This window comes from Candidatus Spongiihabitans sp. (assembly GCF_965237845.1).
In the GTDB taxonomy this organism is placed as follows: domain Bacteria; phylum Pseudomonadota; class Gammaproteobacteria; order Arenicellales; family Poriferihabitantaceae; genus Spongiihabitans.
In genome coordinates this window covers 1,496,195-1,611,537 of sequence record NZ_OZ250154.1, presented here as the reverse complement: position 1 = coordinate 1,611,537, position 115,343 = coordinate 1,496,195, and the positions used below count along the sequence as shown (strand labels likewise).

General features: G+C 47.8%; 99 protein-coding genes, 1 other RNA gene, 3 pseudogenes, 1 CRISPR repeat array and 1 riboswitch (1 of these 105 cut by a window edge). Of the genes and pseudogenes, 56 read left to right on the top strand and 47 right to left on the bottom strand.

Going from position 1 to position 115,343, the window contains the following annotated elements; genetic code table 11:
• Nucleotides 1-76 precede the first annotated feature (76 nt).
• The 4 genes from ACPXXB_RS07730 (at nt 77) to ACPXXB_RS07715 (ending at nt 4,285) form a co-directional block, all read left to right on the top strand.
• Nucleotides 77-988 carry a TauD/TfdA dioxygenase family protein gene (locus ACPXXB_RS07730; RefSeq protein ID WP_423906214.1) on the top strand — a complete coding sequence of 304 codons (912 nt, stop codon included), beginning with the start codon at nt 77-79 and terminating at the stop codon, nt 986-988.
• 129 nt (nt 989-1,117) lie between these two features.
• Nucleotides 1,118-2,068, top strand: coding sequence for a cation diffusion facilitator family transporter (locus tag ACPXXB_RS07725; protein ID WP_423906212.1), 951 nt, complete (start codon nt 1,118-1,120; stop codon nt 2,066-2,068).
• Nucleotides 2,069-2,285: 217 nt separating this feature from the next.
• A complete protein-coding gene (locus tag ACPXXB_RS07720) occupies nt 2,286-2,972 on the top strand; it encodes a TIGR00153 family protein (protein ID WP_423906209.1) in 687 nt (228 codons plus the stop codon).
• 47 nt (nt 2,973-3,019) lie between these two features.
• Entirely contained in the window at nt 3,020-4,285 is a 1,266-nt protein-coding gene (locus ACPXXB_RS07715) for an inorganic phosphate transporter (protein ID WP_423906206.1), read from the top strand.
• Between the two features lie 91 nt (nt 4,286-4,376).
• Here ACPXXB_RS07715 and acs read toward each other — a convergent pair whose 3' ends face one another.
• The 4 genes from acs to ACPXXB_RS07695 form a co-directional block, all read right to left on the bottom strand.
• The gene (acs, locus tag ACPXXB_RS07710) at nt 4,377-6,311 is read right to left on the bottom strand and encodes an acetate--CoA ligase (protein ID WP_423906204.1); all 1,935 of its coding nucleotides are present in this window, start codon (nt 6,309-6,311) and stop codon (nt 4,377-4,379) included.
• A gap of 102 nt (nt 6,312-6,413) precedes the next feature.
• Complete coding sequence (locus ACPXXB_RS07705) at nt 6,414-7,352, bottom strand: ornithine cyclodeaminase family protein (protein WP_423906201.1); 939 nt, start codon at nt 7,350-7,352, stop codon at nt 6,414-6,416.
• Nucleotides 7,349-9,796 carry a heavy metal translocating P-type ATPase gene (locus ACPXXB_RS07700; RefSeq protein ID WP_423906199.1) on the bottom strand — a complete coding sequence of 816 codons (2,448 nt, stop codon included), beginning with the start codon at nt 9,794-9,796 and terminating at the stop codon, nt 7,349-7,351. The genes ACPXXB_RS07705 and ACPXXB_RS07700 overlap by 4 nt, the downstream gene beginning before the upstream one ends.
• A gap of 264 nt (nt 9,797-10,060) precedes the next feature.
• Entirely contained in the window at nt 10,061-10,819 is a 759-nt protein-coding gene (locus tag ACPXXB_RS07695; protein ID WP_423906196.1) for a DsbC family protein, read from the bottom strand.
• A gap of 381 nt (nt 10,820-11,200) precedes the next feature.
• Here ACPXXB_RS07695 and ACPXXB_RS07690 point away from each other — a divergent pair, with 381 nt between their 5' ends.
• From ACPXXB_RS07690 to ACPXXB_RS07680, 3 genes are all read left to right on the top strand, one after another.
• Nucleotides 11,201-12,763 carry a trimethylamine methyltransferase family protein gene (locus ACPXXB_RS07690; protein ID WP_423906193.1) on the top strand — a complete coding sequence of 521 codons (1,563 nt, stop codon included), beginning with the start codon at nt 11,201-11,203 and terminating at the stop codon, nt 12,761-12,763.
• Between the two features lie 88 nt (nt 12,764-12,851).
• Complete coding sequence (locus tag ACPXXB_RS07685; protein ID WP_423906190.1) at nt 12,852-13,316, top strand: DUF6036 family nucleotidyltransferase; 465 nt, start codon at nt 12,852-12,854, stop codon at nt 13,314-13,316.
• Nucleotides 13,313-13,549, top strand: coding sequence for a hypothetical protein (locus tag ACPXXB_RS07680; RefSeq protein WP_423906187.1), 237 nt, complete (start codon nt 13,313-13,315; stop codon nt 13,547-13,549). Before ACPXXB_RS07685 ends, ACPXXB_RS07680 begins: the two co-directional genes overlap by 4 nt.
• Before the next feature lie 128 nt (nt 13,550-13,677).
• Here ACPXXB_RS07680 and ACPXXB_RS07675 read toward each other — a convergent pair whose 3' ends face one another.
• The 5 genes from ACPXXB_RS07675 to cysS all read right to left on the bottom strand — a co-directional run bounded on the left by ACPXXB_RS07675 (nt 13,678) and on the right by cysS (nt 18,746).
• Nucleotides 13,678-14,454, bottom strand: a complete 777-nt coding sequence (locus ACPXXB_RS07675) for an ABC transporter permease (RefSeq protein ID WP_423906185.1) — start codon at nt 14,452-14,454, stop codon at nt 13,678-13,680.
• 555 nt (nt 14,455-15,009) lie between these two features.
• Nucleotides 15,010-15,759, bottom strand: a complete 750-nt coding sequence (locus tag ACPXXB_RS07670; protein ID WP_423906182.1) for an ABC transporter ATP-binding protein — start codon at nt 15,757-15,759, stop codon at nt 15,010-15,012.
• A 38-nt stretch (nt 15,760-15,797) separates the two neighbouring features.
• Nucleotides 15,798-16,733, bottom strand: coding sequence for an ABC transporter substrate-binding protein (locus ACPXXB_RS07665; protein ID WP_423906181.1), 936 nt, complete (start codon nt 16,731-16,733; stop codon nt 15,798-15,800).
• Between the two features lie 27 nt (nt 16,734-16,760).
• On the bottom strand, nt 16,761-16,964 hold the full coding sequence (locus ACPXXB_RS07660; protein WP_423906179.1) for a hypothetical protein: 204 nt from the start codon (nt 16,962-16,964) through the stop codon (nt 16,761-16,763).
• Between the two features lie 60 nt (nt 16,965-17,024).
• Nucleotides 17,025-17,121, bottom strand: a riboswitch (TPP riboswitch).
• 251 nt (nt 17,122-17,372) lie between these two features.
• Entirely contained in the window at nt 17,373-18,746 is a 1,374-nt protein-coding gene (gene cysS / locus ACPXXB_RS07655) for a cysteine--tRNA ligase (RefSeq protein ID WP_423906176.1), read from the bottom strand.
• Nucleotides 18,747-18,923: 177 nt separating this feature from the next.
• Between cysS and ACPXXB_RS07650 the strand changes: the two genes are divergently transcribed.
• A complete protein-coding gene (locus ACPXXB_RS07650) occupies nt 18,924-19,640 on the top strand; it encodes a UDP-2,3-diacylglucosamine diphosphatase (RefSeq protein ID WP_423906173.1) in 717 nt (238 codons plus the stop codon).
• Between the two features lie 55 nt (nt 19,641-19,695).
• Here the strand turns inward: ACPXXB_RS07650 and ACPXXB_RS07645 are convergent, their stop codons facing one another.
• The 12 genes from ACPXXB_RS07645 to ffs form a co-directional block, all read right to left on the bottom strand.
• The gene (locus ACPXXB_RS07645) at nt 19,696-21,447 is read right to left on the bottom strand and encodes a homocysteine S-methyltransferase family protein (protein WP_423906170.1); all 1,752 of its coding nucleotides are present in this window, start codon (nt 21,445-21,447) and stop codon (nt 19,696-19,698) included.
• Nucleotides 21,448-21,518: 71 nt separating this feature from the next.
• Nucleotides 21,519-23,048, bottom strand: coding sequence for an amidophosphoribosyltransferase (gene purF / locus ACPXXB_RS07640; protein WP_423906167.1), 1,530 nt, complete (start codon nt 23,046-23,048; stop codon nt 21,519-21,521).
• A gap of 28 nt (nt 23,049-23,076) precedes the next feature.
• The gene (locus tag ACPXXB_RS07635; protein WP_423906165.1) at nt 23,077-23,574 is read right to left on the bottom strand and encodes a CvpA family protein; all 498 of its coding nucleotides are present in this window, start codon (nt 23,572-23,574) and stop codon (nt 23,077-23,079) included.
• Between the two features lie 194 nt (nt 23,575-23,768).
• Nucleotides 23,769-24,404: an SPOR domain-containing protein gene (locus tag ACPXXB_RS07630; RefSeq protein ID WP_423906163.1), complete on the bottom strand. Its 636-nt coding sequence runs from the start codon at nt 24,402-24,404 to the stop codon at nt 23,769-23,771.
• Between the two features lie 89 nt (nt 24,405-24,493).
• On the bottom strand, nt 24,494-25,870 hold the full coding sequence (locus ACPXXB_RS07625) for a bifunctional folylpolyglutamate synthase/dihydrofolate synthase (RefSeq protein ID WP_423906162.1): 1,377 nt from the start codon (nt 25,868-25,870) through the stop codon (nt 24,494-24,496).
• A 108-nt stretch (nt 25,871-25,978) separates the two neighbouring features.
• A complete protein-coding gene (gene accD / locus ACPXXB_RS07620) occupies nt 25,979-26,935 on the bottom strand; it encodes an acetyl-CoA carboxylase, carboxyltransferase subunit beta (RefSeq protein WP_423906159.1) in 957 nt (318 codons plus the stop codon).
• Nucleotides 26,936-26,962: 27 nt separating this feature from the next.
• Nucleotides 26,963-27,583: a phosphoribosylanthranilate isomerase gene (locus ACPXXB_RS07615; protein WP_423906156.1), complete on the bottom strand. Its 621-nt coding sequence runs from the start codon at nt 27,581-27,583 to the stop codon at nt 26,963-26,965.
• Between the two features lie 32 nt (nt 27,584-27,615).
• A complete protein-coding gene (gene truA / locus ACPXXB_RS07610) occupies nt 27,616-28,398 on the bottom strand; it encodes a tRNA pseudouridine(38-40) synthase TruA (protein ID WP_423906153.1) in 783 nt (260 codons plus the stop codon).
• A gap of 33 nt (nt 28,399-28,431) precedes the next feature.
• Nucleotides 28,432-29,031 carry a recombination mediator RecR gene (recR, locus tag ACPXXB_RS07605; RefSeq protein ID WP_423906150.1) on the bottom strand — a complete coding sequence of 200 codons (600 nt, stop codon included), beginning with the start codon at nt 29,029-29,031 and terminating at the stop codon, nt 28,432-28,434.
• Nucleotides 29,031-29,366 (bottom strand): YbaB/EbfC family nucleoid-associated protein, encoded by a 336-nt coding sequence (locus ACPXXB_RS07600; RefSeq protein ID WP_423911060.1) that lies wholly within the window; start codon nt 29,364-29,366, stop codon nt 29,031-29,033. Before ACPXXB_RS07600 ends, recR begins: the two co-directional genes overlap by 1 nt.
• A 157-nt stretch (nt 29,367-29,523) precedes the next feature.
• Nucleotides 29,524-31,287 carry a DNA polymerase III subunit gamma/tau gene (gene dnaX, locus ACPXXB_RS07595; RefSeq protein WP_423906149.1) on the bottom strand — a complete coding sequence of 588 codons (1,764 nt, stop codon included), beginning with the start codon at nt 31,285-31,287 and terminating at the stop codon, nt 29,524-29,526.
• Between the two features lie 108 nt (nt 31,288-31,395).
• Nucleotides 31,396-31,491, bottom strand: an RNA gene (gene ffs / locus ACPXXB_RS07590) — signal recognition particle sRNA small type.
• Nucleotides 31,492-31,717: 226 nt separating this feature from the next.
• On the opposite strand from ffs, the gene putA reads away from it, so the two are divergent.
• Nucleotides 31,718-34,882, top strand: coding sequence for a bifunctional proline dehydrogenase/L-glutamate gamma-semialdehyde dehydrogenase PutA (gene putA / locus ACPXXB_RS07585; protein WP_423906147.1), 3,165 nt, complete (start codon nt 31,718-31,720; stop codon nt 34,880-34,882).
• 467 nt (nt 34,883-35,349) lie between these two features.
• Here the strand turns inward: putA and glnT are convergent, their stop codons facing one another.
• From glnT to ACPXXB_RS07550, 7 genes are all read right to left on the bottom strand, one after another.
• Entirely contained in the window at nt 35,350-36,657 is a 1,308-nt protein-coding gene (gene glnT, locus ACPXXB_RS07580) for a type III glutamate--ammonia ligase (RefSeq protein ID WP_423906145.1), read from the bottom strand.
• A 54-nt stretch (nt 36,658-36,711) separates the two neighbouring features.
• On the bottom strand, nt 36,712-38,163 hold the full coding sequence (locus ACPXXB_RS07575; protein WP_423906142.1) for a DNA methyltransferase: 1,452 nt from the start codon (nt 38,161-38,163) through the stop codon (nt 36,712-36,714).
• Between the two features lie 77 nt (nt 38,164-38,240).
• Complete coding sequence (locus ACPXXB_RS07570) at nt 38,241-39,569, bottom strand: FMN-binding glutamate synthase family protein (RefSeq protein WP_423906139.1); 1,329 nt, start codon at nt 39,567-39,569, stop codon at nt 38,241-38,243.
• 20 nt (nt 39,570-39,589) lie between these two features.
• Nucleotides 39,590-40,270, bottom strand: coding sequence for a hypothetical protein (locus ACPXXB_RS07565; RefSeq protein WP_423906136.1), 681 nt, complete (start codon nt 40,268-40,270; stop codon nt 39,590-39,592).
• Between the two features lie 284 nt (nt 40,271-40,554).
• On the bottom strand, nt 40,555-41,490 hold the full coding sequence (locus ACPXXB_RS07560) for a class II glutamine amidotransferase (protein WP_423906133.1): 936 nt from the start codon (nt 41,488-41,490) through the stop codon (nt 40,555-40,557).
• Nucleotides 41,478-41,780 carry a M20/M25/M40 family metallo-hydrolase gene (locus tag ACPXXB_RS07555; protein ID WP_423906130.1) on the bottom strand — a complete coding sequence of 101 codons (303 nt, stop codon included), beginning with the start codon at nt 41,778-41,780 and terminating at the stop codon, nt 41,478-41,480. The genes ACPXXB_RS07560 and ACPXXB_RS07555 overlap by 13 nt, the downstream gene beginning before the upstream one ends.
• Entirely contained in the window at nt 41,777-42,160 is a 384-nt protein-coding gene (locus tag ACPXXB_RS07550; RefSeq protein ID WP_423906128.1) for a hypothetical protein, read from the bottom strand. Before ACPXXB_RS07550 ends, ACPXXB_RS07555 begins: the two co-directional genes overlap by 4 nt.
• Before the next feature lie 340 nt (nt 42,161-42,500).
• Between ACPXXB_RS07550 and cas1f the strand changes: the two genes are divergently transcribed.
• The 6 genes and pseudogenes from cas1f (at nt 42,501) to cas6f (ending at nt 50,883) form a co-directional block, all read left to right on the top strand.
• Nucleotides 42,501-43,463 carry a type I-F CRISPR-associated endonuclease Cas1f gene (gene cas1f / locus ACPXXB_RS07545; RefSeq protein ID WP_423906125.1) on the top strand — a complete coding sequence of 321 codons (963 nt, stop codon included), beginning with the start codon at nt 42,501-42,503 and terminating at the stop codon, nt 43,461-43,463.
• Nucleotides 43,460-46,759, top strand: a pseudogene (gene cas3f / locus ACPXXB_RS07540) (type I-F CRISPR-associated helicase Cas3f). The gene cas1f and the pseudogene cas3f overlap by 4 nt, the downstream one beginning before the upstream one ends.
• A 14-nt stretch (nt 46,760-46,773) precedes the next feature.
• Entirely contained in the window at nt 46,774-48,315 is a 1,542-nt protein-coding gene (locus ACPXXB_RS07535; RefSeq protein WP_423906123.1) for a type I-F CRISPR-associated protein Csy1, read from the top strand.
• Nucleotides 48,312-49,241 (top strand): type I-F CRISPR-associated protein Csy2, encoded by a 930-nt coding sequence (gene csy2, locus ACPXXB_RS07530; RefSeq protein WP_423906120.1) that lies wholly within the window; start codon nt 48,312-48,314, stop codon nt 49,239-49,241. Before ACPXXB_RS07535 ends, csy2 begins: the two co-directional genes overlap by 4 nt.
• 16 nt (nt 49,242-49,257) lie before the next feature.
• A complete protein-coding gene (gene csy3 / locus ACPXXB_RS07525; RefSeq protein WP_423906117.1) occupies nt 49,258-50,292 on the top strand; it encodes a type I-F CRISPR-associated protein Csy3 in 1,035 nt (344 codons plus the stop codon).
• Nucleotides 50,293-50,301: 9 nt separating this feature from the next.
• The gene (gene cas6f / locus ACPXXB_RS07520; protein WP_423906114.1) at nt 50,302-50,883 is read left to right on the top strand and encodes a type I-F CRISPR-associated endoribonuclease Cas6/Csy4; all 582 of its coding nucleotides are present in this window, start codon (nt 50,302-50,304) and stop codon (nt 50,881-50,883) included.
• 206 nt (nt 50,884-51,089) lie between these two features.
• Nucleotides 51,090-57,301: a CRISPR direct-repeat array (repeat unit 28 nt; unit sequence GTTCACTGCCGCACAGGCAGCTTAGAAA).
• A gap of 20 nt (nt 57,302-57,321) precedes the next feature.
• Here the strand turns inward: cas6f and ACPXXB_RS07515 are convergent.
• Nucleotides 57,322-58,200 (bottom strand): annotated as a pseudogene (locus tag ACPXXB_RS07515) (TIGR01777 family oxidoreductase); the annotation flags it as partial.
• Between the two features lie 21 nt (nt 58,201-58,221).
• Nucleotides 58,222-59,385 (bottom strand): M24 family metallopeptidase, encoded by a 1,164-nt coding sequence (locus ACPXXB_RS07510; protein ID WP_423906111.1) that lies wholly within the window; start codon nt 59,383-59,385, stop codon nt 58,222-58,224.
• A gap of 114 nt (nt 59,386-59,499) precedes the next feature.
• On the opposite strand from ACPXXB_RS07510, the gene ACPXXB_RS07505 reads away from it, so the two are divergent.
• The 13 genes from ACPXXB_RS07505 (at nt 59,500) to ACPXXB_RS07445 (ending at nt 73,031) form a co-directional block, all read left to right on the top strand.
• Nucleotides 59,500-60,801 carry an O-acetylhomoserine aminocarboxypropyltransferase gene (locus ACPXXB_RS07505; protein ID WP_423906109.1) on the top strand — a complete coding sequence of 434 codons (1,302 nt, stop codon included), beginning with the start codon at nt 59,500-59,502 and terminating at the stop codon, nt 60,799-60,801.
• Between the two features lie 6 nt (nt 60,802-60,807).
• Nucleotides 60,808-61,638: an alpha/beta fold hydrolase gene (locus tag ACPXXB_RS07500; RefSeq protein ID WP_423906107.1), complete on the top strand. Its 831-nt coding sequence runs from the start codon at nt 60,808-60,810 to the stop codon at nt 61,636-61,638.
• Nucleotides 61,639-61,765: 127 nt separating this feature from the next.
• Nucleotides 61,766-62,701 (top strand): leucine-rich repeat domain-containing protein, encoded by a 936-nt coding sequence (locus ACPXXB_RS07495; protein WP_423906104.1) that lies wholly within the window; start codon nt 61,766-61,768, stop codon nt 62,699-62,701.
• Nucleotides 62,702-62,706: 5 nt separating this feature from the next.
• A complete protein-coding gene (locus tag ACPXXB_RS07490) occupies nt 62,707-63,615 on the top strand; it encodes a hypothetical protein (RefSeq protein ID WP_423906102.1) in 909 nt (302 codons plus the stop codon).
• Nucleotides 63,616-63,836: 221 nt separating this feature from the next.
• Nucleotides 63,837-65,150 carry a TRZ/ATZ family hydrolase gene (locus tag ACPXXB_RS07485; RefSeq protein WP_423906099.1) on the top strand — a complete coding sequence of 438 codons (1,314 nt, stop codon included), beginning with the start codon at nt 63,837-63,839 and terminating at the stop codon, nt 65,148-65,150.
• A gap of 55 nt (nt 65,151-65,205) precedes the next feature.
• Nucleotides 65,206-65,970, top strand: coding sequence for a bifunctional 2-polyprenyl-6-hydroxyphenol methylase/3-demethylubiquinol 3-O-methyltransferase UbiG (ubiG, locus tag ACPXXB_RS07480; RefSeq protein ID WP_423906096.1), 765 nt, complete (start codon nt 65,206-65,208; stop codon nt 65,968-65,970).
• Nucleotides 65,967-66,626 (top strand): HAD family hydrolase, encoded by a 660-nt coding sequence (locus tag ACPXXB_RS07475; RefSeq protein WP_423906093.1) that lies wholly within the window; start codon nt 65,967-65,969, stop codon nt 66,624-66,626. Before ubiG ends, ACPXXB_RS07475 begins: the two co-directional genes overlap by 4 nt.
• A 40-nt stretch (nt 66,627-66,666) precedes the next feature.
• Nucleotides 66,667-67,554: a pantoate--beta-alanine ligase gene (gene panC, locus ACPXXB_RS07470; protein ID WP_423906091.1), complete on the top strand. Its 888-nt coding sequence runs from the start codon at nt 66,667-66,669 to the stop codon at nt 67,552-67,554.
• A 57-nt stretch (nt 67,555-67,611) separates the two neighbouring features.
• A complete protein-coding gene (locus ACPXXB_RS07465; protein ID WP_423906089.1) occupies nt 67,612-70,206 on the top strand; it encodes a DEAD/DEAH box helicase family protein in 2,595 nt (864 codons plus the stop codon).
• 60 nt (nt 70,207-70,266) lie between these two features.
• Complete coding sequence (locus ACPXXB_RS07460) at nt 70,267-70,455, top strand: hypothetical protein (protein ID WP_423906086.1); 189 nt, start codon at nt 70,267-70,269, stop codon at nt 70,453-70,455.
• Nucleotides 70,455-70,886, top strand: a complete 432-nt coding sequence (locus ACPXXB_RS07455; RefSeq protein ID WP_423906084.1) for an SDH family Clp fold serine proteinase — start codon at nt 70,455-70,457, stop codon at nt 70,884-70,886. Before ACPXXB_RS07460 ends, ACPXXB_RS07455 begins: the two co-directional genes overlap by 1 nt.
• A 22-nt stretch (nt 70,887-70,908) precedes the next feature.
• Nucleotides 70,909-71,208 (top strand): hypothetical protein, encoded by a 300-nt coding sequence (locus tag ACPXXB_RS07450; RefSeq protein ID WP_423906081.1) that lies wholly within the window; start codon nt 70,909-70,911, stop codon nt 71,206-71,208.
• A gap of 23 nt (nt 71,209-71,231) precedes the next feature.
• Entirely contained in the window at nt 71,232-73,031 is a 1,800-nt protein-coding gene (locus tag ACPXXB_RS07445; protein WP_423906078.1) for a site-specific DNA-methyltransferase, read from the top strand.
• Nucleotides 73,032-73,150: 119 nt separating this feature from the next.
• Here ACPXXB_RS07445 and ACPXXB_RS07440 read toward each other — a convergent pair whose 3' ends face one another.
• From ACPXXB_RS07440 to dinB, 3 genes are all read right to left on the bottom strand, one after another.
• Complete coding sequence (locus ACPXXB_RS07440; protein ID WP_423906075.1) at nt 73,151-73,369, bottom strand: type II toxin-antitoxin system HicB family antitoxin; 219 nt, start codon at nt 73,367-73,369, stop codon at nt 73,151-73,153.
• A 2-nt stretch (nt 73,370-73,371) separates the two neighbouring features.
• Nucleotides 73,372-73,620 (bottom strand): type II toxin-antitoxin system HicA family toxin, encoded by a 249-nt coding sequence (locus tag ACPXXB_RS07435; protein WP_423906072.1) that lies wholly within the window; start codon nt 73,618-73,620, stop codon nt 73,372-73,374.
• Between the two features lie 120 nt (nt 73,621-73,740).
• Nucleotides 73,741-74,931 carry a DNA polymerase IV gene (gene dinB, locus ACPXXB_RS07430; RefSeq protein ID WP_423906069.1) on the bottom strand — a complete coding sequence of 397 codons (1,191 nt, stop codon included), beginning with the start codon at nt 74,929-74,931 and terminating at the stop codon, nt 73,741-73,743.
• A 67-nt stretch (nt 74,932-74,998) separates the two neighbouring features.
• Here dinB and ccmA point away from each other — a divergent pair, with 67 nt between their 5' ends.
• From ccmA to ccmI, 9 genes are all read left to right on the top strand, one after another.
• On the top strand, nt 74,999-75,700 hold the full coding sequence (gene ccmA / locus ACPXXB_RS07425) for a cytochrome c biogenesis heme-transporting ATPase CcmA (RefSeq protein ID WP_423906067.1): 702 nt from the start codon (nt 74,999-75,001) through the stop codon (nt 75,698-75,700).
• Between the two features lie 22 nt (nt 75,701-75,722).
• Nucleotides 75,723-76,376: a heme exporter protein CcmB gene (ccmB, locus tag ACPXXB_RS07420; RefSeq protein WP_423911057.1), complete on the top strand. Its 654-nt coding sequence runs from the start codon at nt 75,723-75,725 to the stop codon at nt 76,374-76,376.
• 117 nt (nt 76,377-76,493) lie between these two features.
• On the top strand, nt 76,494-77,294 hold the full coding sequence (locus tag ACPXXB_RS07415) for a heme ABC transporter permease (RefSeq protein WP_423906064.1): 801 nt from the start codon (nt 76,494-76,496) through the stop codon (nt 77,292-77,294).
• Nucleotides 77,275-77,436 (top strand): heme exporter protein CcmD, encoded by a 162-nt coding sequence (ccmD, locus tag ACPXXB_RS07410; RefSeq protein ID WP_423906061.1) that lies wholly within the window; start codon nt 77,275-77,277, stop codon nt 77,434-77,436. Before ACPXXB_RS07415 ends, ccmD begins: the two co-directional genes overlap by 20 nt.
• 47 nt (nt 77,437-77,483) lie before the next feature.
• Nucleotides 77,484-77,996 (top strand): cytochrome c maturation protein CcmE, encoded by a 513-nt coding sequence (gene ccmE / locus ACPXXB_RS07405; protein ID WP_423906058.1) that lies wholly within the window; start codon nt 77,484-77,486, stop codon nt 77,994-77,996.
• Nucleotides 77,997-78,006: 10 nt separating this feature from the next.
• Nucleotides 78,007-79,974, top strand: a complete 1,968-nt coding sequence (locus ACPXXB_RS07400) for a heme lyase CcmF/NrfE family subunit (protein ID WP_423906055.1) — start codon at nt 78,007-78,009, stop codon at nt 79,972-79,974.
• A 30-nt stretch (nt 79,975-80,004) separates the two neighbouring features.
• Nucleotides 80,005-80,574, top strand: a complete 570-nt coding sequence (locus tag ACPXXB_RS07395) for a DsbE family thiol:disulfide interchange protein (RefSeq protein WP_423906052.1) — start codon at nt 80,005-80,007, stop codon at nt 80,572-80,574.
• Nucleotides 80,574-81,047: a cytochrome c-type biogenesis protein gene (locus ACPXXB_RS07390; RefSeq protein ID WP_423911054.1), complete on the top strand. Its 474-nt coding sequence runs from the start codon at nt 80,574-80,576 to the stop codon at nt 81,045-81,047. Before ACPXXB_RS07395 ends, ACPXXB_RS07390 begins: the two co-directional genes overlap by 1 nt.
• Nucleotides 81,044-82,276, top strand: a complete 1,233-nt coding sequence (ccmI, locus tag ACPXXB_RS07385; RefSeq protein WP_423906051.1) for a c-type cytochrome biogenesis protein CcmI — start codon at nt 81,044-81,046, stop codon at nt 82,274-82,276. Before ACPXXB_RS07390 ends, ccmI begins: the two co-directional genes overlap by 4 nt.
• Nucleotides 82,277-82,303: 27 nt before the next feature.
• Here the strand turns inward: ccmI and ACPXXB_RS07380 are convergent, their stop codons facing one another.
• On the bottom strand, nt 82,304-82,765 hold the full coding sequence (locus ACPXXB_RS07380; RefSeq protein WP_423906048.1) for a bactofilin family protein: 462 nt from the start codon (nt 82,763-82,765) through the stop codon (nt 82,304-82,306).
• Nucleotides 82,675-83,757: a M23 family metallopeptidase gene (locus ACPXXB_RS07375; RefSeq protein ID WP_423906046.1), complete on the bottom strand. Its 1,083-nt coding sequence runs from the start codon at nt 83,755-83,757 to the stop codon at nt 82,675-82,677. The genes ACPXXB_RS07380 and ACPXXB_RS07375 overlap by 91 nt, the downstream gene beginning before the upstream one ends.
• Nucleotides 83,758-84,016: 259 nt before the next feature.
• Here ACPXXB_RS07375 and dapD point away from each other — a divergent pair, with 259 nt between their 5' ends.
• Together dapD and ACPXXB_RS07365 are read left to right on the top strand one after the other, a co-directional pair.
• Nucleotides 84,017-84,838, top strand: coding sequence for a 2,3,4,5-tetrahydropyridine-2,6-dicarboxylate N-succinyltransferase (gene dapD, locus ACPXXB_RS07370; RefSeq protein WP_423906043.1), 822 nt, complete (start codon nt 84,017-84,019; stop codon nt 84,836-84,838).
• Between the two features lie 41 nt (nt 84,839-84,879).
• Entirely contained in the window at nt 84,880-85,620 is a 741-nt protein-coding gene (locus ACPXXB_RS07365; RefSeq protein ID WP_423906040.1) for a PP2C family protein-serine/threonine phosphatase, read from the top strand.
• A 36-nt stretch (nt 85,621-85,656) separates the two neighbouring features.
• On the opposite strand, the gene ACPXXB_RS07360 is transcribed toward ACPXXB_RS07365, so the two are convergent.
• The 10 genes and pseudogenes from ACPXXB_RS07360 to ACPXXB_RS07315 all read right to left on the bottom strand — a co-directional run.
• Nucleotides 85,657-85,878, bottom strand: a complete 222-nt coding sequence (locus tag ACPXXB_RS07360) for an ATP-binding protein (RefSeq protein ID WP_423906037.1) — start codon at nt 85,876-85,878, stop codon at nt 85,657-85,659.
• Nucleotides 85,879-85,900: 22 nt separating this feature from the next.
• A complete protein-coding gene (locus ACPXXB_RS07355; RefSeq protein ID WP_423906034.1) occupies nt 85,901-86,185 on the bottom strand; it encodes a hypothetical protein in 285 nt (94 codons plus the stop codon).
• 52 nt (nt 86,186-86,237) lie between these two features.
• Nucleotides 86,238-86,549 (bottom strand): hypothetical protein, encoded by a 312-nt coding sequence (locus ACPXXB_RS07350; protein ID WP_423906031.1) that lies wholly within the window; start codon nt 86,547-86,549, stop codon nt 86,238-86,240.
• A gap of 158 nt (nt 86,550-86,707) precedes the next feature.
• Nucleotides 86,708-88,093: a DNA repair protein RadA gene (gene radA / locus ACPXXB_RS07345; protein WP_423906028.1), complete on the bottom strand. Its 1,386-nt coding sequence runs from the start codon at nt 88,091-88,093 to the stop codon at nt 86,708-86,710.
• 168 nt (nt 88,094-88,261) lie between these two features.
• Entirely contained in the window at nt 88,262-89,380 is a 1,119-nt protein-coding gene (gene alr, locus ACPXXB_RS07340) for an alanine racemase (protein WP_423906026.1), read from the bottom strand.
• Between the two features lie 50 nt (nt 89,381-89,430).
• Complete coding sequence (gene dnaB, locus ACPXXB_RS07335; RefSeq protein ID WP_423911051.1) at nt 89,431-90,786, bottom strand: replicative DNA helicase; 1,356 nt, start codon at nt 90,784-90,786, stop codon at nt 89,431-89,433.
• Between the two features lie 175 nt (nt 90,787-90,961).
• Nucleotides 90,962-91,537, bottom strand: a complete 576-nt coding sequence (rplI, locus tag ACPXXB_RS07330) for a 50S ribosomal protein L9 (RefSeq protein WP_423906023.1) — start codon at nt 91,535-91,537, stop codon at nt 90,962-90,964.
• Between the two features lie 11 nt (nt 91,538-91,548).
• The gene (gene rpsR, locus ACPXXB_RS07325; RefSeq protein ID WP_423911049.1) at nt 91,549-91,779 is read right to left on the bottom strand and encodes a 30S ribosomal protein S18; all 231 of its coding nucleotides are present in this window, start codon (nt 91,777-91,779) and stop codon (nt 91,549-91,551) included.
• Entirely contained in the window at nt 91,779-92,312 is a 534-nt protein-coding gene (gene rpsF / locus ACPXXB_RS07320) for a 30S ribosomal protein S6 (protein ID WP_423906022.1), read from the bottom strand. Before rpsF ends, rpsR begins: the two co-directional genes overlap by 1 nt.
• Nucleotides 92,313-92,433: 121 nt before the next feature.
• Nucleotides 92,434-92,625: pseudogene (locus ACPXXB_RS07315) on the bottom strand (integrase core domain-containing protein); the annotation flags it as partial.
• 427 nt (nt 92,626-93,052) lie between these two features.
• On the opposite strand from ACPXXB_RS07315, the gene ACPXXB_RS07310 reads away from it, so the two are divergent.
• A complete protein-coding gene (locus ACPXXB_RS07310) occupies nt 93,053-94,180 on the top strand; it encodes a pyridoxal-phosphate-dependent aminotransferase family protein (protein WP_423911046.1) in 1,128 nt (375 codons plus the stop codon).
• Between the two features lie 122 nt (nt 94,181-94,302).
• On the opposite strand, the gene asd is transcribed toward ACPXXB_RS07310, so the two are convergent.
• Nucleotides 94,303-95,445 carry an aspartate-semialdehyde dehydrogenase gene (gene asd, locus ACPXXB_RS07305; protein ID WP_423906019.1) on the bottom strand — a complete coding sequence of 381 codons (1,143 nt, stop codon included), beginning with the start codon at nt 95,443-95,445 and terminating at the stop codon, nt 94,303-94,305.
• 231 nt (nt 95,446-95,676) lie between these two features.
• Between asd and rpsO the strand changes: the two genes are divergently transcribed.
• The 3 genes from rpsO (at nt 95,677) to ACPXXB_RS07290 (ending at nt 98,803) form a co-directional block, all read left to right on the top strand.
• Nucleotides 95,677-95,946 carry a 30S ribosomal protein S15 gene (gene rpsO, locus ACPXXB_RS07300; RefSeq protein ID WP_423906016.1) on the top strand — a complete coding sequence of 90 codons (270 nt, stop codon included), beginning with the start codon at nt 95,677-95,679 and terminating at the stop codon, nt 95,944-95,946.
• A 74-nt stretch (nt 95,947-96,020) separates the two neighbouring features.
• On the top strand, nt 96,021-98,108 hold the full coding sequence (gene pnp, locus ACPXXB_RS07295) for a polyribonucleotide nucleotidyltransferase (RefSeq protein WP_423906013.1): 2,088 nt from the start codon (nt 96,021-96,023) through the stop codon (nt 98,106-98,108).
• 134 nt (nt 98,109-98,242) lie between these two features.
• A complete protein-coding gene (locus ACPXXB_RS07290; protein WP_423906010.1) occupies nt 98,243-98,803 on the top strand; it encodes a helix-turn-helix domain-containing protein in 561 nt (186 codons plus the stop codon).
• Between the two features lie 121 nt (nt 98,804-98,924).
• On the opposite strand, the gene ACPXXB_RS07285 is transcribed toward ACPXXB_RS07290, so the two are convergent.
• The gene (locus ACPXXB_RS07285) at nt 98,925-99,800 is read right to left on the bottom strand and encodes an inositol monophosphatase family protein (protein WP_423906008.1); all 876 of its coding nucleotides are present in this window, start codon (nt 99,798-99,800) and stop codon (nt 98,925-98,927) included.
• Between the two features lie 171 nt (nt 99,801-99,971).
• Here ACPXXB_RS07285 and ACPXXB_RS07280 point away from each other — a divergent pair, with 171 nt between their 5' ends.
• From ACPXXB_RS07280 to ACPXXB_RS07220, 13 genes are all read left to right on the top strand, one after another.
• The gene (locus ACPXXB_RS07280) at nt 99,972-100,562 is read left to right on the top strand and encodes a YqgE/AlgH family protein (protein ID WP_423906005.1); all 591 of its coding nucleotides are present in this window, start codon (nt 99,972-99,974) and stop codon (nt 100,560-100,562) included.
• A gap of 66 nt (nt 100,563-100,628) precedes the next feature.
• Nucleotides 100,629-101,378: a hypothetical protein gene (locus ACPXXB_RS07275; RefSeq protein ID WP_423906002.1), complete on the top strand. Its 750-nt coding sequence runs from the start codon at nt 100,629-100,631 to the stop codon at nt 101,376-101,378.
• Nucleotides 101,379-101,507: 129 nt separating this feature from the next.
• Nucleotides 101,508-102,767: an McrB family protein gene (locus tag ACPXXB_RS07270; RefSeq protein WP_423905999.1), complete on the top strand. Its 1,260-nt coding sequence runs from the start codon at nt 101,508-101,510 to the stop codon at nt 102,765-102,767.
• Nucleotides 102,757-104,019, top strand: coding sequence for an McrC family protein (locus ACPXXB_RS07265; RefSeq protein ID WP_423905996.1), 1,263 nt, complete (start codon nt 102,757-102,759; stop codon nt 104,017-104,019). Before ACPXXB_RS07270 ends, ACPXXB_RS07265 begins: the two co-directional genes overlap by 11 nt.
• Nucleotides 104,013-104,471, top strand: coding sequence for a Holliday junction resolvase RuvX (gene ruvX, locus ACPXXB_RS07260; RefSeq protein WP_423905993.1), 459 nt, complete (start codon nt 104,013-104,015; stop codon nt 104,469-104,471). Before ACPXXB_RS07265 ends, ruvX begins: the two co-directional genes overlap by 7 nt.
• A gap of 2 nt (nt 104,472-104,473) precedes the next feature.
• Entirely contained in the window at nt 104,474-105,022 is a 549-nt protein-coding gene (gene pyrR / locus ACPXXB_RS07255; RefSeq protein WP_423905990.1) for a bifunctional pyr operon transcriptional regulator/uracil phosphoribosyltransferase PyrR, read from the top strand.
• Nucleotides 105,019-106,008 carry an aspartate carbamoyltransferase catalytic subunit gene (locus ACPXXB_RS07250; protein ID WP_423905988.1) on the top strand — a complete coding sequence of 330 codons (990 nt, stop codon included), beginning with the start codon at nt 105,019-105,021 and terminating at the stop codon, nt 106,006-106,008. The genes pyrR and ACPXXB_RS07250 overlap by 4 nt, the downstream gene beginning before the upstream one ends.
• Nucleotides 106,005-107,303 carry a dihydroorotase gene (locus ACPXXB_RS07245; RefSeq protein ID WP_423905986.1) on the top strand — a complete coding sequence of 433 codons (1,299 nt, stop codon included), beginning with the start codon at nt 106,005-106,007 and terminating at the stop codon, nt 107,301-107,303. The genes ACPXXB_RS07250 and ACPXXB_RS07245 overlap by 4 nt, the downstream gene beginning before the upstream one ends.
• Nucleotides 107,304-108,470: 1,167 nt before the next feature.
• The gene (locus tag ACPXXB_RS07240) at nt 108,471-108,599 is read left to right on the top strand and encodes a hypothetical protein (protein WP_423905983.1); all 129 of its coding nucleotides are present in this window, start codon (nt 108,471-108,473) and stop codon (nt 108,597-108,599) included.
• A gap of 134 nt (nt 108,600-108,733) precedes the next feature.
• Nucleotides 108,734-111,331, top strand: a complete 2,598-nt coding sequence (locus ACPXXB_RS07235; protein ID WP_423905980.1) for a site-specific DNA-methyltransferase — start codon at nt 108,734-108,736, stop codon at nt 111,329-111,331.
• Nucleotides 111,331-112,314, top strand: a complete 984-nt coding sequence (locus tag ACPXXB_RS07230; RefSeq protein WP_423905977.1) for an AAA family ATPase — start codon at nt 111,331-111,333, stop codon at nt 112,312-112,314. The genes ACPXXB_RS07235 and ACPXXB_RS07230 overlap by 1 nt, the downstream gene beginning before the upstream one ends.
• Nucleotides 112,315-114,795 (top strand): S8 family peptidase, encoded by a 2,481-nt coding sequence (locus ACPXXB_RS07225; protein WP_423905974.1) that lies wholly within the window; start codon nt 112,315-112,317, stop codon nt 114,793-114,795.
• Nucleotides 114,767-115,343 carry the 5' end (the start) of a BPTD_3080 family restriction endonuclease gene (locus tag ACPXXB_RS07220; protein ID WP_423905972.1) on the top strand. Its footprint extends 2,297 nt past the window's final position, so the window shows 577 of its 2,874 coding nt (coding positions 1-577); the start codon lies at nt 114,767-114,769; the stop codon falls past the right edge of the window. Before ACPXXB_RS07225 ends, ACPXXB_RS07220 begins: the two co-directional genes overlap by 29 nt.

The window sequence follows — 115,343 nt, the reverse complement described above, 5'->3', positions numbered from 1 at the left end:
GGATGATGGGAGTGCAAATAATGCAGGAGCAATTATTTGCCCTTACATCCCTGTAAATAATTCAGAACCAACCATAATGACCGAACCGATAGTCAAACCGCTTACCTTGCATATTGGCGCACAAATTGATGGTGTTAATCTCACGCAACCGCTCAATGAAAACACGATCACCCTTATTCGCGCGGCGTTGCTGAAGTGGAAGGTTATTTTTTTTCGTAATCAAAATTTAGACCACTCGCAACACATTCGCTTCGCCCGCTACTTTGGCAGTCCGACGCCGGGGCATGTGATATTCGGCAGCGATGAAACGTATCCGGAAATTTATTCGGTGGCGAAACACCGCACCGCCAATGCCCGACGGGCGCCCGTTATTCATAGTTGGACGAACTGGCACACCGACATTACCGCCGCCATCAACCCGCCTTTTGCTTCCATTCTGCGCGGCGTTGTGGTGCCACCCTACGGCGGCGATACCTATTGGACGAACACAGCCAAAGCCTATCAATCGCTATCACCGACATTACAGCGTTTTCTGGACACGTTGCGGTGCGTGCATCAATACGCCCCTAGTGTCGACTCCGCAACCGAAAACACCGCCGACCAGTATGAAAAACAGGTGGGCAAGACCACTTTTATATCAGAGCATCCGCTGGTTGCCATCCACCCGGAAAGCGGAGAACGCCTGCTTTATATCAGCCCGGATTTTGTCGACTCCATCGTTGGGTTATCGCCTACGGAATCCCGCGCTATGCTGGAAATGTTGTGGCAACATTTAGTGCGTAATGAATTCACCGTGCGCTTTAAATGGGAGGAGGGCAGCATCGCATTCTGGGATAACCGAGCGACCGCACACCTGGCGCCGGCCGATATTTTTGATTCCGATTTTGACCGGCAGTTTTATCGCATCACCTTGCAAGGTGAAATTCCCGTAGGCGTGGATGGCAAACCATCAACCGCTATTTCCGGGCAACCGATAGAGCCGGTTTAGCATCAATCCGCTGCGCACATCCTTATTTCTTGACATTAGATTAGTGTTTGCTTGAAAATAGGGCGCAGAGATAATATGAAAAATTTTCCCATGAAAATTCCCCTTGGCCTTGTCGCCATTCTCGCATAGTTGAAACCCAAATCTGGATCGAAGTGGGTCGTTGTCGCGGCCCTGGTCGGCAATGGACTCATTGCTGTTACAAAAATGTTTGCGTCTGCCGTAACCGGCAGTTCTGCCATGTTGAGCGAGGCCGTGCACTCCATTGTCGATACCGGCAATCAAGGACTTTTATTGTGGGGAATGAAGCGTTCATCCAAACCTGCGGATGAACGGCATCCATTCGGGTATGGCATGGAACTCTATTTTTGGACGTTTGTTGTGGCGATATTAATTTTCGCCATCGGGGCCGGGGTGTCGCTGTACGAAGGATTTACTAAAATTAACAGCCCAAGGGAGATTCAACACATCTATATTAACTACATCGTCTTGGGCGTAGCCATGATATTCGAAGGTTTTGCCTGGACGGTTGCTTTTCTGGAATTTCGGAAATACAAGGGGAAAATGAGCTATTTCAAGGCCATGCAGGCGAGCAAGGACCCCACTGTTTTTACGGTATTATTTGAAGATAGCGCCGCAATGTTGGGCTTGATAGCGGCATTTATAGGATTATTGTTGACCCAATGGCTCGGTCACGCGCTATTTGATGCTTTGGCATCCATTGTTATCGGGATAATTTTAAGTTGTACCGCGATGTTATTGGCATATGAGAGCAAAGGTTTGTTGATTGGCGAGGCCGCCAGCCGGGAAGTCGTGTCCGGAATACGCCTGATTTTAAGCAAGGAAACGGATATTCTCAGTATTAATGAGATATTAACCATGCATATGGGGCCGGAAGATGTACTTCTGAACATCAGCCTGGATTTTCATGACAATATTTCTGCCGGAGATGTTGAAAGAACGATAACCCAACTGGAAAGCAGGATAAAAGCAAAATACCCACAGATCGCGAGAATATTTATCGAAGCCCAAAATAGAATCGCGCATCTGCGTAACATCGCCAACGAAAATGGAAATTTGTAGGTTATTTTTATTAAAGTAATACAGTAAAAATAGCGTTTAACTATATGTATAATAATATAATGTGCTATATTCCATTTTAATTATTGTAACTTCGTATAATGTATATTATGTAAAGTAGTAAATATTCGGATAGATTCAAATAAAATGAAACAATACTTCTTGCCATGCTTTCATATCTTATAAACTAAACTCGCCCAAAATTCAGAGGCTCATGTTCATGATTTCTAAAATTTCTAATCCACTGGCCAATTTGGTCAAACGCTCTCCCCTGATTTCTATTCAAGAACATATGCGTGCAGTAGTCGAATGCGCCCAGGAAGTCCCGACCCTGTTTGAGGCATTATGCGAACAAAATGATGCCGAGTTTCACGCGGTAAAACAGCGAATTTTCGATAAGGAAAGCGAAGCCGACCGTATAAAAAATTCTCTTAGAGGCCGACTGCCAAAATCTTTGTTTATGCCGGTTGATCGCCGTGACTTGCTGGAAGTGCTGCACATTCAAGACAGCATAGCGGATGCTGCCGAAGATATTGCGGAACTTCTGTTTGAGCGGCAGATGAAGATTCCAGCGCCAATGCAGAAGCCAATGATTGCATTGGCAAAGACCAGTGTCCAAGTCTGTGAACAATCGTTGAAAGTTATCGAAGAGTTGGACACGTTGTTAGAAACCGGGTTTCGCGGACATGATGCCCGGCAGGTTGAAGAAATGGTTGATGAATTGAATGCCATTGAAGATGACGCTGACGCACTGGAATTGGAGTTAGCGCGCACCCTGTTTAGCCTGGAATCAACTATCGATCCGGTATCGGTCATTATGTGGTATCGAATTATCGAATGGATCGGCGATCTGGCAGACTATGCGGAAAAAGTGGGTGATCGAATTCGCCTGTTTATTGCGCGCTAATTCGAGTGTTAAACGCCTCCCATTTTTAATCCCCTGCCCTGCTACCTATGGAAATACTCGCTCAATACGGCCCCATACTGATTGCGATTGCGATTGTATTTGGTTTTTTTATGACCTGGGGCATTGGCGCAAACGATGTTGCAAATGCGATGGGCACGTCCGTGGGATCGAATGCGATCACCGTTAAACAAGCCATTGTCATCGCGGCAATATTCGAATTCGCCGGCGCATTTCTCGCTGGCAGCCATGTCACAAAAACCATTCGCAAAGGCATTATCAATCCAGATTCCATATCCTCGCAACCCGAAATACTGGTATTTGGCATGTTGGCGGCGTTGTTGGCCGCAGCGATTTGGTTATTGGTCGCATCATGGAAAGGCTGGCCGGTTTCCACAACCCACGCCATCGTCGGCGCCATCGTCGGTTTTGGCATCGCCGGGATCGGCATGGAGGCGGTGCAATGGGCAAAGATCGGGGCTATCGTAGCGAGCTGGATTGTATCGCCACTGGTTGGCGGCGTGCTTGCGTATTTGCTCATGATTAGCATTCGCACACTCATTCTGAATCGAAAACGCCCATTCGAAATGGCTAAACGCTGGGCGCCGATGTACGTTTTCATGGTGGGGTTTATCGTTGCGTTGGTTACTGTTTTCAAAGGCTTAAAGCATTTGAACATCGATCTTTCCATCGCCCAAAGCTTTGTCGTCGCCATTGCTGCCGGTGCCTTGGTATCATTGATTAGCTGGCTATTGATTCGAAAAATAGAAATCGATGCCAATGCCGACCAGGACTTTCACTACGCCAGTGTCGAAAAAGTATTTACCCCAATGATGTTATTTACCGCCAGCGCGATGGCATTCGCGCATGGTTCGAATGATGTCGCCAATGGCATAGGGCCGTTAGCCGCAGTAGTGAGTATCATTCAGTCTGGCGGTGAACTGGCGCAAAAGGCCACCATTCCGGTGTGGATATTGTTATTGGGCGGCGGCGGCATCGTGCTTGGGCTGACTACCATGGGTTACCGCGTTATGCAAACCATAGGAAGTCAAATTACGCCATTGACGCCCACTAAAGGATTCTGTGCCACCCTGGCCGCCGCGGCGACCATTGTTATCGCATCGCGCACCGGTCTGCCGGTATCCACCACTCAAATTGCAGTCGGCGGCGTTATCGGCGTCGGCATGGCGCGTGGCATCGCGGCAATCGATCTCAGAGTTGTCGGCGGGATATTCGTCTCCTGGCTAATTACATTACCTGTGGGCGGCATCCTCGCCGCATTGATTTTCTTTGCACTGAAAGCGATTTTTGTTTAGTGTTTTCAGGTGCTTGTAATATCTTTTTCACCATTACCTTAATATCATTGAAAATTTATCACAACCACCAGCCGGCATAATCCATCTAATTCTATCCCGTTCTATTCGCTATCAATTCCTCAATCGCCGCCGGATCAGCCAGGGTGCTGGTATCGCCCAAATTTTCCAGCTCATTGGCCGCAATCTTTCGTAAAATTCTACGCATAATTTTTCCGGAACGGGTTTTTGGCAGGTCTGGAGCCCACTGGATTAGATCCGGTTTGGCAATGGCCCCAATTTCTTTTTTAACTAGTTCGAGTAATTCGGTTCGCAACTGTTCGGTCGGTTCGGTGCCGGCCATCAACGTGACATAAGCATAAATCCCCTGCCCCTTGATGGCATGGGGATAACCGACCACTGCCGCTTCGGCAACTTGCTCGTGCAATACCAGCGCGCTTTCAACTTCGGCGGTGCCCATACGATGGCCGGAAACGTTAATGACATCATCCACCCGCCCGGTAATCCAATAAAAACCATCTTCGTCCCGGCGCGCGCCGTCGCCGGTGGTGTAGTAACCCGGATAGGTTTTGAAATAAGTCTCGATGAAACGCTCATGATCGCCGTAGATGGTGCGCATTTGGCCGGGCCAGGATTGTTTGATCACCAGATTACCCGAGGTTGCACCTTCCAGCTCATTGCCATCAGCGTCCATCAATGCAGGTTGGATACCAAAAAATGGCCGCGTTGCCGAACCTGGTTTCAATACGGTCGCACCCGGCATCGGTGTAATCATAATGCCACCGGTTTCGGTCTGCCACCAGGTATCCACTATCGGACAACGACCGTCGCCGACCACATGGTAATACCATTCCCAGGCTTCCGGGTTAATCGGCTCTCCTACGGTGCCCAATACCCTTAAACTGCTGCGGCTGGTTTTGGTGACAAAATCATTGCCCTGCCCCATCAAAGCCCGCAATGCGGTGGGCGCGGTGTAAAAGATATTAACCTTATGCTTATCGACCACCTGCCAAAATCGTCCCGCATCAGGATAGGTTGGAATGCCTTCAAACATCATTGTAATCGCACCATTTGCCAATGCTCCGTAAACGACATAGGAATGCCCGGTAACCCAACCCACATCAGCGGTACACCAATAAATTTCACCTTCATGGTAATCAAATACGTATTTGTGGGTCATGGCGGTAAAAAGCTGATACCCGCCGGTGGTGTGCAATACGCCTTTGGGCTTGCCGGTAGAACCGGAGGTGTACAGGATAAACAACGGATCTTCAGCCTCCATATGCTCCGGTGGGCAGTCTGTGGATGCCTCGAGCATGGCTTCGTGGTACCAGACATCGCGTTGTGCGCTACCGGTCACCGGATTGCCGGTTCGTTGCACGACGATAGTGGTATGCACATCAGGGCAGCTTGTCAAAGATTTTTCCACATTTTCCTTGAGCGGTACGTTTTTACCCCCCCGCGGGCCTTCATCGGCGGTAATAACCACCTGGCAATCAGAATCCAGTATTCTGTCGCGTAGCGCATCAGGAGAAAAACCACCAAATACAATAGAATGCACCGCGCCGATGCGGGCACAAGCGAGCATAGCCACCGCAGCTTCAGGAATCATTGGCATATAAATGGACACGCGGTCTCCTTTCTTCACGCCACGCGACTTGAGAACATTCCCAAACTTACTAACTAACTCGAATAGTTCATTATAAGTAATTGATTTATCAATATCTGTTTCGTCACCTTCCCATATTATGGCAACCTGATTTCCTCGGTTTTCAAGATGTCGATCGACACAGTTATAGCAAACATTAAGTTCCGCTCCTTCAAACCATTTTATATCCGCCTGATGGAAATCCACCGACATAACACTATCCCAAGGCTTATACCAACTCACGAATTGGTTGGCTTGCTCAGCCCAGAATCTTGTTGGGTCGTCCACGGACTGCTGGTACATTTTCAGATATTGTTGGTTGTTGATGTGTGCATTTTCAACAATTCCGCTATTTGCTTCATAAACTTTATCGTCTGACATTTGTATTTCTCACGTATTATTTTAATTTGGATTTTAGTTTGGATTTTTGAACTTTACGGGCAAACGGCACAATTCGCAACCACAAGAACGTTCCGCAAAATGCTACGACTGTTCGTAAATAAACCGCGCGGTCATCAAATCTACATGACCGCCGCCACCGTTTTTAAATACGGTTATCTCTTGGTCAGAGGTTCGGCCAGGATGCTTGTTCCGACATAAATCGTAATGATCAGCAAGCACATCGGCTGCACTGATCACGCCGTTTTTTATGGGAATCATGAGCTCGCCGATCTCACCGATGGTGGTCAGACGAGAATTAACGAATAGCCTGCTGCGTCGAATTGTTTGGTCATCGGCTTCACGCATATCCGGCGTGAAAGCGCCCACTAAATCGACATGCGTGCCGACTCGCAGCCATTGACCCTTAATCAATGGCTCGGTAGTGCGCGTCGCGCAACATATCAGGTCGGCTTGTTTAACCGCGGCGGCAAGATTTTCGATCACCTCGACTTGTATTTTACCGGTTTTTAAACGCCCGGCCAGCTCAAAGGCGCCACGGGTTGTTCGATTCCACAACAAGATTTTTCTGATAGACGGTCGTACCGCTTGATGAGCGTCAATCAGGTAGGGCGCCATATCTCCGGCGCCCACCATCAGCATGGTTTCCACCTCTTGGCGGGCCAGATAACGCGCCCCCAAGGCTGAGTCTGCGGCGGTTTTGTAGTAGGTCATCACGGTGCCGTCTATGGTCGCTAAAGGCAGTCCGTTTTTGCCATCCAGCAACACGTAAATAGCCTGAATCGCGGGAAGATCATTGGCGGAATTTGCTGGAATGATGGAAATAATTTTTGCGCCCATAGCGCGATCATGTTGCCACGCTGCGCGGATAAAAAATGAATTATCCGATTCGGCTGCTGTGGGTTGTGTCAACAGTAAATCGCGCATCTCCTCGGTTGGCTGTTGATGCAATTGCGAGAGCCTGTCGATAAGCCTGGAAAACTCACATATACGATGCACTTGCTCAGCATCAATAGATTTCATAATTCCACCCTGTTTAGCCTCAGCGCATTGGCGATCACGGACACCGAGCTGAAGCTCATCGCCGCTGCAGCGATGATTGGACTTAACAGTATGCCGAATGCCGGATACAGCACGCCAGCCGCGACCGGCACTCCCAGGCTGTTGTAGGCAAAGGCAAAGAACAGGTTCTGGCGAATATTTTGCATGGTCGCCCGACTCAGTCGCCGCGCACGGACGATGCCGCGCAGATCGCCTTTCACCAGCGTGACGCCGGCGCTTTCCATGGCCACGTCGGTGCCCGTGCCCATGGCAATACCCACTTGAGCTTGGGCCAATGCGGGGGCATCGTTTATGCCATCGCCCGCCATCGCCACGACATGTCCGGCCTCTTGCAGTTGTTTTATTTTCTCGGCTTTCTGGCCAGGCAACACGCCGGCGACAATGTCATTAATAGCGAGCTTTTGGGCGACAGCACGGGCTGTGGTTTCATTATCGCCGGTAAGCATAATCACCCTTAACCCTTCATCGTGCAGGGCCTTGATGGCTGCTGGGGTAGTGGATTTGACCGGGTCAGCGACCCCGACCAATCCGGCAACCGCGCCGTCAATGGAGACAAACATGACGGTTTGCCCGTCTGTGCGCATTTGCTCACTATGTTGCCATAATGAATCTGAAGTTTTGAGTTTCAGTTGCTCCAGCAACGCACGATTGCCAAGGCCAACCATCTTGCCATCAACGATGCCAGTAACGCCTTTTCCGGTAACCGACTGAAACGATTCAGCCTGTCCGGGTTCAATGCCGCGGCCGCGCGCGCCCTCGACAATGGCCGCAGCCAGAGGGTGTTCACTGCCACGTTCCAGCGTCGCTGCACAATACAATAGCTGCGTGTCATCGACATTCCCCACCGGACTTACGGAAACCAGCTTCGGTTGCCCCTCGGTCAGTGTTCCCGTTTTGTCAACCACCAGCATATCGACCTTGCGTATCATTTCGATTGCTTCGGCGTTTTTGAACAATACGCCTGCGTTCGCACCCTTACCGGTGGCAACCATGATGGACATTGGGGTGGCCAGTCCCAATGCACAGGGACAAGCAATAATTAACACCGCCACGGCATTGATAATGGCGTAGGCCATAGCCGGCTCCGGACCCCACAGCGCCCAGGCGATAAAGGCGATCACCGCAACCAGGATTACCGCCGGAACAAAATAACCGGCGACAACATCAGCAAGCATTTGAATCGGCGCACGGCTGCGCTGCGCCTGGGCGACCATCTGCACAATTTGCGCAAGCAAAGTGTCGGCGCCGACACGCTGGGCCTCGATAACCAAGCCGCCGGTTCCGTTGACTGTCGCTCCAAGAACCCGATCATTCACCGTTTTTGCCACCGGAATGGGTTCGCCGGTAATCATGGACTCGTCTATTGCGCTGTCACCCTCCAGGACCAGGCCATCAACCGGCACTTTTTCGCCCGGTCTGATGCGCAAATAATCCCCCGGCTGGACTTGGTCTAGCAGTACGTCCCGCTCACTTCCATCGGCTTCGATCCGTCTGGCGGTATTTGGCGCGAGACCCAGAAGCGCTTTAATGGCGGCCCCGGTACTGCTGCGCACGCGTAGTTCCATGACCTGACCGAGCAACACCAAGGCGATGATGACTGCTGCCGTTTCAAAGTAAATGGCGACTTCTCCAAACTCGTCACCAAACGATCCCGGAAAAATCTCCGGCGCCAGCGTCGCCACCAAACTATAAGCATAGGCGACTCCGGTGCCGAGGGCGATCAAGGTGAACATGTTTAGATTTCGGCTCATTACCGAGCGCCAGCCACGCACAAAGAATGGCCAGCCACCCCAAAGCACCACGGGTGTGGCAACAATCATTTCCAGCCAGGCCAGGCTGCGGGGAGACCCCAGCCAGTCGAAACTGACTCCCGGTACGAGCCCACCCATAGCGATGATCAACAGGGGGATTGACAGCGCGACGCTGAAACGGAACCGCCGGGTCATATCGGCCAGCTCCGGGTTTTCTTGTTCCTTCAGTTCTACGGTAACAGGCGCAAGCGCCATGCCACAGATCGGGCAATCACCAGGTCCATCCTCGGCAATTTCGGGATGCATCGGGCAGGTGTATTGCGTGTGCGTGACCTGCAGCACCAGTTCTCTTTCAAGCGCCATACCACATACCGGGCATGCGCCAGGTTTGTTCTCCTGGACTTCCGGGTGCATCGGGCAAGTGTAAATCCCGCCTTCCTGATTCGGAGTTTCGCTCTCTTTTCGAGCCTTGCCTGACAAATAATCATCCGCATCCGCACTGAACTTTGCCTGACAGCGATTACTGCAGAAATAATAGGTAGTACCGCCCTGTACTGCGGTCGCTACCGGGCGTTTGGGATCGACGCTCATCCCGCACACCGGATCGGTTGCCATCGTGTTTTCGGCTGGTGCCGAATTTTGCTCGTCATTCATTGAGTATGCCTGCCTAAGTTAAGAAATGCCGTTATACAACCTGTTCTACAAATTATGGCATCGCGGTCGCTTAATACCCTGCCAGTTAGAATTCCACTGCCCAGCAGCGAGGTCGAAACCCAAACGCGGCGCAATTCGACTCATAACCGAGGTCGTAGTAAAAAGACTTGCCATCAAGCCGAGTACCGGAACCGGAATCAGCAACGGTCCTAGAGTTATTATCGTATTTGGCATGTGCCGAATTACAACGCAATTCAATTTTTACTAGTGGGCATCTGATTGTATTACTGCCGTGTGCGCTTGCTGTGCGGCCTCAGTAAGTTTCGGATAAGGCACATACCCCCCTAGCCTGCCGCCATCTTCGAGAATGATTGTCGGGGTGCCTCTGACACCAACCTGAACGCCCAGTGCATAGTGCGCGCTAACCGGATTTGGGCATTTTTTCTGTACCACCGCCAGCCCGGCTTTGGCATCAGTTATTGCCTGGCGGGGATCATCCGCACACCATACAGAAGCCATGTCGTCGGCGACAGAAGAAGGAATACCGGCTCGTGGATATGCGAGATACCGGACCTTAACCCCATTTTCGTTGAGTTGCGGCACCTCCTGATGCAGTTTCGTGCAATACGGGCAGGTGATGTCGGTAAAAACCGTAATCGTGCTTTTGACTTGTTCAGGAGCAAACACAATCATGCTGTCCTCGCCGATATTCCCGATCACATCAGCGAGCGCTTTTTTACGTTCAAGTTCAGTCAGGTTTACACCCTGTGCGAGATCAATCAGGTCGCCGTCCACGACGTAGCGACCATCTGCGGACATATACACGACGTTAGACCCAAAAGACACTTGGAATAATCCCGCTATTGGGGACCTTGCGGCATTTTCTGTGGTAAACCCAGGGAAAAATTTATTTGCCGTATCAATAACGGCTTGTGGAATATGCTGCCCCGAATAGGATGTGAGCATTGGAAAGAGGCTAAACACAGCCATCAAAACCATGCCTGTTTTCATGTTTATTTTCATCGATAACTCCTAAATGCACCAATATATTAAGCAGGCCGAGAATGACCGCTGAAACCAATTGCCCGTCGGGTCAACTGGCGTCAAAACGAATAACGATTAAATTTATTACTATGATTGAGTGAACGTGGAAATTACAGTTCGCACGTATTGTTGGTTTCGCGCTTGCATGTCGCATAATAAACCCCGTATTGAGCGCTGAGTCAAGCGTACTTATCAATCAATAACAATAAAATATTCCAACTTTTGGTATTGACCTTGTTTTGCTTGTACCGGATTTAGACTTCATGTATTCGGCCAGCAGTTATAATCTAAGGCTTAGTATCGTTTTGTTAACGTCGTATGATAGATTTAACCCATTGATTTATCTAATCAGAAAATAAAATGGTACGCCAATCCAGTCGTAGAAACCGTCGTGGTTCAGCTAAGCAAAAAGTTGCTGCCATTGGCTTGCCTCAACTCGAACGTAAAAAGTTACGCAACCGTTTCGCGCCAGTAGAGCCGATGGACCAGGAGCAGGTTGAATTAATTCACGATGCATCGTTGCGGCTTCTTGAACAACAAGGCATCGAAGTTCTTGGCGACCAGGCACTGGCGCTGTTTTGCCAGGCCGGCGCCGATGTGGATGCGGATGGCATTGTGAAAATGGAGCGCGGGCTGGTGCTGGAAACCATTTCCAAAGCGCCTGCTGAATTTACACTGATGCCGAGAAATTCCGAAAATGCCGTGTCGGTTGGAGGCGATGTCATTAATTTCGGGCTGGTATCCGGACCACCCAACGTTCACGACAACATTCAGGGTCGGCGCGCCGGTAATATTGATGACTACCGCAAGGTCATCAGTTTCGGTCAATACTTTAATGTGTTGACATTCTTCGGAAATCAAGCGCTCGCGCCCACCGACCTGCCCGCCAACAATCGCCACCTTGATACAACGATAATTAATTTAACCCTGTCAGACAAGGTGTTTTTTGCCACTGGCATCGGTGGCGGGCGGGCCAGGGATGCGGTTGAACTATGCGCCATTGCACGCGGTCTCCGCCTCGATGAGATGCTGGATAGTCCCGCGGTACTGACCAATATAAACATCAACTCGCCGCGTAAGCTGGATGACTCGATGGCCTACGGCGCGATGCAGATGGCAATGCTTGGTCAGGCGGTTGTGGTAACACCGTTTACGTTGATGGGGGCGATGACGCCGGCGACCATGGCCGGTGCATTGGTACAACAAAACGCCGAGGCGTTGCTTGGCATATCTTTGGTGCAATTGACCCGTCCAGGCGCCCCTGTGGTCTATGGCGGATTTACCTCAAATGTTGATATGCGCTCTGGGTCACCCGCATTCGGCACGCCAGAGAACGCGCTTGCCAATATGGCTGGCGGTCAGTTTGCGCGCAAATACAATCTGCCCTATCGAACCAGCGCATGCAACGCCTCCAATGCCGTGGACGGACAGGCTACCTGGGAAACGCAAATGGCGTTGTGGGGCGCGGTCATGGGGCATGGCAATTTCATTCACCATTCCGCTGGCTGGCTTGAAGGTGGATTAGTCGCATCGTTTGAGAAAATTGTGATGGATTGTGAAATGCTGCAACATATGAGCAGCATGCTCGAACCGATCAAAATTGATGTTTGCGAAATGGGTCTTGAAGCGATCGAAGAGGTTGGTCCAGGCGGTCATTTTTTTGGCTGTGCGCACACCCTGGAGCGCTACAAAACCGCGTTTTACCAACCCTTTCTAAGTGACTGGCAGAATCATGAAAATTGGGTGCTTGCCGGGGCTAAGGATGCAACCATGCGGGCAACGGAAACCTGGCAGAAAGTACTCAATGAATTTGAGCAACCACCGACTGACCCGGCGATTCGAGAGGCTATGGAAGCCTATGTCGCTAAACGTAAGGAAAAACTAAAAACCAACGAACCCGAACTCGAACCTACGCCGCTATAAATAATAAAGCGCACAAATTCAGCCGCAGTAAAACCGGTGTAACAATCAATTGATTTGTATTGTGTATATATTAGTATATGCTTAATAAATGACTTTTCTGGAGCGGCTTTGTGAATCCCTGAATCACGCAAATGTTGGTTACGTGATTGTCGGCGGATATGCCGTGGCGTTGCATGGGGCAATTAGAGGTACGCTGGATATCGATATTGCGCTGCAGTGGTCGAAAAAAAATTTAAAAAAGGCCGAATCCGCTCTCAATCGTATTGGGTTGGAATCACGCCTGCCGATTACCGCCGAAGACGTGTTCAATTATCGTTATGAGTACATTCGAAACCGTAATCTAATGACCTGGAACTTCCACAATCCGGCTGATTTATCCGAACGACTGGATGTCATCATCAACTTTGATGCTAGGGGAAAGAAGCTCGCATACAAGAAAATCTCCGGCATTTCAATCCCGATTTTAAATATCAATGATTTGATACAAATGAAAAAATCGAGCGGCCGGCCCCAGGACATAGAAGACGCCAAAGCACTGAAGAATCTAAAATGAAAGCCATTCAGTTTTTTAGCGACGACTATCTGAATCAATGCAAAGCGCTGTCGTCAACTCAAATAGTGCGTTATCTTGACGATTTCAGATTGATCAACAAGCCCGCTAACAAATCACAATCAAAATTAATTAGCATCAAAAGTGAATCTAATCTGTTGGAAGCATTCAAAACCACAACCGGCCTCGACGGAATGCCGTATCAAACCAGAATTAAACAAATTATGCGTGATTGACTGATTCAAGAGAGTTGATTCAATTCACATAAACATATGTAATCCACCCTCACGGTCAATACTTTCGCTGGCTGAGCTTGCCTGAACGCCGAATATGCGGCAGGTATTTTGAAGATTAACCCTGAAAATTAAATGAATAAACCAGACCAGCGGCTGATTCGATTACATAACACGTCAATCACCGCGCGCAATAATATGGTAAAGCCACAAAGCGCAATCAACGCCGCAAACATGAGATCAATTTTTACCCGTCCATTCGCCAGCAACATCAAATAGCCCAATCCCTGGGATGCGCCAACCCATTCACCGATCACTGCGCCGATTGGTGCATAGACCGCCGCCAAACGAATGCCGGAGGCCAGTGAGGGCAAAGCCGCCGGCACACGTACCTGCAACAGTATGCGCGGGCGTGTCGCCTGCATACTGTCTGCCAGATCGAGAAAACCACTCGGCGTTGCGCGAAGACCGTCAAAAAATGTAGAGGTCACCGGGAAATAAATAATTAAAATGGTCATCGCAATTTTTGATCCCAGACCATATCCCAGCCACAGGGTTAACATCGGTGCCAACGCGAATACTGGCACCGTTTGACTCAGTACCAGAATGGGCATAACGAAACGCCTGGCTGTATTCGACATCATCAGATACAAAGCCGTCGCCGCCCCCAACACCGTGCCCATCACCAGGCCAATCAAGACTTCCGTAGCGGTTACCAATGTATGTTGCGAAATCAACTCAGCATTATATACAAAGGCTTCAATTACGCGCATCGGCCCCGGCAAAATATAAGGTGGCACGTTGGTCAACCAAACGATAACTTGCCAGACAAACAATATCAGCAGAATGGAAATCCCAAGGTCTTTTAGATTGAGCTTTGTCGTAGCGTTGGTGCGAACTGTTTTCACCTCGTTTAGTTATTTTCTGAACGTGGCATCAAGTATAGGTTATGTTTAAGTTTGCTCTTGAATTCATGCTCGTGCTCGTTCCTTAAAAATATAAGGGGTGCGAAGTACACCTCGTTTAGTTATTCTTGGAACGTGGCATCAAGTATAGGTTATGTTTAAGTTTGTTCTTGAATTCATGCTCGTGCTCGTTCCTTAAAAATATAAGGGGTGCGAAGTACACCTCGGTTAGTTATTTTCTGAACGTGGCATCAAGTATAATCTATGTTTAAGTTTGTTCTTGAATTCATGCTCGTGCTCGTTCCTTAAAAATATAAGGGGTGCGAAGTACACCTCGGTTAGTTATTTTCTGAACGTGGCATCAAGTATAGGTTATGTTTAAGTTTGTTCTTGAATTCATGCTCGTGCTCGTTCCTTAAAAATATAAGGGGTGCGAAGTACACCTCGTTTAGTTATTCTTGCACCTCGGTCTAAATCTTTGATCGGGCATAGCAGAACGTGGCATCAAGTATAGGTTATATTTAAGTTTGCTCTTGAATTCATGCTCGTGCTCGTTCCTTAACCCGCGCCTCTTAATGTCATCAACAAGTCAGCCTGGGCTTTAAGCATTGCCGTGTCATCCACAGCCCGGATCGGCTCTGCGGCTTTGAAGGATTGTGCAGTGACACCCTGCTCGGACATCAAGTACAGGTGATGTGACAATCGCACCGCTTCAGCCGGATCATGGGTCACCAACAATACCGTTTTTCCCTTCAAAACCTCAAACGCCAATTCCTGCATATCGCTTCGGGTACGCGCATCCAGCGCAGAAAAAGGCTCATCGAGCAGCACAACAGGGGTGTCTTCCATTAGCGTGCGCGCCAGTGCGACGCGTTGCCGCATGCCACCTGAAAGCTGGTGCGGTCGTTTGTCGATATGCTCGCTCAACCCAACTCGTTGTATCAGTTCGCAAGCACGCTCAACATTAGCATGGTCTCCTCGAAGTCGCTGTCCCAGCATTACGTTGTGCTTCACATTCAACCATGGAAACAACAAATCCGACTGCGCCATGTAGGATATACGGTCATTAACAGGATACCCATCTTCGGCGACGATTTCGCCAGTAAATTCACCCCCGGTAGAAAGGCCAGCCAGCAGTCTAAGCAATGTTGACTTGCCTACTCCAGAGCGGCCCAACAAGCAGTTCCATTGTCCGGCAACAAGCTCAAGGAACAACCCCTCAAACAAACACCGACCATCGTAGGTAACGCTGCCGAATAGCCGAACACCAATACCGATATTGTCCCGACTGTCCAATTTCTGCTCCAATTTTGTGCGGATTCCTGTCGGTCAAGTCTTTAGTCAAATTAGTCAGCACTGACATCCACGGCCAGCTGATCAACTGTTAATTCTCTCTCGACCAGACCAGAATCCAGTAGAAACTTTTCAAATCGCCGGTACCGAATCGCATCAAATGCCGAGGGTCTGAGCGCGAAACGCGGCAAGGTATCTCGCCAGGCGCGCTTGTTTAGTTCATCCTGTAATTCTTTAGCAGTCCCGGAAAATATTTTCCAGCTTTGTTGCGGGTGATTGACCATGAACTGAGTCGCTTTTTCGGTGGCGGCAAGGAAACGGGCAATCTTGTCCGTATCCATATTTTCGGGGTTTGCTACATAAATGAGTTCATCATAAGACGGCAGCCCCTCCTCTTCAAGATAAAAACACCGACCGGGCACCCCTTCAATATCCATTTGGTTTAATTCAAAGTTGCGAAACGCGCCGACCACCGCATCAACCTGTTTGGACATCAGTGCCGGCGACAACGACCAGTTTACATTCACCAGTTCAATATCATCCAAACTCAAACCGTTCGATTCAAGAATAGCCGTCAGCAAGGCTTCTTCTACTCCGGCAACTGAAAAACCGACTTTCTTCCCGACCAAGTCAGCCACGCTTTTGATCGACCCATCTTCCAATACCAGCAGGCAGTTCAGCGGCGTCGCCACCAGCGTACCCACACGAATTAACGGTAACCCCGTGTGTACCTGTAAATGCAGCTGAGGCTGATACGATACGGCTAAATCCGCTTGACCAGCCGCAACAAGTTTGGGCGGGTCAGCAGGACCAGCGGGAGGAATAATTTCCACCTCCAATTCTTGCTCTGCGAAATAGCCGTTCTCTTGAGCAATAATAATCGGCCCATGATTCGGATTAATAAACCAGTCGAGCATCAGGGTGAGTTTTTCTGTAGCGATTGCAGGGGAGGCAAAAGACAGCAAAAGTGTAAGCATTAAAGTTTTCATGTCTAAAATTATTTTTGAAAATTATATTTACAATGGTTCAAGTTGTGAAACCTGCTTGCTGACCAGTCGTTGATAATTATCAGTCAAACGTGAAAAGCGTAGGATTTTTGTAACATCGCGTTGCTTGGGCAAAACCAGATTGCCATTATTCGCAACACGGTCAACCAGGGATGACCGCCAGTCCAGCGCGGTTGGTGTGGTGGTTGGAAGTGAATTTTCAGGATCTGGCATTTCTAATTTCTCGCAATTGATACGGCGAAAAATTTAGCACTGTCCCGGAATTTATTAGGTAGGTAAGCAAGTGCCGTTTCCTTCGCCGGCATTATCCGGAGCAGGTTCGATGGGTCAGCTTTCGCTTCTCAGCCACACGGCGCCCCAACGGTTACACAAAGACTATCAGTATAATGCCCGGACTGCAAGATTAAATGCGACAGATTAAGTACGTTGAAGCCACGTCGGGGAAAATCGAAAGTTATCGGCAATTTGGAAATAGTCACACCGGCATCTCCGGGCGTTAGCCCTGAAAAGCGGTTAGACATCGCGGTACAGGGCAAAACAGTTAGATTCCATTGAACTCGTATATTTGCTCATACAAATGCTGGAGGGGTTCACTCAACAAAGCGAGGAAATAACCACAAATTATTTCTTGCGAAGCGTGGCGCCTTCCGCGGAATCTTCGATTTCATACCCCAATTCAGTAATCTGATCCCTGAATTTGTCCGCTTCGACCCAGTTTCGAGTCTTTCTAGCTTGCGAGCGTAAATCCATTAATTCTTTTACCGGGTCAGGGATTTCCACCACAGTGGGCTGCCAATTTGTCAGATTGAGGCCAAGAATTTTGTCGCATTCAAGCAGGGTGGCCTTTTTTACGGCGGGAGCAAGATTGCTTTTCACCAGCTTCCATATCACAGCCAGTGCCTTGGGCGTGTTTAAGTCGTCATAGACTTCGTGGCAAACCTGTTGCAGATATTGATCGTCGGGTGTTCCCGGCTCGCCCCAGGCATGTACCGCCGAGCGCAATCGATTCAATGCGGTTTGTGCACTATCCAGACTTGCCCAGGTGAATTTGAGATCGCTGCGATAATGGGCAGTCAAACAAAGATATCGATAACTAAGCGGGTCATAGCCATGATCCAGCAATGTTTGCAGGCGCAAACGCGCCCCTGCAGACTTGGACATCTTTGATTGATCGGTCTCAAGGAAATAGCCATGCAGCCAGAAATTTGCCAATTTAGTTCCATAGCATATTTCCGCTTGAGCGATTTCGTTAGAGTGATGTACCGGAATGTGGTCTTTGCCGCCACAGTGTATATCAAACATTTCTCCAAGATATTTAACCGCCATGGCAGAACATTCAATGTGCCAGCCAGGAAATCCTATGCCCCAAGGGCTTTCCCATTCCATCTGCCTGACTCGATCTTTTGGGCTGAATTTCCAAAGCGCGAAATCCGTGGCGTTGCGTTTTTCACCGACATCAATTCGTTGGCCGGCGTTTAACCCAGTAACATCAAGTCGTGCCAGGTATCCGTAGTTCCTGAGTTTGGATGTATCAAAATACACCCCATCAGTCGTGATATATGCAAATCCTTTTTTCTCGATTTCCCGGATGGCATTAATTTGTTCGGAAATATGGTCTGTCGCCCGGCACCATATACCCGGTTCCAGAATATTCAGAGCAACCAGATCTTGCTTAAATGCGTTGGTATAAAACTCGGCAATTTCCCAGGCAGGTTTGCCGGTCCTTTTTGATCCTTGTTCAATTTTATCCTCACCGGTATCCGCATCGGAAGTGAGATGCCCGACATCAGTAATATTGATCACGTGGGTGACATCGTAACCGAAGAATTCCAAAGTGCGGCGAAGAGTATCTTCAAAAATATAGGTGCGTAAATTACCGATATGAGCGTAGTCATATACCGTAGGTCCGCAGGCATAAATGCCTACTTGATTTCCTTTAATCGGTTGGAATTCGCGCAGACTACGCGAATAGCTGTCGTACAACTTTATTTTCATGTGTTGCGAAGCCCTGAAACGCTCAAAATGTTTTGCTAATTTCAATCCGATCAAGATAGTATCACGTCGGATTGCGGTGAGCGATGGTATAATATTCCGACCATACATTCCATTTTTTGATGCCTGCGCCTGATTAACCTAAGGAAAATATTCTGACTCCACTGCCAAGACTATATTATGACCATCGCATTCATTGCCGATTTGCATCTAGACCCTGTGCGACCAGAGTCAACCCAATGGTTCAAAGAATTCATGAACAATTCAACTGGCCTGCTAAGTCGGCTTTATATTCTAGGTGATCTGTTCGAGGTTTGGATTGGGGATGACGGCGGGGACGCCCTGGGCCAGGGAGAGGTGGAAAATATAATCAAGTCTACGGTGAATGCCGGGCTGGATATATTTTTTATTCATGGCAATCGGGATTTCCTGGTCGGCAATGACTTCGCAAACCGTACCGGCTGCAAAATACTCCCGGATCCGACGTTGATTACTCTGGGATCAGAACCAGTGTTGCTGACCCACGGCGACACTCTGTGCACTGACGATATCGAACACCAAACAGCGCGCCAGGAAATGATGACTTCCAAATGGAAAATTGCGTTTCTGAATAAACCTGTTAACGAAAGAATGGATACCGCCCGGTCAATGCGAACAAAAAGCGAGGTTGCCAAAAAAACCAAAAGCATGGAGATTATGGATGTTAACCAACAACACGTTGAAAAAGTCATGCGCGAGCACGGTGTGTTAACAATAATACACGGTCACACCCATAAACCCGCAGTCCATGAATTTGACCTGGATAACGTGCCTGCGAAACGATACGTACTTGGGGATTGGTACACTCAAAAGAGCGTGCTCTATTACGACCATGGCCGTTTTGCGCTGCGCGGATAATTGCGCGGACAATCATTATGGGAAGCTCTGAATAATGTCATCCTGACGTTGGTTTTCAGCGATGCCTGATTTCAAGCAGGTACATCACCATGGTGTGTTCTTCGGCGCCAAATTCAAAATGATAGGCATCTGACAACTTCTCAACAGCCTGTATTTGTTCAAGGTTGTCTCTGAATACCGGGTTAAACTGGTACAAATTAAAATCAACAATGCGGTATTGAAATCCATGTTTCTGTAACAGATTTTCTGTGCGTTGCGCGCCCAACATCGAAACCTGCATCAAATAGGCAATCCCCCCTTTGGCAAGATAGTTATCCAGATTCCTTATAAAATGGTCCAGCAGATTCCTGCCCCAGTAATCTATATCGCGGTGCCCGCTAAATTGACCTCTGGGGTTGGTAGGCATCTGGTAAAGGCTCGCCACAATCACGTCAAATTTGTTATCCGGCATAAACGAGTACAAATCAGCGGCGACACCTGTCATTTTGTCGGCAACGCCGTTACGAAATGCATTTGTTAAGGTGTTATCAACCGCTTTAGACTGAATATCAACCGCGGTCACGCTAGTTGCCTGGTTCAACGCCAGCTGAATTGCCAGGAGACCCACACCACACCCGACATCCAGGCAGGATTTGGATTCCCCAATGCCGTTATCAAACAAATATTTCCATATCAAATAGCTACCTTGAGTGGGTACGAACACACCCGAATCTACTGTAATTTCGGGGAATGGCAAAGGAAATAACTTTCGACCTTTCTGGTCGGTCCAATTTTTTACTTGTCCTAAGTCCGCGTTTTGGCACAATTCAGATAACGCACTCTGACCAGGCAACTTGGCCGTGGCTTTTTTTGCCTGGTCGCCTCTCGATATACCGTTTAATTTTTTAGCAACCAGTTTAATTTCGGCTGGACCAACCCCGCAGCAACCCCCAATTAATTGAGCCCCTTCAGCCCTCCACCCAAGCGCCAGTTCAGCAAACTTACCGGTATTCATTTGCTCATCGAACCGCCATCCAGTCTCGGCATATCGACCCATATTGGGATATACCCCAAGAGGTAAACTTGTGAAATCCCGCAGCCACGATAACGTGCCTTCGACTCTGTTGACCGGCAAACAATTGATCATTAACGCCTCGACACCCATGCGTTCCAGAGACTGGGCAAGCCGACCGAATCGGTCGCCCTCCGGTCCGCCCCAAAGCTGTCCATGAATTCCACACACCCCTTTTCGACAGCGTCGAAATGAAACCCAGACTGGCCAGCCGCTTTCAATTAGTATTTCAATGGTTTCAAACGTGAGATTGTCTTCAATCAGGGAAAGCGTCTCGAATAGAACCAGGTCCGGCGGGGTGTCCTCAAACACTTTCAATAGTAGTTCAATGGTGGCCTGTTGATCTTGTGTTTCTATTTCCCCGCCTATGCTGAATGCGACGGCCGCCGTGGCTTCCCGATTACCAGCCGCAATCGCTTTTCTGGGTAATTCAATGGCATCCCTGGCCAGGTCCATCCAGTGAATCGGTCGAGCCACGTGGATATCATAGTCCGCAGTGTAGGAAGGCGCATCCAGGATGGAGTAGGTATTGGTGGTCATAATTTCAGCGCCCGATTGCAGATACCTTTGGTGGACCTCCAGCACCGATTCAGGAGAAATATGCAAGGCATCGAACCCCCAATGGGTCTCATCGCTCAATCTAATCTGACCCACCCCGGATCGCTGTAATTCGGTTGCGATAGCGCCATCCAGAATAACGCATTGATCATTCTCGATTTGATTCAGGATATAAGCGTAACCAGAACTGTGTTTCATATCGTTATGTCCGCAGGTTGAATTTGTGTAAGCGCACACCCGTTAATTCTGTGCGCCTCAGGGTCAAAGTTTTAAGCGCGTTTTTCCCGTATATCGGTTATTTCTGAAAGATCCAGTTCGTTCTGCTCCTGATCTTTCGCTGTATCATTACGCTTGCGATCCACCATGCACAGGTATTCCGGGGTAACATCTCCAGTAATGTATTTGCCATCAAAACAGGAGGTATCAAACTGTTTGATGTTTGGATTGCATTGAGCCACCGCCGTGATTAAGTCATCGAGTTTCTGGTATATCAGTTTATCCGCACCAATCTCAGCACAAATCTGGTCATTGGTTCTATTATTTGCAATCAATTCCGCCGACGACGGCATGTCGATCCCGTACACATTGGGGTAGCGCACCGGTGGTGCAGCAGATGCAAAATACACTTTTTTTGCCCCGGCCTCCCTGGCCAGTTCAATAATTTTTTGGGATGTGGTTCCGCGCACGATGGAATCATCGACTAGTAAAACTGTTTTTCCGGTGAATTCGGATGCGATAGCATTTAGTTTTTGCCGCACTGATTTTTTTCGTTCAGCCTGACCCGGCATGATGAATGTTCGGCCTATATAACGATTTTTGATAAAGCCTTCACGATAGGGAAGTTTCAGCACTTTTCCCATTTCAAGCGCAGCCGTTCTGCTGGTATCCGGAACTGGAATAACCACATCAATATCGTGGTCCGGCCATTCCTGTTTTACTCGATGTCCCAAACGCTCTCCCATATAAATTCGTGTTTGATAAACCGGAATATCGTCAAGTATGGAATCGGGTCTGGCAAGATAAACATATTCGAAAATACAGGGTGCCTGGTTTGTCCGGCGCGCACAAATTGAACAGTGAACCTTGCCTTCAATATCGATCAACATAACTTCACCGGGTCGTATATCCCGTACTCGCTGATAACCCAAAACATCCAGCGCCACACTTTCTGAGGCAACCATATACGATGCCCCCGAATCTGACTTTTTAACGCCATAAACCAGAGGCCGGATTCCACAGGGGTCTCTAAATGCGACAATCCCAACCCCCACTATCATCGCAACCACGGCATAAGCGCCTTTACAGCGGCGCATCACGCCGCCCACTGCGGTAAAAAGATCTTCCGGCGCAGCGCGTAAACTTGATTCGCCAACGGCCGCTCGAAGTTCGTGGGCAAAAATATTCAGCAGGATTTCAGAATCTGACGAGGTGTTAAGTTGCCTTAAATCCTGCTTGAACAAGTCATCCCTGAGTTCATCCGCGTTGGTTAAATTCCCATTATGCCCTAGTGCAATCCCAAATGGCGAATTCACATAAAATGGCTGGGCTTCAGCGCGCGAGTCGCCACCAGCAGTGGGATAACGAACATGCCCTACTCCCATCGTTCCTTGCAGCTGCACCATATGACGGGTATGAAAAACATCCCGAACCAAACCATTGTCTTTTCGCAAATAAACCCGGTTGCCGTCGCTGGTCATGATGCCTGCCGAATCCTGGCCACGATGTTGCACGACGGTCAAACTGTCATACAACGCCTGGTTTACACGATCGTTTCCGAGAATTCCTACCAGTCCGCACATAAATTCACATCCATCAAGGCGCCATTATCTAAGCAATTTTTGGTGTCACAGATTCAGCGATATCCGTCGGCAGCAGCGATCGAATAAAATCCGTAACCGGGTTGAAATAGTCCACCAATAGCGAATCGTGCCACCATGGCTGAGAGATCAAGCCCATAAATGTGGCAACCAATATCAGTGCCGCCACGACAATAATGCCGCGTATCAGACCAAAAAGGGTGCCGAGCGAGCGATCCACGCCAGAAATCCTCGTGATTGAAAGTATTCTGTAGATTAAATGACTGAACATGGAAATTAAAATCAGTGCCGCCACAAATATTCCGGCGAAAGCAGCGACCGTTCTTAACGGTGGCTGATCAATATAGGGATCCAGATATGCTGCGCCTGCGGCAGCATAAGTGTAAGCGATCCACACGGAGGCAATCCAAGAGAACAACGATAATACTTCACGGATAAATCCTCTGAATAATCCAATAATCAATGAAATTGAAACGATGGCAACGATAGCAATATCAACAACATTCATTAAATTGATACACTCGGATTGTCAGGCCGGTTGTCAGGAAATCTCCCGTTAAAACCGCAACCGGGAATTTTATTTTTGGTTAAAAACAGGCGCCGACAGTGAATGCCATCAATCAATTTTAACCATGCCTTAAAGTTCATCACTGAATTTATCACTTGAAATTTACCCCTTATAATTCATTGGGGAATAATCTGTCAGGACGAGTGTTTGGTCACATAACCCTTTTCGCCAGTGATGGCCTTGAGCCGCATGCTAACTTTTTCGGCGGTTTCCTTTTTTGTATAAGGCCCGAGCCATATTCGTGTGGCCACTCCCAATGTTGTTTGTACCTGAGTATGTTGTGTGCGGAATCCACTATTAATTAGCAATGTAGAGACTGAATCCACATTTTCTATATCGGAATATGTTCCGACGCGCACGCTCCATCCGCTCTTGTTCAAAGAAATATCACCTTCGGAAATATCCTGCGACGACGGGTCGGGCGGTTGCTGCGAGGTTTTTGAACCCGAATTTGATTTTTTATCTATGGTGAGGACCAGGTTTCCTTCGGTGGTTGGTGCCGTTTGCCGCGTAGTTTTAATGGGCGCCTCTATTTTTTGCATTTCGGTTTGATCCAAATTTATAGTGTCAAGCTTCAGCGGTTGTGCTTTTGATTCAAAAGTCTGCTCAGAGCGGCCATAATGATTACTGGATTTCGCACTACTCTGACTTTCTGGTTCTTTCAACAAAACAGAAATCACAATGATCGCCAACGCAACGATAATGACCGCACCCGTTAGGCGGTGTTTTATTTTGTACTGCGGCTGAATTTTTGTATTCGATTTAAACATGGTCAAACTGGCTGCAGGGGCAACAGGTCGTTTTGCGAGTTAAGCTCAAGATTGCAATATCTCATCTGACAAGGGATGCACCGGCGCACTTAATTGGTTTGCTGATTTGTTTGCTCGACGTAGTTAATTATATCACCGACGATATAAAATGACCCAAAGATTACCACTCTATCCTCGATGTTAGCCTGCTCCATTGCAGCTAAATAAGCATCGACCGGATTTCTCTTGACTACCCACTGTGGGCGTTTGGTCGAGTGTTTGACAACCTGCTTTAATTGACTGGCTACTTGATCGCCGGTTTGCCCTCTTTCGCCGCTCAAGGACGCTAAAAACCAATAATCCACATGCGCCATCATTGGTTTGATAATTTGATCGAGTGCTTTGTCAGCCAACACGCCAATGACCGCATAGGTTTTTCCGGCGCACTCCCGGCCGCTGAGAAACTCGGCAAGTTTGATGGCGGAATCCTGATTGTGCGCGACATCAACGATCACTTCCGGGCAATTATTAGATCGGTTGGTCATCACTTGACACCGGGCAGACAGCCTGGCTCTACTCAGGCCCTGAGTTAGATCTGAGACGGTTACCCCGGTTTTGCCACTGGTCAACGCTAATGCAGCCACCACACCGCCGAGGTTGGCAATTTGATGATGACCGTTAAAAGGCGGGACTAACGAACTAATGCAACGCCAATCTTGCGGAATTTCAGCATGGCTGCTTTTCCACCGCAGCCCTCCCCCGTTTTCGATCTTGCTGGCGACCCTGTTTGCGATTTGTTCAATCCAATAGTCCCGCTCGGCCCCAATCACTGTGGCATTTTGTTGATTCGATATTGCCAACACACTTTCTGGAATATTCGGATCGGAGCAAACCACTATTCCCTCTTGCTTGATTACACCCGCTTTTTCCGCTGCAATGGATTCTCGATCCGAGCCCAGCCATTGTTCATGATCAACGCTGATAGAAGTCATTAAAACCAGATCGTTATCCACCATATTAACCGCATCGAGGCGCCCGCCCATACCCACTTCCAGTATCGCAATATCGACATTGTACTGTTGAAAAATCAGCAGTGCCGCCAGTGTCCCAAATTCAAAATAGGTAAGCGGGATGCCGGCTCTGGCCTGTTCAATCTGAACAAAGGCTTGGCATATATCTTCATCGGTCGCTTCTGCGCCATCTATTCTTATGCGCTCATTGAAGCGCACCAGATGAGGAGAGGTGTAGGTTCCGGTGCGATTGCCGGATTGTTGAAACACGCCATCCAGCATACTCGCACAAGAGCCCTTGCCATTTGTCCCGGCAACGACCAGGGTGAAATTTGCACACTTGCCCTCAAGATTATTCCAAACCCGCGAAATACGGTCCAGGGTAAGGTCTATGGTTCTCCAGTGTTGGTTTTGGATATGTTCCAGCCATTTATTCAAGCCGAACTCCGGGTCAAAATCCAGATATGCGGAGTTCAATTGATATTTCCCTCTGTCGCTCCGCTAATCCATATGACTTTTTCTGGTGACCCTTCCCAATAATCCGCAGGCGCCTTGAAGAGTTGTGGCGACCTAACCACTCAATAGTTACTTGTCTGAGGCCGGCAGCAACTCACCCTCTCCCTCTACCCAATCCCGATCATTCCCAGACGATGGCGAAGTCAGTAACTCGGAATTTGAGTGAACCTGGGAACTGAATCCAAGTTTTTCGAGCAGCAAGCAAATTTCCTGTTTCATTTTTGGTCGATCAACAATCATGTCGATGGCACCATATTTAAGCAAGAATTCCGCACGCTGAAACCCTTCGGGCAATGTTTCTCGAACTGTCTGTTCAATCACCCGAGGCCCTGCAAACCCCACTAACGCCTTGGGCTCAGCAATAATAATGTCCCCAAGCATTGCCAGACTGGCTGAAACACCACCCATTGTGGGATCGGTCAGGACTGAAATATAGGGAATGCCCTGTTGTCGAAGTTTAGAAATTGCGACCGTGGTTTTTGACATTTGCATTAAAGAAAAAAGCGCTTCCTGCATTCTTGCCCCGCCGCTGGCGGTAAAACTAATCAGAGGCTGATGATTTTCGAGGCTATGGTTCGCAGTCTGAACAAATCGCTCGCCCACCACAGAGCCCATGGACCCGCCCATAAACTTGAATTCAAAGGCCACGGCGGAAACGCTTAATCCGTTAATCTGTCCAGTCGCTCCAAGCAGTGCTTCGGATAATTTGCTAGCCTTGCGTGCTTCCTGCAATCGATCTTTATACTTCTTTTTATCTTTGAACTTAAAAATATCGACGGTGTTAACATTTTCGGCTAACCACTGAATTGAGCCCTGATCGAAAAACGATTCCAGGCGTTCTTTTGCGCCCATCCGCATATGGTGGTTACATTTTGGACAAACCTGGAGGCTGTGCTTAAGCTCCACACCATACAGCACCGCTTGGCAGGCAGTGCATTTGTTCCACAACCCCTCAGGGACACCTTTGCGTCCTATTTTGCTGACGGTTTTTATTTTTGGCGGAAGTATTTTCTCAAACCAATTCATATTGTTATATGTTGTTATTAATGTTATTTATTGATTACAGCGATTGACATTTTGACAAAATTTGATAATTTTTACTGGATCTTTCATTGCCTCAGTTTCCACCCCGCTACTAACATCGACGCCATATGGGCCGGCCGTCGCAATGGCAGCCTGAACATTATCGGCGGTGAGGCCGCCAGCAAGAATAATCGGTTTTTGGCCTCCATACTGTGCCTGACACCATTCAAATGATTGTCCCGTACCACCGTAGCGATCAGATATATGGCTATCGAGCAGCAATCCTGCGGCATCTTGATATTGTTTTTCCACCGCCAGTAAATCCGTGGATTCGGACACTCGTATGGCTTTTATATAGGGTTTTCCGAAACTTGCACAATAGTCCGGGCTTTCTTCACCGTGAAATTGCAGGTAGTCCAGGTGCACAGCACTTAAAATACTATCCATTACCTGTTTTTCGGGATTAACGAATACGCCGACCTGCGCCACAAACGGCAGTGCTTTTCGATTAATTTCAACGGCTTGGTCAATGGTTAAATAACGACTGCTGTTTGGATAAAACATTAACCCAATCGCATCCGCGCCAGCATCAACCGCATGCCGGGCAATTTCCGGGCTGGTAATTCCGCAAATTTTTATTCTTGTTCGCAACGATTTTATTCTGGGTGGTTATTCAAGTCATTCTACCAAAATCGACATACCTCAGGCGGATTCGGCAAGCTAAATTTAGCATCGTAATCGACCGACACAAAATATAAACCATCTGCCACCGCAGTCACCCCACCCATTTTGCGGTCGCGGCTTTCCAATATTTGTTGCGCCCAGTGCACCGATTCCAGACGCTCACCAATTCGCACAAGCACGCCGACAATATTTCGCACCATATGCTGCAAAAATCCGTCCGCAGTAACATCCATCCAAATCCATGGACCTGATTGCTCCAAGGCAAGTTTGTAGATCTCTTTTACCGGATCTTTGCTTTGGCAGCCGGCTGCACGGTAGGCACTAAAATCGTGTCGTCCAACCAAATCCTTGGCCGCGCGCTGCATAAGGAATAAATCCAGCGAGGCATAATGCCAGGTAACCAGACCGTGGAGATAGCTTGGACTGACTGGTCTATTCAATATCACATAACGGTAGCGCCGCTGTTTTGCCTCAAATCGGGCATGAAAATGGTTGCTCACCGGGTGCGTCCAAACCAACGAAATATCGTCCGGGAGATGAGTATTAACGCCGCGCAACCATTCATTTTGAGTGCGCTCGCGATTCGTATCGAAGTGGATAATCTGTCCGATGCCATGCACCCCGGTATCGGTACGCCCGGCGTTAAGCACAGTGATCGGTTCATCGGCGATCTTGCTCAGGGCGTTTTCGACTTCCTGTTGTATGGATGGAGAATATGCCTGCCGCTGCCACCCACAATAGTTGCGACCACAATATTCCACGCATGCCGCCAGTCGAATCATTGAAAAATAAGGGTCGAGTGCCTTAAATACAGTCTAACGCGCCGAACGGCGATCAGAAAAAGCCTGATTGAGTGTGCCGGAGTCCATATACTCCAATTCTCCGCCTATCGGCATACCGCGGGCGAGTTGCGTTATCTGCACTGATTTTCCTTGCAGCAAGTCCAATAAAAAATCCCCGGTCGCCTGGCCTTCCAAGGTTAAATTAGTAGCCAGAATAACTTCTTCAATGGCGTTGTCGGCAATCAGTTTTAACAACTGATTAATACCCAATTGATCCGGGCCGATGTCATCCAGTGGCGATAAATGTCCCATCAACACAAAGTACAGACCCCGGTAAATTCTGGCTTGCTCAATGGCATCCAGGTCGGCCGGCGTTTCAACCACGCAGAGTGTTTTGGGGTCGCGTTTCGCCGAACAACATATTTCACAAAGCGCTGATTCGCTAAAATTATTACACCGATTGCAGTGGTTGACCCGCGATAACGCCTGACGGATTGCTTCTCCAATTTGGCGCGCACCTTCCCGATCCCTTTCCAGCAGATGAAAAGCCATTCGTTGAGCAGACTTTGGCCCAACGCTGGGCAGGCGCTGAAGAGCCTGTTTTAAGCCCTCTATGGAACGCGGGTCTGCCATTAACAGGGTAACGTCAGACCGGGAATGTTTAGTCCTGAAGTCAGTCCACCCATTTTATCCTGGGTTGCTTTCTCAACCTTTCTAACGGCGTCGTTAAATGCGGCAGCAATTAAATCTTCTAGCACTTCTTTGTCCTCGCCCATTAATTTAGGATCAATGACAGAATCAATGGTAACCTTCTTTACATCGTGGCGACAGCTCATTGTAATCTCGACCAACCCGGCCCCTGATTGGCCAGTGACTTCCACGCTGGCAAGTTCCTCTTGCGCTTTTTGCATATTTTCCTGCATAGCCTGAGCCTGCTTCATGATATTACCGAGTCCACTTTTCATGATTGTTACCTTAATTTAATGGTGTTTTTGAATAAATACTAAGTATGCACTGTTTGTAAATCAACCTGCTATAAACCGTCAAGGAAAAAGTATCTGAATATCGGCCTTGTTGCCGAAAAATCTGCCGGGCAGTTTATTTTTCAGGGTTTATTTTTTGGCGCTAACCCGGCTTTATTGATTCGTGAACAATTTCCGCATCAAACAGATCAACCAGCGCTTGAACATTGGTGTCGTGAATAAATGCTTGACGTGCGGCAGAGGCCTGTCCTTTTTGTTCCCTGGCTAATTGTTGAGTCGGGGTCTCAATCTCAGAGTTTGCGTCACTGAGATCCTCAATTTCGACGTCAAACCGTATATCCAGTGACAAATTATCTTTGCAATGTTGTTCAATTTTCTTTAGCCGACCGTTATTACACAGGTGTCTGCTCGATGCATCCAGCGTCACGCTTACGATTTTGCCTTCCACCGACTTTGGCGCCATATTCATAAGGATTTCTTTTGAAATCCCACCAAGACCGGAACTATTTATGAAGCTCTGCCATCCGTCGGCATTCATGAATTTCTGCACATCTATCAAGGGCGTGGTCGAGGGATTGCAGATTTTTTGTCGAGGCGATACACCAAATTCAGCGTTTGAAACTTCCGCATTATTTGAGATTATCGGTTGTACCTTATTTTCTTGATCATGGTTTTCTTGCCCATGACTTTCTTGATTAGGCGAGGTGATATTTTCAGTGGGTGACACCTTCGGTTGCCCGGACTCGATTACCGAGGAAATCGTCGACCGATTGGCTACAGCATTTTGTTGCGTTTTTGAGGTATCTTCAGCGTCATCGCGCGGCCGCGGTTGAAATGCCAGCATCCGAAGCACCACCATTTCAAACCCTGATCTCGGATCCGGGGCAAAATCAAAATCCCGTTTACCCATTATCGCGATTTGATAGAGTAATTGCAGGGTTTCTGCGTCGATACTCTCGGCAAGACCGCCAAGGTCGGCGCTATCAATGCCCTTCCATTCTACTGCTTGTGGGCTTACCTGAAATAACGAAACATTGTGAATCAAGGTTAATAATTCATCCACAGCCGACCTATAATCCACAGAGCGTTCGGCCATTTGGGATATGGTTGCCAATACCCCGTCCGCTTCATTTTGGATAATTTGCGTCAACAGTTGAACAGTAAACTGATCATCCACCATTCCGAGCATTGCTCTCACTTGCTCAGAATCTACATCGCCATTGCTGAATGCAATCGCCTGATCAAGCAAACTCAACGCATCTCGCACACTGCCATTTGCAGATCGCGCCAATACCATCAATGCGGATGCTTCGTATTTGATTTGTTCAGCATCCAGAATTTTTTCGAGTTGGGCGGACAAGCGACCAAGGTCCACCGATTTAAGATTGAACTGAATACAACGGGACAAAATAGTGGTCGGCAATTTTTGTGGATTAGTGGTCGCCAGCAAAAACTTTACATGCTCAGGCGGCTCTTCCAATGTCTTAAGCAACGCATTGAAACTATGGATTGAGAGCATATGCACTTCGTCGATCAGGTAAATCTTGTAACGGCCCTGAGTCGGCGTATATTGAACATTATCAAGCAGCTCACGGGTGTCATCGACTTTTGTCCGGGAGGCGGCATCCACCTCGATTAAATCGACGAAATTTCCCTGATCAACCCCGCTACAAGCCACGCATTGGCCACAGGGATCCGCACTTACGCCACTATCGCAGTTCAATGCCTTAGCAAAGATTCTGGCAAGGGTGGTTTTTCCTACGCCACGGGTTCCGGTAAATAAAAACGCATGATGCACCCGTTGATTATTTAAGGCATTGCTAAGCGCAGAAACGACATGCGCTTGCCCGATCACCTCGGAAAATATTTTTGGGCGCCATTTTCGGGCCAGGGCCAGGTAGCTCATTAAATCTGCTTTAGTAAATATGTTTTAGTGTGTTTTCTGTTTGAGCCAATTATCAATACATGAAATACAAGGCATGAAATGCAAGGTTCAAAATAAGAGGTGGCGGCTCCAGCGTACCTTACCCCGATACCCGAAATTGTTGCTGCGGCTGCTTCCTTCCGGACCTGACCGGGTTGACAACGCATCGCCATCAAGGAGACACACTTTCACCGCCATAGATGAAATAAAACCTCATGCGCCTAATTTAATTAAAATCAAGACTCATTCTATTCTATTCAATTTACGGATACTCTGAAACAGCTAATTGACATTGATTGACATTAAATCGTCAATCATAATGAGCAATTGCCCAAATATCTATTAGTCAAACTTATTTATCAGTGATATTGTCAGACTCATTAAACTTGGTCATGCAATCATTCAATAAGAGATGAAATTTACCGCCCCATTTTCTGATTCAGATCCAAAACGTCGTGCGATTCGCGAGCGCTACCATGCCGATGAAACAGAATGTGCCGAGCAATTGTTGGATTCGTTGGAGGTTAGCAAAAACCAGCAAAAAAGCATCGAACAAGAAGCAATCAAGTTAGTTCAGAAAATCAGGCAACAAAATGAAAACCACGGCGGATTGGATGCCTTTCTGCAAGAATTCAAATTGTCCAGCGAGGAAGGGGTTGCCTTGATGTGTTTAGCGGAGGCGCTTTTACGGGTGCCCGACGCTGAAACTGCTGATCAGTTGATTCAGGATAAATTATCGGAGCGCAATTGGGCAGCGCATCTGGGCGGCAGTGAATCATTTTTCGTAAATGCGTCAACTTGGGGACTCATGCTCACCGGCAAGGTCATCTCTTTGGACAAAGCGGTTATCGAGGATGCCGGGGATTATCTTGGAAAGCTGATCGCCCGAAGCGGTGAACCTGTGATTAGAGCGGCGGTAAAGCAAGCCATGAAAATCATGGGCAAGCAGTTTGTGTTGGCCGAGACTATCCAACGCGGATTAAAAACCGCCGAATCCAGAGAGCGGCAAGGCTATCGCTACTCCTATGATATGCTGGGCGAAGCGGCGCGCACCGACAACGATGCACAGCAATATTTGCGCGCCTACCTAACTGCCATCAATGCCATTGCCCATAAAAATATCTGCAAAAATGCCCGCAAAAATATCAATAGCGATCCCTGTTCCAGCGCCGGTATTTCGGTGAAGTTATCCGCATTGCATCCACGTTATGAGTATGCTCAGGCGACACGTATTATTAATGAGCTATTTCCCCGGTTAAAACAACTCTGCATCCAGGCAAAATCATTCAATATCGGGCTGACCATCGATGCCGAGGAATCTGAGCGATTGGATCCGTCATTGAGCCTGTTACAGATGCTGTGTAATGATCCCGACCTGGATGATTGGAACGGTCTGGGTTTTGTGGTTCAGGCCTATCAAAAACGGGCCCCGGCGGTCATCGACTGGATCGAGGAATTGGCGGTTAAGACCCGCCGAAAAATGATGATACGGCTGGTCAAGGGCGCATACTGGGATTCGGAAATAAAAAAAGCCCAGGTAGCGGGTTACAAAGGTTATCCGGTATATACGCGAAAAATCACGACCGATGTTGCTTACCTGGTTTGTGCGCGCAAGCTGATTAATAATCCTGAGGCGTTTTATCCGCTATTCGCAACCCACAACGCGCTGACCGTGACTTCGATATTAAACTTCGTTGGCAGTCGCCGAGATTTTGAATTTCAATGCCTGCATGGAATGGGCGAAATTCTGTACCGCCATGTCATTAAACAGTATGGCGTCAATTGTCGAATTTACGCGCCGATCGGGCCGCATAAAGACTTGCTGGCATATCTGGTTAGACGGCTATTGGAAAATGGCGCAAATAGCTCTTTTGTCAATCGTCTGGTTGACCGGCATTTACCGATTGCGACTATCGTCGCCGATCCGATTGCAACGCTGTCTGCGCTGGACTCCAAGCCTCATCCGAACATTCCGCTACCCAAAAATATCTATGGCGCACGGCCAAATTCGATGGGATTAAATCTAAATAATGCGCTTGAATTGGAGCTATTTTTCCTAAGTGCAATGGAAAATCATGCCCAACAATTACATGCCGCGCCGCTAATTGGCTGTTCCAAGAAGAAAAATATCTCGAATACTGAAGAGCAGGTTGCTGCTATTTCACCCGCAACCGGAATGGCCATTGGAATGATTGCCAACGCGACCAAACAAACGGTCAATATCGCGGTGGAAAATGCCAGAAAATGCGCCGAAGATTGGGACAAAATTGGCGGCAAGTCGCGTGCAAAATTACTCATGGCAACGGCTGATTGTTACGAGAATAATCGCGACCCATTATCGTCGCTATGTATCATGGAAGCGGGTAAAACTTTGCAAGATGCGATTGCGGAGATTCGCGAAGCCGTGGATTTTCTGCGTTATTATGCACAGCAATGCGAATCCGAGTTTGAGCGACCACAGACACTGACCGGGCCCACCGGCGAGCTCAACCAATGGTCGTTGCATGGCCGTGGCGTGTTCGTTTGTATTAGCCCATGGAACTTTCCCCTGGCGATATTCACCGGTCAGATTAGCGCCGCCTTGGCTGCGGGTAATAGCGTCATCGCCAAGCCGGCCGAACAGACCCCCATTATCGCCTACCGCGCAGTACAACTAATGCATGATTGCGGCATTCCCGAAGATGTCCTGCAACTTCTTCCCGGTGACGGCGCAAATGTAGGGTCGGCGCTGGTTAATCATCCTCAAATTGACGGGGTCGCCTTTACCGGTTCCACCGAAACCGCAAAATCGATACAACGAAGTCTGGCAAACAAACCGGGGGCGATTGTTCCGTTAATCGCCGAAACCGGGGGCATCAATGCCATGATTGTGGATTCCACAGCACTGCCCGAGCAAGTGATTGCCGATGTGATTCAATCTGCCTTTCAAAGCGCTGGACAACGCTGCTCAGCGCTGCGTGTTTTGTATTTACAGGAAGATATCGCCGAGCAAATGATTGAAATGTTGATCGGTGCAATGGCCGAGCTGAAAGTGGGCGATCCTGCTGAAATCAGTACCGATATTGGCCCCATCATTGATCAACAAGCGCGCAAGTCGCTAATGAATCATATCACGACCCATGAAAAACAAGGCAACCGGGTTATTCGAGGCGCGCCGGTTCAAGGCAACGCAGGCTACTATTTAAGCCCTGCTCTGATTGAAATTGAGGGTATTGGGCAACTGCAAAATGAAGTATTTGGCCCAATACTCCATGTCTGCCGATTCGCCGCGTCCGAAATTGATCGCGTGGTCGATGACATCAATAACGCTGGTTATGGATTGACTTTCGGAATACACAGTCGCATTAAATCCACGGTAAAAAGAATTGTCAGTCGTATCAAGGTGGGTAATGTTTATGTCAATAGAAACACCATTGGCGCGGTGGTTGGCGTCCAACCTTTCGGTGGCGAAGGGCTGTCTGGAACCGGCCCAAAAGCCGGCGGCCCGCATTACCTGCACCGCTTTGCGGTGGAGCGATCAGTCAGCACCGACACCACCGCCACCGGGGGAAATACCACGTTATTGTCGTTAGCGTAGCTTTGAATTAGACCGGCGCTGATCTTTGACGAGCTGATTCGATAGGCTGCTTCCCGCTAAATCCGACCGGGCTGACAACCATAAATCCATTAGCAAGCAAAGATACAGTGAATTGTTGGGGTTCGTACCTCACCCCAACCTACTGAACTAATCAAACGGTTGAGGAGGAATATCTATAACACACGGCCGATGCGCCCGCAGAATAAAGTCATATAGTTCACACCCATAATTTAGGTTCATAAGGAGGAAACAGAATCATTACGGCAAGGATGATGGCGACAATAATCGCCGTGTTTTTTGTTTACTATTCATTTCAAAGCCCCTCTGTTTCGGTATGCGATGCCGAGCATAGAGCCGAAAACACACCCACCGCTAGTTTGCAATTGCCATAAAAACCTCATTTGTTTAGATTAAATATCCCCGCGGACACGGTTAAAGCGCCCATGACATTAGCACGGGGGTTAACATTAACAATCCAGCGTATGATCCCGCTCCCACTGGCTGATCGACTTGGTAAAATCATCCCATTCATTCATTTTCAATTTGCAATAGGCATCGATCAACGGTGCGCCGAGTTGCTCTTTTAGCGCCTTGCCATTTTGCGTCAGTCTGATCGCATCGAGAAGATTCAAGGGTAATTTTTTAAGCCCTTTGATGGTGTGACCGTCGGTGTACATGTTGATATCTAGGCGTTTTCCGGGGTCTCGTTTGTTGGCAACGCCATCGAGTCCAGCCGCCAAAATTCCAGCCTGCATTAGATAGGGATTGGCCGCGCCATCCATCAAGCGCATCTCAAAACGTCCGGCATCAGGAATACGTATCATATGGGTACGATTGTTGCCGCCATAACTGACCGAGTTGGGCGACCAAGTTGCGCCGGAAAGCGTGCGCGGGGCATTGATCCGTTTGTAACTATTCACGGTCGGGTTGAATATCGAGGTTAGCTGTTCCACATTATGCATAATGCCGCCGAGAAAATGGTAAGCCAGCTTTGACAATCCCATTTCATCCGCGGCGTTATGAAACAAGTTTTTCTTGCCGGCTTTGTCCCACACCGAAACGTGAGCATGACAACCGTTACCGGTCAGGTCGCTAAACGGTTTCGGCATAAAGGTCGCGCGCAAACCATGATTCTCGGCAATCTGCTTGGTCATGTACTTAAAAAACACATGGTGGTCGGCGGTTTTCAAGCAATCGTCATAATCCCAGTTCATTTCAAACTGGCCATTGGCATCTTCATGATCATTTTGATACGGACCCCAACCCAATTCGATCATGCTGTCGCAGATTTCGGTAATGATATCGTAACGCCGCATCAAAGCCGATTGGTCGTAACAGGGCTTTGACTGCGTGTCTCGTTTATCGGCAATTTTTGTGCCATTTTCGTTAGTCAAAAAGTACTCGCACTCGACCCCGGTTTTCATGTGATAGCCTTTTTTTGCGGCTTTGGCAATTTGCGCCTTCAACGCCACCCGCGGAGACGCTTCAATCGCCTTGCCATCCAGATAAAGGTCGCCCGCCAACCAACCAACCTCTTTTTTCCAGGGCAACTGAATCAAGCTATCAGGATCAGGCACTGCAAACATATCTCCGTCGGCCGGACTCATATCCAGCCAGGCCGCAAAACCGGCAAAGCCGGCGCCGTCTTTTTGCATACTGCCGATGGCCCGCGCCGGCACCAGTTTCGACCGAAGCACACCAAACAAATCAACGAAACTGATCAGGAAATATTTAATTTTCTGCTGTTTTGCGATTGCTGCTAGATTTTTTGTCATTTGATTATCTATCGTGAAACTAATCGTGACTGTTTTAACTTCGGCATTTTCTTGTCACTGATGTTGAAAAAACGAACGTGATTGACCGGCTAATTCTGCCTGAAACGCTTGCCCGGTGCGCGGATGCGCAAGCGGTGGAATTTTCGGCTCAACGCCATGAAAATGATCGTCAATGGTGTACATGATTAAGCGGCTGTATTCTTTCGTGCCCACTTGCAACGTTCCCGCTTGGGCGATGCATTTTTTCACTGATGGCGTATCCCATTTTTCCAAAGTAATGAAAACACCGATGGCCGCTTTGCCGCTGGCGATCATGCCGAAAAAAGTGCGTAGGGAATCAATGCTCTGCTTGCCGCCTTTCACTTGCGCGATGCACAAATTCCTTTCTTTTTCCGCGCCAAAAATCAGCGCGCGGCCATCGATGCCGCCATCGCCGCGCTGCACCGCGTTCGGCGCAAAGCCGGGAATGCGCGTCACCGCCCACTTCTCAAAATCAAAGGGGTTTCTTCTGGAAAAATCCATCGCCCCTTTCAAGTCTTTTGGCACGCCCGCCAAGTCGATGCGCAAATCCTTCATGCGCTCGCGTCGCACCACCTCAATGGCGTAGGATGAAATATCAATGCCGATCCAATCACGCTTTAAGGAATGCGCTGCTTCAACAGTGGTGCCGCAACCGCAGAACGGGTCCAGCACCAAATCGCCTTCGTTACTGCTCGCCTTCACAATACGTTTCAGCAGAGCAAGCGGTTTTTGAGTGGGGTAGCCGAGATGTTCTTTCCTATATCGGTAGGTTTGCTGAATATCTTGCCATACCGTCGGCGGAATTTTCCCCGAATCCCTTAACTTTATCGCTGTTCCTGCAAGGACTGTCGACGCTTTAGCGGCATACTTACTTCTGTTTATGCTTGCGTCAGAGTATGGGATAGCAACATCTATATGATTGAAAATAAATTCTTGTGTTTTCACGAATCGAAAAATTGTATCGTGCTTCCGTGGAAAATCTTTAGTCGTGGTTGATGGGCTGGCTGGATAACTCCAAACAATCTCATTGCGAAAATTTTGTTTTCCAAAAACCTCATCCATAATGATTTTCAAGTAATGCGATGCTGTCGGGTCGCAATGCAAATAGATGGTTCCAGTATCTTTCAACAAGCGGTGCATTGCGGCAATGCGCTCCGCCATATACGAAAGATAGGAAAGCATGCCGCTGCCGTCTGGATAGATTTCGCTGAATGCGCGGATGGCGCGATGTGCCGGGTGGGCAATCGCGCTGTTTATCAAATCAACACGCTTTTCCGCATCTCCATCCCATTCCCAAGTATCGGTGAAGGCGGTGAGTTGGGCTAAGTCGTTTTTATCCCCGCCGTCCCTTTGCGTGCCGAAAAGAATGTTGTAGTTCGCTTTGCTGTTGAAGGGCGGGTCCAGGTAAATCAAGTCAACGGAATTATCGTCCCATTTGCCCATCACATCCAAACAATCGCCGTAGTAGAGTGTGTTTTTTTTCATGTGTTTGATCATCCCGCCTTGGCTGCATTTTATGATATTTTAATCGACGCGTATATGCTCAGGCCAGAACCACGCGATCAAAATTTCCCGGCGCCAGCAATCCAGTCTGTTCCCGCCAACGGCACCTTGGCCATCGCTGACGCTTCGATTGTCAAAGCCACCATATCCTCCGGCTCAAGATTGTGCACATTGGTCTTGCCGCATGCTCTGGCCAAGGTCTGGGTTTCCAGCGTCAGGCAGCGTAAGTAATTAGCGACCCGTCGCCCGGCGATTTCGGGGTCCAGTCGAGCGCCCAAATCTGGATTCTGGGTTGATATGCCGGCAGGATCCTGGCCGTCCTGATAGTCGTCATAATAACCTGCGCTGGTTGCCAATTCGTTATAGGCGGCTTCATGTTCAGGAGAATTATCACCCATCGCAATTAATGCCGCAGTGCCAATGGAAACCGCATCGGCGCCGAGGGCCAGGGCTTTGGCGACATCGGCTCCGGAACGGATGCCACCGGAAACGATTAACTGCACCTTGCGATGCATGCCCATATCCTTTAGCGCTTCAACAGCAATTCGGGTTGCCGGCAAGGTTGGGATGCCGACATGCTCAATGAACACGTCCTGAGTCGCAGCGGTTCCGCCTTGCATACCATCAACCACCACCACATCCGCCCCCGCTTTAACCGAGAGTTGCACATCGAAAAAAGTTCTGGTCGCGCCCACCTTAATATATATCGGCACCTGCCAATCAGTCAGTTCGCGCAACTCTTCGATCTTGATTTCCAAATCATCCGGGCCGGTCCAGTCGGGATGCCGACACGCGCTGCGCTGGTCAATCCCTTCGGGAATATCACGCATAGCGGCGACGCGTTGGCTGATTTTTTGCCCGAGCAACATGCCGCCACCGCCTGGCTTTGCACCCTGCCCAACCACGACTTCGATAGCATCGGCTTTACGCAAATCGTCAGGATTCATGCCATAACGCGAGGGCAGGTATTGATACACCAATAGTTTGGAATGACCGCGTTCCTCAGCGGTCATGCCGCCGTCACCGGTTGTGGTGCTGGTGCCCACTTCGCTGGCGCCGCGCCCCAACGCTTCTTTTGCCTGTGCCGACAGGGCGCCAAAACTCATGCCGGCAATGGTGATTGGGGTCGAAATGGTAATCGGCTTTTTCGCGTAGCGCGTACCCAGCGTAACCGATGTATCGCATTTCTCCCGATAGCCTTCCAGCGGATAGCGCGACATGCTGGCGCCGAGAAACAGCAAATCATCAAAAGTCGGGAGCGAACGCTTCGCGCCAAATCCCCGTATATCGTAAATGCCTTCGGTGGCGGCGCGCTGTATTTCACGGATGACCGGGCGACTGAAGGTTGCCGATTCCAGCAACCATGATCTATCAATTTTTTCGCTCATAACGTAATCCTATAATGCGCCTAATACGCGCCAACATTGTCAATTTTAAAGTGATACAGTTTTCGGGCAGAGCCATACCGCTTGAATTCATCGACATCAACATCATCAATTGCCGCCTGTTTGAGCAGGTATGAAATCTCCTTTTTGTGTTCATCGTCCAACGGTTTTTCGATACAGTCGGTGCCGAGACTTTTTACCGAGCCACGTACATACAAACGCGCTTCATAAATCGAATCGCCAAGCGATTCACCCGCATCGCCACAAACCACCAACCGTCCGCTCTGTGCCATAAAGGCACTCATATGACCTATGCTGCCTCTAACCACAATATCCACCCCTTTCATTGAAATCCCACAGCGTGCGGCGGCATTCCCTTCCACAACCAGCAAACCGCCGTGAGCAGTCGCAGCGCAATATTGCGAGGCATTGCCCTTGATTCGAACCTTGCCAGACATCATATTTTCCGCCAGCCCGGGACCGGCGTTTCCGTTCACGGTAATATTGGCATTCTTATTCATTCCCGCACAATAATAACCGACATGCCCGCCCACGCTGACATCACAGGAAAACATCGCACCTGCGGCGACGTTATGCTTGCCGCTCGGATTCAACACACGCACACGCGCACCTTCAGCACTTGGTTCGTGCAAAGCGCGATTGAGAGCGCGGACGGTTGAATCAATCAGGTTAAATTCGGTCATATCTATCTAATTTGTCGGGAAAAATCGGCATGCTCAGCAATTTCCCTTGCCGCTTGTCTCTTCGCAACACAGCGGATTAGAACAGGACGCACCACCTTGGCACTTTGGGCGCTTGCGCTGGAATGTATCGGAACCGTTTACATCATAACGGAATCCACATATCTCACATTCCATCACATAAATTTTTTGATAATAGCCGTTCCCGTCCCAATCCGTGCGACCAATGATCCTCTGTTTATTATTATTCACGTAGCCCGCGTTTGTGCTGTAACCAGATTCTGGCATTACGACCTCTCCCAGCTATAAATGGTAGCCGGTTCCGGCTCCCAGATGGTTGCATTTTCGCTGCCATGAAGCTGGGCAATGGCACGATACTCGGAAGCCATCGCCACCCAATCATCGGTTTCCGCCAGAATCGCAGGTTTGCAGGCAATCGGGTCCCTTAACACGGCAAAACCATCTTTGGTACCAATCGCAAAGGTATAAAATCCATCCAGATCTTCCAGCGCCGCTTCCAGTGCCTCGTCTAACGTTGCGCCCTGCCCTAATCGCCAAGTCAAGTATCCGGCCGCTACTTCGCTATCGTTGTCGGTGGTAAAACGTATTCCTTCGCCTGTGAGCATTTCACGAAGATTATTGTGATTGGATAAAGAACCGTTGTGCACCAAACAAAGGTCGCGCCCGGTAGAAAATGGATGCGAGTGCTCGGTGGTAACCGCACTCTCCGTCGCCATTCGGGTATGCCCCAAGGCATGAGTGCCAGCCATCGAGTCAAGCCCAAATGTACGAATAACCTGATTTGGCAAACCTTTTTCTTTATATATTTCAATAGCGTAGCCGACACTGGTAACCTTAATTCCAAGGAGATTATTATCAACCCAATCCAACAGCGCCTCGGTTTCCGTCTCGTTATCCAGATGGTTACCGACCTGGTTGCCAACTTGAGCAATCAAAACCCCATGATTTGCCACCGGCGAGAGCGTCGCTTTTCGGTCAATTTCGGCTTGAACACGTGTCTGCATGGCATCCCAATCGGCATCAGCATCGTTGGATTGCAAGGTAATTTTTATTTGCCCTGAATTTACTGGATTACGATACATGGCAAAACCGGCACTGTCCGGACCTCTTTCGGTCATTTGCATCAGCATATCAGACAACATACCGCCTAATTTTTCCTCCAGCTCAGGACGCTTAATATATAACCCAACTATTCCACACATAACGCCGTTTCGGTTAGCTGCACCAACAAGTCCGACAAAAACTGATCACAGCGTTCAAGTTCTAATTTCAGAATATATTCATCGGGTTTATGACCCTTAAACAAGGCGGAATCACCAATGATACAGAACCGCGGTCGATGCGATGTCGATTCAAGCATATCAATCATGCGCCGCACACCGACGCAGCCAATTTCTTCATCGTAGGAGAAAGCCAAATGAATCGGGTGCGCCAATTTGCACGCCAGCGCACTCGGCACCATCGCTAAAACCGATGCGATAAACCCTTTCATATCGGCGGTACCGCGTCCATAAAAGCGGTCGTTTTTTCCAGCAACTCAAACGCCGCCACCGACCAATCCTGCCCATCCACAGGAACCACGTCGGAATGCCCGGACAACATCACCCCTCCAGACTGACCCGGAGCAAAAACCGCATACAAGTTTGCTTTGGTTTTTTCATCGTTAAAGGTTAAATTTGATTTGATGCCGTATTCGCCAAGGTAGGACTCAATGTGTTGAATCATTGCTAAATTGCTATCCCGACTGACCGTCGGATAAGCAATTAATTTTTCCAGGATTTTTTCTGTTTGAGTCACAACCTTGAATTTTCGAGTTAGCGCAATCAAACTAATTGTAAGGAAAACCGAGAATTTTTGCAGTATAATGTCCATTTTGCCACGGGTAGCCACGGCGTGACTAACAGGATTGGTTTGGATTTCGATTCGTGGGCGGGTGGGGTTGTTTTTACGTAGCTAACATGTGCTTTATACTTCTGAGACCTTTGCATAATTCAAAATACTATCGGAAGTGGGACTTTAGTCCCGCCATCGGCAATCATCTTGCGCGGCTAAAGCCGCACTTCCGGTAATTATGCAAAGGTCTCACTTCTATATCCCTTCTACAACTTCACCAGATGAGCATACGAGCGTGTAAAAATCATAAATCAGATAATTTAAAAGCTGGAAAAACCAGTAAGAAACAAAATATGCACAGCCTATTTTAGGAAAAGGCATGGAACAATTAACCGACCTCAAAGCCATCCTGCATTCCAAACGCGCCAATATCTATTACCTGGAAAAATGCCGGGTGATGCAAAAAGATGGGCGCGTGCTGTATCTCACGGAAGCCAAAAACGAAAACCAGTATTGGAATATTCCAATAGCCAATACCACCTGTTTGCTATTGGGAACCGGCACCTCCATCACCCAAGCGGCCATGCGTATGCTGGCACAGGCCGGTGTGTTGGTCGGCTTCTGTGGCGGCGGCGGTACGCCCCTGCTCATGGCCACCGAGATTGAATGGCTGTCGCCGCAAAGCGAATATCGCCCCACCGAATATGTCCAAGGCTGGATGAACTTCTGGTTTGACGAACAAAAACGTCTAGCAGCGGCCAAGCAATTTCAAACGGCACGTATTCAGTTTATGCACACGGTCTGGTCAAAAGACCGTGACTTGATGGATGCGGGATTTAATAGTCATGATGAATATATATCGTCTGTGCTAAATAATACCCGCGCCAAAATCGAACAGGCGCAAAAAGTCAGCAAGCTATTTCAAATAGAGGCCGACCTCACCAAACGGCTTTACAAAATAGCCGCCAGCAGAACCAAACATGGCGATTTTGTGCGTGCAAGAGAATCGGTCGATACTGCCAATGCCTTTTTGAACCACGGCAACTATCTGGCATATGGGTTGGCCGCGACCACGCTATGGGTGTTGGGCATCCCTCACGGCTTCGCCGTCATGCACGGCAAAACCCGTCGTGGCGCACTGGTGTTTGATGTGGCGGACTTAATAAAAGACACACTGGTACTGCCCTGGTCATTTATCTGCGCCAAAGAAGGTGCTACCGAACAGGAATTTCGCCAGCAATGCCTGCAAGCGTTTACCGATCACAAAGCGCTGAATTTCATGTTTAAGCAGGTAAAAATCATAGCCTTACAGCACCACGAAAACAAAGGTGAAGCCCCATGATGGTCACCTTTGTTTCACAATGCGAGAAAAAAGCCCTCAACCGAACCCGGCGGGTACTGGACAGCTTTGCCAACCGTATCGGCGATAATACCTGGCAAACTGTTATTACCAATGAGGGGTTGGGCGCAGTAAGAAAACTGTTGCGAAAGACCGCTTCAAAAAATACCGCAGTTGCCTGTCACTGGATTAGAAGCCGTAGCCGCTCGCAGTTTCTTTGGGTGGTGGGGAACAAAGATAAGTTTGATGAGCAGGGTGTGGTGCCAGTGAATAGTACTCAAAAAAATATATTGAATCGCCAACATGAAAACGACTGGAAATACTTACCACTAATAAAAGCCTTAACGGCAATTGCGGCCTTGTTTCATGACTGGGGTAAAGCTTCTAATCTATTTCAAGAGAAGCTCTCACCAAATAGCAAAAACAAGTTTAAGGGTGATCCTGTTCGTCATGAGTGGGTTTCTTGTTTACTATTCAATGCGTTAGTCAGTAGTTTTAACCATGAATCAGAAGAAGGTTGGCTAGAATATTTAACTAATGGTCAGTTTAATGAAGAACAGTTGAAGAAAACAGCAAAAGAGCAAAAGAAACCATTACATAAATTACCACTAGTAGCAAAATTAGTCGCTTGGCTTATCGTGTCTCATCACCGTCTACCTTTTCCTAGAGAAGACTGGCGAAATGAATACGCCAATGATATTGATGCCATTTTGCAGAGAATTACCCAAGCATGGGGCTATGAAAATCGTCAAGATGAGCAAGAATACCAACAGAAAATCAATGCATGCTTTGAATTTTCCAAGGGGTTATTGAGCCAATCTAGTAATTGGCTAAAACAAGTAAAAAAGTGGTCTCATCGATTACAGGATTGTTTGCCCTTAGCCGAATCAGCATTGAAGGATGGAACTTACCGATTAGTGTTACACCATTCAAGATTGTGTTTAATGCTGGGGGATCACTATTATTCATCCCAAAATGCAGATTCAAACTGGCAAGACACTACCGGTCTATTTGCAAATACGGATAGAGAGACCAAACAACTCAAACAAAAACTTGATGAGCATCTAGTCGGCGTGGCTAATAATGCTCTTCGCACATCACATTTACTACCCGCTTTTGAAAGAGAACCTCCGTTTGCCACAGGTATACGAGCATTAAAAAAAGCCAGCCCTACAGCTTTTCGCTGGCAAGACAAAGCAGTTGAAGCAATAAACCATTGGAAAAAATCACAAGCAAAAAATACACATGGATTTTTCGCTGTTAATATGGCCGGCACTGGCTACGGTAAAACGTTTGCCAATGCGAAAGTTATGCGCTCTTTGTCTATTGATGGGAACAGCCTGCGGTATATTTTGGCACTGGGTCTTAGAACATTAACCTTACAGACAGGTGATGAGTATAGAAAGCGCGTTGGATTAGATAACTCAGAACTTGCTGTGTTAATTGGTTCAAAAGTCGTGCTGGAGTTACATAATCAAAAACAAATAGAAGTAACTGATGATACTTATTTTGGTGGGTCGGAATCATTACAGACCTTGCTTGATGAAGGGATAGACTATGACTGCGACATCCCTGAAGAAGGATTAGCGACTGTATTGACAAAAGAAAAAGACCGCAAGTTTCTTTATGCGCCAGTACTCGTCTGCACAATTGATCATATAATGGCAGCGACTGAAACAATACGCGGTGGCCGATATATTTTGCCCTGTTTGCGTTTGATGTCGTCAGATTTAGTCATCGATGAAATAGATGATTTTACTGGCTCCGATTTAATCGCCATTGGCAGGCTAATCCATTTGGCCGGCATGTTAGGTCGCAAAGTGATGATCTCCTCTGCCACTATTCCACCTGATTTAGCCGAAGGTTATTTTAATGCCTATAAAAAGGGCTGGCAGTTACATACTAAAAGCCGTGGCATCGCTGAAAACATGATTGGCTGTGCATGGATTGATGAATTTAAAACTGAAGTGACCAGTATTAATAGCGTACAAAGTGACCATGCAATTGAAAATTACAAAAAATATCACGGCGATTTTATTGATAAACGAGTGGAAAAATTAAATGCTCAAATGGCAAAACGTAAAGCCGAAGTCATTCAATGCAAGGAGGTTATGGAAAATGTTGAGTTTGATGGCGTTGAAACTAAACAGGAACAATATTTTTACAGCATTAAGCAAGCAATAATTAAAAAACATCAATAACATAATACAATCGATAAAAACACAGGCATTGCAGTATCATTTGGTGTGGTACGTGTAGCTAATATCTCTCCTTGTGTTGAAATAACTCGATATTTACTAAAAGCTGACTATCCGCAAGATATTGAAGTAAAAGTTATGGCTTATCATAGCCAGCAGGTATTGCTATTACGTCATGAACAAGAAAAGCATTTGGATGCTGTGCTAAAACGTAAAGAGAAACCAGGTGAACCGCCAGCAGGTTTTTCCGATCCTGTGATCCGCGCACACCTTGATCAAAGCAAGGTTAAAAATATCATCTTTATTTTGGTGGCGACCCCAGTCGAAGAAGTTGGGCGAGATCACGACTTTGATTGGGCAGTAATTGAACCATCATCATACCGATCCATCATTCAATTGGCAGGACGAGTGCGGCGCCATCGAGAAGGTGAAGTCAAAGATACAAATATTGCTTTGATGCAGTACAACTGGAAAGCTTTTAAGGCTGGCAATGAGCAGGGTAAGAAATATTTTAATCGACCAGGCTATGAAGATAAATTTATGTTAAATACCCATGACCTGAATCATTTAATCGATACCATAGCAATTGAAAAATGCTTAAATGCTGTGCCCCGAATTCAAAAAAACAGTAAACTTGACTATTGCGGCTCTCTGTCTGATCTGGAGCATCATGTGATTCAGTCTGAACTAACCGGTTATCACCGCCATGGACCTGACACTTTGCAGGGCTATTTAGCAGAAACCTGGTATTTAACCGCATTGCCACAATTTTTAAATCCATTTCGCAAGAGTGAAGCCAGTACTAATCTATTTTTAACTTATGAGCCAGACAAAGATTGTTGTTATTTTGCAGAAAAAGACGAAAAAGGTTATCCCACTAAGAGGGAAGGTATATTGCAAATACAGCGTGATGAGTTATCAGAAAAAGAAAGACAGAACCTGTGGTTAATACGAGATTATCAATCCCTTTTAAGCCAATATTCTGAACAACAAGAATCAAGTAAAAGAAAAATATCTTTACGTTATGGCGAGTTAAATTTTATTAAACGTGAAAATACTACATATAAATATAACGACCAGTATGGGCTGGTCTCAATTTAACGTAAGGGCAAATAATGGATAATGCAATAAGAAAACACATAGATAGCCTTAAGAGAAAGAGGCTTAAAGTAAAATTAGATTCCTACTCTGAAGAAGTTGGTGATGCAGAAAAAAACACCGCTAAAGAACAGCTTGAGTCAGAATATAAATATGATGAATGGCTAATAAAAATATTATCCATCAATAAAAATAAATCATATTTCCCTGAATCACAGAATGAAGTGGATTTAAATAAATTATTATCTTTAGAGGTGATATACAAACAAACGTTTAAATCTGTATGTGATACTGGGCATCCTGTAATTGAAGAATTACTGGCTGATCTTAAATTGAGTGAAAATCAGGTCAAAGATTGTATTGAAAAAGCAAAAAAAACAAACATAGAGCCATTAGAATACTATGCATTGTTTGAAGAAGAATTACTTGAAAGTAATTTATCTCTGGATAGAGTTCAAATTAAAATTGACCAATTAGCACAGGATTGTTCACAAGGAACAATTATTAGTCATTCGGCTAAAATGACTAACCCTGCTTGTAGATATCCCAAGATTTTCTCTGCTGGAAAATTTCAGCCAGATGGTTTTATCAGAACAGGCAATTCTACTGTTGATTTTGATATGCACATTAACGCAACAAAATTAAAAGTGTTTAAGTTTTTATCGCTAAAATATCAAGGAAAAACTTTATTGGATTATATTAAAAATAAGGATAATAGTATTTTTCAACAGTTATTTAACGTTTCAGAAGAACGTGCTAAATCTTGGGTAGAATCATTTTCTTCTTGCATAAATAGCTGTGATTTAAAAACCAATGGATTCATAAGGCAATCATATTTTCCTGTGCTGGATGGCTATCAATTGCTTTCTCTATTGCAACCATCTGGATTGGTGTTTGCCCTTAAAGAAAGAATTGACTCAATGAATGATCGGTCTCCAGAATCTTATATAGGGAAAAATAAAAAGAAAAAAGGTGAGGCCTCCGAGGTTGAATTTTCATCAATCACAAACTTAACAGTTACCAAACATGGCGGGGACCACCCTAAAAATATTAGCGGTCTCAATAATAAATACCAATCTTACTATTTACTACAATCTTTACCTCCCGGCATAGAGAAACGTTCAATTTATTTCCCGAAAACGAATTTCTTCAATGAATCATTCCGCTACCAAGATTGTCGTGATATTTTCTATGCGTTGCATAAAATATTAAAAACAGATTATAACAATATCAACATCCGTGAAGGCCGCGATTACCGTTTGCAGGAACTGGTTGACCGCATAATTGACAAAATGTGGGCAGTGCGCTCAGTAGCAAAGGCGCAATATCATGCCGACTCATCCCAATTAAAAAGCCATCAAAAAATCTGGCTTTGTGAGGGATTTTTACAAGAAAGAGAAGAGTCCGATATATGGTTGGATAAATTAAGCAAAGAGATATCAATTTGGACAATTTTGACTTACGAAAAAATATTAGGCAAACAGGCAATCAAACTCGGTGAAGCAGAACGCCTAAAAATTGTCGAAATAGTATCGAATAACAAAGAGGCGTTAAGATGATTGGTGATATTAAAAAGCTATTATTGCTGCCACATATTAAAGTGCAAAATGCTAATGCACTCTCCAGTCCATTCACGATTGGTTTCCCTGCAATGACAGCGTGGCTGGGTGCTGTACACGCTTTACAGAGAAAGCTGAACACTGAATTTTGTGAGCTAAAATTTAATGCCAGTGCTATTGTAAGCCATGAATGTAATCTGCAAACCCACAAAGGGGCGGGTGATTATGTACACTCTATTATTGGCACGGGAAACCCGCTGGAACCAAAGTCGGAAAAAGATAAGCCTGAAGGGAATGCTGTCCGTTCTCCTTTTATAGAGGAAGCACGTTGTCATTTAGATATTTCATTGCTGATTGAATATTCAGGTGCCAGCAAGGATGATGAAGAGTTGCTATTGAAAAAAATTACTCACCACCTTAATAGCAGCATGAAAATAGCAGGCGGCGACATTCTCTCTTTCGACTTACCAAAAGCATTAAAAATAGAAGAGGGTAATGATACTGATTTACGCAAACTGATACGTAAATTGATGCCAGGCTACGCCATCGTCGAGCGTCGGGAATTAATGAAAGATGCTATGGAAAAAGGACAAGATGCTATTGATGCGCTATTGACTTATCTAGCTATTCATCAAAGCTGTGAACAAGATGACGATGGTAATATTATTTGGTTGAGTAAACGTCAAACAACAGGCTGGATAGTCCCTATTGCCACCGGCTTCCACGGCATAACCGAACTGGGACAAGCGAAGAATCAACGTGCCCCCGACACACCTCATCGCTTTGCAGAAAGCATTGTTACCTTGGGTGAATTTAAAATGCCCTACCGGATTCAATCTATTAATGAAATTCTCTGGCACTATCAGGTGGAAGCTGATAACAACCTGTATTTGTGCCAGCAATCTAATCATTCACAAACTTATTAACAAAAAGGTAAATATCATGACTAAAAAAGAAAATATTGCATCCGTGCTGGCGTTTGAAAAAAAATTAGTGCCGTCAGATGGTTATATGTATGGCACTACATGGGCAAGCAAAAACGAAATCACCCCTCTCAAGTTGATTGAGAAATCAGTGCGAGGCACCATTTCAAACCGATTTAACAGAAAAGATTCTAAAGAATTTGAAAAGGATCCAATGAAACTTGATGCCAAAGTTGAAAATCCGAATTTACAAACAGTTGACGTTTGTACATTAAGCACTGATCAGGATACATTAAAGTTGCATTTTACCTTAAAGGTATTAGGTGGTGTTGATCAACCTTCGGCTTGTAATAATACTTTGTTTAAACAAAGCTATACCAGCGCAGTAAAAAAATATATCAACAAGGAAAAGTTCACAGAGTTAGGTAAACGATATGCTATGAACTTGGCCAACGCTCGTTTTTTGTGGCGCAATCGTGTAGGTGCTGAAAATATCGAGGTTCAAGTAATAGCCTTGAACAAGGATTCCGAGCAGTCGTGGACTTTTGATGCAACCAAGTATAGTACACGCGATTTTAAATCCGATGACCAAAATATAAATTCATTGGGTACAAGAATAGCAACTGCACTTGCCAGTACTGATGATTTCTTAATGCTGGAAATCATCTGTTTTGTGCAGATTGGAAAAGCACAGGAAGTCTATCCAAGTGAAGAATTAGTACTAGACAAAGGCAAAGGTAAAAAGAGTAAAATTCTTTACTCAGTTAATGACATTGCAGCCATGCACTCACAAAAAATTGGTAACGCTCTGCGTAGCATCGATACATGGTACCCGGAATTTGACAATGAGGAATCAAGTGCCGGACCTATCGCGATAGAACCCTATGGCGCGGTTACCAATCTTGGAAAGGCCTACCGCACACCGAAAGACAAACAGGATTTTTATACATTTTTTGACAATTGGGCTAGAGGTGGCGCACTTGAACTTGAGGATGAACACTATGTTATGGCTGTGTTAGTCCGTGGCGGTGTGTTTGGCGAAAGTAATAAATAAGGTGTAGAAATGAAATTCTATCTCGATATTACCTTGCTACCAAACGCGGAAGCCACCCTCGGTTTTCTTTGGCAAAAAGTTTATGGACAGCTTCATTTGGCTTTGGTCGAGATGAAAATGTCAAATGGCAACTCAGCCATCGCTGTTTCTTTTCCTGAGTATGGCGATAAAAAATTTCCGCTAGGAAGCAAGCTTCGTTTGTTATCTCCAACTCAGGAACAGTTGCAACAATTGGATATTGGTAAATGGTTAAACCGTTTAACTGACTATAGTCATTGCACACCGATTAAAAAAGTTCCAGAGTCGGTCAGCGAGTTCGTACGATTTAAACGTGTTCAATTCGATACCAATGTCGAGCGTTTAGCGCGTAGACGAGCCAAACGAAAAGGCGAATCCATGGAGCAAGCATTGAAACATTTTTATGGTTTTAAAGATCGGGAAAGTAAGCTGCCTTTTATAAATATGAATAGATTGTCTAAAAATAAGCGGTTTAGATTATTTATCGAAAAAAAAATAGCAAAGCAAAAAGAATCCTGTGAATTTACTTGCTATGGCTTAAGCAACCAAGAAGCAACAGTCCCCGAGTTTTAATAAGTCAAATTTAAATCTAATCACCACCTATGGAAGGCAGGGTTATATAAATACGGTGCTAAAATACCGTAGTCTTACCAAAAATATTTGTTCTTTAAAAACTTGATTTAAATCAATAAGTTACAGCTGCACTTTTGAAGATTGGTTAAATCGACAATTTTCTTGTAAGTACTTGTTGTAGCTTATTTTTTGCTTGATGAACTGCTGTTCACTGCCGCACAGGCAGCTTAGAAACCGTCCCAGTTGCGGGCAGGAAATCAACCTGCGTTCACTGCCGCACAGGCAGCTTAGAAATACCAGGTCGCTCAGGCCTCGGCTGCGGTCTAGTTCACTGCCGCACAGGCAGCTTAGAAAATATATCTTTTGCATGGGCTGAACAACTCCACGTTCACTGCCGCACAGGCAGCTTAGAAAAGGACATCGGCGGCTGGAATGTGGGCAATGTGGTTCACTGCCGCACAGGCAGCTTAGAAATGCACCCCACCAGAACCGATTGCGATTATTGAGTTCACTGCCGCACAGGCAGCTTAGAAAACAACCGCCGCGCTTCAGAATCGAAGACAACGGTTCACTGCCGCACAGGCAGCTTAGAAAAAAGTTCATTCGCGCGGTGCCAGGATGTCGCGGTTCACTGCCGCACAGGCAGCTTAGAAAGTCATACGCTTTCATCTTAATCGTGTTCATCAGTTCACTGCCGCACAGGCAGCTTAGAAATCCTTCCTCGGCATACGCTGTCATTAATGATCGTTCACTGCCGCACAGGCAGCTTAGAAAATCGTCCTGGATGGATTGTCATTGCCAAGCGGGTTCACTGCCGCACAGGCAGCTTAGAAAAGCGCCTTTTCGCGCGCGTCAATATCCGCGGAGTTCACTGCCGCACAGGCAGCTTAGAAAGCCAGCGTCGGTGCCGCGGCCATCGGATTCACGTTCACTGCCGCACAGGCAGCTTAGAAAGATTTTCGAAATCTGTCATTGGCGCAAAACAAGTTCACTGCCGCACAGGCAGCTTAGAAAGCCCATGCCGCCGGGCAGTGGGCGCGGATACAGTTCACTGCCGCACAGGCAGCTTAGAAAAAATGAGGGGCTGCCCATGTCAGCTAGCGAGCGTTCACTGCCGCACAGGCAGCTTAGAAACATGTATTTTTCGCCCGTAAGCGCACCGGCGGGTTCACTGCCGCACAGGCAGCTTAGAAAGGCCCGAGTTTTGCGGAAAGCAAAGCAATAATGTTCACTGCCGCACAGGCAGCTTAGAAAACGTACATCAGACGGCGAAAGCTTGATAATATGTTCACTGCCGCACAGGCAGCTTAGAAATCAGCATGCAATGACTCGACTTGCACTCGACCGTTCACTGCCGCACAGGCAGCTTAGAAAGTTTCGCGATCGACTTGAATTTTGGCCCGACAGTTCACTGCCGCACAGGCAGCTTAGAAAGTGCAGCGCAACTCGCGACTAAAAAAGCAAACGTTCACTGCCGCACAGGCAGCTTAGAAACGTTGCGGATAATTCTCCAGATCGCGTTGATCGTTCACTGCCGCACAGGCAGCTTAGAAAGTGCAATTGCAAATCGAGATCAAGGCTGCGCAGTTCACTGCCGCACAGGCAGCTTAGAAACGTCGAAATCCGGCGCGGTCGATGCCCTGGCGGTTCACTGCCGCACAGGCAGCTTAGAAACATAGCCCCGGGTGCGTCGGGGGCTATGAGGGGTTCACTGCCGCACAGGCAGCTTAGAAAGCGAGAACGGCAAGGTCCCGACGTCGGGCGACGTTCACTGCCGCACAGGCAGCTTAGAAATCTGAAGTCTCGCTCAACGCAAGATCCGCGGAGTTCACTGCCGCACAGGCAGCTTAGAAAGCCTGCTTTTGTTTTTGCGCGATGGCGGTTGGGTTCACTGCCGCACAGGCAGCTTAGAAATGAGGACGGCGTCGCCCGGCCCGCGCGCCTGCGTTCACTGCCGCACAGGCAGCTTAGAAAAGCCCCGCACCGCGCCGATGCGCAAAATGCGGGTTCACTGCCGCACAGGCAGCTTAGAAAAAGGCTGGGAAGCCGAAAGTCATACGCGGCGCGTTCACTGCCGCACAGGCAGCTTAGAAAAGTATATTTCAATCGCGCGGCGGAATCTCTGGGTTCACTGCCGCACAGGCAGCTTAGAAACGGTGCGCGACGCGGTGTTCAGCGAGCTGACCGTTCACTGCCGCACAGGCAGCTTAGAAAACATAAAGAGTTAAATTCTGATTTTACAAAACGTTCACTGCCGCACAGGCAGCTTAGAAACGGTGCGCGACGCGGTGTTCAGCGAGCTGACCGTTCACTGCCGCACAGGCAGCTTAGAAAACATAAAGAGTTAAATTCTGATTTTACAAAACGTTCACTGCCGCACAGGCAGCTTAGAAAGCCTGCTTTTATTTTTGCGCGATGGCGGTTGGGTTCACTGCCGCACAGGCAGCTTAGAAAACATAAATAGTTAAATTCTGATTTTACAAAACGTTCACTGCCGCACAGGCAGCTTAGAAAAATCCCGGATCGCGAAACTTTTCAGCAAAAAAGTTCACTGCCGCACAGGCAGCTTAGAAAGGCGCCACGCCGAATTTCTGCGCGACGGCATAGTTCACTGCCGCACAGGCAGCTTAGAAAAATACCAGACCAGAGGACGGGCCACCCGGCCGGTTCACTGCCGCACAGGCAGCTTAGAAACATGCCCGTATTGTATGCGCTCGATCTGAGTTCGTTCACTGCCGCACAGGCAGCTTAGAAATTAAGCGCGCTGATTCCCCAGATTCCGCCCGTGTTCACTGCCGCACAGGCAGCTTAGAAAAACGGAACTGAAACCAGCGCCCGGACATGACCGTTCACTGCCGCACAGGCAGCTTAGAAATTTATATCAATTCAGCGACGCTGAACACGCAAGTTCACTGCCGCACAGGCAGCTTAGAAAGGACAATGACACGCCCGCGTCCTTAAGCGCGCGTTCACTGCCGCACAGGCAGCTTAGAAACGAGCAGATATCCCGGATTAAACAGCTGTGGAGTTCACTGCCGCACAGGCAGCTTAGAAAAGTCCGCGGCGTCGGAAATAAAGCCGGCGGTCGTTCACTGCCGCACAGGCAGCTTAGAAAGCGATGAGCATCGCGAGCTGGCTGGCAAGCAGGTTCACTGCCGCACAGGCAGCTTAGAAACGATGCGCTTGAATGTGTCGCCCGATCCCGACGTTCACTGCCGCACAGGCAGCTTAGAAAGGCTTCATATCACCGCGTTGATCAGCGATGGAGTTCACTGCCGCACAGGCAGCTTAGAAATTGCAGCGAAAACCCGAAGTAATCTTGATCGCGTTCACTGCCGCACAGGCAGCTTAGAAACATCCGCTCGCCGCCGGCGCCTACACGGGCCGGTTCACTGCCGCACAGGCAGCTTAGAAAAGACCGCGGGCGCGTTCGCCCGCGGCGAGGATGTTCACTGCCGCACAGGCAGCTTAGAAAGGCGAGTGACGTTATTCGCGCAGGCAAAACGGGTTCACTGCCGCACAGGCAGCTTAGAAATCCTTCCTCGGCATACGCTGTCATTAATGATCGTTCACTGCCGCACAGGCAGCTTAGAAATTGCCAAAAATATGAAAAAAATCACGGAAAAAGTTCACTGCCGCACAGGCAGCTTAGAAAGACCCGATCTCGGCGATCGAAAACGCGAAAGAGTTCACTGCCGCACAGGCAGCTTAGAAATGGGGCCGAGGGCGAGCCACATCTGAGACTGGGTTCACTGCCGCACAGGCAGCTTAGAAAACGGGCGAACGATGAACGCGCAGACAGATCGTGTTCACTGCCGCACAGGCAGCTTAGAAATGCGAGCATTTTGACGGTCTCGGCCGGTACAAGTTCACTGCCGCACAGGCAGCTTAGAAACGTCGAAAAACTGGACGGATGTATGGCGCGAAGTTCACTGCCGCACAGGCAGCTTAGAAATTAACCGCTGATTGATCCGACACCCATGCCCTTGTTCACTGCCGCACAGGCAGCTTAGAAATCTAGCAGGCGGCTGGCTGATTAGACGCACCCGTTCACTGCCGCACAGGCAGCTTAGAAAGGCTGCGCTAGTCCCGAGAAGTATGAGTTCAAGTTCACTGCCGCACAGGCAGCTTAGAAACATGTCTGTTAAGCCCTTTCGTGCCAATTTTAGTTCACTGCCGCACAGGCAGCTTAGAAAGTGCAAATTTGGGGCGGCTCGGTCAGAATTATGTTCACTGCCGCACAGGCAGCTTAGAAACGTCGAAAAACTGGACGGATGTATGGCGCGAAGTTCACTGCCGCACAGGCAGCTTAGAAAAGCCGACCGTGTGTCGATGCAATGTTGCTGATGTTCACTGCCGCACAGGCAGCTTAGAAACAGCGGCATTAGATACGCCGCCGAGGTCGCGGAGTTCACTGCCGCACAGGCAGCTTAGAAATGCATTCAATTCTGATATTTCCCCGGAGGAAAGTTCACTGCCGCACAGGCAGCTTAGAAAGGGCAGATGACCCCTGCGCAGGCGCGGGTCGTGTTCACTGCCGCACAGGCAGCTTAGAAAGCGGCATGCTGCATCTGCAGGATGTGCATGGAGTTCACTGCCGCACAGGCAGCTTAGAAATGGAGAAAATGCGCGGTAAAATTATAGCGCAGGTTCACTGCCGCACAGGCAGCTTAGAAACATCTGACCACGATTTTCGGCGCCCCGGCTTAGTTCACTGCCGCACAGGCAGCTTAGAAACGCGGAAAAAAAGGTAACTACATTACCCCCGCGTTCACTGCCGCACAGGCAGCTTAGAAAATTGATGTAAATACAGTGTTGTTTAACCCTGCGTTCACTGCCGCACAGGCAGCTTAGAAACTTATATACCATTATTTGTGTAACCCAACCCAGTTCACTGCCGCACAGGCAGCTTAGAAACCCAATACTGTACAGTGTACGTACAGTATTAGGTTCACTGCCGCACAGGCAGCTTAGAAAAGCTGTTTTACAAATTGCGGTGCGAATGTGCAGTTCACTGCCGCACAGGCAGCTTAGAAAACGGGCGAACGATGAACGCGCAGACAGATCGTGTTCACTGCCGCACAGGCAGCTTAGAAACATCTGACCACGATTTTCGGCGCCCCGGCTTAGTTCACTGCCGCACAGGCAGCTTAGAAACGCGGAAAAAAAGGTAACTACATTACCCCCGCGTTCACTGCCGCACAGGCAGCTTAGAAAATTGATGTAAATACAGTGTTGTTTAACCCTGCGTTCACTGCCGCACAGGCAGCTTAGAAACCCAATACTGTACAGTGTACGTACAGTATTAGGTTCACTGCCGCACAGGCAGCTTAGAAAAGCTGTTTTACAAATTGCGGTGCGAATGTGCAGTTCACTGCCGCACAGGCAGCTTAGAAACACAGGTACACATACTTATTGTACCGAAATTAGTTCACTGCCGCACAGGCAGCTTAGAAAGTATTTTGTACAAACGTAGGGTAGGTAGTGTTGTTCACTGCCGCACAGGCAGCTTAGAAAAGTACCCCCCTACATGTACAGGTACAACACCCGTTCACTGCCGCACAGGCAGCTTAGAAAAGTTGCGCACCCCCGCAACTGCGAAATTTTTGGTTCACTGCCGCACAGGCAGCTTAGAAATATATATAATGTGTTTAAAAAATAAATATTTGGTTCACTGCCGCACAGGCAGCTTAGAAAAATACTGTACGTACGTACAGTATTAGGGGGGGGTTCACTGCCGCACAGGCAGCTTAGAAACCCTACATCGCCCCTTACATTACCCTGTACATGTTCACTGCCGCACAGGCAGCTTAGAAAAAATAACTTAACTTGTTATTTAACCCACCTTAGTTCACTGCCGCACAGGCAGCTTAGAAACTGTACATCGCCCATTACATCGCCCCGTACATCGTTCACTGCCGCACAGGCAGCTTAGAAATACATTACCAAATATTGTGCCATGTACCACCCGTTCACTGCCGCACAGGCAGCTTAGAAAGTTTACATTACCACACACATTACCGTTTACATGTTCACTGCCGCACAGGCAGCTTAGAAAAGTACATCGCCCTGTACATCGCCCCGTACATCGTTCACTGCCGCACAGGCAGCTTAGAAAGTTTACGTTGCCTTTAACGTTGCCATTTACGTGTTCACTGCCGCACAGGCAGCTTAGAAATACCAACCCCCCCACGTACCCAACCCCCCACTGTTCACTGCCGCACAGGCAGCTTAGAAAACAACAGGGGGGGTAATACCCCCCCTTTTTATGTTCACTGCCGCACAGGCAGCTTAGAAAACGTACACACCACCCCCCCACTGGCACCACCCGTTCACTGCCGCACAGGCAGCTTAGAAACGGGCGCGGCTAAAGCCGCACTTCCGGCCATAGTTCACTGCCGCACAAGCAGCTTAGAAACTCAAACTAGCCCGTAGGGCATCATTCAGGTGTTCATATTCGAAAACGAAACCATTGTCCAAAAGTCTTTTGGGGAGCACCCGTTGGCCATGAAGCAACAATCTATCGCCCATTTCTCCAAACAATAATTTCACTACAAAACCTGGCATTGAAAACACCGTCGGCCGTGACAAAGCCCGTCCTAATTGTTTAGCGAATTCAGTGTTGGTGACCGGCTGATGCGAAGTCAGGTTGAACACGCCATCAAGTTCATTGCTGTTCATCAAATATTCAATGGCTGCGATGACATCACTGCGATGTATCCAGGACATAACCTGTTCCCCGCTTCCAAGTTTGCCGCCAATGCCTAACCGAAATACAGGCAACATCTTGCCAAGCGCGCCGCCGCCCTGCCCCAATACGATGCCAAACCGCATAATACATACCCGTACATCGAGCTCTTCTGCCTGCCTGGCAGCCTGTTCCCAACATTGACACAAACGATGGGTGAATTCATCATGAACCTCAGATTGCTCATCAAGCGCCTGGTTGCCTTGAGCGCCATAATATCCAATCGCTGAGGCGCTAAGCAGGCATTCCGGCGACCTCTCCAAGCGTCGCATCAAAGCAACGAGTTGTTCAGTCACACCGACGCGACTGCGCACTAAAAGTTGTTTTTGTTTTTCAGACCAGCGTTTGTTGACAATCGGCTCGCCAGCGAGATTGATAATGACATCGATTTTATTGTGATTATCGATTTCGTCTAACGATTTAATGTAGGTAATATTTGAACGATATTTTTGTGTATCACGCGCGATTGTCTGACGTGTCAGCACGATAATAACGTGGCCCTGTTGCTGAAATTTCTTCAGCAATGCCTGGCCAATAAAACCAGTTCCGCCGCTGACTAAAATTCGCATTGTGTTTCTCGCGTTAAGGTTTCACACAACAACAAGATCGGTCGGCTGTCTGCTCAATCGCTCCACGCCGTTGTCAGTTACTCGCACCGTTTGTCCCAATGTCATCGAATTTCCTGTATCGCTGTTCATCAGAATAATATGCACGAAGAAAACATTGTTGGTTTGCATGACAAATGAATTGTTGGCATAGAACATCGGGAAATCCATCCATATCGGTGCGTACATCGCGCCTAAACTGTAACCGCAAGCATTCATCCGATGATCTCGATAGCCTGCTGCGTCCAATACTCGCGTGTGCTCGGCGAAAACCGCGCCCATGGATGCTCCCGGCTTGATCGCTTCCAGACAAGCTTGCATGGCATCACAACAGGCCCGGTGCATATTGACGTGTTCGATTGAGGGCTGCCCGGTCAGAAAGGTTTGCATTAGGCAAGCATGATAGCGGCGGTAAGCCCCGGCATACTCCAGCGTCAGTTGGTCCTGCTCGCCTACGGTTCCGCGCCCGCTGAAGTAGCGACAAAGCAAGGCCCCGGCACCTGAACCGATAATAAATTCGTTAGCCGGATAATCGCCGCCGCCCTTGAACACGGCGCCCTGCATGGCGGCAAGAATCTCGCCTTCAAACACGCCGGGACGCACGGTCTGTTTAGCCGCATCCATGGCATCGTCGGCAAGTTGCGCGGCCCGTTTCACATATTTAATTTCCGCCTCGCTCTTTACCACCCGCAACCTGCTGACTAAAGTGGAAGCATCGACTAACTCGCAAACACCTCTTAATCCATTATCTAGTATTTTGCCGTAAGCAGCTGATAATCCATATGCATCGTATTCACAACCCAATTTTTTTATCTGGATTTTTCCAGAAACACCATATTCAATTAACGCTTGTTTCAAGTCATTCGCCGGATTGACGCCTTCGCCATCGACCCAAATTTTAATGTCCTTGATATCTGAGGTATGCTGTGCCTGGCGTAAATCCGGTGCCCTGGTCAGCAAGAAACAGCGACCGTCGGCGCCGAGATACAAGCATTGAAAAAAACAAAAACCGAAGGTGTCGTAACCGGTGAGGTAATACATGCTCTCTTGCTTGAACATTAAAATTCCATCCAGCCCTTTAGCTTCGAGTTTTTTGATGGTCGCTTCGCGGCGGGCGATAAGTTCGGATGGTTCAAAGTGAATTGGCATGAGTTTCTCCAGTGGGTTATGCGACAAAAAGTATACCCCAAAAGATACGCTGCTTTGCCAAGATGTGAAGCAATGCGGTTATACTATCCGCTGATATCATAACCAGATGACAAAATGGGGCGACCCACAAAAACCCGCTTCGACACGCTTGCATTGCATGCCGGGCAACGACCCGACCCGGTGCATGGCGCTCGGGCAGTGCCGATTTACCAAACCGCCAGTTACGTATTCAAGGATAGCGAACAAGCGGCCTCGTTGTTCAATATGGAGCGTCCCGGCCATGCCTATGCACGGTTATCGAACCCGACTACCGCGGTATTTGAGGAGCGTATTGCGGCCTTGGAAGAGGGCGTGGGCGGACTTGCGACGGCAAGCGGCCAGGCGGCGCTGCACCTTGCCATTGCAACCTTGATGGATGCCGGCTCGCACATCGTCTCATCCAGCGCAGTCTATGGCGGCTCCCACAATATCCTGCAATACACCCTGCCCCGCTTTGGCATCGACACCACTTTCGTCTGTCCGCGAGATGTCGATGGCATTCGCAACGCGATTCAGCCCAATACGCGATTGATCTTCGGCGAGGTTATCGGCAATCCCGGCAACGACCTTATGAATTTACCGGTGGTAGCGGAAATTGCCCGTGAAAATAAAATACCGTTCATGATCGACTCCACATTTACCACGCCGTATCTGTGCAAGCCATTTGATTTTGGCGCCAACCTCATTATGCATTCGGCAACCAAGTTTCTATGCGGTCACGGCACCGTCATCGGCGGCGTTCTGGTTGATCATGGTCGATTCGATTGGGAAGGCAGCGGGAAATTCAGCAACCTGTCCGAGCCTTATAAAGGTTTTCATGATATGTCGTTTGACGAGGAATCATCTCCAGCCGCGTTTTTATTACGCGCGCGGCGTGAAGGTATGCGGGACTTTGGCGCGTGTATGGCGCCGACCGTGGCGTTTTACATATTGCAGGGCATGGAAACCTTGTCCATGCGCATGCAGCGTCACGTCGAGAACACCCGAAAAATTATCGAATTCCTGCAATCTTCTGATGTTGTCGATACCATCAGTTACCCGGAACTACCCGAACACCCGGATTATCATTTGGTTGATTCGTTGTTGCCAAAGGGCGCAGGCTCGGTATTCAGCTTCTCACTCAAGGGCGGTCGGGAAGCGGGCAAAATGTTTGTGGAAGGCTTGGACTTGTTTTCTCATCTCGCCAATGTCGGTGATGCCAAATCATTGGTTATTCATCCGGCCAGCACAACCCATTATCGAATGAGCGCGGACGATCTTTTGAAAGCAGGCATCAGTGAAGGCGCCATTCGGTTATCCGTTGGGATCGAAGATATTGATGATTTGTTGGACGACTTGTCCAAAGCGCTTCATTTGTCCCGGAAAGCATCGGGCTAAGTGAGCATGTATATAAAGTTAAATAATGCGAAATCAAATGCAACTAGCTACGCATACACGGGCACTCACGATCTTGCAAGTGATTTGGAAACCATCGTATTTGTCCACGGCGCGTCAATGGATCATACGGTTTGGGCGCATCAGAGCCGTTATTTCGCCTATCACGGCTATAACGTCCTGGCAGTTGATTTGCCAGCGCACAAATTCAGTCAAGGTGAATTACTGCCATCCATTGAACGCATGGCAGAGTGGCTCAATCAAATGATCGGGCAAATGATCGGGCAAACCGTGGGCGCGGCATTTCACATTGTTGGGCATAGTATGGGTGCGTTGATCGCACTCGAAGCCGCCGCGAATTTCAATCACCCTGATGCTGGATTAAACTCGTTAACGTTGATTGGTTTTAGTTATCCAATGTCGGTAACGCCGCAACTAATGGATGCGGCGCAACACAACCCCAGCGAAGCCTATTCGATGATGACCCAATGGAGTCACCGCTCAGCCATCGGCGGCGAGCCGGTGCCGGGATTTTGGTCGGCCGGGATGCAACTGAGTATGATGGAAAACAGCACACCAGGTGCTGTGCATACCGATCTGGTTGCCTGCGACAACTACAATAATGGCGAAACCGCATTCGCCGATATCCATTGCCCGATGCTTTTCCTGAGCGGGGCGCTGGACAAAATGGCGCCGGCAAAATTGGCTAAAGCACAAGCCAATAAAAATGAATGCGCCGAGATCGTCCTGATTCCCGAATGCGGACACAGCATCATGTCCGAATCACCCGATGGCGTATTGGATGAATTAAAGCGATTTATTGGCGGTCGCAGAAAATAATCGCCAATGCAAGATTTTTGTTGCGGTTAAGCATAAACAAGAAACAAAGGAATGTATGAACACGGAAAAATAAACGATTGTGCCTTGCGTTATTAACGTTAACGAATTTATTGATAGAATTGCCGCTATGGACAAACCCCCGCCAAAAAACAACACACTGCCCGAGGTAACGCCCTCGACTAATCTGGCATTACAACGAGCGAAATCACTCATTCAATTGACCGATAGTGTCTTGGGGGGAGATCATGCGGTAGTTTTATCGGATGCCTGGCTGGATGAATTGATTGATTGGGCGGATGAATATGGCATTGATGAAGAGACACTACCGAGAGACAAGCAAGAGATTTTGGCGTTAACCGAGTTGTATTTGTGCGGTTATCAGTTATCAGAATTGCCAGAGTTCATCGGCAATCTGACGAACTTGACGGTGTTGAGTTTGGACGCTAATCAGTTATCGGAATTACCAGAGTTCATCGGCAATCTGACGAACTTGACGGCGTTGAATTTGTGGGATAATCAGTTATCGGAATTGCCAGAGTCCATCGGCAATTTGACGAACTTGACGGAGTTGGTTTTGGACTATAATCAGTTATCGGAATTGCCAGAGTCCATCGGCAATCTGACGAACTTGACGTGGTTGGGTTTGGGCGAGAATCAGTTATCGGAATTGCCAGAGTCCATCGGCAATTTGACGAACTTGACGGAGTTGGTTTTGGACTATAATCAGTTATCGGAATTGCCAGAGTCCATCGGCAATCTGACGAACTTGACGGAGTTGGTTTTGGACTATAATCAGTTATCGGAACTGCCAGAGTCCATCGGCAATCTGACGAACTTGACGGAGTTGGGTTTGGACTATAATCAGTTATCGGAACTGCCAGAGTCCATCGGCAATCTGACGAACTTGACGGCGTTGGATTTGCGCGATAATCAGTTATCGGAATTGCCAGAGTCCATCGGCAATCTGACGAACTTGACGGCGTTGGATTTGGGCAATAATCGGTTGTCAAAACTACCGCCCCACCTCTGGCATTTGCTACCGATTACTAATTGGAAACGATAATAACCATGTCCGACTTACTCAACAGACTAAACATAATCCAAGATGCAATCACGCTCGGCGAGGACGATATTATCGCCTTGCAAGCTGAGCGTTTGCCGTCGGCAATGCGAGGGTTGGCGGAGTTGCTGGTCGCACAAAAATATGCCGATGCGGCGTTATGGATTCTTGATTATCGCAAGAACAATATGATGCTGACCGAATACAAGGACGCCGAGCTTGCCGGGTTGCAAATGGAGTTGGCGCAGTTGGAAGCGGCGTTGACTGAATTGGTTATTGAAAAATCCGAATGTTTACGCAAGATCGCCGAATTCAATGCCGCCTATATGGAGAATTTGGGCGAGTTGCTGGAGAAAATTTTACAAATACGCCTGCAACAGGCCGAGGCGCGCACCACGCCGGAAGCGGACGAAGACCTGAAAAAAGCGCGACGCGAATACGAGGATTTCACCCAGCAAAAAGCAGATACGCCACAAACACAGCCTTTGGACGACGAGCAAAAACGCGAACTCAAGAAACTATTCAAGCAAGCGGCGCACAAGTGCCACCCCGATCGACTGCCAGACGACAAAAAAGAGGCTGGCGAAAAGATGTTTCAAAAACTGGAAGCGGCGCACCGCGAACAGGATTTGACGCGGGTGCGCGAGATAGTGCAAAAATTGCAATCTGGTGATTGGATTGCTGGTTCGGAGACACTCGCCGACAAAGATATTTTACGGCAACGCATAGTCCTATCCCGCGAGCGCATCGCAGCCATGCGCACCGAGATCAACGCGATTCACGAAGATGACACTTGGCAATTGCTTGCGTCCCTTGCTACCGAAGGTGGCGCCGAAAAAGATAAATGGGAAGTCTATTTTTCAGAAACTAAAATCACACTCGAGAAAAAACTCGCCGAGATGGAAAAGCAAGCATAACGACAAACCCGCTTGATGAATTTACACGGCGTAGCCGGATTCCCGCTTACGAAGAATCACTCCCTCTCAAGTGCGGCGTGTTTCCGTCGCCGCCCCGCACATTTTCACTGTTCCACATCGCCGTCATTTACGCACATCGCCCTGTCTTGTCCTTCAAGACATCGAGCAAGAACCGCTTGAACTACGGTAGAATCAACTAAATTCTTTCACGCTTAGCGTTCATGCAAACAGTTGATCAAATTATTCAACCCCATTGGTTGATTCCGGTAGATACCCGGCAATCGGTGCTGCTGGAGCACGCGGTTGTGGTAGATCAGGATGAAATCATTGAATATGGCCCGGTGGCGGCAATAAACGCCAGGTACGATTCCAGTACCAGGATCGTTCTGGACAATCATGCCCTAATCCCCGGACTGGTCAATGCCCATACCCATACTGCGATGACGCTGTTGCGCGGCTTTGCCGATGACATGCCATTGATGCAGTGGCTGTCCGAGCATATCTGGCCGACCGAGGCGAAATGGGTTGATCGCGCATTTGTCGAAGCCGGTGCGAATCTGGCTTGTGCGGAAATGATCAAGGGCGGAACGACCTGTTTCAACGACATGTATTTTTTCCCGGACGTGGTGGCGCGTTGCGCGGAGACTGCGGGTATGCGCGCTTGTATCGGCATGATCGTGATCGATTTTCCTACTGTGTGGGCACAAAATGCCAATGAGTACATCAATAAGGGGCTGGCAATGCGCGATCAAGTGCGACATTCGCCATTGATAACCACGGCATTCGCGCCGCACGCGCCTTATACCGTATCCGATGAACCGTTACAGAGAATTGCGACCTTGTCCGCAGAGCTTGATTGTCAGGTGCATACCCATGTTCACGAAACCGCGCATGAGGTGGAGGAATCCAACGCGCGTTATGGCATGCGTCCGCTTGAACGCCTGGCGCAATTAGGTTTGCTCGGGCCACGGCTGTTGGCGGTACATATGACCCAGTTATTGCCGGGTGAAATTCAAACCATTGCCGAGTGCGGCGTTCATGTTGTTCATTGCCCCGAGTCCAATATGAAACTGGCCAGCGGTTTTTGCCCGATGTCAAAGTTAACGGCGGCTGGCATTAACGTCTGCATCGGCACCGACGGCGCATCCAGCAACAATGATTTGGACCTGATCGGTGAAATGAGAATGGCGTCATTGCTGGCCAAGGGATTCAGCCAAGATCCGGCTACCCTCAATGCCCATAAGACATTGGCAGCGGCCACCATAAACGGCGCAAAAGCATTAGGGCTGGAGCATAGTATCGGCTCTATCGAAGCCGGCAAAAAAGCCGATATGGCTGCCATCGACTTATCCCATTGCGCCACCCAGCCGGTGTATCACCCGGTCAGTCAAATTGTGTATAGCGCGAACCGGGATCAAGTGTCTGATGTTTGGGTGGCCGGGCGAAGAGTGCTTGAAAACGGGGTTTTAACCACGCTGGATTTAGATCGAATCTGCGCTGTGGCCGGCGAATGGCATGACAAAATCAGTGCCTGAAATCCACCGTATATGGTTAAAACATCGGCATTAGACAGTCATAATCAGCGAGCAAATGAGCAAGAATTCGGACAACAGGCAAAATGTTGATGATGCTGAAATTAAAAAATTCAGCGAGTTGGCTTCTCGATGGTGGGATACGGAGAGCGAATTTAAGCCATTGCATCAGATTAACCCGCTACGCTTGAACTTTATCGATCAACGCACGCCATTGGATGGGAAAATGGTTTTGGATGTCGGTTGCGGCGGCGGCATTCTGAGCGAATCCATGGCCCTGCGTGGCGCCACTGTCACCGGAATTGATATGGGCGAAGCGCCCCTTAATGCGGCCCGATTACATGCCCTGGAGACTGAGATGGAAAATGCGGTCGAGATTGATTATAAAAAAATCACTGCTGAGGAGCTTGCCCAGCAATCTCCGGGTAAGTGGGACATCGTAACCTGCATGGAGTTGCTTGAACATGTCCCGGCTCCTTCCAGCATCGTTCATGCGTGTAGTGAAATGGTAAAACCCGGCGGCACGGTTTATTTTTCGACCATCAACCGTAACCCAAAATCATTTTTATTCGCCATCGTGGGCGCGGAATACCTGCTTAATTTAGTGCCGCGGGGCACCCACAACTATGAAAAATTTATCCGACCGAGCGAGCTTAATCAATGGAGCGAGGCGGTTGGCTTAAGCACTGAAGAATTAACTGGAATACACTATAACCCGATATTTCAAAGTTATAGATTGGGGCCGGGGCTGGAAGTGAACTATATTATGCGTACCACCAAAGGCGCTGCCTTTAAGGATGCCGCCAAGCAGGATACTGAATGAGTCAAAGATTCGACGGTTTTCTTTTTGATTTGGATGGTACGTTGTTGGATACCCATCAGGATATGGGCAATGCATTAAATATCATTCTGGAGCACCACGGCAGACCGCCGTTGCCGCTGGAAGCCATCCGCCCTTTCGTATCAAAAGGCGGCATGGTCATGATCTGTTTGGCGTTTAAATGCAAGCCGGAAAGCGAGCAAGCTACGGCATTGCGGCATGAGTTGTTAGACATCTATTTGCAGGCAATAAGTCGTCATACGGCGCTTTTTCCGGGCATGGATTCGATATTGGAGGAGATTGAAAACAGCGGCCGAAAATGGGGAATCGTAACCAATAAACCTGGATTTTTAACCGAGCCGTTGTTGCGGGAACTGCAACTGCATAAGCGCGTTGGATGTGTTGTTAGCGGCGACACGCTGGCCGAGAGAAAACCGCACCCCGCGCCATTGTTATATGCGTGCAAACAGATTAACTCAAGCCCGGATCGAGCCATATATATTGGCGACGATGAGCGCGACGTACAAGCTGGAAAACGTGCCGGTATGACCACGTTGGCGGCAGCCTGGGGGTATATTGTTGAGCAGGATGATCCGAATCTGTGGAATGCGGACGAGGTTATCCAACAGCCTCAGGAAATTGCTGCCTGGCTGGATTAGCCCTAGCTGGATTAGGGCTAGGTCAATTGACCGTTAAACAATGATCACCTCCCTGCCCTCTCCATCTGCGGCCTCACAATGGTGCGACCGGCATCGCAACGAAAAAATCAGCATCGGTTACGTACCCACCATGGGAGCGCTGCATGAGGGGCATTTATCATTGGTTGCCAGAAGCATTGCAGAAAACGAAGTAACCTGTGCAAGCATTTTTGTCAACCCGTTGCAGTTTAACAACCCCGATGATCTGAAAAAGTATCCGCAAAATCGGCAACGGGATATCGAAACCTTGCAGCGCGTCGGTTGCGATATGGTTTATACCGGCTTACTGGCACAGTTTTTTCCAGAAGTGGAAGATGTGAAGCAAATAAAAATGAATGACCCCGGCCCTCCCGGAAAAGGGCTGGAAGGAAAATTCAGGCCAGGCCATTTAGAGGGCGTGGTTACCATTGTCGAACGTCTGTTCAGAACCGTGGGGACGTGTCGAGCCTATTTTGGAGAGAAAGATTATCAGCAGACGTTGGTTGTGAATCATCTCGCTCAACGACTTAAGGGTGAAGGATTAATTATTGACGTAGTCCCCTGCCCGACCATTCGTGAAAATTCCGGGTTAGCGATGTCATCAAGAAATCAACGGCTAACAGAAAATCAAAAGCAGGTCGCATCCAATATTTACCAAGCGTTATCGAGAGCGAAACAGTCCTGGAAGATAGGTCAACACGATCCGGCAGCATTGCAACGACAGCTGCGCGAGCAACTTGCACATCCCGATATTTCGCCCGATATTTCAATTGATTATGCCGCAGTGCGCGACCAGAATAATTGGAGCGCGCATACCCCAAACACAGAAATTTCCAATGCCCGCGCGCTGGTGGCCGCTTATGTGGGAGAGGTCAGGTTAATAGATAATTTGTATTTGGGAGGGCGTTGATTTTATTGCGGTAATGTTATTGAGGCGATAGCCGACCGAGTGCCTTATAATCCGAGCATGGAAAATACCCTGTTTGACAAACTTACCGAGGATAGTGTCCAGTGGCGCAAGGGCGGATATGCTTGTGCTGACTACACCCTGATCGGCGAAATTCTTGTCTTCCAAAAGGAAGCGCAGGAAGACAGCCCGGCCCTCAAGTTTCTGCGCGAGCCGCAGTTTGCCGCGCTTGAAACTTACTGGTATGTCCGTCTTAAATTGAAAACGCCGCATATCATCGACCTCTATAAGCATTATTACGGCGATGATAAAGAAACGTTTTTTGAAGCCCTTGGTGTGCCGCTTTCAAGGGATGCTGTGGAGTTTGCGGAAATAGACGGTGTTATCGAAAAAATCAGCAGTGATTCAGATTGGGTCAAAAAGAATAGAATTCAGGCACTGCATGAAGCGGTGATTTTAGACTACCCCAGTTATATTCTCGCCTTGGCGATGGGCGCCGGTAAGACCGTGTTGATTGGCGCGATTATCGCCACCGAGTTTGCGATGGCGTTGCGTTACCCGAAGGGAAAGTTTATGAAAAACGCGCTGGTGTTTGCGCCCGGCACAACCATTATAGAAAGCCTGCGTGAACTTAGCGGGATGCCTTACGAGAAAATTTTACCGCCCGATCTGCATCGTGATTTCATCGCCAACCTTAAAATTGAGTTCCCGAGCAAGGGAAAAGAGATACAGACACAGCAAGGCAGCAGTTATAACTTGATTGTTACTAACACTGAAAAAATCAGTCTGCGTGCCAACAGGAGAAAAAACCAACAAAAAGATGCCTTTGAACGTGAGGAGGTACAGGCAAACTTGAGGCTCCAAAAAATTGCAAGCCTACCGAATCTCGGCGTGTTTTCCGATGAAGCGCATCACACTTACGGAAACACTTTCGATAAATTAAAAAGGGTGCGCGAAACCATCAACTACATACACGCACAAACGCCCATAGTAACAGTGATTAATACCACCGGAACGCCATACTATAAAAAGCAAATCCTAAAAGAAGTGATTGTCTGGTACGGGCTTGGCGATGGTATCAAGGACAACATTCTCAAAGACCTCAATAACGGGATTCATCAATACGACATCGCAGAACGAGCGGAGCACGAAGTGTTTGATGACATCATCCGTGAGTTTTTCAATACTTATGGCAAGGTTTCGCTTGCCGACGGCTCCAAGGCGAAGATTGCTTTTTATTTTAAGACGCAACGGCACTTGGACGAGTCCCGTTTGCTGATCGAGCGGGCCATGACAAGCACAGGGGAAAGCGTCTCTCAAATACTAGTGAATACGCAGACATCAAGTTCCGCAGAAATTGACGATTTCAAACGGCTCAATAATCCCGCCAACCAGAAGCGGGTGATTCTGCTGATCGGCAAAGGTGTGGAAGGATGGAACTGCCCCAGTTTGTTTGCCTGCGCGCTAATAAAAAAGCAAACCAGCAATAATTATGTGCTGCAAGCCGCGACTCGCTGTTTGCGGCAGGTGCCGGGCAATCAACACTCGGCAAAAATCTTTCTGGATTACGGCAATGCCATGATTCTGGACAAGGAACTGCAGAACAACTTTGGCACCGACCTTGACCGGCTTAGTGCGGGAGCAAGGGATAAAGAAACCGTAACCTTGCGTATCCTGAAAACGAAACTGCCGAAACTGGAAATCACTCGCACGGTTAAACGGGCTGTGCGGGCTGAACCACCAAATGGAAAAATCACGCTGGAAAAACCGAAATCGCAAAAAGCCCCGGTAATACTGCGCAACATACTGACCCCGGATTTCAGCGGGCCAATGGAAATCCTGATGCCGACCGGCGATACAAAAGAACTGCCTGCCGTAAGGAAAACCACGGACTGCCATACCGCCGCCTGGAAAATCGCTTCGAGATACCATGTGCCGATGATGCCGGCTTTGAAACAACTCAATGGGCTATATCCCAAAGGCGAACTCCCGAACAATCACTTATACGGATTGTTTCAACAGGTGGAAACGCAACAGGCGAACTACAAAACCATTGAAGAAAAAATAACCGAGGTGCTGGCGCTGATTCGGGTTCACGATGAGGAGGGAAAAGAGATTTTTGAGAAGGATGAATACGGCGTTTATGTCCACCATTTGCGCTTGCTGAAGAAAACTTATGAGCGGATGAAAGACGGCGGGCTACTTGCCGCGAATAGCGATTACGCAGACACACATGAGTTGAGTTTTCACTACACGCCCTACAACTTTGACAGCGGTCCGGAACGCACCTTGTTTAGACAAGTTTTATCCGTACTCAATACCAATCCCGATGAAGTGGAAGCGTTTCTATTCACTGGTGGGCTGACCGACCCGAAAAAAACCGACTTTCATTTTGAGTATATGGGCGAGGACAAGCGGTATCATCGCTACTTCCCTGATTTTGTCCTTGTTAAGAACACCGGAGAGTTTTACATTATTGAGGTCAAGGCCGAGAATGAGAAAGGCGATCCAATAGTAGAAGCAAAGAAAAAGGCGGTGGAGCGGTTGGCGCAAATCAACGTTAATATGTTCCGCTATCATGTTATATACTGCGACGGAAGTGTAATGCCATCCGGCGCTCTGGGTGAAATCCACGAGTGGGTAAAATGCGGATGATTTGATGACTACAATCCATTAACGCAACACTAATTTTAACAACCTGAGGAGGAAACAACAATGAGCAACCGAACAACCTTGAATCCCGGTCCACTTGAGCTGGAAAGACAAAATATTGTTCGTCAAGGAAGTCGGCAGATATCGGACGAACTGAAAGAGGCGGTTGAATTAGCTTACAAACTGTCGGTCAAAGAGCCACCGCCTGTGAAAGTAGAAACGCTCACCAGTGGTTCATATAAAAACCCATAATGCCCAATTTATCCGATATTCGGCGTATGGTTACGGAAACACAGCCGCAAGATGTGCTCCGTAGAGACTATTTGAAAAAACTAAATGACCTCGTGAAACGAGATGTCATTTTATACGCAGCAAATTTTTCGCAATCAGCGCCGAATATTCCGGGGATTCTGGTCAGCATTAACGATTCAGATGTCCAGCATTTGATGTCGGTGATTTCCGAATTAAGACGTGCTTCGGAAACCCGCAACGACAAACTGGACTTAATTCTGCATTCTCCCGGCGGTTCGTTGGCGGCGGCTGAACAAATTGTTTGTTATCTACGCAAACAATACCAATACATTCGCGTAATTGTGCCGCAAAATGCGATGTCTGCCGCAACCATGATTGCGTGCGCCGCTGTGGACTACCAGAATTGCGAACTGGCCGCCAGGATTACTTGATGATTGTGCGAGAGCTATACAGTTGTCTCAAGAAATGGTTGCTGACTGGCTTCATAAATACATGAAATTGGATAAGCCAAAAGCAGAAAGAGTTGCTGAAGTTTTAGCGGATGCAAATAGGCACAAAATACATAATCGTCCGTTAGATTTTAACAAACTTCAGTCACTAAATCTTACAGTAAAACGTTTGGAAGAAGATCAGGATCTGCAGGATGCAGTTCTTTCTGTTTTTCATGCAACTACCGTAACTTTTGAAAGCACCCCCTGTATAAAAATTGTCGAAAATCATCTGGGCAAGGGTGTGTATCAGGTGCTAAGTTAGACTGCCAACACCTGATATCGAATATGTCTGCTAAAAATCCGAAGCTCTTAAAAATCACCCCGCTCAAAGGTCGCCCGATGTTGCATTGGGTTGGCAAGAAGCCGTTGGATGTGGTGCGGCATTTTCCAGCGCAGTTATGCGAATCCGTTGGCGTTGAAAAGCCTCCCGCCGAACCGTCTTACAAGGAATTTATCAAAGCGGATTACAACCTGCTGTTTCACGGCGACAACAAGGAAATTCTATCTTCTCTTTTAGTTTCAGGGTTTCGAGGGAAAATTGATCTGATTTACATTGACCCGCCATTTGATTCCGGCGCGGATTATGTGCGCAAGGTGAAATTGCGCGGCGTGAGCAATGGAAACGGCAATGGAAATGGGGACAATGGGAAACTCACTGGCGAGAGGCATACTTTCATTGAACAGGCGCAATACGAGGATATTTGGGCAAACGATAATTATTTGCAGTTCATGTATGAGCGGTTGATCTTGATGCGGGAATTGTTGAGTGACAAAGGGAGTATTTATTTGCATTGTGATGAAAACAAGAATCACCACTTGCGATTTTTGCTGGACGAGGTGTTTGGGGGTGAGAATTTTAATCGAGAAATAATTTGGGATATTACTGTTCTTTCGGGATTTAAGACTCAAGCAAAAAATTGGATAAGAGGACACGACAGCATCCTTTATTATTCCAAAGGAGAAGGGACGTTTAATCGACAACTTCAGCCGCATACTGAAAAATACCTAAATATGTTTAATCAAGAAGATAAGAAAGGCAAGTATCTAGTTGCTCATGGAATTAAACGCTACTTAGACGATGTAAAGAACAAGGGCAAGCCGTTTGGTGATGTTTGGGATGATGTAATGTCTTTCCAACAACAACCAACTTCTGCTGAAAATATGCAATTCCCCACCCAAAAACCCGAAGCCCTTTTAGAGCGCATCATCAAAGCCTCAAGCAACGAAGGATCCATCGTATTAGATTGCTTTTGCGGTAGCGGCACCACCGCGGCGGTTGCGGAGAAATTGGGCCGCCGCTGGATTATGGCGGACTTGAACAAGGGCGCGATCCAAACCACCATCAAACGGTTGCAAGGCGTATTCAATGGCAAGAACGGCGACCTTGTGGAACAAAACGGGCGCGGATTGATTCATTATCGGGTGAATAACTACGACCATGCCAAACAAGCCGAACTCAAGAAAATAATCATCTCCAAATACGGCATTCAAATTGATCGCAAGGATTTGTTTTTTGACGGAACAGTCGGCGGCCAGTTAGCGAAAATTGTTGATCTGGATAAACCTCTGACGCAATTGGACATTCAAATCATCAAGGATGAAATCGCAACGAACCGTTCGGACGAGACGCGGGATATTACTGTTTTCTGCAACGGCTCGGAATTGAAAATCATCAAAGAACTTGCCGCAGAGAAAAACCCGATCAACAAAATCACTGTATGCGATATTCAGCAGGACGGGATGGTGACCAATCAATCCGCCGAAGCCGCCATCGCCATCACCAAAAAGGGCAAGCGGGCGGCGGTGAAAATCAGCGACTACATCAGCCCTTCCATCCTTGCGAGGATGGAAATTGACCGAACGGTTTTTGATGAACAGATTGACAACTTCAGGGCGCAGATTGACTGTGTGTTAATCGACACCGATTACGATGGCAAACGTTTTAACATCGTGGAAAGCGATCTACCTCGCAAGAAGAATGAGTTTGTCAAAGGAGAATATACACTGACGTTGCCCCGCACCGGATGCAAAGTCGCGGTGAAAATCGTAGATATGCTGGGCGAGGAAACGTTTGTTGTTAAGTAATTTTTGGTGTTAGGGAACTTAATTCGCAATTTTAAACGAAGAAATTTTTAACAATCTGTAGCACAAAACCATATTAAAACCGCTATAACTAAAGATTGTATTTCCGCTCTATTTACACATCACCCCACTTGATATATCGCAGGCTTATATTCGGGAACGGGAATCGGTTTGTTATTACTCTTTGCCGAGCGCAACCAAGCCTCTTTAGCGATGAGCGCCTCTCCCAATGCTTGCGCTGGCGTTTTGCCGAATGAAGAACAATTTCTTAAATCTGGAATATCGGCAATATACCCGCCATCCTCCTTGCTATAAAAAATATTCACGTGGTAGTCTTTCATTTTCATTCCTCTATTTGCAGATTGTGGATTTCTATCAATTGCAAGAATTGTCTGATTTGATAAGGCTTTGCTTGCCCTTTAACATTCTGCAAGTTTAACAATTCTGGAATATCAGGGTGGACAAATATGTGATGATTGCCATTCACTCTATCCAACCTAAAGCCAAAAATCTCAGTGCATTTTCGTATTTCAGAAAATCGAATATTTTTAGTATCTGACAATAGTTTTTGAAAGAGTTTTTGCTTTTTCATTTTCGATTTGATTCAGTGTGCGTTGCGAGACTGCGGACGCATTGTAGCCTGTTTTCTGATTGTCATCCAGAAGAAACCAACCATAACAACCACGAGGATATCGAAAGCCTTATTTCTGGTTTACTGTATGGACTTGCCGCGTTTTATGCTCTCTTTGCCGAATTTATGTTTAATTTCATCGGCTAGCTGATCCAGAAGTTGTCCCTTTGGTTCGGAGTTGGGGGTTTTCGGCGGAGTGTCGAATAAATCTGCTTGTGTCGCTAACTCTTTATCTTCACTAAAATTTGCTTCACTAAAATTCGAGATGCCAACGCCAATCAAGCGAATAGCAAAAGATTTATTCCCCAAGGCTTCCTCGAAAAGCATTTTTACAACTTTCCACAGCTGGTTAGTCTGGCTGGTTTGAAAAGAGAGGCTGCGCGATCGGGTGATGGTTTTGAAGTCATCGTAGCGAATTTTTATGGTCACCGTTTTACCTTTAAGCGCGGATTCTCGCAGCCGATAACCGACCTCTTCGGTGAGATACAAGGCGGTGGATTCAATGGACCGATAGTAAGTTAGATCCTGAGCGAAAGTGGTTTCCTGGGAAACCGATTTAACTTCGCTGTCTGGTGTCACTTTTCGCTCATCGATGCCATGAGCCAAGCGCCATAACTGCTCGCCATATTGCCCAAATAACTGATCAAGGAATTGGGGTGATTTGGTTTTCAGGTCACAGACCGTTCTGATATTGTGCCTGGACAATTTGACATTGGCTGCCTTGCCAACGCCCCAGATCTTATTTACTGGCAACGGATCCAGAAATGCCTGAACGTCATCAGGTTTGACGATGATGAATCCATCCGGCTTGCCGAAATCACTTGCCAGTTTGGCAACAAATTTATTGGGCGCCACTCCCACCGAGGCAACCAAATCCAGTTCGGCCTTGATGTCTGTTTTAATTTGCCGACCAATTGCTTCGGCATCGCCATGCAGCCGTTCGCTGCCTTGCGGGTCAAGAAATGCTTCGTCCAGAGAAAGTGGCTCAATAATTGGGGTATAGCGGTAAAATATAGTGCGTATTTGTTTTGAAATTTTACTGTACAACTCACCACGCGGCTTAACAATTAATAGGTTCGGGCATTTTTTTACTGCGCTGGCAGTCGGCATCGCGCTATGAATACCATACTTTCTTGCGGCATAGTTCGCGGCGGCGACAACACCACGCGTTGACGCCTGACCGCCCACGATTAGCGGCTTGCCCTTCAGTTCGGGGTTTTCGCGTTCTTCAACAGACGCATAAAATGCATCCATGTCAATGTGTAGAATCAAAATTCAATCGCACGGTTCAATCGGTTAAGTAAGGTACACTATGACGATTTTACCGGATTAAGTTCTGTTGCCCGTAATTGATACTAGACCATCCTTTGCCAATGAGACCACATTTGAGATCTCGAATCTTGAATGTGTGCGTGGTTATACCCAACTTTTCACGGCCTTGAATTTTAAGCTGAAGTCAGCTTCGGCGTTGCAGTTAATGGGCGCAAATGGCTCAGGGAAAACATCGTTGCTGCGCATTCTCGCCGGTTTGTCCCGGCCCGAACAAGGCACGATTTCCTGGAATGGCGATAACATTACCGACAACCCCTTTGAATATTTTGCTTCATTGAATTATCTAGGACATAAAATTGCCTTGAAAGACAACTTGACAGCTGGCGAAAATCTATCATTTCTCGGTAGCCTGGAGCATTATAAACCCGCTATTTCTGTTGCACAAAGTTTACAAATCATGGCGGTGATGGGGCTGGCGGATTCCCCATGTTTTCAGCTTTCTGCCGGACAACGACAACGGATTGCGCTAGCAAGGGTTTTAAGGAGCAACGCACAATTGTGGCTACTGGATGAACCCGCTACAACACTGGACAGCGAAGGCATTGCACTACTCCAGAAAATCATGATGTCTCATATAAATTCGGGAGGCATTATCGTTTACACCAGCCACCAGGCTCTGGACTTCGGTAATGAATTTCATCAACAACTTCATTTGCGCCATATGATTGAACCGGGCGATTACGCTTTAGATTATCGTGCCACAACATAGAAATTCATTGATAACGACTTTCATGGCCATCGTCTGCAGGGACGTTGCCATCGCTTTTCGACACTTTAACGAAATTTTTCACCCCGCATTGTTTTTTATTATTACCGTCAGCCTGTTTCCATTAGCGATCAGCCCGCAGCCGATGTTCCTGCAAAAATTGGCGCCGGGCATCATTTGGGTCGCGGCGCTGCTTGCCACGCTGCTGGCGCTGGATGGTATTTTCCGCTCGGAATATGAGGACGGCACGCTGGAATTATTAGTTTTGAGCCCACACCCATTGCCTATTCTGGTAGTTGCAAAAGTTTGTTCGCATTGGCTAATCACCGGACTGCCTTTAATCTTAATCGCGATGGGGTTGGGAATTATGCTCAATCTACCCGGTTCCGCATTTTTGGCCATGTTACTCAGCTTGTTATTGGGAACCCCTGCTATGAGTATGATTGGCGCCATCGGCGCCGCCCTCACCGTGGGCTTACGCAAAAGCGGTGTGCTTTTAACTTTAATCATTATACCGTTGTACCTGCCGGTTTTAATATTTGGCAGTAGCGCTATTCAGGCAGCCGCATTGCAAACCAACTGGGCAGGACAAATATATCTGCTTGCGGCGATATTAATACTGTGCTTGACCCTTGCTCCCTTTGCTATTGCCGCAGCCGTAAGAATTAGTTTGAATTAATTGTGAACGCCACAGCCAAATCCGAATATAGGTGACAGGTTTAAAGTACAATGCCCGTCCCATAACTGTTATCAATTAATTTGACAGTCACATCGCTAGTCCTTGCGCAAAACCCCGATGCAAAATCCCGATATTCATGCCCGTTCGCCGAATAAATCCTGGCTGTGGTTGCATCGATTTGGCTCGCCTGTTTATTTTTATGGCTTCGCACAGAGGTGGGCGACCCGATGCGGGGTTACAGCATTGTTATTATTCGTGATTGGTTTGTATTATGGGTTGATTGTCGCGCCCGTGGATTATCAAATGGGCGACAGCTATCGTATTATATTTATCCATGCGCCCAGTGCATGGATGTCGATGTTCACCTATGTGGTCATGGCCGTTGCCGCCGCCACCGGGTTAATCTGGGGAATTAAACTAGGCCACGCGGTGGCTCGCGCCTGCGCACCATTGGGTGCTGTTTTTACTTTTTGTGCATTGGTGACAGGCGCCATATGGGGAAAACCCACTTGGGGCGCCTACTGGATTTGGGATGCCCGATTGACTTCTGAATTGGTGTTGTTGTTTTTATACTTTGGGTATATGGCGCTGATTAGCGCGATTGAGGATAAACGCACCGCCTCACGCGCGGCAGCATTATTAGCGGTTGTCGGGTTGGTCAATATTCCAATCATTCACTACTCGGTTGAATGGTGGAATACCTTGCATCAAGGTTCAACAGTGACCAGGCTGGCTCGACCTGCGATGGATATTGAGATGCTGATTCCGTTGTTAATCATGTTCGCCGCCATAAATTTTTATTTCATTGCCAGCTTGTTCAATCGTGTTCGTTGTGAATTACTGGATCAGGAACGACAAACGCAGTGGGTGAAGAACTTGGTACATAAACATCAGATGAATGGGCAGGCGCATGGTTGAGTTTTTCAATATGGGCGGGCATGGTTTTTATATCTGGATAAGTTATGGCATTTTTGCTGTCATGCTCGGGTATAACTATTTTGCGCCGCTAAGCCGACACAAAAAATTGATTCAAACCTTGTCGCTATTTTATCGCCGCTAATGAACCTGTCAATGAACATGCCAATGAAACTATGATGAAAAGCGATCATGCGCGTTAAACAAAGACGGCGTTTGCTGGCGTTGGGCTTGTTAGTGGCCGGCATCTCCACAGCTGTCGGACTGACGCTATTGGCGTTGCAGCAGAATATTAATTTATTTTTTAGCCCGAGTCAGATTGTTGCCGGTCAAGCCCCCGCCCAAACTAACTTTCGCATAGGGGGTATGGTGGTTGCTGGCAGCGTTAACAGAAATCAAACCGATTTAAATGTCACTTTTGACCTGACCGATACTGCGGAAACTGTTTCGGTATCTTATGTCGGCATTCTCCCGGATCTTTTTCGCGAGGGCCAGGGCATCGTTGCTTCGGGAACAATGCGCGAAGGTGTTTTTGTGGCTGACCAGGTACTGGCGAAACACGATGAGACCTACATGCCTCCGCAAGTAAACGATGCGTTAAAGGCTGCCAATAAAAAACACTACGCCGCCTCCACGACTCAGGTTACCGAGGTTACAGCAGCCACCAAGACCACCCATAATCCCCAGACCCAGACAGACGACTAAGTAATTTCTGATGATACCCGAACTCGGACACTTTGCTCTCGTTCTGGCGCTGGTGATAAGTTTGCTGCTTGCCAGCCTGCCCCTTGTCGGCGCACAGCGTGGTATTGTGACCTGGATTGCTTTTGCCAAGCCTGCTGCCCAGGCTCAATTTGTGCTCATTGCATTTGCCTATATCTGTTTAACTTATGCTTTCCTGCAAGACGATTTTTCAGTCAAATATGTGGCCAGCCACTCCAATTCCCATTTACCCCTGATTTATAAAATTTCCGGGGTCTGGGGCGGTCACGAGGGTTCTCTACTGCTTTGGGTTTTCATCCTGAGCGTTTGGAGCGGTGCAGTGAGCTTATTCACCCGCTCTATTCCAGAGTCGATATCCGCAACCGTTCTCGCCGTAATGGGCATGCTCAGCGTGGGATTTCTATTATTTATGCTATTTACCTCCAACCCGTTTGAGCGGATGCTGCCGGTGCCAGCGGAAGGCCGGGATTTAAATCCCCTGCTCCAGGACTTCGGACTGGCGGTACACCCGCCAATACTTTATCTGGGGTATGTGGGATTTTCAGTGGCATTTTCATTTGCCCTGACGGCGATGATAAGCGGTCGCTTCGACGCGGCGTGGGCGCGTTGGTCGCGCCCGTGGACCAATATCGCATGGATGTTTTTAACCATTGGTATTGCCCTGGGTTCCTGGTGGGCCTATTATGAGTTAGGTTGGGGCGGATGGTGGTTTTGGGACCCGGTGGAAAATGCCTCTTTCATGCCTTGGCTAATTGGCACCGCATTAATCCATTCCCTTGCCGCAACGGAAAAGCGTGGCGTGTTTAAGGCCTGGACTATTCTGCTTGCTGTTTTTGCGTTTTCGCTATCGTTATTAGGCACCTTCCTGGTGCGCTCGGGGGTTTTAATTTCAGTGCATGCTTTTGCCACTGACCCGTCCCGAGGATTGTTTATATTAATATTTTTAAGCGTGGTCATTGGCGGATCGTTGCTACTGTACGCCTGGCGCGCCCCCACCATTATGAGCCACGTTAAGTTTGAAATCATTTCTCGGGAAACAGCCATACTTTTAAACAATATATTTTTTGGCGTGCTTTGTTTTGCGGTTCTGCTGGGAACGCTTTATCCATTGGTTCTGGATGCGTTGGGGCTGGGTAAAATTTCGGTAGGCCCGCCCTACTTCAATCTGATCTTCGCATTGATCGGGTTGCCGCTGGTGATGTTGATCGGTATCGGCGCATTGATTCGATGGAAAAAAGACCGTCTTAAACGAATCAATCGCGTTGTTATCGTGATTTTGGCGATCAGTGCGACAGCGGGATTATCAATTCCGCTATTGATGCCACATTACTCACTGGCGGCGGCTTTAGGCGTGTTCGCGGGAAGCTTTGTGATCATTCTGAGTTTGAAGGGTCTGGCCGACCGAGGACACACCGGAAGACGACTGAAAAGTTTAGCCACAACACCGCGAGGTTTCTACGGCATGACCATGGCCCACATTGGCATAGGCGTGTTTGTCATTGGCGTTACCTTGACCAATGTTTATAGCGTCGAGCGTGACATTCGCATGCAGGCCGGCGAGCAATATTCAATCTATGACTATCAATTTATTTTCAATGGCACTGAACGGCTTACCGGGCCAAATTATCAGGGCATTCGCGGCAAGTTTGAGGTATTGGAAAATAATAAACCGGTAACCCGACTGTTTCCGGAAAAACGAATTTATCTGGTTCAAAAAAACCCCATGACCGAGGCTGCTATTGATCCTGGATTTTTCCGCGACTTATATATTGCTTTAGGGGAGCCTTTGGAAAACGATCAGGTATGGGCGGTACGGATTTACTTTAAGCCGTTTATTCGCTGGATTTGGCTGGGCGCATTGATTATGGCATTAGGTGGTTTCCTCGGCGCGACTGATCGTAGGTATGGTCAAAAAGCGGCGACCGCAAAAATTTCCAAACTCGCTAATCTGGCGACTTAATATTTGCAATTTAATATTTGAGCCTGCGTTGTGTTTAAGAAAACATTATTTCCCTTTACGGTATTTATCGTTGTGGTTGGGTTTTTGGCGATAGGGCTAAATCGTAACCCCGGTGAAGTTCCCTCTCCATTCATTGGCAAACCCGCTCCGGAATTTTCATTGCCAACTTTAATAACATCGGAGCAATCTCAAATGATGTCAACTCCGTACAAAAAAGACAGGTTGTTCAAAAAAGACCTGCTGGGAAAAGTTTGGCTATTCAATGTATGGGCATCGTGGTGTGTCGCCTGTCGTGACGAACATCCTTTACTGGTTCAGTTGTCGCACAGCGGACTGGCCGACATAGTCGGTCTAAACTATAAAGATAGCGTAGCGGAGGCGCGCAAATGGCTGCAGCAATTTGGCAATCCTTATACTGTGATTGCGCTTGACCAAACTGGCGATGTCGGTATCGACTATGGCGTCTATGGCGTTCCGGAAACTTTTGTCATTGATAAACAGGGTATCGTTCGCCTCAAACATATCGGCCCGTTAACCAATGATGATGTACAAAACAAAATTATTCCATTGGTCATTTCGTTACAAGAAGAAAAAACTTGATGCTCCTTCCCGTCATTAAAATGCGGGTTATGCTGCTGTGTATTATGTTGCCGTGCCTGTCGGTATCGGCACAGGTGGATATCGCGGATTTCGATAACCCGAATCAACATGCGCTCTACCAGAAAGTAATAAAAGAATTGCGTTGCCTGGTTTGCCAGAATCAAAGCCTGGCCGACTCTAACTCAGACCTTGCCAAAGACCTCAGACGAAAGTCATATGAAATGATAAGGCAGGACAAAAATTATGACGAAATCATTCAATACATGATTGAACGATATGGCGAGTTTGTTTTATACCGTCCACGAATCACGCCCGCTACGCTGCTTTTATGGTTTTCTCCTTTCGTGATTTTAATTGCCATTGCGGGTTTCGCACTGCTCAAAATTCGCAAGCCGCGGCAACCCACTCACACCAAATTTTCCAAACAACAGCTGGCTAACGCAAAGTCTCTCATAGATAAGTCTGCCTTGTGATTATATTTTACGCACTCCTGCTTGGGATTATAATGATTCCTATATTGATGATTCTTCCGGCGCTGAGAAATAAGCGGAAAATCGTTGCGACTAACCGGGATGCCGCAAATGTAAATATAGCCCGGCAACGTATGCAGGAAATAGAACCGCTCAAGGACCATGGAGAAACAAATATCGAGGAAGCCCAACTCGAACTGCAGGCTGCTTTGCTTGAAGATCTGCTTGAAGATAATAAGACGATTGAACCTGGCACATCAACCGTTGTATTCAAGGGTTGGGGGGTGTTGATTATTTTGCTGATACCCCTGCTGAGCCTGGGTCTATACAGTTATTTAGGCAGCCCCCAATTTGCGGTGCAAACTATTGCTGAAATTGAGTTAGCTAAACAACCAGGCAACAAATTTGATATTGACGAATTACTAGTACAACTGGAAGCAAAACTTGATCGGGATTCCGAGAATCCTCAAGGCTGGGAACTTGCTGCCCGAACGTATATGACATTAGGCGACTACGACAAGGCAGAATCCGCCTATGCAAAACTAAACGCCCTGGTGCTCGGAAACCCCGATTTTTTAGCCGCCTGGGCGGATGCGGAAATAATGCTAACCGGGAATGTATATACCCCTGCTGCCAAAGATCGAATCGGAAAAGCGCTTTCGATCAATCCAAATCATGTCAACGCATTGTGGATGGCAAGCCTGGGCTCTGAAAGCCTGGGCGACCGTGACGGGGCACTTGTCCATCTAAACACCCTCTTGCCTTTGGTGATAGACGACCCACAATCCGTAGATAAAATTGAGCGATTGATTGAGCGCAATCGTAACTCTGATAATGTAAACAACGATACACAAAAGCAGAGGTCAACCGATCATGCGATCGGGAAAGTAATAGCCGTTGAAGTCATGCTTGCGGATAATCTCGTTGCCCAAGCAGATAAAAATGACTTCGTGTTCGTTTTTGCTAAAGCCCTGAAAGGCCCCCGCGCACCGTTGGCAGTAAGCAAGCACCAGGTTAAAGACCTGCCAATTGAGATTGAGCTTACCGAAAATATGGCCATGCTCCCCAGTATGAGCATTGCATCGTTTGACAAAATAACCGTCTCGGCCAGAGTCTCAAAAACTGGAAAACCTGTTCAACAGCCGGGGGATTTAGTCAGCGATACCACGTTGATTACCACGAACAACCAGAAAACCACCGCTAAGTTGATAATCGATCGAATAGTCGAATAGCCATCCTTAACAGATTCTCGGCGGTGACTATTTCGTTTCTTGATCTAATCCGTCTGCTAAAAATGGGGATTCAAATTCATCAGCCTTACTATTTTTCACTTCGCTGGAGAAATCCACAATCTTGGAAGATCCCCCTGATTGTCTGCGAATACTTTCCCCTTGAAATGAACTGCTTGCGTCTATGGTGAGGCTGCTAGCACTCAGTTTGCCCTCTACTTCTCCACCTAAAATAAGCTCAATGGATTCGCATTCAGCATCCCCAAGAAATTTGCCAGTAATGATTAAAGTATTCGCTCGCAGGTTGCTCTTCACGACACCGGATTGGCCAATCTTGACCACTCCGGTGGAGTTTATTTCTGCATCGACCTCACCATCGATATGCAGCTCACACTCTACATTTATTTTACCAGTAACGTGTGCTCCAGCTGCGATAGTTGTAATGTTTGATGAGCAATCTGTTTGTTGATTAAGCTTATTAAAGATGGCCATTTTATACCTCTGACTTGTGTGAAAATGTCGTGCGCGCCAAACTCCCACTCCAAAAACTGAAATGGATCGATTGGTTTACGAAGATACCGGATTTCGTAATGTAAATGTGCCGCCAAGCTTCTGCCGGTATTGCCAGAATAGCCAATCAAGTCACCTTTGCGGATTACATCTCCAACACTGACCAGCATTTCTTTTAGGTGGGAATATCGTGTTTCAAATCCAAAGTTATGCAACACAACAATCTGATTGCCGCTAAGATTAGAATAGTCGGCGCTGCTGACCAATCCATCTGCTGTTGAAAAAATTTTCTTGCTGGTTTTTGCCCGCAGATCCACCCCTTTGTGGAAAGACCTGACTTTCGTAACCGGATGGTTTCTCATGCCAAAATTACTGGTGATTACGCGATTTTCCAGGGGATAGCCGCTTGGGATGCTGTCGTGCAGTATTCGTTCCTGAGTTGCAGTCAAACCTGCCAGATCAACTCTGGATGTGAGGTCCGATTCTTTCTGGCTCGAATTTTTTTCACTGATTCCGATAACTTTTTCTATTTGCTGCATCCGGTTACCGATTTCTGAATATTCTTGTTCCTTGGCGTTATAAAAATTTCCAATCAGTTTTATACGTTGTTCGAGGGAAAACTCTAAATCATCGGTATCCATTCCACTGAACCTCTCAATCTCTACAAGTTCTTTACTAATCTGGGTTGCTTGCTGCTGATTACTGGCGATTATTTGATTAAGATTAGAGATTAAACTGTCGAATCGAATCAATTTTTTGTTTAAATTTTCTTTTTCAAAAGCAAGCGATGCGACGGCGTTGGATTGAAAAATATTAGTGCCAACTGAGGTAAAAACGATGACTAAAACGGCAACGCTAACTATAATCAGATTTCTTTTTGCTGTGGTCTTAACGAAAAAATGTTTCGATTCGAGATTATCTGATATGGTGATTGCCCAACGATTTCTTGTGGGATTTTTTAGGCGATTTTTCATGTTTTATTGATATAAAATTGTTGGCACACAATCTTTATTGCACTACTTTATTAATTTCATTTTTTCAATTGTGGAACGCCTTAGCGTACCTGATTCCGAAAAACTTTTCATTAACGAGTATAATCTTTTTTCTCCCAAGAAGTTACAGCTTGGGCGGCCTGGTTTCATGGGCTATGGCGTGGGCGGTAAAACCAATTAAATACACCTGTCAAAAATAGAACAGCATCATATAGAACAACATCATATAGAACAACACATTATGAAAGATTTGGAAAAGGTAATTATCGATGCCTGGGAAGATCGAGGCAAAACCACACCTGATAATGCAAGCGCTGAATTGCGTGAGGCGGTTCACCGATGCCTGGCCTTATTGGATTCCGGTGAAGCGCGGGTAGCGGAACCCAAAGATGGCGGCTGGCATGTGAATCAATGGTTAAAAATGGCCGTTCTTCTGTCTTTTAGAATTAGTGAAAATAAGAAATTAAGCAGTGGTTTCGCTACCTACTACGACAAGGTTGCACTTAAATTCAGCGACTATCGCAGCGCTGATTTTGCCAACGGAGGATTTCGGGTTGTCCCGCCAGCAATGGTCAGACGAGGTGCCTATATCGCTAATGATGTTGTACTTATGCCAAGTTATGTCAATATCGGCGCTTACGTGGGCACTGGAACAATGGTCGATACTTGGGCAACTGTAGGATCGTGCGCACAAATTGGCGCAAATGTTCACCTTTCCGGGGGCGTGGGTATTGGTGGCGTTCTCGAACCGGTGCAGGCATCTCCGACAATTATCGAAGACAACTGTTTTATAGGCGCGCGCAGCGAAATAGTGGAAGGCGTGATCGTTGGTGAGGGCGCTGTCATCTCCATGGGCGTTTATATCGGACAAAGCACGCGTATTTTGGACCGTGCTTCTGGAAAGGTAAGTTACGGTTACATTCCTCCTGGTTCCGTGGTTGTATCGGGCTCAATTCCAGCTCAAGACGGTAGTCACAGCCTATACTGCGCGGTAATTGTAAAAACTGTGGACCAGAAAACGAAAAATAAAGTTGGTATTAATGCATTAATTCGCAGTATCTAGTTCAATTTTGGAAGCCCTGTTTTATGAAATTCAAATATAAGATGAGCGCCGCCACGGACATCGGTCAGATGCGTGAAATTAATGAAGACAGTTTGAGGGTTATGCCATCCATAAATCTCGCGGTCGTGGCAGACGGCATGGGCGGTCACAAAGCCGGGGAGATCGCCAGCCGAATGGCTGTTAATTCGCTATGCGACTATTTTGAAGAGCAGGCAGCGGTTGGCGTACAAATCGGTGGTGAAATATCCTCAGCGACCATGATTGACGCATTTTCACTGGCAAATAGTCAAGTTTACGCCCATTCCCATCAACTGGAAAATTGCGAAGGCATGGGAACGACGCTGGTTGCGTCATTGTTCCAATCCGAAGTTATTCAAATTGGACATATCGGTGATTCAAGAATGTATTGTTTTTCTGATGGCGAAATAAAACAGCTTACAACAGATCACACATTAGCCACGAACTTAAGTGTTGACCACCCCGATTGGCCCGAGTGGAAATTTCCCGCTTATAGTCATCATGTTTTACAAAAGGCGTTAGGTATTGAGGCCAGTTGCAGTCCGGATTTTTTTACCGCTGCTCCGCAACACAATCAAATTTACTTAATATGCTCGGATGGATTAACTGGCGTTGTCAATGATAACGATATTGCTGCAATTCTGGCCCGGCATGCCGATCAACCTGAACACTGCCTGGAAACATTGATCGGCGCATGCCTGGAAAATGGCGCTCCGGATAATGTTTCCATAATTCTGGTTTATGTTTCTAGAGTGCCAGGGTGATCACTTTGATGGGTTCTCTTCGATGGAAAGCGGGCTCTAACCAGTGCGCCCCAACTCGCTGGTTTTAGTCGTAAGCTGGCCGTCATACCGTTCGATAATTTCCTTGGCAACCGAGAGTCCAATGCCCTGCCCCGGCGTGTGCTGATCCACTCTTGCGCCACGCTGAAACACCGATTTTCTTTCGGATTTCGCAATACCTTGCCCATCATCATGAATTTCAATAGTTAGTCCAGTGATGCGCTTCGATTGCCTCTGCATTAACTAAAAGGGCATATCGAAGCTACGATTTCGACCATTTACAGGCATTGTCCATCATGTTTCCCAAGAACTCAAACAAATCACTCTCATCACCATAAAATATTGAATTAGGCTCAATACGCCACTCACTATTGAGATTTTTATCGGCATATACTTTTTGTAGCGTAACATCCAGTTTCTTAAGCGCCGTCTCAACCTCAACCGCACTATGCATGATTGAAAACTGGGATGAGGTGGTACGTTTTAATTGGTAATCGACGATTTTGCTCATACGATCAACCAGATCGTTGATATTTTCCTTGTTCAATTCATTTTATTTTTCTGTTATCCCTTTAATCACGGTAAGGGGTGTTTTCAAACTATGGGCAAAATCGCCTAAAGTATTGCGGTAGCGGGTTAGATCTTTTTCTCGTTTCCAATGAATAAATTGGCTTGCTCAATTGAGCAATTTCCTGTGGGTATTTGCCAAGAATTTTCCTTTGTTTAGCGTGTTCTATCAGCTCCAGTTCCGCTGTGACCAGACCCAGCGGTTTTAAAGCCCCAAGTAAACTAATCGCTGGCATCAACAGCAACAGCAACAGCAACAGTACGCCTGCCATGCCCAGCCAGAGTATGAGTGCGTTTCGATGGGAATGGATAACTTGCATATAGTTTTGGCTTTCGTTAATCATCGCCAAGTCAATGCGACTTCCTTCGCAAGCCCCACTTCCCATTGGTTTAACTTGCGTGGGAAGTATTTTCCCATGACACAACTTTATTCGCCGAGAATGAACCGATTTATGAATCGCACATGAATCGAAACTGAACGATGAGTGTGTTCAAGTGTTTCTTAAACATCGAAAATCTGAAGCGCCTGTTCGATTCGTCGCGGCGCGATGATGTCAATATTTGACTTGCTGGACTTGGGTTTGTTCGCGGCTGGAATGAGCGCTCTGGTGAATCCAAGTTTTTCTGCTTCTTTGAGGCGTTCCATGCCTCGCTGTACCGGTCGAAGCTCGCCGGACAGCCCGACCTCACCGAATACAATCAAGTCGCTGCCCACGGCCCGGTTTTTAACACTGGACAGGATCGCCATCAATACAGCCAAATCTGCTCCGGTTTCTGAGACACGGACCCCCCCGGTCACATTGGTAAACACGTCATAGCTATTCAAAGAGATTCCGGCATGTCGGTGTGCGATGGCCAATAACATGGCCAAGCGATTTTGTTCGAGACCAACGCATAATCGTCGGGGGTTGGCCAGCGCGCTGTCATCTACCAATGCCTGAATTTCAACCAGTAATGGGCGAGTCCCCTCCTGAGTGGCAAGCACCACGCTACCCGGTTTTTCCGCGCCATGCTTGCTTACAAACATTGCTGAAGGATTGCTCACGTCTTTTAACCCTTGTTCAGTCATTGCGAATACACCAATTTCATTAACCGCGCCAAAGCGATTCTTGACCGCGCGGATTAGCCGGAAGCTATTTGAACTTTCCCCCTCAAAATACAACACACTATCGACCATATGTTCCAGAATTCTGGGCCCGGCCAGCGCCCCTTCTTTGGTAACATGACCAACCAGAATCACGCAGCAGCCACTTTGTTTGGCATATCGCACCAATCTAGCCGCGCTTTCCCTAACCTGAGAAACACTTCCGGGCGCGGCAGTCAACATATCGCTATAGAACGTCTGAATGGAATCAGCGACCAACACCGTCGGTGACTCGTTGTGTGCAATTTCCAGCATGGTTTCGAGACGATTTTCCGCCATTACTTTCATGCTATGGCCGTCTAAACCCAGACGGTGAGCACGCAATGCAATCTGTTCAGTTGATTCTTCACCGGTAACGTATAGCACTTCAGATTTCTTGCCGATATTGCATAGATATTGCAGTAACAGCGTCGATTTCCCAATTCCGGGGTCACCACCGATGAGAACCACAGATCCAGTCACCAGTCCACCCCCCAACACCCGATCGAATTCTGCACTGCCGCTGGAGATTCGCTTAATATTCTCGAGCGCCACCTCCCCAAGCATTTGAACGTTAGCGTCCGGCGAGAAACCGGAGAATCGCTCGGTAAGTGATGACTGTCGTTGAACTTGTTGCTCTAATAGCGTATTCCATTCTCCACACTCGCCGCATTGCCCCGACCATTTTGAACTCTCACCGCCACATTCGGAGCAATAATAAACAAATTTCGCTTTGCGAACATGATTCTTTTTGGCGCTACGCATTATTTTAAGTATCCCCTTGTGTAAAACCCTCTGTAAATCTATTTTTTATTAAATGGTACGTTTATGTCCTTTATGCCCTTATGGTTTGGGTATACCCAAAAAAATATTTTAAGTATCCCCTTGCGGGAGATAACAGAAGGGTAAACTTTGGTTTTAGCCATGGCTTTCTTATTCATGGTCTTTCTTCTTTACGGGAAGTCTCGGAATTCGTGTCGTCACTTTACATAGCAGCTCGTAGGGTATGGTGCCGGCCCATTGTGCGACTTCTTCGATACTCAGACCATGCCCCCACAACGTTACCTGAGTGCCTGCTTTTATGCTCTCCAGATTGGTCACATCCACCGTAATCATATCCATAGAAATTCGTCCGATGATGGGTGCCCGCTGATTGGCAATCAAAACACATGCACGGGAATCTTCCACTCTAGGGTATCCATCGCCATAGCCGAGACCGACCATGGCAATTTTTGAAATTCGCCGGGTACGAAAAATACCACCATAGCCGACAGGTTGGCCGGCCGCAATTGTTTTAACTGCAATCAACCTTGCCTGCAACTGCATCACCGGCTTTAAGTCAAACTTTGGTATTTTGTCTCCCTGCTGTTTGCAGGCCGTTGCACCATAGAGCATCAGTCCCGGTCTAATCCAGGAAAAATGCGTAGCCGGCCAACGCATTACCCCGGCGGAATTTGCCAAGCTTTTTTCGCATTTAATTTTATCTGCGACCCGGTTAAAAACCTCCAGTTGCCTATTTGTAAAATCATCGCCTATAACATCTGCATTGGCTAAATGAGACATTAACCGTATGTTTTTAATAGTGGGAATATCTTGAAGTTTTTTATAAATCGTTTGTACTTCATCTGCATCAACGCCTAGTCGGTTCATACCGCTATCGAACTTAATCCACACTGATATCGGATTACCCTGATATTCCTCCAGCCACTTTACCTGCTGTTGATTATGCACCACCGCATGCATATGATATTGATCAAAACACTGGAGTTGATCCTGCCGCCACAACTCGGACAGCACCACCACTGGTTTATATGCCTGAACGCACCGACATTGAATGCCTTCGGCGATGGTTGCGACAGCGAAAGCATCCACCCGCTTATGAATGGCCTGGCAAACAGTTTCGAGTCCATGTCCATATGCGTCCGCCTTGATGACTGCCATCAATTGCGATTGCGGCGCAGCGCGCCTGATTTGGCCTATGTTGTGGTGCAATGAATCCAGGTCAATGAGCGCTCTGGCGCGCCATGAATAATCCGATTCCGGGTGATGCAAACGAGTGGGTGGATTAAAAATTATGCGCTCCGCTCTTATTGCTTTTGCCTTTATTGGTTGTGCCCGGAATATTGTGAGGCAAAGTTTTCAAAGCGGGTAAACTCCCCTCTAAATGTTAATTTTGTGATGCCGATGGGACCATTTCGTTGTTTTCCGACTATAACTTCTGCAATCCCTTTTTGTTCGGTATCTTCGTTGTACACTTCGTCTCGATAGATAAAGAATATGACATCCGCGTCCTGTTCAATGGCACCTGACTCTCTGAGATCTGACATTACCGGGCGTTTGTTGGGTCGTTGTTCCACACTTCGATTTAACTGCGACAAGGCGACTACCGGAACATGCAGCTCCTTGGCCAGTATTTTCAACGAGCGGGTGATTCCGGATATTTCCGTGGCCCGATTTTCAGTGTTGTCCGATGCTTGCATAAGTTGAAGGTAATCAACAATTATCAATCCTAAATTATTGTTTTCACGTGCTATTCTCCTCGCTCTTGACCTTAAGTCCAAAGCATTGAGTCCTGCTGAATCATCCACAAACATCGGTGCCTTATCCAACAACCCGACAGCAGAATTCAACCGTGGCCAATCCTCATCACCAAGGCGCCCGGTTCGAATTTTGTTGGAATTGATCCGACCCAGGGATGCCAACAACCGCATGGCCAGTTGCTCACCCGGCATTTCCATACTGAATATGGCTACCGGCAATTTTTTCTCGACCGCAACATACTCCGCAATATTCATGGCAAAAGAGGTTTTCCCCATAGATGGCCGCCCTGCGACTATAACCAAATCACCGGGTTGTAATCCAGACGTCATGCTATCTAGGTCGGCAAACCCTGTGGGAATGCCGGTTATGGCTTCTTTTGACTCATAAAGTTCTTCAATTCGATCAATTGATCGCGCCAGCAAATCCTGGATCGAGGTAAATCCTTGTCGATTGCGACCATCGCGCTCAGAGATATCAAACACCAGTTTTTCAGCGTTATCAAGCACTTCCCTCGGTGTGCGCCCTTGCGGACTGTAAGCACTGTCGGAAATATCATTTGCTGCGGCAATCAGCGAACGCAAAATAGCGCGTTCTCTAACAATCTTTGAATAAGTCAGGATATTTGCCGTGCTTGGCGTGTTATTGGCCAATGTCCCAATATAGGCAAGGCCACCGGCGTTGTCCAAATTACCTTCGGACTCCAACCATTCAGAGGTTGTGACTACATCGGCTGGATCCCCAGCAACCTGTAAACCGGAAATGGCCGCAAAAATTAGCCGATGGTTTTGACTGTAAAAATCCTGGACCCCCACTTCATCGGTAACCTCAGCCCATTTACGATTATCCAGCAACAAACCTCCCAACAAAGACTGTTCCGCTTCCAGTGCCTGAGGCGGTAATTTCGGTGAATGGGTTATCAGTTGTGCAGTTTCAGCCAATGGAAAGAATTAATAGGTCAATGATTATTCAGGGCAACCTATAGCATACCAGCAACTGCCTTCCCTGACAGCCCCTAAGCAAAAAAGGGGTAAAAAAACACCGCAATTGCGGTGCTTTTATTACGTGAGGCCGTCAATGTTAGTTTTCCGTGAATTACCTTGGATTGAATTGGTTATCTTCTTTATTTTTATCCACATTATCATCAGAATCACCGCTGAAATCATCGCCAGACGCGGCATCCTGGCGACTGTCATCATCCGCAGAATCAGCGATTGGATCGTCAGTATGTTCGCCTTGTACCTTGATTTTCACAGTAAAACGCACTTCTGGGTGGAGTATGACATCAGCCTCGAAATCACCGATGTATTTTATCGGGCCGTCGGGTTGGATAATTTCAGACTTCTCTATCTGGGTACCCGCTTCGGTTAATGCTTTGGCAATATCGAGCGGTGATACCGATCCATAAAGTTGACCCTGTTCACCACATAATCGAGTCAGCGTAATTTCTCTAATCGCAAAATCTGCACGTGCTTTTGCTCCGTCCAAACGCTTACCTTCCTGTTCGGCTAATTGCCGCAGCCGCTCTTCCACCTTAGCTTTTGCATCAGGAGTCGCCAGCATTGCTTTTTTCTGAGGGATTAGAAAATTACGCGCGTAACCATTTTTGACGTTCACCAGGTCGCCAATCTCGCCGACGTTCTGAATTTTTTCTAATAGAATAATTTCCATGCTGCTCCTCATTAGTTGTCGTGTTGGTCGGTATATGGGATTAACGCAAGAAATCTGGCGCGCTTAATCGCCGTGGCCAACTGCCTTTGAAAATGCGCCTTGGTGCCAGTACTTCGGCGGGACAAAATTTTGCCCGTCTCACTCACATTCGTGGTCAGAATATCCATGTCCTTGTAATCAATGGATTGAATACCCTCTACGGTGAATTTACAAAACCTTGGGCGTCTTTGAAATTTACGGATCATGCTGATTTCTCCTCTTCGCTGGCCTGCTCTTCAAGGGCTTGCTCTTCAATGACCTGTTCATCAGGTAGCCGTTCTTTCAAGGGGTTTTCAACAGATTCTGCAAGCGCCTCCTCAGATTCAATTTCTTTATTGATTTCATCCCCATCGGTATCATCAGTGGATACAGCGCGTTGTTTTTCAGCTCTCTCAGCCTCCGCAGCATCTTCTTTGGCCTTCGCTTTTGCCATCGGAGATTCTTCTGTAATGGCCTCTTTTCTTCGGATGACTAAATGGCGCAAAATTGAATCGTTAAACTTAAAGTTGTTCTCGATTTCTCTCAGAACAGTGAGATCGCATTCAATATTTAGCATGACGTAATGTGCTTTATGCACATTATTGATCATATAAGCCAAACGTCTGCGGCCCCAGTCTTCAACTCGATGGATATTGCCCTGACCCGATGTGACCATTTCTTTATAACGGTTAATCATGGCCGGGACTTGTTCGCTCTGGTCCGGATGAACCAGAAACACAATTTCGTAATGTCTCATTATTGCTCCCTGTGGTTAGGTATCTTCCCACCCCGACCAAACTTTTTTAGCGTGGCTATCGGTAGTGAAGAAAGGAGTTAGTGTGAATTTTGCGGTGGTGATTCTATATGAAGTATTATAATTATACAATACAGTGTATGGGTCCCATATTGCACTTTTTGTTGTTGTCGATGACAGCCTGAACTGGCGTTTTCAGTGCAAGCCCTTTGTGGGGTCGGATGGCGTTGTATTTGATTAGCCAATCGGCCAATTTTTGGTTGAATAAAGCCAGGTCGTTGAACAGCAGGCTCTCGTGGCAGTCGATGAACTGCTCCTAAATGATGCGGCTAACGCCCCCGCCGCCATTCCCGAAGTCCTTTATCGGGAAAAAATCACCTGGAGTGATTTTTATTCGTCTCATCCTTGAGACTTACCCCTTCGGGGCTTGCGTGAAAAATTGCTCCTGCAATTTTTTCGTGAGCTAGCGAACCCGCAGGCGGCGTATTAGGGATGATACGCACAATCCAGCGCTTTTTCTTTTATGCTTGCTTTAGCAGTACGCGACCTCCACCCCAACCTCCACCGTTTCCGTTTTCACGGCAATGACCGATTGGAATAAAAGCAGAAGAAAAGCCTGCATTTTCACAGATTGCCTCTAAATTTTAAGGAAATCTTGAATTAATCGGAATTTCTTTAGGCGTTATAATAGGAATTATCACGTTTTGTTATTATAATTCGCACTTCAAAATTTCAGGGTTTTTATCATGTATCAATCATTTGCACCACCTAAACGGCTTTTGATGGGGCCTGGCCCTACTATGGTTCATCAACGGATTTTGGACGCTTCCTCAAGATCGACAATCGGTCATCTCGATCCAACCTTTGTGGTGCTGATGGATGAGATTAAACATTTGCTTCAATATGTCTTTCAAACCGAAAATTATATGACCATGCCGGTCAGTGCGCCTGGCTCTGCGGGCATGGAAATGTGTTTTGCTAACTTGCTTGAAGCGGGCGATAAAGCGATTGTATGTATTAACGGTGTGTTCGGTAGCCGAATGAAAGAAAACGTTGAACGCTGTGGTGGTAGCGTAGTTGTCGTCGAGGACCAGTGGGGTTCTCCGGTCAGTCTGGAAAAAGTTGAACAGGCGCTGAAAGATAACCCGGATGTCAAAGTGGTTGCGTTTGTTCATGCGGAAACCTCAACCGGGGCGCTATCCGATGCACAAGCTTTGACTAAATTGGCGCACGAGCATGGCGCTCTGGTTATCGTGGATGCGGTAACATCGCTTGCCGGCGTGCCGCTAATGGTGGATAAATGGAAACTGGATGCGGTCTATTCGGGCAGTCAAAAGTGTCTTTCCTGTTTTCCTGGATTGTCCCCGGTTACATTTTCCGAAGCGGCTTTGGACAAAGTCGGAAATCGAAAAACCAAAGTCCAAAGTTGGTTTTTGGACATCAATTTAGTGATGGGATACTGGGGGGCAGAGGGCGGGCGTTCATACCATCATACCGCGCCGGTCAATGCTTTATATGCCCTGCACGAAGCGTTGTTGATGGTGCATGAAGAAGGCATTGAAAATGCCTGGGCGCGACACCAGCGCAATCACCAATTACTGGTTGCCGGACTCAAACAACTAGGCCTGGCGTTATTGGTGGAAAAACCCTATCGGTTACCGCAGCTCAATGCGGTACTGATTCCCGATGGCGTTGACGATGCCGCTTCCCGCAAAAACTTTCTCGATAACCATGGTTTGGAAATTGGCGCTGGACTCGGTGTTCTGGCCGGCAAGATTTGGCGGATCGGGCTAATGGGTCAAGCAAGCAGAGCGGATTACGTTGAACGATGCCTGACAATATTAAAAGAACAGGTGGCAACAGTGGATTGAGGCTCAATTTGCGTGATAACCGCCCATCGGTGTTATGCGTGCCCCGAAATTTCTGTGCTGGACTTGCTTCAAAATACATTGCCTCAAAATAATTGCTTGGCCCGGAAATTTAAGCCAAAAAATTAAAGTGAACTATGATCTAATATTCTTAACATACGCCGTAGCGGTTCGGCGGCGCCCCAAAGCAGTTGATCGCCCACAGTAAATGCAGAGATATACCGTGCGCCCAGATTTAGCTTGCGCACTCGTCCTACCGGGATAGTTAATGTGCCGCTGACAGATGCCGGGGTTAGTTTGGCAAGCGATGCTTCTCGTGTGTTTTCAACCAACGTAACCCAATCATTGCCTTGTTCCAAAATTTGCTCTATTTCATCTAACGGCAAATCTTTTTTGAGTTTAATGGTGAACGACTGACTATGGCATCGCATCGTTCCGACACGAATACAGGTGCTTTCTATGGGGATCGGTTTCGCCTCCCGACCAAGTATTTTGTTGGTTTCCACCGCGCCTTTCCACTCTTCTCGACTGCTGCCAGAATCCAGGTCTTTGTCAATCCAGGGCAACAAATTTCCAGCAAGCGGAACACCGATTTCCCCGGTGGGCAGTTGATCGGAACGGATCGCATCTATTACGGCTTTATCAATATCAAGTATTGAACTGGCCGGATTTTTCACTAAGTCACTGGCGGCGCGATTTACCACCCCCATTTGCTCGACAAGTTCGCGCATCTGCCGAGCGCCGCCGCCAGATATAGCCTGGTACGTAGCGACAGAAATCCATTCAACTAAATCAGCATTGCCCAAGTCAGAATTAAGCAGGCCATCCAGAGCCATCACCATTAAACTGACGGTACAATTTCCGCCAATAAAATCTTTTTGACCATTGGCAAGCCCCTGTTCGATCACCGGCATATTAACGGGGTCGAGAATGATGGTGGAATCCGCTGACATGCGTAAGCTGGATGCCGCATCAATCCAGTAGCCATTCCAGCCTTGCTGGCGAAGTTTTGCATGCGCCTCAGCAGTATAGTCGCCACCCTGGCAGGTGACAATCACATCCAGGCTTGCCAAAGATTCCAGGTCAAAGGCTTCTTGCAAGGGTTGAATTTCCCTGCCGATGTCCGGGCCAGGTTGGCCAGTTTGTGAGGTTGTATAAAAAACAGGCTGTTCGATCAATGAGAAGTCATCTTCTTCGATCATTCTTTGCAGGAGCACTGAACCCACCATGCCTCGCCAGCCAACAAACCCGACTCGATTTAATTTCATTACAATGTTTCTTAAGCTTTTCTAGGTCATCAATGGACGGGATTATACTGATTTCCGGATAAAAATCTTTAATTTTTCTGGCGGACAGGCTTGCAGATAATCAAGTTGGTGTATAGAATACGCGGCCGCCGGTTTCCGGTGATACGGTGTTTCGAGGTTTGCCATGGATGCAAGTCCATATGAGTTGCGGCTTACTTCGACACAGGTAATAATTTTTAATTGAGGAATATCATGGCTGTAACCGCCGCAGATAAAGCCGCTGTCGTTAAACAGCACCAGCGCGAAGAAGGGGACACAGGCTCCCCTGAAGTACAGATAGCGCTAATGACCGCGCGGATTCAGGATCTTTCTGATCATTTCAAAACACACATCCACGATCATCATTCCCGACAGGGATTGTTGCGGTTGGTCAATCGTCGCCGTAAATTATTGAACTATTTAAAAAACGCCGACATCGAGCGCTATCGGGCTCTGATCGGCAAGCTGGGGCTGCGCAAATAGGCCTAAGGCAATTGACAAAGTCCCATAACCAGCAAAAGCGCCATAATTAACAAGTCATTACAGGAGAAACTAAATTGAGTAAAGCAATAAAAACATTTCAGTACGGTCAGCATGAAGTGCGTCTGGAAACCGGGGCGACGGCAAGACAAGCCCACGGCGCAGTGATCGCCAGCATGGGTGACACCGTTGTCATGGTTACGGTTGTGGGCAGGAAAGAATACAAGGGGCATGACTTTTTACCGCTGACCGTTGATTACGAAGAAAGAAGTTACGCCGCGGGCAAGATTCCAGGCGGTTTTTTTAAGCGCGAAGGCCGGCCGTCTGAAAACGCTATCCTCACCTGCCGGTTAATTGATCGACCCATTCGACCGCTGTTTGCGAACGGGTTTATGAACGAGGTACAGGTGATTGTCACGGTCTTGTCGGTTGACCCCGAGATTAACCCGGATATTTTGGCCTTGATCGGGACTTCCGCAGCCCTCGAAATTTCCGGCTTGCCATTCAATGGCCCACTCGGCGCCGCAAGAGTCGGGTTTGTTGATGGTCAGTATGCGCTTAACCCGAACGCCACGGTTTTGGCCGATCAATCCGCTTTGGATTTGGTCGTCGCAGGCACTGAAAACGCGGTGCTTATGGTGGAATCGGAAGCCAAGGTTTTAAGTGAGCAACAGATGCTTGGCGCGGTCATGTTTGGGCATGAGCAAAGCCAGGCCGTGATTCAAGCTGTGAAAGAGCTGGGGCGGGAAGCCGGCAAGGAAAAATGGGATTGGCAGCCAGCCGAGAAGGATTTGTCGTTCAGTGGTCGTGTTGTCGAGCTGGCCGGCGATGGCATCGAAAAGGCCTATCAAATAACGGATAAGGCCGAGCGGCAAAATGCGCTGTCCGCAGTCAAGGACAGCATACTTTCCGAACTGTGCCCGGCGGATGCTACAGTCGATAATTCGGCGATAGTGTCTGATGAGATTAAATCCCTGGAGAAAAAACATGTGCGCGGCCGCATCATTGCCGGCCAACCGCGAATTGATGGACGCGATGCCAAAACAGTGCGTCCCGTCAGCGTTGAAATCGGCGTATTGCCACGCGCCCACGGTTCGGCAAAATTTACCCGAGGCGAAACTCAGGCTATCGTAGCGGTCACTTTGGGCACCGAGCGCGATTCACAGATTATCGACGCGCTGCAAGGCGACTATCGGGACAGTTTTATGCTGCACTATAATTTTCCGCCTTACTGCGTGGGCGAAACGGGTCGTGTCGGCACGCCTAAGCGCAGAGAGATTGGGCATGGGCGGTTGGCAAAGCGCGGAATCAAGGCGGTCATCCCGAGCCAGGAAGAATTTCCGTATACCATTCGAGTGGTATCGGAAATCACTGAATCCAACGGTTCGAGTTCGATGGCGAGTGTGTGCGGAACCAGTCTTGCCTTGATGGATGCCGGCGTCGTGACTAAAGCGCCTGTTGCGGGCGTGGCTATGGGTTTGATCAAGGAAGGCCATGGCTTCGCGGTATTGACGGATATACTGGGCGATGAAGATCATCTTGGCGATATGGATTTCAAAGTTGCCGGCACGACCGAGGGCATCACCGCATTGCAAATGGATATAAAAATTGACGGAATCACATCCGAAATCATGTCTCAGGCGTTGCACCAGGCAAAACAAGGCCGACTGCATATTCTGGAAGAAATGAATAAAGTGATTTCCGCCCCGCGGGCCGAGATGTCGGAATTTGCGCCAAGAATTGTTACCATCAGCATCAACCCCGAGAAAATTCGCGATGTCATCGGCAAGGGCGGGTCTGTTATTCGCGCCTTGTCCGAGGAAACCGGCGTGAATATTGATATCGACGATGATGGCACAATAAAAATTGCTTCCACCGATAATGCCGCGGCTCAGGAAGCGATACGCCGAATCGAGCAAATTACCGCGGATGTTGAAGTGGATACGATTTATGACGGGAAAGTGGTTCGCTTAATGGATTTTGGGGCGTTCGTAAACATTTTGCCCGGGCGAGATGGCTTGGTGCATATTTCCCAGATATCCAACCAGCGGGTTAATCAGGTTAGCGATGTACTCAAAGAAGGCGATCAGGTTAAGGTGAAAGTGTTGGAAGTTGACAAACAAGGGCGGGTTAGATTGAGCATGAAGGCGTTGGAAGAGGTTTGATCATGCCCGTGCATTCTTGTGCAAAGCAGGTTTTGAATTAAGCGTTTCCTTATATTGTTGCCGACATGGTTGAGTCAGACGCCCTCCGGCCAGAACCCCAGCCGTCAACATCTAAAACGGCGGGCGAAATGCTGATGTCCGCAAGAGAGGCATGGCAGCTATCCGTTGAAGATGTCGCGAGTGATTTGAATCTTGGGGCAGACGCAATTGATGCGCTGGAACGCGACCAATACGACCGGCTTCCGGGTTGCACGTTTGTAAAGGGCTACCTAAGATCATATGCCAGTTTATTGCGTCTGGACCCGGACCAGGTTATCGCCAGGGTGGATTTAAAACCCGAGCGGTTTTCAGGCATGCCGTCCTCCAAGGGCGCGCTAAAACCAAGAAGCAAGGCGCCATGCAGTTCGAATATGGGCCGATCGAATATGGGCCTGTCAAACAGGAGCCGATCAAACAAGTCGAGAGGGCTGTTTTTCAAGTCTGTACTGTCACTTGTTGTATTGGCTGGCCTGTCGTTATTCGGGTTGAATCAATTGTCGCATCTGGATACAGAGAAACTTGCCAGGTTCTTAAAGTTGCCGATTGCCGGGGATTTGGACAAGACGGGCAACGATTCCAATGGAATCCTGTTTCCTGCCACGGAAAATCCTGATAGTCCGGAAGGGCAAAAAGAAGCGCTGATTCGTGTTGACTAATTCGTGTTGCAGCGACACCGGATTGCAGTGAAACCGACCGTTGCGGGAATTGGCGAACTTTTCTTGGCGCGTCACTACAAGCACGACCCTTTCCGATGAAATATCAAAGGATGGCATTAGATTAAAACAGTGCGGATTGTGAAATATCGCTGTTGGCATCAATCCATTCGACCCATTGATCAAGCAATGGTTGATTGACTGCCGCGACTACAGAACGTTTACGCAACTTGCTGCAATCCAACGGCAAGCCGGAAAGCGAAGTCGCCATCCCACCCGCTTCCTGGAGAATCAGATAACCCGCGGAAAAATCCCACAGCTTTTGGCCGCCATGCAAATATAATTGAATTCGCCCTGCCGCCAGCCAACACCATTCCAAAACCGAGGAACCCAGATTTCTTTGAGAGCGATAGGGCGGGCAACGAACAAGCTGGGCCGCCAGTTCTCCAACCAGGCGCTTGTAATCCACATTGGCAATACAATCCCTCAAGCTCTTGGTGTGCGGGCAGGTCATCGGTTTGCCGTTCAAGAAAGCGCCTTGCCCGAGTCGGGCCGAGAAACATTCATCCCGTACCGGGTCATATGTCACGGCAAGGATGGGCAAGCCATCAATTACCAATGCCAATGAAACCCCAAAAAACAAAAATCCCGCTGTGAAATTTGTGGTGCCGTCCAATGGATCCACCACCCAATATCCATGCTCGCTTTGTTCGCAAGTCCTGACTTGCTCCGCATGGTTCATTTCCTCCCCGATAAATCCATATTGTGGCCATTTGGAGATTAAAATACGCTTTAACCGGTTTTGAATTCTCTGGTCAACTTCCGTGACCAGGCTGCCGTCCAGTTTAATCGCGGGGCGCTTAATATTGGGCGCCGGCAGGCCCTTTGTCAACGGTATGCCCCCTTTTCTTAACAGCGCGGTTGCAGCCTGTTTGACTATTTCAGCGAGGGTCAATATATCTGGAATGTTTGAGACGCTCTTGGCGGTAATTGTGGACACGTAAATTAAGAATCAGCTTCGGGAAGTTCCGATAATGCCATCCTGAGGCTGCCAGAGCAAGAACATGCACGACAACATCATCAACGTGAATCGCGATATGCGCTATAATATATGACAATTCAATCATTGAACAACGTGCCGGCAGCGTACCCACTTAATATCGAATAGCCAATGGTATTCCCAATAAATAAATTCGGCTCTCTGGAAAACCAGTTTCTGGTTTCCATGCCTCAACTGAATGACCCTGATTTTAAACAGACTGTTATATTAATGTGCAAGCATGACCATAACGGCGCTGTTGGAATCGTAATTAATCGGCTGACAGACCACCGGATTGGCGATATTTTCGCACAATTGGAAATTGACATTTCAAGCCACTATTACTCAAACAAACCGGTTCTGGATGGCGGACCGGTCTATCCTGAGCTTGGACTCATCGTTCACAACAGAAAATTCAAGTCCCGGGCTGAATCATGGGAGTCGAGCATGGATATCGGCGAACAATTGCGCTTAACAAGTTCAAAAGATATTCTGTCCGATATGGCGCGTGGAGAAGGTCCGGAAAAAGCATTCATGAGCCTGGGCTACGCCGGCTGGGCCCCGGGTCAACTGGAAAAAGAAATCCAGGAAAACGCCTGGTTCACGACGCCTGCGGATCATGAGATTCTATTCGCGGGCGAAGTGGACAACAAATGGCAACGCTCAGCGAAATTGCTCGGCATTGATACCAACAAATTTTCTCGTCAGGTTGGCCATGCGTAAATCCGATGGGGTTTATTGCCAGGAATCCATGCCTAAGTCGGCACGTTGAACCAGGTGAATTGAAAAATGAAAGAGATTCATGCTTGGGTGCCGTGGTTTCAGGAATTGGCACAGAAAATCGCAGATGGAGGAAAGGCGTATCTGATTGAGAAAGCGAAGGAGGTGGCTTGGGTGAACCTAAATCCCGCCTTGCTAAACGATGGCGATGAAAACATTGATCCGTTTTCGTTCGTTTATTGTCTGGCACAAAAAAACACCAAAAACCAGCGCAGGGTCGTATTTCCAAGTGCACATGAAGCATTTAGAATTAGCAGTGAATTGCCGGACATGGATGATGAACAACAATGGATTTTCCCCACGCCTTCTGCGAACACCGCCGCTTTATTTCATGATCGGAAACACTTTGAACCGGAAAAGTTGTGGCGCGCATTTAGAAAAGCAGTTCAACCATCGCCACAATTTGACGAGAATGAACTTCAGGAAGTGTTGGCAATCAACCAAGTGGGCGTTGCCAAACTCACGCAAAGTTTGTTTTTGATCAACCCATACTGCTTTTTGACGGTCGATAATGTTTCCCTTGATCTGTTGCAAAAACTACAAGAACAGCCGAAAGACCAGATCAAAAAATCTATTAAAAGAGAAGGATGGTCGTTCTATCAAACCGTTATTCAAAATTATAAGAACGAGTTTCCCAGTCTCGAATGTTATGAAATCAACCTGAAAATGTATCAAGATCAATATGCGAAAAACGAATACTGGCTAGTTGGAGCGCACTGGAACGATATTGATATGAGCGAGCAATTTATTGAAAAATGAATTTGGGAAGATGGTCGTGCGGGGGATTTGGGCAAGCAAATACGCGCCGACGATAAAATTGCAATCAAATCAACTTTTACACAAAAAGACAATCTTCCCTTTAACTATGCCGGAAAAATATGCTCGGTGATGCGAATAAAATTCCGCGGCACGGTCAAGGAGAATCCGGCGGATGGCAGACCTCTAAAAGTTGATTGGGAACAAAATTATAAAACGCGTGATTGGTATGTTAATACAAAACGGCGAACTATCCATAAATTGGATAAACCAGACGACCTGCCGCTGATCAATTTTGTTTTTCACGGACATGAACAAGATTATGATAAATTTCTTTTCGGAGAAGAGACCATGCCGAGTATGCATCCCTTGAATCAAATCCTCTACGGCCCGCCGGGCACAGGTAAAACCTGGAACACGGTTAATCACGCGTTGGCGATTATCGAGGGCCAGCCTGTGGAGGACCTTGAAAGGGAAAGTCGCACAAGCGAGGGTCGTAAAGCAGTCAAACTACGTTTTGATAAATTAAAAGAATGCGGCCAAATTGAAATGGTGACTTTTCATCAGAACTTTGCTTATGAAGATTTTATTGAAGGCATTAGGCCGGTCTTAGGGGGCGATTCCGACAATGTGCGTTATGAAATTGTTAACGGTGTTTTCAAAAGAATTGCTGATCAAGCAACCGATGAGGGGGCAAACTATGTCTTAATTATTGACGAAATCAATCGCGGCAATATCGCCAAGATATTCGGCGAATTAATTACCCTTATTGAAGATGCCAAACGGATTGGCAACAAGGACACAATGACCGTTACGCTACCCTATTCCAGCAATAGCGATGACGAAGACGACAGTTTTGGCGTACCGAATAATCTCTACATCATCGGCACGATGAACACCGCCGACCGCTCCATCGCGTTGTTGGACACGGCGTTGCGGCGGCGTTTTGATTTTATTGAAATGATGCCGCAACCGGATCATGTGCTTATTAACGATAATGTTGACGGCGTGAATTGCCGAGAATTACTGAAGGTGATGAATAAACGCATCACCGCCTTGCTCAACCGTGAGCATCAAATTGGTCACAGTTATTTTATCGGTGTTGATGACATGGAAAAACTTGCCAATGTTTTCCAACATAAAATTATTCCGTTGTTGCAGGAATATTTTTATGACGACTGGGCGAAAATTGATCTTGTGTTGAACAAGAACAGATTTGTGACTAGCGACAAAGTGGAAACCGACTTGTTCAGCAGCACAGAGTTAATGGATATCGAGCGTTTGATTTATGAGTTAATCGATGCGAACAGCAATAAATGGAAGGATCCTGCAAAGTACAAAAAAATCTACGCTACGACACAAACGAAATCGGATGATGGCGATGGCGAATAGGTCGGTAATTTTCAGAGAATATGATGAGATTAATGAAACAAACACCAACTTTAATTCAGATGAGATTGAAGAATTAAAAGAATTCGCCCTGAAGAATACGCACGATAAACAAGGCAACTACCGCCCGGTTCTGGAATTACGCAATGGCAAGTTAAAGACGCAAAATTATGTCGGCATTATCCAAACCCGCAAGGGCAAGGTGTTGGAAATTTTGCCCAAAGTGGATTTCGGTTACGGTAGCGATGACGATGGTGAAAAAACAAAGAAAGTGTTCGAGCAAATGCTCCGCACTTGGCTTGGCGTCAAGCACGCGCAGTTTAATGAGAGCGGCATTCGCGCCATGCAAAGATTCAACATGCTGGAAATTTTTGTGCGTTTGTTTCTGGAAAATCTGGTGCGGCTGACGAAGCGCGGTTTAGCAAAGCATTATCAGTTGGTGGAAGAAAACTTGCCGTGCTTGAAGGGCCGCATTTTATTTCCACAGCATATTCGCGCGAATGTTGCTAACCGCGCGCGGTTTTATGTGCAATACGATGATTTTAATGCGAACCGTCCAGCCAATCGCTTGATTCACAGCGCGATTGACAAACTCAAGCCGATGGTGCGACAGCCGGACAATCAGCAACTATTGCATCAGATGCAAATTTATTTCAGCGATGTTCCGATTTCACAAAATCACGATGACGACTGGCGTAAACAAAAAATCGACCGCGCCATGCAGCATTATCAGGCGGTGATGCAATGGGTTGGTTTGTTTTTGTTTGGACAAGGGTTGATCACTTTTTCCGGCACGCATATCGAACATTGTTTGTTGTTTCCAATGGAACAAATCTTTGAGGATTTTGTCGCGGATGCTTTTCGCAAATACCAAAACCATTTCCGCGTGCAAACCCAGAAATCAAAAAAATATCTGGCGACCACCGAAAACAGAAAATCCGTATTCCAAATGAAACCGGACATTACCCTGAAAAACAATCAAGCCCAATTTATCCTCGATACAAAATGGAAAAGCATCAACAAAGAAAATACAGATTCCAAACACGGCATCAACCAAACGGACATGTATCAGTTATACGCCTATGGCAAAAAATATAAATGCAATACCGTCGCACTTATTTATCCTCAAACGAAATATTTCAAGAAACAATTTTGTTATGAACTTGATGATAATTTGCGCTTGCTTTGCCTACCGTTTGATGTAACCAAACCCAAACACAGCGTGAAAGAAATCATCGCACAATTACCATGCTGAACACCGCCGACAGAAGTCAACAAATGACAACAAACAGAATTCTCAGTTTCGACTTCGGTTTAAAACGTATTGGGGTTGCGACTGGCAATCGGCGAACCAAAACCGCCCAGGCGCTTTCGACATTGCCAGCCAGCAATGGTCAACCGAACTGGCGCGCTCTGGATAAAATTTTGGCGCAATGGAAACCGACATTGCTGGTTGTTGGATTACCACTGGCAATGGATGGCAGTGAGAGTATTATGTCCAGCGCCGCCAGAAAATTCGGGGCAAGGTTATCCGAACATACTGGATTGACGGTCAACTTCGTTGACGAGAGACTAACCTCGGTTACTGCTGAGCGCATATTACGTGACTCTGTGGAGCCTGGAAAAAAGATGACAAAAAAACGAGTTGGCGCAATAGATAATCTTGCTGCGCAGTTGATTCTGCAAACCTATTTCGACGACGATTAGATATGAGTAGCAGTACTGACACAAGCACTGATACAGGCATTGATATAGAACAGACCATTCAAGGAATGGCCGAGCAAATTGCCGCGCACAATCCAGCCAATCCGATATTGATAGGTATTCATACTGGCGGCGTATGGATTGCACAACGATTGCAGCGGATTTTGGACTACAGCGAACCATTGGGAAGCCTCGATATTTCCTTCTATCGCGATGACTTTAGCCGGGTTGGACTGAACCCCGAAGTCAAATCATCCGAGTTGCCTGTGGCTATCGAAGACCGTAATATCATTCTTATTGACGATGTGTTATACACCGGTCGCACAATTCGAGCAGCAATGAATGAAATATTCTCATATGGGCGTCCAAACCAAGTGAAGCTTGGCGTATTGATCGAAAGATCGGGGCGTGAAATTCCCATCCAGGCAGATTTTGTGGGTTATGCCATGGATCAGCTTGATGAATCCCGACAAGTAAAACTAACCAATAAAAACGGAAAGCTTGAACTGAACGTCATTCAAATAAATGCAAGCAAAACAGGTGTGCCGGGATGATGCCGTCCGACAGCTCACTTCAGTTTGATGAAAATGGTAACTTAAAACACTTTTTAACGATAAACGGACTTCCCAGACAAACCCTGATTAACATCCTCGATACCGCGGAATCCTTTATCAATTTTGGTCAGCGGGAAATAAAAAAAGTGCCGTTGCTGCGCGGGAAAACGCTGGTCAACCTGTTTTTCGAACCGAGCACACGCACGCGCACGACATTCGAAATTGCTGGCAAACGGCTGTCCGCCGATGTGATTAATCTCAGCGCTTCAAGAATGTCCACCTCTAAAGGTGAAACCATTCTTGATACTGTTCGCACCCTGGTGGCCATGCACACCGACTTATTCGTGGTTCGCGACCATGCCAGTGGTGCGGCCCATCTTATCGCCAGTCACATGCCCGATCATGTTCGCGTAATCAATGCCGGGGACGGCCGCCATGCCCACCCTACCCAGGCGATGTTGGATATGTTCACTATTCGACAATCGAAACAGGAATTTTCCAACCTGACAGTCGCCATCATCGGTGATGTCCTGCATTCGCGGGTTGCGCGCTCACAAATTCAGGCACTAAATATTCTGGGGGTTAAAGCGGTACGAGTGATCGGGCCGAGAACCTTGATTCCCACGGAAATTGAATCCATGGGCGTGACCACAACAAGCGACATGGTGGACGGACTGGATGATGTGGATGTGGTGATAATGCTGCGCATACAGCGAGAGCGTATGGATGGGCAACTCATCCCTAGCGAACAAGAATACTTTAATCGCTACGGTTTGACCGAGGATAAACTCAAATTTGCCAGGCAAGATGCCATTGTCATGCATCCCGGCCCGATCAATCGCGGCCTCGAAATTGCGTCTAATGTGGCCGACGGTTCGCGTTCGGTAATCCTTAATCAGGTTACCAATGGCATCGCAGTGCGAATGTCAATCATGGCAAAACTTATGGGTGCCAGAGAATCGAGCATGAATGAGGATCGATCATGAACATCGCCATACGCAATGGCCACTTGGTGGATCCGGCCAACGGCATCAATGGCATCAATGATATTTATATCAGCGACAGCAAAATCGTTGCCATTGTCTCAGTCTCAGATGAATTTGCGCCAGATAAATTTTCAATCGACGACGACATCGATGCAACCGGTCAATATGTGTTTCCTGGACTGATTGATCTGTGCGCCCGGTTAAGAGAGCCCGGGGAAGAACACAAAGCCACCATAGAAAGTGAAACACGAGCTGCGGTAAGTGCCGGAATTACACGAATGGTTTGTCCACCGGACACTTTTCCAATCATTGATACGCCAGCCATGGCGCATATGATTCAGAATCGGGCGGACGACATCGGTTATGCCAAAGTTCATCCTTTGGGCGCATTGACCGTCAATCTACAGGGGCAGCGTTTGACCGACATGGCCATGCTGATGGAGGCCGGCTGCGTTGGCGTGAGCAACGCGCTGGAGACGGTGGAGAATACGCTGGTGATGCGGCGCGCGATGCAATATGCCTCGACTTACGATCTGCCGATTTTCCTCACGCCGAGGGACAAGTGGTTGCAAGGCAATGGCGTTGTTCACGAGGGCGAAGTAAGCACTCGACTTGGCTTGCCGGCCATTCCCGAAGCAGCCGAAACCGTGGGCGTGGCTCGCGACCTTGCCATCATCGAAACCAGCGGCGCGCGGGCGCACTTTGACCTGATTTCTTGCCGCCGCTCGGTCATCATGATAGCCGAAGCGCAGCGGCGCGGCTTGCCGGTAACCGCGGGCGTCGCCATCCATCACCTGTTATGTTCCGAAAATGATATTGGCGCATTTGATACTCAATATAAAGTTATGCCGCCATTACGCACCGAGCAGGACAAAGCCGGATTGATATCCGGCATCGCCGACGGGCAGATAGCCGCAATTTGCTCCGATCATCAACCCCACGGCGTAGATGCAAAACTTGCCCCGTTCAGCGAAGCCGCCATCGGCATCGCCGGAATCGATACGCTGTTGCCGCTGATTCTGAGCCTGGTCGCGCAGGGCAACTTAAGCATGGATACGGCGATTGCCGCACTCACTATAAATCCAGCGAAAATTATCGGCATCAATGCCGGACATTTAGCCGCGGGAGCTACCGCGGATTTGTGTCTTTTCGATGCCCGTAAAAAATGGCGGCTGGATGATCACACCATGCAAAGCAAGGGCAGAAATTCTCCGTTTATGGGCAAACAAATGATCGGCAAAGTCACCCGCACAATCATCAACGGGAAAACCGTGTTTGATGATTCTGCCCAATAATCAGGGCAGCGAATAATCATTGCCGAAAAGTTCCCCGCTTTAAGTTACGATTACGAACCCTTTTGATGACCCGATTCGGACGCGGGACTTTAGTCCCGCTGTCGTGGCAGTGTGCGAGGCTGAAGCCTCACTTCCGGTCGAGCGCGGGACTTTAGCCCCGCTGTCTTGGCAGTGTGCGAGGCTGAAGCCTCACTTCCGATTCGGGCGCGGGACTTTAGTCCCGCTGTCTTGGCAGTGTGCGAGGCTGAAGCCTCACTTCCGGTCGAGCGCGGGACTTTAGTCCCGCTGTCTTGGCAGTGCGCGAGGCTGAAGCCTCACTTCCGGTCGGATGCGGGACTTTAGCCCGGCTGTCTTGGCAATGTGCGAGGCTGAAGCCTCACTTCCGGTCGGGCGCGGGACTTTAGTCCCGCTGTCTTGGCAGTGCGCGAGGCTGAAGCCTCACTTCCGGTCGGACGCGGGACTTTAGTCCCGCTGTCTTGGCAATGTGCGAGGCTGAAGTCTCACTTCCGGTCGGACGCGGGACTTTAGTCCCGCTGTCTTGGCAGTGTGCGAGGCTGAAGCCTCACTTCCGGTCGGATGCGAGACTTTAGTCCCGCTGTCTTGGCAATGTGCGAGGCTGAAGTCTCACTTCCAGTCGGACGCGGGACTTTAGTCCCGCTGTCTTGGCAATGTGCGAGGCTGAAGCCTCACTTCCGGTCGGACGCGGGACTTTAGTCCCGCTGTCTTGGCAATGTGCGAGGCTGAAGCCTCACTTCCGGTCGGATGCGGGACTTTAGTCCCGCTGTCTTGGCAGTGTGCGAGGCTGAAGCCTCACTTCCGGTCGGGCGCGGGACTTTAGTCCCGCTGTCTTGGCAGTGTGCGAGGCTGAAGCCTCACTTCCGGTCGGATGCGGGACTTTAGCCCGGCTGTCTTGGCAGTGTGCGAGGCTGAAGCCTCACTTCCGGTCGGACGCGGGACTTTAGTCCCGCTGTCTTGGCAGTGCGCGAGGCTGAAGCCTCACTTCCGATTCGGATGCGGGACTTTAGCCCCGCTGTCTTGGCAATGCGCGATGCTGAAGCCTCACTTCCGATTTGGACGCGGGACTTTAGTCCCGCTGTCTTGGCAATGCGCGATGCTGAAGCCTCACTTCCGAATCGGACGCGGGACTTTAGTCCCGCTGTCTTGGCAATGCGCGATGCTGAAGCCTCACTTCCGAATCGGATGCGGGACTTTAGTCCCGCCATTACCGAGCAACACGATAGTTTGGATTTAATGATGCCGATGGCGTATTATCGGCAACTCACCGTGGCGACCTGATTTTGTCTCATAATGTGGCGACCCGGACATGTGGGGGTATAACCAGCCCGCTGGTCGTGGCGGTAAAATAACGCTCCCATAAAGCGAGCAACAGATCGCAACGAGCACAAAACCAACCAATCCTCACGCAGACCGTGACGCAGACATTGACCAAGAAACCGCCGAAAAAACCGATTGAACAATACGAACACGCGGATAAACAGCGGGTGAACAATCCGCAGGTGGGATTGGTTACGCCGAACACCGACCCGGACAAAGGCGAAAAGAAAACCTGGGAATACGACCCGCATTTAGACCCCGCGCTCCAATGGGCCGGCAAAGCCGAACATACATCGTTTGAAGTGCCAACCGTGTCGCTGCATGTACACGAGCGTATCGACACCAAAACGATTATTGGCGCGGTAAGCAAGGCGCATGACGATGGCGGTCAGGCAAGTTTATTTACCGAGCGCCGGCCGTTGCGCGAGGCGATCGCGTTTTATCGGCATAAGGATAATTGGAGCAACCGCCTGATTGCCGGCGACTCCTTACTGGTGATGAACTCGTTGCTGGAAAAGGAAGGGATGTCCGGCAAGGTGCAATGCGTGTATATGGATCCGCCCTACGGCATCAAATACGGCAGCAACTTCCAGCCGTTTGTGGGCAAGCGCGATGTAAAGGACGGCAAGGACGAGGACCTGACTGCTGAACCGGAACAGATTCGCGCCTTCCGCGATACTTGGGAGCTGGGCATCCATTCCTACCTGAGTTACCTGCGCGACCGGCTGTTGCTGGCGCGGGAATTACTGACCGATAGCGGCAGTGTGTTTGTGCAGATTGGCGATGAAAATGTGCATCGGGTTGGTTTGGCAATGGACGATATTTTTGGCGCGCAAAATCGCGTGGCCACCATCTCTTTTGCCACCACCAGTGGCAGTTCCACATCAAACTTGCCGCAAGTGGCAGATTATTTGCTGTGGTATGCCAAAGATAAGGGCAAAATAAAATACCGGCAGTTATACGAATCGCTGAGTCGGGCTGGAATTGTTGATTATTTTAATTGGGATGTCATGGCGGAATTGTCTGACGGTACCTGCAGAAAACTCACGGACGAGGAGCGTTTTGACCCGGACAAGTTCCTGCCCCAAGGCGCGCGTATTTATCGGCGCACCGGGTTGGACTCTCAAGGCGTTTCCACCACCGGACGCTCCGAGCCTTATCAATGGAACGGCAGAACCTTTCATTGTTCCAAAAACCGGCACTGGTCTATTTCTAAAGAGGGTATGGACCGCCTGAGCGAAATAGGCCGCTTGGAAGCACTGGAAGGGCAAGGTTCGCTGATGTGGAAAAGGTATGAAGAGGAAGCGCCGGGACGGCGGATTAACAACCTCTGGCCAGCACAAATGTATCCCAGCGAGAAAAGATATGTTGTAGAAACTTCTGTCAAAGCCATTCAACGCTGCATGTTAATGACCACCGACCCCGGCGACTTGGTGTTTGACCCAACCTGCGGCAGCGGCACTACCGCCTACGTCGCCGAGCACTGGGGCCGCCGTTGGATGACCTGCGACACCTCGCGCGTGGCCTTAACCTTGGCCAGGCAACGCCTGATGACCGCCAATTTTGACTACTACCGACTGGCCTATCCCGACGAAGGCGTGGGCAGCGGTTTTCAATATAAATCCGTCAGCAAAGTGTCGCCAAGTATTCTGTCCGGAAATGCGCCCGCCTCCCAAACTACGCTTTACAACCAACCGATTAAAGACACCAAGAAGGCGCGCATCACCGGGCCATTCACGGTGGAAGCCGTGCCGGCGCCGTATGCCAAAAACCTTGATGAACTGGAGCAGGATGACACGACAGGTTCAGCGCTTGATACCAGCATTGCCAGAAGCGGCGAAACCCTCCGCCAAAGCGAATGGCGCGACGAACTATTACGAACCGGCGTGCGTGGTAAAAATAATCAGAAAATCATGTTCAGCCGAGTAGAACCGCTATCCGGCACTCGCTATATCCAGGCCGAAGCGGAAACCACCTGGAGCAATGCCGGTGCCGACAGCGTGGCCGACGGGCCAATTGACTGCCCACAAAAAGTACTGGCACAAAAAGCGTGGATCGTGTTCGGCCCTGAACATGCGCCGTTGGAACAACGGCAAGTCGAGATGGCCCTGCAAGAAGCGGATAACTTGCGCCCCAAAGCGCAAATGATCTTGTTCGTCGCTTTCCAATTCGACCCGGAAGCGGCCAAGGACATTGACGAAACCAACTGGCCGGGCATGACATTGCTGAAAGTGCAAATGAACGCCGACCTGCAAACCGATGATCTGAAAAAACAACGCGCCAGCAACGAAAGTTTTTGGCTGGTCGGGCAGCCGGATGTGAGCCTGCGGCAAATCCGCCGCGGCCCGCACACGGATAAATGGCAAGTGGAAGTGCGCGGCTTCGACTACTTCAACACCAAGACCGGCGATGTGGAATCCGGCAACGCGGAAAAAATCGCAGTATGGATGCTGGACACCGACTACGACGGCAGAAGTTTATATCCGAATCAAGTGTTCTTCCCCATGGCCGGCCGCAAAGACGGCTGGAGCAAACTGGCAAGAAACCTGAAAGCCGAAATAGATGAAGATTTAATCGAAGCCTACAAAGGCTGCCAGTCCCTGCCGTTTGAGTTAGGAGAAAATAAACGCATCGCGGTTAAAATTGTGGATGATAGGGGGATTGAGAGTTTGCGGGTTGTGGGGTTGGCATAATGGCGAGAGCAGACCTTTTAGTGCAATTGGCAAAAGCAGCGATTGTCGGCGATAGTAATAGAATCGCTCAATCGCTGGAGGGCATTATTGCCGAGGAGCATGACAAAAACCATAAAATACTGGCGGACCGTTTGACGCGTGTTTTGCGAGAAAATGGCGAGCATAGACGCACAGGAAGAATTTTACAAAATGGTGTTTCTACACTTGTCCATGACATTGTGCCTGAAAAAACTCTTGGTGATGTTTATCTGTCAAAAGCAAATAAAATTATTTTGCATGAGCTGATTGAGGAAAACCATCGTCGTGAATTACTTCAGACATACGGTATTTCGCCTCGTAGCCGTTTGATGTTTGTTGGGCCTCCAGGTAACGGCAAAACAACTTTGGCCGAAGCACTTGCATATGAACTGATGTTGCCTTTAGTGGTGGTGCGTTATGAGGGTTTAATCGGCAGTTTTTTGGGGGAAACGGCAAGCCGCATGAATAAAATTTTTGAATATGCGCGTCAACGTCATTGTGTGTTGTTTTTTGACGAATTTGATGTGATTGGCAAAGAAAGAGGGGACCGACACGAAACCGGCGAAATCAAGCGGGTTGTAAGTTCGTTGTTGTTGCAGGTTGATGCCTTGCCGAGTCGCACAATAATCGTTGTAGCAAGCAATCATGCTCATTTGCTCGACAAGGCTGCGTGGCGGAGGTTTCAAGTCCGCATAGAGTTGTCGCCGCCGAAAAAAACAGAAGTGGCCACTTATATCGTGGATTACCAAAGAAAAACGAAACTCAACTTTGGGTTGGCGCCAGCAACCATTGCCACAAAATTAAAACCATCTTCTTACGCTGAATTGGAAGAATTCTGTCGAGATGTTCTTCGTAGCGCTATTCTGAAAAATAAAAAACACAATGCAAAATTGCTTACTAATCAAAGAATAGCGCAGTGGAATCAACGCGACAATCTTAAAAAGCGCACCCAAAAAGAAAATTAAATGGTTGCTTCAAGACCGCTGCTCATTTTCCCTTCACCGGAACCGGTTACTCGACCGAAAGGACACGGTGGCGGATCCGAGCCACCTAGCCCCGTCAGTTCATCAGAAAGAGCAGAACGTATTAGCAAACAATTTGAACATATCATCAGTTACATCCAGGATGCGCCTGACGATCCTTATCATGTCCTGGTTATTGAAACCGTTGGTAAAACCGCAGATTTTCACAAGGCCGTCCAGCAGATAAACGGACTTGAGTGGCTGGCCGAGATTGATGTAGATGATGTTTCTCTTGATGATTTATACGAGGAAGATAGCGATGATTTTAAAGCTGCCCGAAAGGCAGGGGGCAGACTCTATCTGTCATCAAGCAATCAACAAGCACTAAATAATCTAGAGAGTCTATGGCAACAGTGGAAGGATAACAAAACACTAGACCGTGGGTTTGGTTCATGGAAATATTTGTTTAAGTATATCACTGTCCTGCGGTTTTGGGATGAGAAAGACCGACTGGATTACACTGGGATTCTCGATAAATGGAAAGACGAGGTCAATATAAAGGATGGCACTGGCTCAGAGTGCGCTTTTGAGATTGAATTACAATTTCTAAGGAACGAAGAAGGTGCCGCCCGCAATGTCGATAAAATGGTCGATCATATCGAGTCTTTGGAAGGCAGAGTTAATAACCGATGCCGGATTGTTGAAATTGCTTTTCACTCAATGAAAGTGACCGTGCCGATATCTGCGGTGAAGCATGTTCTGAAAAGTCATGAAAACCATTCAAACTACCCGGATTGGATACGATTTTCAGGAATTAAATACTGTCGTCCTATTAGTCAGCAACTACAGACGGATGCGGAATTGGAAGATAATCTATTGGAGCAAGCGCTTACTCCGCCGACTGCTTCTCCCCCAGTAATTGCGTTATTAGACGGCACCCCGTTACTTAACCACCGGTTTCTTGCAGATTACATCGTTTTTGACGATCCCGATGATTTTGCAAGTAACTATAATGCCGCCGAGCAAAAGCACGGAACCTGTATGGCATCGCTTATTTGCCATAACGATCTGTCTGATCCAGATAGAGTCTCTGTCGGCAGGAAAATTTATGTGCGCCCGATCATGTTCCCTGTTGATAATGGTCAAGGGAGAATAGAGCAAATACCAAGCGTGGATTTTGCAGAAGACTTGATCGAAAGAGCAGTAATCAGAATTTTTGATGAACATGAGGAAGCAAATGCTGCATGCCCAACGGTTCGAGTAATTAATTTGTCTATCGGCAACCTTGACCAACAATTTATTCGTGAAATGTCCCCATGGGCAAAATTGCTGGACTGGTTATCGTGGAAGTATAAAGTCTTGTTTATTGTTAGTGCCGGTAACTTTGATGGCGAAGTTGATACAAGAGAAGAAGACGGGCAACTGTCCCAGAAATTTGTTCAATCTATGGAAAGAACCCAAATAGAAAGAAAATTGCTGTCTCCTGCGGAATCCATCAATAGTTTAACGGTTGGCGCAATGCATCTCGATTTTTCGTCCAGCGAGAAAAACAGGTTGGTTAATCCATACAAAGACCAACACTTACCAGCGGAATATAGTCGCAATGGCCCGGGTTATAGACAACAAATCAAACCAGAGATCCTGGTTTCTGGCGGGGAAATGCTTTACGAACAAGCTGCTGATAAGTTTGTTCCCCAACTGCGTAATGATATTGGGCAAAGAGCCGCTTATGTGGGTGTCTTGCCGGAGGACATCACCAATACAACGCACAGAATCGGCACTAGCAATTCCGCTGCCTTGGCAACTCATGCGGCCGCGCATTTGTTTGAAATTTTAGAGGAATTACGCGGAGAAACTGCAGAACTAACTGAGAACTACGATGCACTTCTTTTGAAATCTCTGCTGGTGCATGGCGCAAGTTGGGGCGAAATGAATGACCAGTATGAAGTGTTAAAAAATTCTCAAAATTCACACAGATTTAAGCGTGTCATCGCCAAGCATTTGGGCTATGGAGAAGTAAATTTCGCCAGAGTCATGTCTTGCACTGAAACCCGAGTCACAATACTGGGGTTTGGTGAATTGAATCAAAGCGAGCGTCATCGGTTTAATTTGAATATCCCAGATGCGGTTACAGGGCTACACATAAGGATGGTCGTAACCTTGGCGTGGTTCACACCAATTAACCCTTTTCGATATGGCATACGCCAAGCCAAATTATTTTTTGATGTTCCAGATTTTTCGAACACAAACCGACAAGAAGCGGATTGGCAACAAGTAAAAAATGGTTCTGTACAACATGAAATTTTTAACATTAATCAATTTACAGGTAACCAAATCGAAATATTTGTTCAATGCGAAGCAGATGCTACTGAAAATTTGGTAGAAACAATTCCTTACGCAATAAGCTTTACTCTGGAGGCAGAAGAAGAAACCGGTATTGACCTTTACGAAATGATTGAACAATCGATCCATATCTCAGTATGAGCGAAAAATCACTAAACTAATCATCAACAACCCGTATGATGAGCCTCAGCGCTATTGGCTGTATAACCGAGAAAACAGGGATTTTCACATCAAAGAGGGGCGGCGACCAGCGGGTTATGTCATGGCGACACCAAACTTCAGGGGTTTTGATGATCCGGGTATCGCTGTTGAAATTGCTCTGGTCAACAAAATCCGCCCACGGGTAAAAGCTTGGCGGGAGTCTGGGTATGCCGGTGTTACCGGTATCACAAAGCGATTACTGGAGTATTGGCATGATCCAGAACAACGCCAGCATAGCCGGTTTTTCTTTTGCCAGTTAGAAACGATTGAAACCCTGATCTGGCTGACCGAAGCACCGGCCGCAGACAGAGTCGGCATTGACATTGAAGGAGACGGCGGCGGTTTTGAACGCTGGTGCAGCAAGATGGCCACTGGTTCGGGCAAGACCATTGTCATGGCGATGATTATTGCCTGGAATTTTTTGAATAAAGTCACCAATCCAATGGATACGCGGTTCAATAAATATGCCTTAGCGGTGGCACCCGGAC

Excerpts from the sequence above, each read along its gene's own strand:
- ACPXXB_RS07730 (WP_423906214.1), top strand. The coding sequence starts at position 77 with ATGACCGAACCGATAGTCAAACCGCTTACCTTGCATATTGGCGCACAA.
- ACPXXB_RS07720 (WP_423906209.1), top strand. The coding sequence starts at position 2,286 with ATGATTTCTAAAATTTCTAATCCACTGGCCAATTTGGTCAAACGCTCT.
- ACPXXB_RS07715 (WP_423906206.1), top strand. The coding sequence starts at position 3,020 with ATGGAAATACTCGCTCAATACGGCCCCATACTGATTGCGATTGCGATT.
- acs (WP_423906204.1), bottom strand. The coding sequence starts at position 6,311 with ATGTCAGACGATAAAGTTTATGAAGCAAATAGCGGAATTGTTGAAAAT.
- ACPXXB_RS07705 (WP_423906201.1), bottom strand. The coding sequence starts at position 7,352 with ATGAAATCTATTGATGCTGAGCAAGTGCATCGTATATGTGAGTTTTCC.
- ACPXXB_RS07700 (WP_423906199.1), bottom strand. The coding sequence starts at position 9,796 with ATGAATGACGAGCAAAATTCGGCACCAGCCGAAAACACGATGGCAACC.
- ACPXXB_RS07695 (WP_423906196.1), bottom strand. The coding sequence starts at position 10,819 with ATGAAAATAAACATGAAAACAGGCATGGTTTTGATGGCTGTGTTTAGC.
- ACPXXB_RS07690 (WP_423906193.1), top strand. The coding sequence starts at position 11,201 with ATGGTACGCCAATCCAGTCGTAGAAACCGTCGTGGTTCAGCTAAGCAA.
- ACPXXB_RS07685 (WP_423906190.1), top strand. The coding sequence starts at position 12,852 with ATGACTTTTCTGGAGCGGCTTTGTGAATCCCTGAATCACGCAAATGTT.
- ACPXXB_RS07680 (WP_423906187.1), top strand. The coding sequence starts at position 13,313 with ATGAAAGCCATTCAGTTTTTTAGCGACGACTATCTGAATCAATGCAAA.
- ACPXXB_RS07665 (WP_423906181.1), bottom strand. The coding sequence starts at position 16,733 with ATGAAAACTTTAATGCTTACACTTTTGCTGTCTTTTGCCTCCCCTGCA.
- ACPXXB_RS07660 (WP_423906179.1), bottom strand. The coding sequence starts at position 16,964 with ATGCCAGATCCTGAAAATTCACTTCCAACCACCACACCAACCGCGCTG.
- cysS (WP_423906176.1), bottom strand. The coding sequence starts at position 18,746 with ATGAAAATAAAGTTGTACGACAGCTATTCGCGTAGTCTGCGCGAATTC.
- ACPXXB_RS07650 (WP_423906173.1), top strand. The coding sequence starts at position 18,924 with ATGACCATCGCATTCATTGCCGATTTGCATCTAGACCCTGTGCGACCA.
- ACPXXB_RS07645 (WP_423906170.1), bottom strand. The coding sequence starts at position 21,447 with ATGAAACACAGTTCTGGTTACGCTTATATCCTGAATCAAATCGAGAAT.
- purF (WP_423906167.1), bottom strand. The coding sequence starts at position 23,048 with ATGTGCGGACTGGTAGGAATTCTCGGAAACGATCGTGTAAACCAGGCG.
- ACPXXB_RS07635 (WP_423906165.1), bottom strand. The coding sequence starts at position 23,574 with ATGAATGTTGTTGATATTGCTATCGTTGCCATCGTTTCAATTTCATTG.
- ACPXXB_RS07630 (WP_423906163.1), bottom strand. The coding sequence starts at position 24,404 with ATGTTTAAATCGAATACAAAAATTCAGCCGCAGTACAAAATAAAACAC.
- accD (WP_423906159.1), bottom strand. The coding sequence starts at position 26,935 with ATGAATTGGTTTGAGAAAATACTTCCGCCAAAAATAAAAACCGTCAGC.
- truA (WP_423906153.1), bottom strand. The coding sequence starts at position 28,398 with ATGATTCGACTGGCGGCATGCGTGGAATATTGTGGTCGCAACTATTGT.
- recR (WP_423906150.1), bottom strand. The coding sequence starts at position 29,031 with ATGGCAGACCCGCGTTCCATAGAGGGCTTAAAACAGGCTCTTCAGCGC.
- dnaX (WP_423906149.1), bottom strand. The coding sequence starts at position 31,287 with ATGAGCTACCTGGCCCTGGCCCGAAAATGGCGCCCAAAAATATTTTCC.
- putA (WP_423906147.1), top strand. The coding sequence starts at position 31,718 with ATGAAATTTACCGCCCCATTTTCTGATTCAGATCCAAAACGTCGTGCG.
- glnT (WP_423906145.1), bottom strand. The coding sequence starts at position 36,657 with ATGACAAAAAATCTAGCAGCAATCGCAAAACAGCAGAAAATTAAATAT.
- ACPXXB_RS07575 (WP_423906142.1), bottom strand. The coding sequence starts at position 38,163 with ATGAAAAAAAACACACTCTACTACGGCGATTGTTTGGATGTGATGGGC.
- ACPXXB_RS07570 (WP_423906139.1), bottom strand. The coding sequence starts at position 39,569 with ATGAGCGAAAAAATTGATAGATCATGGTTGCTGGAATCGGCAACCTTC.
- ACPXXB_RS07565 (WP_423906136.1), bottom strand. The coding sequence starts at position 40,270 with ATGACCGAATTTAACCTGATTGATTCAACCGTCCGCGCTCTCAATCGC.
- ACPXXB_RS07560 (WP_423906133.1), bottom strand. The coding sequence starts at position 41,490 with ATGTGTGGAATAGTTGGGTTATATATTAAGCGTCCTGAGCTGGAGGAA.
- ACPXXB_RS07555 (WP_423906130.1), bottom strand. The coding sequence starts at position 41,780 with ATGAAAGGGTTTATCGCATCGGTTTTAGCGATGGTGCCGAGTGCGCTG.
- ACPXXB_RS07550 (WP_423906128.1), bottom strand. The coding sequence starts at position 42,160 with ATGGACATTATACTGCAAAAATTCTCGGTTTTCCTTACAATTAGTTTG.
- cas1f (WP_423906125.1), top strand. The coding sequence starts at position 42,501 with ATGGAACAATTAACCGACCTCAAAGCCATCCTGCATTCCAAACGCGCC.
- ACPXXB_RS07535 (WP_423906123.1), top strand. The coding sequence starts at position 46,774 with ATGGATAATGCAATAAGAAAACACATAGATAGCCTTAAGAGAAAGAGG.
- csy2 (WP_423906120.1), top strand. The coding sequence starts at position 48,312 with ATGATTGGTGATATTAAAAAGCTATTATTGCTGCCACATATTAAAGTG.
- csy3 (WP_423906117.1), top strand. The coding sequence starts at position 49,258 with ATGACTAAAAAAGAAAATATTGCATCCGTGCTGGCGTTTGAAAAAAAA.
- cas6f (WP_423906114.1), top strand. The coding sequence starts at position 50,302 with ATGAAATTCTATCTCGATATTACCTTGCTACCAAACGCGGAAGCCACC.
- ACPXXB_RS07510 (WP_423906111.1), bottom strand. The coding sequence starts at position 59,385 with ATGCCAATTCACTTTGAACCATCCGAACTTATCGCCCGCCGCGAAGCG.
- ACPXXB_RS07505 (WP_423906109.1), top strand. The coding sequence starts at position 59,500 with ATGGGGCGACCCACAAAAACCCGCTTCGACACGCTTGCATTGCATGCC.
- ACPXXB_RS07500 (WP_423906107.1), top strand. The coding sequence starts at position 60,808 with ATGTATATAAAGTTAAATAATGCGAAATCAAATGCAACTAGCTACGCA.
- ACPXXB_RS07495 (WP_423906104.1), top strand. The coding sequence starts at position 61,766 with ATGGACAAACCCCCGCCAAAAAACAACACACTGCCCGAGGTAACGCCC.
- ACPXXB_RS07490 (WP_423906102.1), top strand. The coding sequence starts at position 62,707 with ATGTCCGACTTACTCAACAGACTAAACATAATCCAAGATGCAATCACG.
- ACPXXB_RS07485 (WP_423906099.1), top strand. The coding sequence starts at position 63,837 with ATGCAAACAGTTGATCAAATTATTCAACCCCATTGGTTGATTCCGGTA.
- ubiG (WP_423906096.1), top strand. The coding sequence starts at position 65,206 with ATGAGCAAGAATTCGGACAACAGGCAAAATGTTGATGATGCTGAAATT.
- ACPXXB_RS07475 (WP_423906093.1), top strand. The coding sequence starts at position 65,967 with ATGAGTCAAAGATTCGACGGTTTTCTTTTTGATTTGGATGGTACGTTG.
- panC (WP_423906091.1), top strand. The coding sequence starts at position 66,667 with ATGATCACCTCCCTGCCCTCTCCATCTGCGGCCTCACAATGGTGCGAC.
- ACPXXB_RS07465 (WP_423906089.1), top strand. The coding sequence starts at position 67,612 with ATGGAAAATACCCTGTTTGACAAACTTACCGAGGATAGTGTCCAGTGG.
- ACPXXB_RS07460 (WP_423906086.1), top strand. The coding sequence starts at position 70,267 with ATGAGCAACCGAACAACCTTGAATCCCGGTCCACTTGAGCTGGAAAGA.
- ACPXXB_RS07455 (WP_423906084.1), top strand. The coding sequence starts at position 70,455 with ATGCCCAATTTATCCGATATTCGGCGTATGGTTACGGAAACACAGCCG.
- ACPXXB_RS07445 (WP_423906078.1), top strand. The coding sequence starts at position 71,232 with ATGTCTGCTAAAAATCCGAAGCTCTTAAAAATCACCCCGCTCAAAGGT.
- ACPXXB_RS07440 (WP_423906075.1), bottom strand. The coding sequence starts at position 73,369 with ATGAAAGACTACCACGTGAATATTTTTTATAGCAAGGAGGATGGCGGG.
- ACPXXB_RS07435 (WP_423906072.1), bottom strand. The coding sequence starts at position 73,620 with ATGAAAAAGCAAAAACTCTTTCAAAAACTATTGTCAGATACTAAAAAT.
- ccmB (WP_423911057.1), top strand. The coding sequence starts at position 75,723 with ATGGCCATCGTCTGCAGGGACGTTGCCATCGCTTTTCGACACTTTAAC.
- ACPXXB_RS07415 (WP_423906064.1), top strand. The coding sequence starts at position 76,494 with ATGCAAAATCCCGATATTCATGCCCGTTCGCCGAATAAATCCTGGCTG.
- ccmD (WP_423906061.1), top strand. The coding sequence starts at position 77,275 with ATGGGCAGGCGCATGGTTGAGTTTTTCAATATGGGCGGGCATGGTTTT.
- ccmE (WP_423906058.1), top strand. The coding sequence starts at position 77,484 with ATGCGCGTTAAACAAAGACGGCGTTTGCTGGCGTTGGGCTTGTTAGTG.
- ACPXXB_RS07400 (WP_423906055.1), top strand. The coding sequence starts at position 78,007 with ATGATACCCGAACTCGGACACTTTGCTCTCGTTCTGGCGCTGGTGATA.
- ACPXXB_RS07390 (WP_423911054.1), top strand. The coding sequence starts at position 80,574 with ATGCTCCTTCCCGTCATTAAAATGCGGGTTATGCTGCTGTGTATTATG.
- ACPXXB_RS07380 (WP_423906048.1), bottom strand. The coding sequence starts at position 82,765 with ATGGCCATCTTTAATAAGCTTAATCAACAAACAGATTGCTCATCAAAC.
- ACPXXB_RS07375 (WP_423906046.1), bottom strand. The coding sequence starts at position 83,757 with ATGAAAAATCGCCTAAAAAATCCCACAAGAAATCGTTGGGCAATCACC.
- dapD (WP_423906043.1), top strand. The coding sequence starts at position 84,017 with ATGAAAGATTTGGAAAAGGTAATTATCGATGCCTGGGAAGATCGAGGC.
- ACPXXB_RS07365 (WP_423906040.1), top strand. The coding sequence starts at position 84,880 with ATGAGCGCCGCCACGGACATCGGTCAGATGCGTGAAATTAATGAAGAC.
- ACPXXB_RS07360 (WP_423906037.1), bottom strand. The coding sequence starts at position 85,878 with ATGCAGAGGCAATCGAAGCGCATCACTGGACTAACTATTGAAATTCAT.
- ACPXXB_RS07350 (WP_423906031.1), bottom strand. The coding sequence starts at position 86,549 with ATGATTAACGAAAGCCAAAACTATATGCAAGTTATCCATTCCCATCGA.
- radA (WP_423906028.1), bottom strand. The coding sequence starts at position 88,093 with ATGCGTAGCGCCAAAAAGAATCATGTTCGCAAAGCGAAATTTGTTTAT.
- rplI (WP_423906023.1), bottom strand. The coding sequence starts at position 91,537 with ATGGAAATTATTCTATTAGAAAAAATTCAGAACGTCGGCGAGATTGGC.
- rpsF (WP_423906022.1), bottom strand. The coding sequence starts at position 92,312 with ATGAGACATTACGAAATTGTGTTTCTGGTTCATCCGGACCAGAGCGAA.
- asd (WP_423906019.1), bottom strand. The coding sequence starts at position 95,445 with ATGAAATTAAATCGAGTCGGGTTTGTTGGCTGGCGAGGCATGGTGGGT.
- rpsO (WP_423906016.1), top strand. The coding sequence starts at position 95,677 with ATGGCTGTAACCGCCGCAGATAAAGCCGCTGTCGTTAAACAGCACCAG.
- ACPXXB_RS07290 (WP_423906010.1), top strand. The coding sequence starts at position 98,243 with ATGTCCGCAAGAGAGGCATGGCAGCTATCCGTTGAAGATGTCGCGAGT.
- ACPXXB_RS07280 (WP_423906005.1), top strand. The coding sequence starts at position 99,972 with ATGGTATTCCCAATAAATAAATTCGGCTCTCTGGAAAACCAGTTTCTG.
- ACPXXB_RS07275 (WP_423906002.1), top strand. The coding sequence starts at position 100,629 with ATGAAAGAGATTCATGCTTGGGTGCCGTGGTTTCAGGAATTGGCACAG.
- ACPXXB_RS07270 (WP_423905999.1), top strand. The coding sequence starts at position 101,508 with ATGCGAATAAAATTCCGCGGCACGGTCAAGGAGAATCCGGCGGATGGC.
- ACPXXB_RS07265 (WP_423905996.1), top strand. The coding sequence starts at position 102,757 with ATGGCGAATAGGTCGGTAATTTTCAGAGAATATGATGAGATTAATGAA.
- ruvX (WP_423905993.1), top strand. The coding sequence starts at position 104,013 with ATGCTGAACACCGCCGACAGAAGTCAACAAATGACAACAAACAGAATT.
- pyrR (WP_423905990.1), top strand. The coding sequence starts at position 104,474 with ATGAGTAGCAGTACTGACACAAGCACTGATACAGGCATTGATATAGAA.
- ACPXXB_RS07250 (WP_423905988.1), top strand. The coding sequence starts at position 105,019 with ATGATGCCGTCCGACAGCTCACTTCAGTTTGATGAAAATGGTAACTTA.
- ACPXXB_RS07245 (WP_423905986.1), top strand. The coding sequence starts at position 106,005 with ATGAACATCGCCATACGCAATGGCCACTTGGTGGATCCGGCCAACGGC.
- ACPXXB_RS07240 (WP_423905983.1), top strand. The coding sequence starts at position 108,471 with ATGCGCGATGCTGAAGCCTCACTTCCGAATCGGATGCGGGACTTTAGT.
- ACPXXB_RS07230 (WP_423905977.1), top strand. The coding sequence starts at position 111,331 with ATGGCGAGAGCAGACCTTTTAGTGCAATTGGCAAAAGCAGCGATTGTC.
- ACPXXB_RS07225 (WP_423905974.1), top strand. The coding sequence starts at position 112,315 with ATGGTTGCTTCAAGACCGCTGCTCATTTTCCCTTCACCGGAACCGGTT.